85 protein-coding genes (1 of these 85 running past the window's edge) are annotated in these 115,343 nt (G+C 46.1%); 39 read left to right on the top strand and 46 right to left on the bottom strand.

Going from position 1 to position 115,343, the window contains the following annotated elements; all coding sequences use genetic code 11:
- The 3 genes in view from C943_RS14785 to C943_RS14775 are tightly spaced (each overlapping or abutting the next) and all read right to left on the bottom strand, a layout consistent with a single transcriptional unit that may run on beyond the window.
- Positions 1-1,177, bottom strand: the 5' portion of a protein-coding gene (locus C943_RS14785) for an ABC transporter permease (RefSeq protein WP_008629311.1). It extends 71 nt beyond the left edge of the window; only the first 1,177 of its 1,248 coding nucleotides appear in the window; its start codon is at positions 1,175-1,177; the stop codon falls past the left edge of the window.
- Entirely contained in the window at positions 1,174-2,283 is a 1,110-nt protein-coding gene (locus tag C943_RS14780) for an efflux RND transporter periplasmic adaptor subunit (RefSeq protein WP_040480825.1), read from the bottom strand. The genes C943_RS14785 and C943_RS14780 overlap by 4 nt, the downstream gene beginning before the upstream one ends.
- A complete protein-coding gene (locus tag C943_RS14775; protein ID WP_008629309.1) occupies positions 2,280-3,602 on the bottom strand; it encodes a TolC family protein in 1,323 nt (440 codons plus the stop codon). The genes C943_RS14780 and C943_RS14775 overlap by 4 nt, the downstream gene beginning before the upstream one ends.
- Before the next feature lie 243 nt (positions 3,603-3,845).
- On the opposite strand from C943_RS14775, the gene C943_RS14765 reads away from it, so the two are divergent.
- The 7 genes from C943_RS14765 (at position 3,846) to C943_RS14735 (ending at position 10,574) form a co-directional block, all read left to right on the top strand.
- Complete coding sequence (locus C943_RS14765; protein WP_040480822.1) at positions 3,846-4,451, top strand: DNA-3-methyladenine glycosylase family protein; 606 nt, start codon at positions 3,846-3,848, stop codon at positions 4,449-4,451.
- Position 4,452: 1 nt separating this feature from the next.
- Positions 4,453-5,070 (top strand): TetR/AcrR family transcriptional regulator, encoded by a 618-nt coding sequence (locus tag C943_RS14760; protein WP_008629306.1) that lies wholly within the window; start codon positions 4,453-4,455, stop codon positions 5,068-5,070.
- Positions 5,071-5,178: 108 nt separating this feature from the next.
- On the top strand, positions 5,179-5,691 hold the full coding sequence (locus C943_RS14755; RefSeq protein WP_008629305.1) for a carboxymuconolactone decarboxylase family protein: 513 nt from the start codon (positions 5,179-5,181) through the stop codon (positions 5,689-5,691).
- A gap of 79 nt (positions 5,692-5,770) precedes the next feature.
- Positions 5,771-6,433: a DUF2461 domain-containing protein gene (locus C943_RS14750; protein ID WP_008629304.1), complete on the top strand. Its 663-nt coding sequence runs from the start codon at positions 5,771-5,773 to the stop codon at positions 6,431-6,433.
- A gap of 12 nt (positions 6,434-6,445) precedes the next feature.
- Positions 6,446-7,660, top strand: a complete 1,215-nt coding sequence (locus C943_RS14745) for a DUF763 domain-containing protein (RefSeq protein ID WP_008629303.1) — start codon at positions 6,446-6,448, stop codon at positions 7,658-7,660.
- A 92-nt stretch (positions 7,661-7,752) separates the two neighbouring features.
- Complete coding sequence (locus C943_RS14740; RefSeq protein ID WP_008629302.1) at positions 7,753-8,688, top strand: proline dehydrogenase family protein; 936 nt, start codon at positions 7,753-7,755, stop codon at positions 8,686-8,688.
- Positions 8,689-8,921: 233 nt separating this feature from the next.
- A complete protein-coding gene (locus C943_RS14735) occupies positions 8,922-10,574 on the top strand; it encodes a Na/Pi cotransporter family protein (protein ID WP_008629297.1) in 1,653 nt (550 codons plus the stop codon).
- Between the two features lie 98 nt (positions 10,575-10,672).
- Here the strand turns inward: C943_RS14735 and C943_RS14730 are convergent, their stop codons facing one another.
- Positions 10,673-11,500: a universal stress protein gene (locus C943_RS14730; RefSeq protein WP_008629295.1), complete on the bottom strand. Its 828-nt coding sequence runs from the start codon at positions 11,498-11,500 to the stop codon at positions 10,673-10,675.
- Positions 11,501-11,644: 144 nt separating this feature from the next.
- Here C943_RS14730 and C943_RS14725 point away from each other — a divergent pair, with 144 nt between their 5' ends.
- Positions 11,645-12,409, top strand: a complete 765-nt coding sequence (locus tag C943_RS14725; RefSeq protein WP_008629293.1) for an SDR family NAD(P)-dependent oxidoreductase — start codon at positions 11,645-11,647, stop codon at positions 12,407-12,409.
- Positions 12,410-12,522: 113 nt separating this feature from the next.
- Positions 12,523-13,176, top strand: a complete 654-nt coding sequence (locus C943_RS14720) for a Crp/Fnr family transcriptional regulator (protein ID WP_008629291.1) — start codon at positions 12,523-12,525, stop codon at positions 13,174-13,176.
- 85 nt (positions 13,177-13,261) lie between these two features.
- Here the strand turns inward: C943_RS14720 and C943_RS14715 are convergent, their stop codons facing one another.
- The 6 genes from C943_RS14715 to C943_RS14690 all read right to left on the bottom strand — a co-directional run bounded on the left by C943_RS14715 (position 13,262) and on the right by C943_RS14690 (position 20,328).
- Positions 13,262-13,879 carry a carbonic anhydrase gene (locus tag C943_RS14715; RefSeq protein ID WP_008629289.1) on the bottom strand — a complete coding sequence of 206 codons (618 nt, stop codon included), beginning with the start codon at positions 13,877-13,879 and terminating at the stop codon, positions 13,262-13,264.
- On the bottom strand, positions 13,879-15,630 hold the full coding sequence (locus C943_RS14710) for a SulP family inorganic anion transporter (protein ID WP_008629288.1): 1,752 nt from the start codon (positions 15,628-15,630) through the stop codon (positions 13,879-13,881). Before C943_RS14710 ends, C943_RS14715 begins: the two co-directional genes overlap by 1 nt.
- Before the next feature lie 231 nt (positions 15,631-15,861).
- Positions 15,862-18,840: a TonB-dependent receptor gene (locus C943_RS14705; protein WP_008629286.1), complete on the bottom strand. Its 2,979-nt coding sequence runs from the start codon at positions 18,838-18,840 to the stop codon at positions 15,862-15,864.
- 288 nt (positions 18,841-19,128) lie between these two features.
- Positions 19,129-19,473, bottom strand: coding sequence for a gliding motility protein GldC (gene gldC, locus C943_RS14700; protein ID WP_008629285.1), 345 nt, complete (start codon positions 19,471-19,473; stop codon positions 19,129-19,131).
- A gap of 96 nt (positions 19,474-19,569) precedes the next feature.
- On the bottom strand, positions 19,570-19,776 hold the full coding sequence (locus C943_RS14695) for a helix-turn-helix domain-containing protein (RefSeq protein WP_008629283.1): 207 nt from the start codon (positions 19,774-19,776) through the stop codon (positions 19,570-19,572).
- 3 nt (positions 19,777-19,779) lie between these two features.
- A complete protein-coding gene (locus C943_RS14690) occupies positions 19,780-20,328 on the bottom strand; it encodes a DUF2975 domain-containing protein (protein WP_008629282.1) in 549 nt (182 codons plus the stop codon).
- A 208-nt stretch (positions 20,329-20,536) separates the two neighbouring features.
- Here C943_RS14690 and C943_RS14685 point away from each other — a divergent pair, with 208 nt between their 5' ends.
- Positions 20,537-21,592, top strand: a complete 1,056-nt coding sequence (locus tag C943_RS14685) for a PA0069 family radical SAM protein (protein WP_008629280.1) — start codon at positions 20,537-20,539, stop codon at positions 21,590-21,592.
- 197 nt (positions 21,593-21,789) lie between these two features.
- Here the strand turns inward: C943_RS14685 and C943_RS14680 are convergent, their stop codons facing one another.
- Genes C943_RS14680 through C943_RS14670 form a run of 3 tightly spaced genes read right to left on the bottom strand, consistent with a single transcriptional unit; the run spans position 21,790 to position 23,709 of the window.
- Positions 21,790-22,272, bottom strand: coding sequence for a hypothetical protein (locus tag C943_RS14680; protein WP_040480820.1), 483 nt, complete (start codon positions 22,270-22,272; stop codon positions 21,790-21,792).
- A gap of 43 nt (positions 22,273-22,315) precedes the next feature.
- On the bottom strand, positions 22,316-23,077 hold the full coding sequence (locus tag C943_RS14675) for a hypothetical protein (protein ID WP_157198562.1): 762 nt from the start codon (positions 23,075-23,077) through the stop codon (positions 22,316-22,318).
- Complete coding sequence (locus C943_RS14670; RefSeq protein ID WP_040480816.1) at positions 23,011-23,709, bottom strand: TVP38/TMEM64 family protein; 699 nt, start codon at positions 23,707-23,709, stop codon at positions 23,011-23,013. The genes C943_RS14675 and C943_RS14670 overlap by 67 nt, the downstream gene beginning before the upstream one ends.
- Positions 23,710-23,780: 71 nt before the next feature.
- On the opposite strand from C943_RS14670, the gene C943_RS14665 reads away from it, so the two are divergent.
- Both C943_RS14665 and C943_RS14660 read left to right on the top strand, forming a co-directional pair.
- A complete protein-coding gene (locus tag C943_RS14665) occupies positions 23,781-24,926 on the top strand; it encodes a cystathionine gamma-synthase (RefSeq protein WP_008629274.1) in 1,146 nt (381 codons plus the stop codon).
- 115 nt (positions 24,927-25,041) lie between these two features.
- On the top strand, positions 25,042-25,764 hold the full coding sequence (locus tag C943_RS14660) for an SDR family oxidoreductase (protein ID WP_008629273.1): 723 nt from the start codon (positions 25,042-25,044) through the stop codon (positions 25,762-25,764).
- A gap of 152 nt (positions 25,765-25,916) precedes the next feature.
- Here the strand turns inward: C943_RS14660 and C943_RS14655 are convergent, their stop codons facing one another.
- Complete coding sequence (locus C943_RS14655; RefSeq protein WP_008629272.1) at positions 25,917-26,687, bottom strand: SDR family NAD(P)-dependent oxidoreductase; 771 nt, start codon at positions 26,685-26,687, stop codon at positions 25,917-25,919.
- Positions 26,688-26,853: 166 nt separating this feature from the next.
- Here C943_RS14655 and C943_RS14650 point away from each other — a divergent pair, with 166 nt between their 5' ends.
- The 3 genes from C943_RS14650 (at position 26,854) to C943_RS14640 (ending at position 28,687) form a co-directional block, all read left to right on the top strand.
- Entirely contained in the window at positions 26,854-27,459 is a 606-nt protein-coding gene (locus C943_RS14650) for a uracil-DNA glycosylase family protein (protein WP_051069616.1), read from the top strand.
- Positions 27,456-27,980, top strand: coding sequence for a GNAT family N-acetyltransferase (locus C943_RS14645; RefSeq protein ID WP_008629269.1), 525 nt, complete (start codon positions 27,456-27,458; stop codon positions 27,978-27,980). Before C943_RS14650 ends, C943_RS14645 begins: the two co-directional genes overlap by 4 nt.
- A gap of 128 nt (positions 27,981-28,108) precedes the next feature.
- On the top strand, positions 28,109-28,687 hold the full coding sequence (locus C943_RS14640) for an imm11 family protein (RefSeq protein WP_040480814.1): 579 nt from the start codon (positions 28,109-28,111) through the stop codon (positions 28,685-28,687).
- Between the two features lie 373 nt (positions 28,688-29,060).
- Here C943_RS14640 and C943_RS14635 read toward each other — a convergent pair whose 3' ends face one another.
- The 14 genes from C943_RS14635 to C943_RS14570 all read right to left on the bottom strand — a co-directional run bounded on the left by C943_RS14635 (position 29,061) and on the right by C943_RS14570 (position 42,428).
- A complete protein-coding gene (locus C943_RS14635; RefSeq protein ID WP_008629267.1) occupies positions 29,061-30,215 on the bottom strand; it encodes a galactokinase in 1,155 nt (384 codons plus the stop codon).
- On the bottom strand, positions 30,212-31,279 hold the full coding sequence (locus C943_RS14630) for an aldose epimerase family protein (RefSeq protein WP_008629266.1): 1,068 nt from the start codon (positions 31,277-31,279) through the stop codon (positions 30,212-30,214). Before C943_RS14630 ends, C943_RS14635 begins: the two co-directional genes overlap by 4 nt.
- An 11-nt stretch (positions 31,280-31,290) precedes the next feature.
- Positions 31,291-32,316, bottom strand: a complete 1,026-nt coding sequence (locus tag C943_RS14625; RefSeq protein ID WP_008629265.1) for a LacI family DNA-binding transcriptional regulator — start codon at positions 32,314-32,316, stop codon at positions 31,291-31,293.
- Positions 32,317-32,341: 25 nt separating this feature from the next.
- Complete coding sequence (locus C943_RS14620; protein WP_040480812.1) at positions 32,342-33,328, bottom strand: M28 family peptidase; 987 nt, start codon at positions 33,326-33,328, stop codon at positions 32,342-32,344.
- The gene (gene cysS / locus C943_RS14615) at positions 33,318-34,811 is read right to left on the bottom strand and encodes a cysteine--tRNA ligase (RefSeq protein ID WP_008629263.1); all 1,494 of its coding nucleotides are present in this window, start codon (positions 34,809-34,811) and stop codon (positions 33,318-33,320) included. Before cysS ends, C943_RS14620 begins: the two co-directional genes overlap by 11 nt.
- Before the next feature lie 154 nt (positions 34,812-34,965).
- The gene (locus C943_RS14610; protein ID WP_008629262.1) at positions 34,966-35,307 is read right to left on the bottom strand and encodes a HepT-like ribonuclease domain-containing protein; all 342 of its coding nucleotides are present in this window, start codon (positions 35,305-35,307) and stop codon (positions 34,966-34,968) included.
- Positions 35,300-35,590, bottom strand: coding sequence for a nucleotidyltransferase family protein (locus C943_RS14605; protein WP_040480810.1), 291 nt, complete (start codon positions 35,588-35,590; stop codon positions 35,300-35,302). Before C943_RS14605 ends, C943_RS14610 begins: the two co-directional genes overlap by 8 nt.
- A 185-nt stretch (positions 35,591-35,775) precedes the next feature.
- Positions 35,776-36,300 (bottom strand): hypothetical protein, encoded by a 525-nt coding sequence (locus C943_RS14600; RefSeq protein ID WP_157198561.1) that lies wholly within the window; start codon positions 36,298-36,300, stop codon positions 35,776-35,778.
- 240 nt (positions 36,301-36,540) lie between these two features.
- The gene (locus tag C943_RS14595) at positions 36,541-36,762 is read right to left on the bottom strand and encodes a type II toxin-antitoxin system HicB family antitoxin (protein WP_008629255.1); all 222 of its coding nucleotides are present in this window, start codon (positions 36,760-36,762) and stop codon (positions 36,541-36,543) included.
- Between the two features lie 197 nt (positions 36,763-36,959).
- Complete coding sequence (gene purH, locus C943_RS14590) at positions 36,960-38,486, bottom strand: bifunctional phosphoribosylaminoimidazolecarboxamide formyltransferase/IMP cyclohydrolase (RefSeq protein WP_008629253.1); 1,527 nt, start codon at positions 38,484-38,486, stop codon at positions 36,960-36,962.
- A gap of 108 nt (positions 38,487-38,594) precedes the next feature.
- The gene (gene purN / locus C943_RS14585; RefSeq protein WP_040480907.1) at positions 38,595-39,152 is read right to left on the bottom strand and encodes a phosphoribosylglycinamide formyltransferase; all 558 of its coding nucleotides are present in this window, start codon (positions 39,150-39,152) and stop codon (positions 38,595-38,597) included.
- An 87-nt stretch (positions 39,153-39,239) separates the two neighbouring features.
- Entirely contained in the window at positions 39,240-40,436 is a 1,197-nt protein-coding gene (locus C943_RS14580; RefSeq protein WP_040480905.1) for an ATP-binding protein, read from the bottom strand.
- Positions 40,437-40,686: 250 nt separating this feature from the next.
- On the bottom strand, positions 40,687-41,559 hold the full coding sequence (locus C943_RS14575; RefSeq protein ID WP_008629244.1) for a geranylgeranylglycerol-phosphate geranylgeranyltransferase: 873 nt from the start codon (positions 41,557-41,559) through the stop codon (positions 40,687-40,689).
- A 74-nt stretch (positions 41,560-41,633) separates the two neighbouring features.
- Entirely contained in the window at positions 41,634-42,428 is a 795-nt protein-coding gene (locus tag C943_RS14570; protein ID WP_008629242.1) for a glycoside hydrolase family 16 protein, read from the bottom strand.
- 198 nt (positions 42,429-42,626) lie between these two features.
- Between C943_RS14570 and C943_RS14565 the strand changes: the two genes are divergently transcribed.
- Entirely contained in the window at positions 42,627-43,790 is a 1,164-nt protein-coding gene (locus tag C943_RS14565; protein WP_008629238.1) for a homogentisate 1,2-dioxygenase, read from the top strand.
- 81 nt (positions 43,791-43,871) lie between these two features.
- Here C943_RS14565 and pafA read toward each other — a convergent pair whose 3' ends face one another.
- Positions 43,872-45,515 carry an alkaline phosphatase PafA gene (gene pafA / locus C943_RS14560; RefSeq protein WP_040480808.1) on the bottom strand — a complete coding sequence of 548 codons (1,644 nt, stop codon included), beginning with the start codon at positions 45,513-45,515 and terminating at the stop codon, positions 43,872-43,874.
- Positions 45,516-45,673: 158 nt separating this feature from the next.
- Here pafA and C943_RS14555 point away from each other — a divergent pair, with 158 nt between their 5' ends.
- Together C943_RS14555 and C943_RS14550 are read left to right on the top strand one after the other, a co-directional pair.
- Positions 45,674-47,074, top strand: coding sequence for an aminopeptidase P N-terminal domain-containing protein (locus tag C943_RS14555; protein WP_008629227.1), 1,401 nt, complete (start codon positions 45,674-45,676; stop codon positions 47,072-47,074).
- Positions 47,075-47,124: 50 nt separating this feature from the next.
- Positions 47,125-47,565 (top strand): hypothetical protein, encoded by a 441-nt coding sequence (locus C943_RS14550; protein WP_008629225.1) that lies wholly within the window; start codon positions 47,125-47,127, stop codon positions 47,563-47,565.
- Positions 47,566-47,781: 216 nt separating this feature from the next.
- Here C943_RS14550 and C943_RS14545 read toward each other — a convergent pair whose 3' ends face one another.
- Positions 47,782-49,350, bottom strand: coding sequence for a calcineurin-like phosphoesterase C-terminal domain-containing protein (locus C943_RS14545; RefSeq protein ID WP_040480903.1), 1,569 nt, complete (start codon positions 49,348-49,350; stop codon positions 47,782-47,784).
- Between the two features lie 296 nt (positions 49,351-49,646).
- On the opposite strand from C943_RS14545, the gene C943_RS14540 reads away from it, so the two are divergent.
- Positions 49,647-50,840, top strand: coding sequence for an ATP-binding protein (locus tag C943_RS14540; protein WP_008629221.1), 1,194 nt, complete (start codon positions 49,647-49,649; stop codon positions 50,838-50,840).
- Positions 50,841-51,002: 162 nt separating this feature from the next.
- On the opposite strand, the gene C943_RS14535 is transcribed toward C943_RS14540, so the two are convergent.
- Together C943_RS14535 and C943_RS14530 are read right to left on the bottom strand one after the other, a co-directional pair.
- Positions 51,003-54,035: an SbcC/MukB-like Walker B domain-containing protein gene (locus tag C943_RS14535; RefSeq protein WP_008629220.1), complete on the bottom strand. Its 3,033-nt coding sequence runs from the start codon at positions 54,033-54,035 to the stop codon at positions 51,003-51,005.
- A gap of 74 nt (positions 54,036-54,109) precedes the next feature.
- Positions 54,110-55,330 (bottom strand): metallophosphoesterase family protein, encoded by a 1,221-nt coding sequence (locus C943_RS14530; protein ID WP_008629219.1) that lies wholly within the window; start codon positions 55,328-55,330, stop codon positions 54,110-54,112.
- A 131-nt stretch (positions 55,331-55,461) separates the two neighbouring features.
- Here C943_RS14530 and C943_RS14525 point away from each other — a divergent pair, with 131 nt between their 5' ends.
- Entirely contained in the window at positions 55,462-55,998 is a 537-nt protein-coding gene (locus C943_RS14525) for a septal ring lytic transglycosylase RlpA family protein (protein ID WP_008629214.1), read from the top strand.
- Between the two features lie 99 nt (positions 55,999-56,097).
- Here C943_RS14525 and C943_RS14520 read toward each other — a convergent pair whose 3' ends face one another.
- The 4 genes from C943_RS14520 to C943_RS14505 form a co-directional block, all read right to left on the bottom strand.
- Positions 56,098-56,712 carry a Uma2 family endonuclease gene (locus C943_RS14520; RefSeq protein WP_008629213.1) on the bottom strand — a complete coding sequence of 205 codons (615 nt, stop codon included), beginning with the start codon at positions 56,710-56,712 and terminating at the stop codon, positions 56,098-56,100.
- 81 nt (positions 56,713-56,793) lie between these two features.
- On the bottom strand, positions 56,794-57,483 hold the full coding sequence (locus C943_RS14515; protein WP_008629212.1) for a hypothetical protein: 690 nt from the start codon (positions 57,481-57,483) through the stop codon (positions 56,794-56,796).
- Between the two features lie 51 nt (positions 57,484-57,534).
- Positions 57,535-58,146, bottom strand: coding sequence for a Uma2 family endonuclease (locus C943_RS14510; RefSeq protein ID WP_008629211.1), 612 nt, complete (start codon positions 58,144-58,146; stop codon positions 57,535-57,537).
- 136 nt (positions 58,147-58,282) lie between these two features.
- Complete coding sequence (locus C943_RS14505) at positions 58,283-60,289, bottom strand: alpha-ketoacid dehydrogenase subunit alpha/beta (protein ID WP_008629210.1); 2,007 nt, start codon at positions 60,287-60,289, stop codon at positions 58,283-58,285.
- A gap of 106 nt (positions 60,290-60,395) precedes the next feature.
- On the opposite strand from C943_RS14505, the gene C943_RS14500 reads away from it, so the two are divergent.
- Positions 60,396-60,935, top strand: a complete 540-nt coding sequence (locus tag C943_RS14500; protein WP_008629209.1) for a helix-turn-helix domain-containing protein — start codon at positions 60,396-60,398, stop codon at positions 60,933-60,935.
- 261 nt (positions 60,936-61,196) lie between these two features.
- Here C943_RS14500 and C943_RS14495 read toward each other — a convergent pair whose 3' ends face one another.
- Complete coding sequence (locus tag C943_RS14495; RefSeq protein ID WP_008629207.1) at positions 61,197-61,481, bottom strand: hypothetical protein; 285 nt, start codon at positions 61,479-61,481, stop codon at positions 61,197-61,199.
- Positions 61,482-61,825: 344 nt separating this feature from the next.
- Between C943_RS14495 and rimO the strand changes: the two genes are divergently transcribed.
- The 7 genes from rimO to C943_RS14460 all read left to right on the top strand — a co-directional run bounded on the left by rimO (position 61,826) and on the right by C943_RS14460 (position 70,135).
- Positions 61,826-63,139 (top strand): 30S ribosomal protein S12 methylthiotransferase RimO, encoded by a 1,314-nt coding sequence (rimO, locus tag C943_RS14490; protein WP_008629205.1) that lies wholly within the window; start codon positions 61,826-61,828, stop codon positions 63,137-63,139.
- A 112-nt stretch (positions 63,140-63,251) separates the two neighbouring features.
- Positions 63,252-64,124 carry a glycerophosphodiester phosphodiesterase gene (locus C943_RS14485; RefSeq protein ID WP_008629203.1) on the top strand — a complete coding sequence of 291 codons (873 nt, stop codon included), beginning with the start codon at positions 63,252-63,254 and terminating at the stop codon, positions 64,122-64,124.
- A gap of 128 nt (positions 64,125-64,252) precedes the next feature.
- A complete protein-coding gene (locus tag C943_RS14480) occupies positions 64,253-65,008 on the top strand; it encodes a DUF547 domain-containing protein (protein WP_008629199.1) in 756 nt (251 codons plus the stop codon).
- Positions 65,001-66,353 (top strand): NAD(P)/FAD-dependent oxidoreductase, encoded by a 1,353-nt coding sequence (locus C943_RS14475; RefSeq protein ID WP_008629197.1) that lies wholly within the window; start codon positions 65,001-65,003, stop codon positions 66,351-66,353. The genes C943_RS14480 and C943_RS14475 overlap by 8 nt, the downstream gene beginning before the upstream one ends.
- Positions 66,350-67,894, top strand: a complete 1,545-nt coding sequence (locus C943_RS14470) for a 4Fe-4S binding protein (protein ID WP_008629195.1) — start codon at positions 66,350-66,352, stop codon at positions 67,892-67,894. Before C943_RS14475 ends, C943_RS14470 begins: the two co-directional genes overlap by 4 nt.
- On the top strand, positions 67,894-69,366 hold the full coding sequence (locus C943_RS14465) for a cellulose synthase family protein (RefSeq protein WP_008629193.1): 1,473 nt from the start codon (positions 67,894-67,896) through the stop codon (positions 69,364-69,366). Before C943_RS14470 ends, C943_RS14465 begins: the two co-directional genes overlap by 1 nt.
- Before the next feature lie 70 nt (positions 69,367-69,436).
- Positions 69,437-70,135, top strand: a complete 699-nt coding sequence (locus C943_RS14460; protein WP_040480899.1) for a glycosyltransferase family 2 protein — start codon at positions 69,437-69,439, stop codon at positions 70,133-70,135.
- A 200-nt stretch (positions 70,136-70,335) separates the two neighbouring features.
- Here C943_RS14460 and C943_RS14455 read toward each other — a convergent pair whose 3' ends face one another.
- Positions 70,336-71,535: a glycoside hydrolase family 2 TIM barrel-domain containing protein gene (locus C943_RS14455; protein ID WP_008629191.1), complete on the bottom strand. Its 1,200-nt coding sequence runs from the start codon at positions 71,533-71,535 to the stop codon at positions 70,336-70,338.
- A gap of 249 nt (positions 71,536-71,784) precedes the next feature.
- On the opposite strand from C943_RS14455, the gene C943_RS14450 reads away from it, so the two are divergent.
- The 11 genes from C943_RS14450 to C943_RS21520 all read left to right on the top strand — a co-directional run bounded on the left by C943_RS14450 (position 71,785) and on the right by C943_RS21520 (position 96,894).
- Entirely contained in the window at positions 71,785-75,678 is a 3,894-nt protein-coding gene (locus tag C943_RS14450; RefSeq protein ID WP_008629189.1) for a glycosyltransferase, read from the top strand.
- Between the two features lie 366 nt (positions 75,679-76,044).
- On the top strand, positions 76,045-81,276 hold the full coding sequence (locus tag C943_RS14440; RefSeq protein WP_169334627.1) for a polyketide synthase: 5,232 nt from the start codon (positions 76,045-76,047) through the stop codon (positions 81,274-81,276).
- 297 nt (positions 81,277-81,573) lie between these two features.
- A complete protein-coding gene (locus tag C943_RS22090) occupies positions 81,574-81,744 on the top strand; it encodes a hypothetical protein (RefSeq protein WP_008629187.1) in 171 nt (56 codons plus the stop codon).
- 134 nt (positions 81,745-81,878) lie between these two features.
- Positions 81,879-85,880, top strand: coding sequence for a non-ribosomal peptide synthetase (locus C943_RS14435; protein ID WP_008629186.1), 4,002 nt, complete (start codon positions 81,879-81,881; stop codon positions 85,878-85,880).
- Between the two features lie 362 nt (positions 85,881-86,242).
- The gene (locus C943_RS14430) at positions 86,243-87,073 is read left to right on the top strand and encodes a polysaccharide biosynthesis/export family protein (protein WP_245545551.1); all 831 of its coding nucleotides are present in this window, start codon (positions 86,243-86,245) and stop codon (positions 87,071-87,073) included.
- A 34-nt stretch (positions 87,074-87,107) separates the two neighbouring features.
- A complete protein-coding gene (locus C943_RS14425) occupies positions 87,108-89,483 on the top strand; it encodes a GumC family protein (protein ID WP_008629183.1) in 2,376 nt (791 codons plus the stop codon).
- 273 nt (positions 89,484-89,756) lie between these two features.
- On the top strand, positions 89,757-91,004 hold the full coding sequence (locus C943_RS14420) for an O-antigen ligase family protein (RefSeq protein WP_051069614.1): 1,248 nt from the start codon (positions 89,757-89,759) through the stop codon (positions 91,002-91,004).
- A gap of 248 nt (positions 91,005-91,252) precedes the next feature.
- Entirely contained in the window at positions 91,253-92,317 is a 1,065-nt protein-coding gene (locus C943_RS14415; protein ID WP_008629177.1) for a polysaccharide pyruvyl transferase family protein, read from the top strand.
- 276 nt (positions 92,318-92,593) lie between these two features.
- Positions 92,594-94,399, top strand: a complete 1,806-nt coding sequence (locus C943_RS14410) for an ABC transporter ATP-binding protein (RefSeq protein WP_008629176.1) — start codon at positions 92,594-92,596, stop codon at positions 94,397-94,399.
- 62 nt (positions 94,400-94,461) lie between these two features.
- Positions 94,462-95,580, top strand: coding sequence for a hypothetical protein (locus C943_RS14405; RefSeq protein ID WP_040480803.1), 1,119 nt, complete (start codon positions 94,462-94,464; stop codon positions 95,578-95,580).
- A gap of 222 nt (positions 95,581-95,802) precedes the next feature.
- On the top strand, positions 95,803-96,894 hold the full coding sequence (locus C943_RS21520) for a glycosyltransferase (protein WP_008629166.1): 1,092 nt from the start codon (positions 95,803-95,805) through the stop codon (positions 96,892-96,894).
- A 30-nt stretch (positions 96,895-96,924) separates the two neighbouring features.
- On the opposite strand, the gene C943_RS14395 is transcribed toward C943_RS21520, so the two are convergent.
- From C943_RS14395 to C943_RS14345, 8 genes are all read right to left on the bottom strand, one after another.
- Positions 96,925-98,046 carry a glycosyltransferase family 4 protein gene (locus C943_RS14395; RefSeq protein WP_040480801.1) on the bottom strand — a complete coding sequence of 374 codons (1,122 nt, stop codon included), beginning with the start codon at positions 98,044-98,046 and terminating at the stop codon, positions 96,925-96,927.
- A gap of 17 nt (positions 98,047-98,063) precedes the next feature.
- Positions 98,064-99,761, bottom strand: a complete 1,698-nt coding sequence (locus tag C943_RS14390; protein WP_008629161.1) for a hypothetical protein — start codon at positions 99,759-99,761, stop codon at positions 98,064-98,066.
- A gap of 883 nt (positions 99,762-100,644) precedes the next feature.
- Positions 100,645-105,231: a LamG-like jellyroll fold domain-containing protein gene (locus C943_RS21515; RefSeq protein WP_211208890.1), complete on the bottom strand. Its 4,587-nt coding sequence runs from the start codon at positions 105,229-105,231 to the stop codon at positions 100,645-100,647.
- A gap of 1,610 nt (positions 105,232-106,841) precedes the next feature.
- A complete protein-coding gene (locus C943_RS14370) occupies positions 106,842-107,051 on the bottom strand; it encodes a hypothetical protein (RefSeq protein ID WP_040480796.1) in 210 nt (69 codons plus the stop codon).
- Between the two features lie 22 nt (positions 107,052-107,073).
- Complete coding sequence (locus C943_RS21510) at positions 107,074-110,532, bottom strand: fibronectin type III domain-containing protein (protein WP_211208889.1); 3,459 nt, start codon at positions 110,530-110,532, stop codon at positions 107,074-107,076.
- 1,451 nt (positions 110,533-111,983) lie between these two features.
- Entirely contained in the window at positions 111,984-113,066 is a 1,083-nt protein-coding gene (locus C943_RS14355; RefSeq protein WP_008629144.1) for a hypothetical protein, read from the bottom strand.
- Positions 113,067-113,466: 400 nt separating this feature from the next.
- Positions 113,467-114,906, bottom strand: a complete 1,440-nt coding sequence (locus tag C943_RS14350) for a pectate lyase family protein (protein ID WP_008629143.1) — start codon at positions 114,904-114,906, stop codon at positions 113,467-113,469.
- A 66-nt stretch (positions 114,907-114,972) separates the two neighbouring features.
- Positions 114,973-115,343: T9SS type A sorting domain-containing protein (locus C943_RS14345; protein WP_040480792.1), on the bottom strand; the 371-nt coding region annotated here is incomplete at its 5' end.

The raw sequence follows: 115,343 nt of genomic DNA, 5'->3' as shown, positions 1-115,343 counted from the left end.
CGGTAGTCAGCACGCCGAATACGATGCCGATGAAGTAGTATTTCGAGTCAAAGTTGATCGGGAGGGAGTCCAAAGCGAGCAGTTCCCCGCCATCAAAAGGGACTTGGGCCAAGAGCAGCGAAAAGACATATCCCACCACCAAACCGAGGAGACTTCCCACCAATCCGATGATCAGCGACTGGGTCAGGAAAATCCCCGTGACGTCCTTGGCGGCAAATCCGGTGGCTTTGAGGATCGCGATGTCTTTCATCTTGCTGTAGATGGTCATGTTGAGGATGTTGTAAATCCCAAATCCAGCCACGATCAGCAGCGTGATCGATACCGAGTAGGTCATGATATCCCGGATGATGGCCCCGGCCAGTAGGGTAGAATTGGCTGTCTCCCAATCCTCGGCTTTATAGCCAAAGTTGGCCTGAATGTCCTCTGCTTTTAGGCGTGCTGCCCGGTAGTTGGTGATCTTCAGGTTGAGGTCGGTGATGTAGCTGGCATCCTTTCCCAGGAGTTTTTGGACGGTAGCGAGGTTGGCATAGCTGCGTACATTGTCGATTTCGCCGAGTCCCAACTGGAAGATGCCGACGACTTTCATGGTGTAGATCACCCCTTGGGGCGTAGTGACCATGAGCAAATCCCCCACGTTGGCGGAGAGCTTCTTGGCCAAGCCCGATCCGATGATCAATCCATTGGAAGTGGTTTTCAATGCGGCGAGCGATCCGGCCTTGATTTTGGAGTTGAGGTCAAAGAGTTTGTCTTCTTCGAGGATATCCACGCCTGCGACTGAGCCGTTGAGCTTTACCGGACCGAAGTTGTAAAACACCTGACTGGTCAACCGTGGTGCGACACCGATCACTTCCGGGTCTTTGCGGAGCAGTTCAGCGATTTGTCGTGCGTTGCGGATTTTATCGGACTCGTTTTTGGGCTTTACGCTGTGCACCTGGTTGAGTCCCTCAGGTCGGACGCGATCCAGGAGCGTGGCGCGAGGCTCGGTGATGTCCTTGTAGATGCGGATGTCTGCGGAGGCGATTTTGGTCAGGTCCTCGGTGAAGTTGTTGAGCCCGGTCATCAGGCTGATCATCATGATGTACATCCCGATGCCAAAGGTCACGCCAAGCATGGCGACGATGGTTTGCTTGGGCTTGGACAGCAGGTGGGTTTTGGCGATTTTGAAGATGACGTTCATCGTTTGATCAGGTTTGATTCGGCGCTGAGCCCTTCCAATACTTCTACTTCCGAAAGCGTGCGGATGCCGGTGAGTACCTTGATTTTCTGTTCTTTTCCTTCTTGGAAGACCAAGACGCTATCGCCTGGCAGCAGGAGATTTCCCGGGATGACGAGTGCCTCGGATTTTTCCCGGATGAGGATATTGGCTTCCAAAGCCAATCCCGTCAGGGAAGCGGGGAGACTGTCGCTCAGCTCGGCATCCACCCGCAGCATCTGGTCGACGGGATCGATTCGTGAATAGATTTTGGTGACTTTTGCCCGAAAGGTCTTGTCGGGAAAGGCATCCATTTCCAAGAGGACCTCCTGACCGAGTCTCACGCGGCTGATGTCTTTTTCGTCGATCTTCAGGCTGCCCAAATAGCCCCGGTCTGAGCCGATGACGGCGAGGATGTCTCCCTTTTTGATCAGTTCTCCGGGAGAAAACGGTGACTCATAGAATATCCCGTCCCGATCGCTTTTTACTTGGAAGAAGTCCAATTCATCCTGCACCATGCGCAGGTCTTTGCGGCTGGCTTCGAGGTCCCGGATCACTTGGTCCTGCTTGCCTTTGAGTTGGACGATGCTGCGCTCGAGGCTTTGGCGGGAGGATTCGTACGCCTTCTTGGCATTTTCATATTGGGAAATGGAAGCCGCTTTCTGTTCGTACAGTCTCGATTGTCTGAGCCAAGTCAGGGAGTCGGCGACAAATTGCTCCTTGGCGATGGCTACACCCTTACGGGCTTCTTCCAATACCGGCGAGGACTCGGAAGCATTTCGCTGGGCAATCTCATAGGCGGTCCGTGCGGATTGGAGGCGACTGTCGAGTGCGACACCGGAAAGTGTGAACAGCAGCTGGCCTTTGCGGACGCGCTCCCCTTCGTTGACGAAGGATTCCAGCAGTACCCCTTCGACTTGGGAGCGGATCACTGCCTGGTCGAGCGCCTCAAGGTAGCCTGAGGCATAGACGGCTTCGGTGACGGATTTGGTCTGCGGCGTCTGTGTATTGGGCTCGGCGCAGGAGAGCATGACCGCCGCGATAGCGGATGCAAGGATGGTCATGCGGATTGTTTGTGATAGGTATTTCATCGGTTTTCTGCGTAAGATTGGTTTCGGATGGCAAGCAATGCTTTGGAAGTAAAGTGGTCGGAAAGCGCGATCAGGTATTCTTGCTGTTGCTCGATCCATTCGCGTTCTACCTGCAGGAGCTCATCGACAGATATCTGACCTTCTGCCCACTGAATACCCGCCAACCGGAAGTTTTCGGCATAGAGGTTCAAGAGCGGTCCGAATCCTGTCACAAGTCCTTGGTTTTGGATCAGGTCCGTTTCGAGTCGGTCGCGTTCTTCGGTAAGTAGTTCACGGGTGCGCTGTTGCTGTTCTTTGGATATCTGCCAGTCCAGATAGGCAGTTTTGGTTTTGAGTCTTTTGAAGTTCCCTTGGAAAATGTCCCAATTCAGGCTCAGGCCAATGACGCCGACTTCAAAAGTGCCGGCCTCGCGCAGGCCAAATTCGTTGCCCAAGGCCTGTTGGAAGAACTGTCCGCTGGCCGCAAGCCTCGGCAGGTGCTTGGCCCGGGAATTTTTCCAGGATTGTTCATTCATATTGACCAGGAGATCGGCTTTTTTCCATTCGGGCAGTGCCGCCAGTTCATAGTCCGCAAATGCGGGCTTCAGCTCTGATGCCTTGATCTTTTCGTCAAAATGCAGTATCAGTTCTCCGGCGCCAATCAGGCTGCGCAGGGTTTGCCTGGCCTTCTCCTCCTGTTTTTTCTGTCTGGACACTGCGTTTTGGGCGGCAAGGGCCGTTGCTTGGATCCTTTGGAAGGGCAGCGGCTCCATTTCCCCGGTTTGGTAGGTAATTTCCGCGAGCCTGTAGATAGAGTCCGACAGGTGGTGCCGTGCTTCCGCAAGTTTTCGGCTTTCCTGATGGAGCAGGAGCTGGTAGTAGGCCCTGGCAATGTCCTCGGTCCAAGCCTGTTCCTGTTGGGAGATATCCTGCAGGTTGTAGCGGGACCGCAGGCGCTCCGTTTTGATCCTGCTCCAGAGCTCAGGATCAAAAAGCGGCAAGGAAGCTTCAATGCCGGTGCTTGTTTGGAATTGGGTGCCAAAGCGGATTTCCGTAAAGGTACCTGGCTCGCCACCCACCGCCTCTGATGGCAGGAGCTGCACGGGAAGCTGGAGGTAGTTGTCCCAAGTGGCGAACAGGCGTACTTTTGGAAGGAGCTCGGCGCTGCTCAATCGGGGGGCATAATCTTGCTGCTGTCCCTGCATTTTCCAGATCTTTTGCTCGGGGGCATTGGTCTTGGCGAAGAGCAGTACCTCTTCGAGGCTGTGGAGGTGGATTTCTTGGGCCTGGAGTGGGAGGCAACTGAGGTAGACCACTCCGACCGCAAGAATAATTCGCATAAATGGTGTGTTGGGCATCGGTTGAATGAATGTTTGATGACACCAAATTGGAGCCTTGTACCTTTAAGGGAAAAAAAAGGAAAGTGAAGCTGATGAAAAGGGATTCAAAGCGTGGTAATTTGCCCTTGAGGCGTTTGGGTGGTTTCGGGGATTTTACACTTGCAAGGGGTACCCGCGGAATTTTCGTTTGCCTTTTCGCTTGCGCATTGCTTTTGGGTGCACCTGCTAATATTTTACAGAAAGATGAACCTCGAAAAACTGGATTTATTGGCCAAATCGGATCCGATTCTTGAAAAAATCATTTCGGAGATTCCCGCGCCGGAGGTGGTATCCACCCACAATGTGTTTCACGATTTGATGAGCTGCGTGATCGAGCAGCAGATCCACTACAGAAGCACCAAAGGGATCTTTCGAAAGCTGTTGGACAAAGCCAGGCTCTCCGAACTGAATCTGGAAAACTTTGCCCATTTCGAAGAACACGCACTCCAAGACGTCAAGCTCTCGATGAACAAGCAGGAGACCATCAGCGATATCCTGGAATTTTGGAGCAGGAATCAAGTTGATTGGGAACGCCTGGATGAGATCGAAGTCAAAAAGGAACTATCTTCGATCAAAGGAATCGGGAAATGGACCATCGATATGATTTTGCTGTACACGCTCCGCGGCCCCGATATCTTTCCCGTGGACGATTATCACCTGAAGCAAATTATGGTTTCGCTTTACGGCCTCGATCCGCAAGTGGGATTGAAGTCGCGTATGATCGAAATTTCAACCACTTGGCAAAACCACAAGTCCCTGGCTGTGCTTTATTTGCCGGCTTGGAAAGCCCACCATCGAAACCGAGGATGAAATGAAAAGAGCAAGAAATGACCAGGCCAAGGGTGACCGCAAGCAGGACATCCTGAATTGCGCCGAAGAGCTTATCCAAGAAAGCGGATTGGAAAACCTGAGCATTGCGCAAGTCGCCAAAAAAGCAGGTTTGGCCGTGGGTACGATTTATCTCTATTTCCCCAAAAAAGAGGATATCATCGCGCATTTGACGATCAAGTCTAGGGAGATCCTTTTACGGAAATTTGTAGAGAGTGGCGCATCGACGGCGGACGCTTTGGAAAAAGTCAGTCTGATGCTCTGGGCTTACCTCAACTTCTACAAAGAGCATCCATTTTACCACCAACTGGTCTCCTTTTACGAAACCAATGCCGGATTGGAGGAGCCTGAGGAACTCCTCGTGGCGAGTAGGAAAATCACCGGATATGTGATAGAGGTCATCCAATCCGGAAAAGCCCAAGGAAACATCCATCCGGATATCGATGAATCGGAGTTTTCATTCCTGCTTTGGGCTTCTGCTGTGGGCGTGATCCAGCTCATTGATGTAAAGTCCAGCATCATCCAAACTCAGCTCCATAAAGGTACCGATGCATTTTTTTCGTCTTTTATTGATCTGATTATCAGGTCACTGAAAAAATAATTACAAAATTTCTTCTGAGTGTAAAACATAAATGAACCACGTTCAGTTATTGATTCACTGCGGCTAAACCGTCGTGTACAATCCAAATCAATAAACACACAAACATTTATGGAACTGAAAGAAGTTACTCTATTTGAGACCGCCGCGAAGTATGGAATTTTCTCCATTGGCAGGCGAAATCCAAAAGTATTCGATGCATTTCTCAACCTGGCCCATGAGGTCATGCATCCTGAGAGTGCCTTCACCCCACTCACCCGCGAGCTTCTAGGAGCGTATGTTTCCAAGCAATTTGGCTGCTCCTTCTGCCATTTGGGGCATTTGGAGACCGCTTATGCGATCGGAGGTGAAGAAGTGAAAAGTCTGGTGGACTATCCATCTGAGGAATTGAAACCGCTTTTTGCCTTGGCTGACAAGGTAGTGGCCAACTCCGTGACCGAGGAAGACATCCTTTCCTTTTTGAGCTTGGGCTACACCGAAAAGCACTACGAAGATGTGGTTTTTGTTTGTGCGCTCTTTGGCTTTGCCAACCGCATGGTTACTGGCTTTGGGATCGAATATGATGCCAAGCGGGATGAGGCATCCTCCCGATTTTTGGCCAAAGGCTACCGCATGAAAAATTGATGTTTCACCTAGGGTCTCCTTTCGCTGGATACTTACACCCAAAGGGAGGAGACCAAACTTTCTCTAAAAAATAATGACCATGTTCACCTCCAATTACATATCCTTCTTTAGCCAACTGAGCGAAAACAACAACACCGATTGGTTCAACGCCCACAAAAAAGATTTTGAAAAGGACGTCAAAAAGCCTTTCGAAGCCTTTATCTCCAAATTGATTTTTGAGATGAATGCCTTGACGCCCGAGATCACCATTTCTCCTTCAGAAGCGATCTTCCGAATCAACAAGGACATCCGATTCAGTGCGGACAAATCCCCTTACAAGACAGAAATGTCTGCGGTGATTTCCAAAAAAGGGAAGAAAAGCAATCCTTGTCCGGGCCTTTACCTCAGCATTGGGGCAGAGGAAGTGATCGTTGCTGCCGGGTTGAAAATGCTGGAGAAAGAGGAACTTCTTGAGGTACGTCACCACCTTGCCCAAAATTCCGAGCAGTTGGAGCAAATCATCCAAGACCCCAAATTCAATAATGCCTTTGGAGAAATTCAGGGGGACAAAATCAAAAGGATTCCGGAAGAGTTTAAAGAAGCGGCAGCCCATCAACCCTTGTTGTACCATACCTCGTTTTTGGCGATGACAAAACTTCCGGCCACTGAAATCACCAAGCCCGACTTTGTTGAACAAATCATGGGTTTGTACCAACTTACCCTGCCTTTTGCGAAATTTCTAAGCGAGCCTCTCGAAGGCTAAAATCCCATTCCAATGAAACGCTCCGGCACGGCTGACCTGAAACTTATGGGAGGAAGTATTCCCACTTGGTTATTTGATCGAATGACCCGGCTGAGTCTACCCATCGTGGAGACGATCTTGATGGAGTATGGGAAAAAGGAATTCCTCAGGCGGATTTCCGACCCTTTCTGGTTTCAGAGTTTCGGGGCCGTGATCGGCATGGATTGGAATTCCTCCGGTGTCACCACAGCCGTGATGAGTGCCTTGAAGAAATCCCTTAATCCCCATGCAAAGGAATTGGGAATTTATGTGTGTGGAGGGAAAGGCAAAGATTCCCTTCAAACCCCTGCTGAACTCGTCCGGGTAGGCGATCAAACCGGATTGGATGGACAGGAGCTTGCCCGGTATAGCCGACTCTCGGCAAAAGTGGACAGCACGGCGATTCAGGATGGATTTCAGGTCTACATGCACTATTTCCTCGTCAGCGATGAAGCGGATTGGTCGGTCATCCAACAAGGCATGAAGCCTGAAGACGGTAGGGCCCGCAGGTACCATTGGAACTCCAGCAGCTTGCAGTCTTTTGTGGAGGAACCGCACACGGCGATTTGCGGGGATCATCAGGGAGAGATTTTGAATTTGGTGGACAGGCAAGCCAAGCCTACCCAAACAGCCATGATCAGCATTTCCCAAGAACATCCTGCCAAAATCCTCGCAGAAATTCCCCACATGAAGTTGCCTAATTACTACGCCGTCAAGGATGCGGACGTGGATTTGAAGCGCTTGGGCTCTATCCTTTGGCTGGCGCAAGAGTCACAAACCCAAACGTTTGAAGAATTACTCCAACTCAAAGGGCTTGGGCCACGGACACTCCAATCCTTGGCTTTGGTCAGTGAAGTGATCCACGGCAGGCCTTCCCGGTTCAGCGATCCGGCAAGATTTTCATTTGCCCACGGAAGCAAGGGTGGAAAGCCTTTTCCCGTACCGACTAAGGTGTATGATGAGACGATTTCCACGCTTCGCAATGCCGTGGAAAAAGCGAAAATCTCCGCTACCGACCAGCAGCAGGCCATCAAGAAACTGAGCGAGCTGGCACAGGCGGCAGAACAGAATTTTACGCCCAATACCGGAGTCCAGGAACTGATCCAAAAAGAAAATGAAGATTCCTGGAAATATGGAGGAAGGACGATTTTTGGATTTTCTTCCAAGAATGACCAAAATGGTGCCATTGGGAATCCCGAGAAAAAATAGCGTTTTCGATATTTTCAAAGACCAATACCAAAGCATTGAAATCAAAATACAGGAATTAAATTCACGGGCTCCAAACGAAATCCACGCGAACCATGGATCACGAACTTCTAAAACTCGGCTCAGAAGCCCTCAAAAAAGCCGCCCTCAACGAAGAGGCGAAAGCCTTTATTCTCAGCAATCCGGCCCTATTTCAGCTTTTCAAAAAAGCAGCCAACCGGTACATCGGCGGAGAAACGCTCGAAGAGACCATCCACGCTATCCAGCGGATCAACCGATCCGGATATCGGGTGACCACGGACTTTATGGGAGAGAGCATCCGAAATGAAAAGGACGCAAGGGAAGCCACTACGGAATTCCTCGCCTTCGCAGCAGCCATCCAATCCCACCGACTCAATTCCTCCATTTCCTTGGACCTTTCCCATATCGGTATGCTTGTATCCCGGGAATTGGCGATGGAAAACCTGGACCTCCTCTGCCGTGCAGCTGCAAAATCAAATCAAGAAGTGATCATCAGCATGGAGGGAACCGACCGAACCGATGCGATTCTGGACATTTACAAGGAAACGCTCAAGACGCACCCCAACCTTGGAATCACGATTCAGGCCTATCTCCACCGCACCTCCGATGACTTCAAGGAAATCCTCCAACTACCCGGAAGTATCCGCTTGGTCAAAGGCGCCTACGACACACCCAGCGGTCTTTCCATTCCACGGGGAAAGGAATTGGATGAACGATACCTCAACTATGTCGACCAGCTTTTGGCCAATGACCATCCCTGTGCCATCGCTTCGCACGATGAAAAAATCCATCAGGAAACGGTAAAGTTGATTCACCAGCATCAGCCCCAAAACTATGTGCTGGAGCGACTGCTTGGGATCTGCAATGAGGCATTCGAAGCCTACAAAGAAGCCGGACATCCCTGCCGCATCTATGTGGTCTACGGCAAAGAGTGGTATCTGTACCTGTGCAACCGCTGGGCGGAGTACCCCTTGAACCTCTTTCGTGGATTGGCTGATATTTTGGGATGATTCCATGCTGTTTGTTGAATTCATGTAGACGTGCAGCTTGGCGTATGCTTTTGCAGCAAACTCACCTTCTTCGACTTTATTGTGTCCTGAGGAAGCATTGCGGAGAATGTTGGGTCAGCCCTTAACTCCTTCTTTTCCTTCCACCCAGTACCGCAAAAAGGCGATTGATTGTCTATCTAGATCGCCCATTTTTCGCCCCTTGTGGTTATATTTGGTAAGGCTGTACAATCGTCATGGATCAGGAAAGTTTTGATTTCTGGAAATTTCTGGCTGGTACCGGAATGTTTATGTGGGGCATGCATCAGCTGGAAAGTGCCATTCGGGAAATGGCCGGCAAGGCTTTCCGAAACGGCATGCAGCGCTTCACAAGCAATACACTCAGTGCCGTATTGTTCGGAGCGCTTGTGACGGCCGTTTTGCAAAGCAGTTCCTTGGTCACCTTGATGGTGTTGGCTTTTTTGGGTGCGGGTGTGCTCAGTTTGCGAAATGCCATTGGCGTGATGCTTGGCGCAAACCTCGGGACGACGATGACCTCATGGATCGTAGCGACTCTTGGGTTCAAGATGAGCGTGGAGTCCATATCGACGCCGTTTTTGGGGATCGGGATTCTCCTGTACCTGTTTTTCGAATCCCGTATCAAATTGCGGAACATAGGCTTGTTGCTGCTGGGATTTGGGTTGATGTTTCTTGGTTTGGACTTTATGAAGACTTCCATCGAACAGATCGCCTACCAGTTGGATTTACAGAAAATCGCGGCATTCGGGAATTTTGCTTTTTTGGTTGTGGGCATTGTGGTTACGGCCTTGATCCAATCGAGTTCGGCGATGGTGGTCATTATCCTGAGCGCCATGAGTGCGGGCATGATTGGTCTGCATCAAGGTGCCATCCTCATCATCGGCGCCAATATCGGGACGACTGTCACCGTCGGCATCGGTGCTTTGGGCGGAACCGCAGACAAGAAAAGACTGGCCCTTTCGCATTTTGTTTTCAATGTGGCAACCGGACTTTTGGTATTTTTCTTTGTGGATGAGTTGGTGGATTTCAGCATGCGGGCCTTCTCGGTCGAGGATCCGCTGATTGAATTGGTGATGTTCAATACCCTGTTCAATCTGTTGGGAATTGTGGTTTTCTTTCCATTTGTACCCCAATATGAGAATTGGCTCAAAAAGTGGTTTGCCGAATCGGAGCCAAAAGGCTTCACCCAGTTTATCAAGAATGTAAGCCCCAAGGTGCCCGATGTTGCGCTCAATGCATTGGAAAAGGAGATCCAGTTGGTGTTTGACAGGACGCTCAACTTCATCATCAACGTATGGGATGGGGGAGATGCATCACAGGATGGGATGTCGATTTGGAGAAAAATCCTTTACAAACCTGTTAACTTGATGGATGAATACCACCAAATCAAGTCATTGGAGGACGAAATCACCAAATACCAGATCGCCCTGCAGGAGGAGAGTCTCAGTGTAGAGGATTCCACAAAACTTACCGCATTGCAGTTGGCGCTGCGGACGCTGGTCTATTCTGCCAAGGATATCAAGGATGTGATGCACAATATCCGTGACATGGAGGATGAGGAGGATCGCGCAGTCATTGCGGTTCATGGCAAGCTTCGCAACTATACCATGGATTTTCTGGATGTTTTGGAAGACTACATGAAGCTGGAGAAGGTCCCGGAAAAGGCCCCCGATTGGATTGGGGAAAATGCCAAGCAATATAAGGTTTGGATGGCGGACCTGTACCAGGAACTGAAAGTCCAACCGATCGAATATCCGATTTCTACCCTCAACAATGTCATCAAGCAGGTCGTTTCGGGATTGGACAATCTTTGTAGTGCTGTCATCCACTGGAAGCACCTGAAAAAGGACGTGATTGATATCGGCAGATAAAATTTTCTTGCAGGCTTATTAAAATGGAGGAAAGAAGAAAGCCTCCAGGTATGGTTCTGGAGGCTGGGTAATTTGGGTTTATATTGATTGAAAAAAGCCTAGTCGATTTTCACGCTCAAGACCGGTAGGTCGGTTTTGAACAGTACCGTATCCGTCACGCCTACTTGGTAGTAAGCCGAGCCTTTGCGGTTGCCGGAAGCAATGGCTATGAAGCCCATTTTTCTGGATTTTGCAAATTCTACGATGCCGTTTTCGGTTTCGGGATAGTTGAATACATGGTGGTGTATCACGAGGTCTTCATTGCCTTTGGCGTAGGCATGCATGGTAGATTCCGCTGTGATGCTATCCACGAAATTGGACGGCGTATTGACCATCAGGAAATGCACCGATGATTTGAAGTTTTTAAGAATCTGCTTGATTTTGGCAAAAGCGGGTTTTGAGCTTTCGTTGAACAGGGAGGCGAATACGACTTTCCTCAGGTCGTTGCCACTCATGACCTGTTTGACTGCCAATACGGGACAGTTTGCGTTTCTGAGGATAAACTGCAGGTTTGAGCCCAAGACCTTGCCTTCTTGGTAGTCTTTTCCGTAGGCACCGATGACGATGAGGTCAGCTTTCATGCTGTCGGCGGCATCGAGTATCACTTGCCTGGGAACGCCAATTTCTACGTCAGCTTCCACCGTCACGGCATGCATTCTGTGCCCTGCAAGGAATTCTTTCATTTTTTCCTTCGCCTCTGTTTCCAAATCGAGTATGTCTTGGTGGTGGGCTTTTTGTTCCTTGGAAAGGAATTTCCAGTCCAGCAAGGTGCTGACGACGTTGATGCAGGTGACTTTGCTTTTGGTTTTTTCGGCAAGCTTAAGCGCCGTCAGAAAAGCATTTTCCGAAAACGAAGAGAAGTCAATGGGGACAATGATCCGTTTCATGGCTATCGGGGTTTTGATTTACAAAAGTGAATTTCTGTATTTCTTTTTCCTTTTAACATGATGAAAATCATCTACTTCTATGATTGTTTTCTTTCCAAAAATCTGGTTGTTGGGGTAAATTCGGTCATCAATAAATCTTGAGCCATGACACTGAAAGGGAAGTATGCGATCATCACCGGCGGGGCCGGGGGGATTGGTAAAGCAACCGCAAAAAGGTTTTTGGAGGAGCAGGCAGCGGGGATCCTGCTGGTGGATTTGAATTCCGAAGGGCTGCAGCAGGCGAAAAAGGATTTGGGCTCCGATAAAGTCCATGTTTATCCCGCTGATGTGAGCAAGACCGAGGAGGTGAAGGCTTATTGTGATAAGGCTAAGGAGCTTTTTGGCAGCATGGATATCGTCTTTCTGAATGCGGGATATGAAGGCGTGGTGAAGCCGTTGACCGAGTATCCCGAAGAGATTTACGACAAAGTATTGGCGATCAACACCAAGGGTGTATGGCTTGGTTTGAAGTATTCATTTCCTTATCTCCAGCAGTCGGGAGGCGGTTCGGTGATCATCACCTCTTCTGTCGCAGGACTTCAGGGCACCGCCCAGATGATGGCCTACACGACTAGCAAGCATGCAGTCATCGGAACGATGCGCGTGGCTGCCTTGGAAGGGGCACCGTTCAACATCCGGGTCAATACCATCCATCCTTCCCCTGTTGATAACCGCATGATGCGGTCTTTGGAAGAAGGTTTCGCACCGGGTGCCGGCGCCGAAGTCAAAAAGGGATTTGAAAAGATGATCCCCTTGGGCAGGTATGCCGTCAACGAGGATATCGCCAACTTGGCCACCTTTCTGGCCTCGGATCAAAGCAGTTTCATCACTGGATCGACATATGTGATCGACGGTGGTTTTGGTACATAGATTAATAGGGTTACTGATGTGGAAAAAGGCAGGCTCAGCGGGCTTGCCTTTTTTTTTGTGAGCAATGTCACTAAATTGAACTCCGGCTCAAGATATTTTTGGCAACTATGGCAATGGATATAGAAGAACTCAAACAGAAACTCCCCAACATCACAGACCCGGGACTTTTGCAGGCATTGTTGAACCACGGTAAAATCATGGATCTACAGCCCGGGAAGGTCATTACCGAACCTGGGCAATTTGTCAAAATGGTGCCGATCGTATTGGAAGGCTCCATCAAAATCCTTCGGATGGATGAGGACGGAAAAGAGCTTTTCCTGTATTTTCTCGAGCCTGGCGAGACTTGTGCCATGTCTTTGACCTGTTGTACGGCCTCCCGTCCTTCCGAAATAAAAGCGGTTACCGAGGAGCGCACCCAACTACTCGCCGTGCCGATAGAAAAGCACGAAGAGTGGTCCGACCAGTACAAGCAATGGAAGGATTTTGTAGCGATAACCTATCAGACTCGATTCCATGAAATGCTCGTGGCTTTGGATGCCGTAGCGTTCAAAAGAATGGACGAAAGGCTGATGCGCTTTATCGTTACAAAGATGAAGCAGCACAAGACCAACGAGCTCCATACCACCCATCAGGAGATTGCCAATGAACTCGGGACCTCTAGGGAAGTCATCTCAAGATTGCTCAAACAACTGGAGAAGAAGAAATGGATCGAATTGGGTAGAAACGTCATTTATGTGCGTGACGATTTTGAGGAGTTGATTTCCTGAGGTCTTTCGATTTCAAGCATATCGAAAAAAAATGCCCGGGCATTTGGTGTCCGGGCTGGGGAATATGATCACGGTATTGATTTCACTAAGCTATACTTGGGGTAATGTTGTATTTTTTCTTCAGGTCGTGGACGAGTCCGGTGGAGAAGTCAAATACCCAAGCGTGTAGCAGGATTTTGTTTCCATTGGCCAGGGCATTTTTGTACACAGAAGTTTGCTTGATGTTGGCGATCTGTTCCAAAACATTGAGTTCTACGAGTTTGTTGAGCCGCTCATCGGTATCCGCGATCGCGTCGAGTTCGGACTGATGGTGGCGGATGACATCCTTGATATTGGCCAGCCAATTGTCGATAAGGCCATTGTTGTTGTTTTCGTAAGCCGCGCGGATGCCGCCACAGCCGTAGTGGCCATAAACGATGATATCCTTGACGCCGAGACTCTCCACGGCATATTGCATCACTGATAGGAAATTGAGGTCCGTGTGGGAGACCACATTGGCAATATTGCGGTGAATGAAAAGCTCGCCCAAATTCGTCCCGAGGACCATAGAAGGGGAGACGCGGCTGTCCGAGCAGCCCAGCAATAGCGCACTGGGTTGTTGTCCCGATGTCAGTTGGTCAAAGTAGGTTTTGTCTTTGGCGAGGACATCAGCCACCCAATGGCGGTTGTTTTCCAAATATTCGTTGATATCTGTGCGGCACATTACTTTGGATTGGTTTGGGTGGCATAGGTTGAATATTTTCCCAAGGCATCTTCGTCGATGACATGGTCATAGGCTGATAGGGCCGAAATGTCGTCGATGAATATGTGGTCTGGTCCGACAAATTCCAGCAAAGACCAACGGCTGAGTACGTCTCGGACGGGACCCTTGATGCTGGTCATGCTGACGTCGATTCCCGTTTTTCGCCAGTAAGTGATCCATTCGTTGAGTTCATGGGCACCGGTACTGTCTATGTTGGTGACGCTCTCCATGTTGAAGACCAGCATTTTGGTCTTGCCGTTTTTCTCCTCCAACCAATGGTCGATGCGGTCTTTGATGAATTCCACGTTGGCAAAGTAAATTGGGCCGTCGATCCTGACCATGAGCAGGTCTTCGCGGATTTCCAGGTTTTTGAATCTGCTGACGTTCCGGAAGATATTGGTGCCCGGCACCCTGCCCAATTGGGCGATATGTGGCCTTGAGGCTTTGTAGATTACCACCAAAAGTGAGAGTACCATACCGGAAATGATTCCCGTTTCGATTCCCAGGGTGAGGGTAATCAAGAAGGTGGCTATCAACATTCCGAAATCGGCCTTGTCCTTGTGCCAGAGATGTACGGGTTCCTTGAAATCAATCAAGCCCGACACGGCCACGAGCACTACCGCTGCCAAGATCGCACTTGGTAGATTGTAGAACAACCCGGTGAAGAAAAGTAAGGTCAACACGATCAAAAGTGCACTGATGATCGAAGCCAAGGTGGTACGTGCCCCGGCGTTGTCGTTGACGGCAGTTCGGGAAAATCCTCCCGTAACAGGGTATCCTCCAAAGTGGGCAGCCCCAAAGTTGGCAACGCCCAAGCCGATGAGCTCCTGATTGGGATCAAGTCGATAGTTTTTATGTTTGGCTTGGATGGTTTTTGCGACAGCAAAGCTTTCGGCAAATCCAACCAGCGAAATGGTCAATGCTATTGGGATCAATGTCTTCCAACTTTCCAAATCGAATGAGGGGGAGGTCAACGATGGGAGGCCTCCGGGTACGTCACCGACGATTTTTACCCCTTGTTCCGTGAGGTTAAAACCCGTTACAAGGGCGATTCCTACGATCACAGCAGCGAGCGGCGCTGGGAAGCTTTTATGGATTTTCTTGCCGTATTTGATGATGATGATCCCGATCACACCAATACCAAACGTGATCCAATGGATGTCCCCGATGTTTTGAAAAATGGCCAGAATCATTTCCTGCACGTGTTCTGAGTTAGGCAGGTTGATGCGCAGTAGGTGCTTCACCTGGCTCAATCCGATGATGATCGCAGCCGCGGAGGTGAAGCCATTGATGACAGGGTGGGAGAGGAAGTTCACGACAAAGCCCAATCGGAACAGGCCCATCCCAAACTGGATCAATCCTACCAGAAAGGCCAATGTGAGTGCGTAGAGCAGGTATTGCTCGGGCGATGCAGGATTTAAGCTGGCGATTCCTGCTGCGGTCAGCAAGGATACCATTGCCACTGGCCCGACGGCCAATTGTCTGGAGGTTCCGAAAATGGCATACAGCAACAAGGGCACAGTCACTGCATACAGGCCGTGGATGGGTTCGAGACCTGCGAGCATGGCATAGGCCATGCCTTGGGGAATCAGCATGATGCCAACTGTCAGCCCGGCCGATATGTCACCTTGAAGATCTGACTTCTTGTAGTTGGGAAGCCATTCCGTGATGGGGAGATATGCTTTTAGCTTTTTTGTCAAAGCGGTATTCATTGGTTGAGATCAATTAAGTTACAAAAATCCCGGCACATACCTTTAAGTACCGGAATTGCTGACAAAATTCAGGAAAAATGCGCTCAGGCATTGTGACGAATGTTACCCAATAACCTTCCTACTTTTCAACCCAATAACCCAATAACTTTCCAACCTTTCAACCTTCCAACATACAAAACAAAAAAAGCCACCCCTAACGGAGCGGCTTTTTTGGCATAATTGGTGAAAAGGTTAATTCATGAATTGATCAAAAGTGATCGAAACAAAATACATGGTTCCGACGGTTGGGTTACCCCAAGCTTGACGGTAGCCACTGTTGAAAAGGTTGTTGCCACCCACTTTGATGATGGATTTGATGGAGCGGACTTTGTAGGATACCTGTGCATCGAAGATGCTGAAAGCTGGCATCACGGATAGTCCCGCGGTAGACACAGCTGGGCCTACGAAGGAAGACTGCCATACAAACTCATCCTGCCATCTCCAAGATACGCCGAAGCCAAAGTTTCTGGTCAACTGCCTATTGGCAAAGTTGAGGACGGTTCTGTATTCAGGCGTGTTGAAAGAAGGCTGGAATCCGTCGAGTTCGTCGATGTTGTCGAGTTTGTTGAATGAAACGTTACCGCCGATGGTGTAGCCTTTTGGCAACTGGTAGTCAAGACCCAATGCCCAACCATAGGACTTGATGGTTTCAGGTCTATTGACCGGCATGGAGAATACGTTTCTTGTGTTCGCACTCAGCAGGTTGAGGCCAAGTGAAGATGCAGGGTTTTGTGGGTTTGGATTTCTGTCCTGGATCAAAACCTGACCCCCGATGAAGTTCTCGAACCTGTTGTAGTAGTAGTAACCGTCGATCAAGAGCTTGTTGTTGGCCAACAAGGACTTGTAGCCAATTTCGTAGGATCGCACGATTTCAGGCTTGAATTCGGTTTGCTGGAATTCCACGCGTTTGTCTTGGTTATTCTGGGCAGCCCGTACAGGCAATACCTGTGAAAACAGAGCCATTACGGCCGGATCGTTGGGAGGGGTACCGGGAGGGAAAAGTGCGAGAACTTCAGCCATTACGGCAGCCTGATTTTGTGGGTTCGCGGCCCAGGTCTGCACTCCAGCACCGAAGTTTTGCACGGTTGCTAAAGAGTAAACTGGATTACTTCCGAAGTTGTACCTATCGCGGAAAAACGGAAGACCACCAATCAATCTTGCCTGAGGCGTAATTAAATCGATGAATTGGTCTTGGGTGGTTGGGATACGGAAGCCGGTCTGGTAGGAAGCGCGGAAGTTGTGCTGACCTGCGGTATACACGGCCGATACCCTTGGAGACCACTGTCCAGCAAAGTTCTCGTTTTTGTCATAGCGTACAGAAGCGGTCAGCTTCAGGTTGTCGTTGATCAACCTTTTGGAACCTTGCGCATAGCCACCGTATTCGCGGATATTGAATTCGTTGCCGTCATCGTCCACTGCAAACAGTGTTTTTTCTGAGTTGAGTTGGAAGATACGGTAGTTGGCACCTACCACGAAATCAGCCCATTTGATGTCCTTAAACGTATAGGAGCCTTCGAAGTGGTACAGATTGGTTTTGTCCACAAACTTAGAGCCTATTTGCCTTGGTGGAGTCAGGAATTGGCCTGGGATAGGTCTGCCCGTCGTTGCGGCCAAGGCTTGTTGGAATTCAGGTGTACCTGGAACCAATCGGCCTGTATCAGCGACACCGCGTGCGACACCATGCGCCTGTGCGTCTTGGGCGCCTTGGAGTTTAGCTTGAACAAAGGCTCCGACATATTCACCGTACCATTGCTCACTTGCTTTCCAAGTCTCGTTGATCCCGTTGGCAGCGATACCAACAGCGAATGCGTCACCGGAACGCTCTTGGGTAGTATAGGCTCTCAGGAACCAATTGGAACCTCTCAATTCTGCCTTGTATTGACCCATGCTGAAATTAGCAATGGAATACCTATCGGCACCCGTATAGACAGTAGTACCAAATCCTTGGCTTCCTTGGAGGATGGCCTCTGTCTTGTCTGTGATTCTCCAGTGAAGGGCAGCGTTTAACTTGAGTGATTTGGTGCCATAGTCGGCCAAATCACGCTCATTATAACCAGTCCGAGATACCAGTACGTTTTGTGGAATCAAACCTAATGCTGCTGCAGGAAGAAGGCCAGCATTTACCAATGATCGACCTACTGACTGCATGTCCGTAGCAGATTCGTCACCGTAGACGTTGACACCATTGTAGCCAGGGTTATTGGTGCGGGTTCCGCCTTCGATTGAAGAGCCGTTTAGGAGAGATTGGTCCCTAAAGTCGTTTGCTTGCCAGTCATCTGCGCGGAGGTAGTTGACGTTGACTTTCAAGGCTACACGGTCACTGAATGCGGTCGCATATCTGGCGGCGAAGTCATAGAAACCGGTGGTTGGATTGGGGATTCTCGATCCTTCGTCCATGATACCTGTTTTGATTTGGGCTGAGAAGCCTTGGTATTGGAATGGATTCTTGCTGTTCATCAGGAGGATACCGTTGATGGCATTTGGCCCGTAGAGCGCAGATGCAGCACCTGGCAGCAGCTCCAAGCTTTCGAGATCCAATTCGGAAATACCCACGATGTTTCCGACCGAGAAGTTCAAGCCTGGCGCTTGGTTGTCCATTCCGTCGATCATTTGCACGGTCCGGACGTTACCGTTGGCGTTAAAGCCCCTTGTATTGAATGATTTGAAAGTGAGCGATTGGGTGCTCATTTCCACACCTTTCAGGTTGATCAAGCCGTCATAGAAGCTGGCCTGTGGAGCCTCGCGGATGGAGATGATATCCATTTTTTCGACGGTAACGGGAGATTGGAGGACCGATTCCTCTACGCGGGAAGCAGATACGACAATTTCCTGTCCTAAGATTGAGGCCTCGTCAAGGGTAACGTTGAGTCCGCTGACATTTTCCTCGGTGATCTCCACTTCCTTGCTGGAAAATCCTACCATGGAGAAAATCAGGGTCATCGGCGGTGCCTGGTTGACGCGTAGGGTAAATTTACCGTTGAGATCGGTAATCGTGCCCACTACTTTTCCTTTTACCACGATGTTGACACCAACGAGCGTTTCTTTCGTCCCCCCTTCGGTTACGGTACCCGAAACGGTTGTCGTTTGGGCATAAACCGCGGTGGTACTGAGGGAAACTACGACGAGCATGATCGTGATCACGCGCCATACATTTTCAGTAAATTTTTGCATAAGGTATATTGGGTTAATTGTTAGAATTAAGCTTTTTGTACAATTCCAATCGTTGAATTGGGGGAAATTTAGATTAAAATACTAATTATCAATACCAATGGCAAAAAAATATTTTTCTTGGAAAATCAGCCTCAATCTGCCCATTATTGAAACAGGCTCATTCTCAAGGGAAAATCTGCGGTCAATGGTTGCTTGAAAAATTGAAAAATGCCAGGTCTTGGTAAAATCCTATGAAAAATGGGATTGAGTGGCAAAAAACAATAAACCCCGCCGAAGCGGGGTTGGGGCTTATTTCTGTGCGTTTTTGGTCTCTTCGTTGAGGTGTTTGACCATGCGGTCGCAAAGGTCCTTCATTTCCTCTGACATGTACTCGTCGCCGGTGCTGTTAAGGATGGTCTGCGCCATGCCGCCGATGATGTCGATATAGAATCGCTTCATCTCCACCACGGACATGTCGTCGGTCCAAAGGTCAATCCTCAGCGTGCTTTGGTTGAGATTGTCCCAAACATTGAGGCTGATGCTTTTGGAGTTTTCCATGCCGTCCTCTTCTTTGTCGGAAGCGTCCCATTGTATGTTTTTTGGAAGATTTTTATCATCCAATTCGATTACAAACTTGATTTCTGATTTTTTCATTTCGACTGATTTGGCTTCAAAGATATCTCAAAACCCATTGCAGGGCTTAAAGATTCCCATGATTTTGGAGATTTTTCCAAAGACCGACAAGCCCACTCAATCCTCCTTGTATTCCAAAATGTCTCCCGGTTGACAGTCCAAAGCCTTGCAGATCGATTCCAAGGTGCTGAATCGGATGGCTTTGGCTTTGCCTGTCTTCAGGATCGAGAGATTGGAAAGTGTGATGTCCACCTTCTCCGACAGCTCGTTCAGCGACATTTTTCGCTTGGCCATCATGACGTCCAGATTAACGATGATCGACATGGCTCAGATGGTTAGTTCGTTTTCGGATTGGATTTCCAAGCCTCTTTTGAAGACTTTGGAGATGGCATAGATGATGATGCCCATCAGGATGTATTCGAACGCACCCCCGGTGAAGCTTCCCAAATCAGGAAGTTCAAATCCACGTTTTGCAAGCCATGTGATGTAGGCACCGTTGAAGATGATCACGACCGCGATCTGGATGGAGATTTGACTGATCTGGGAGATCAGTTCGGAAACCTGCTCGCTGAACGGGTGCATCAGGTTGATTTTGAGAAATATCCTGATCATCAGGAAAAACATGTAAGCCTTCAGTGCATTTGTGTACACGATGATCGACAGTACGCCTGAGTAATGCCATTTGTCCTGCGCCATCAGTGCAGAGAGGTCAAGGCCTTGGTAGAGGTTATGCGCAGCGATTGGCCTAAAGAGACTGTAGACAAAATTGAACAAGATGGCTCCTGTCTCTATACAGAGACCGATAAATACTGACCAAATCACGACCGTGATCAACATGAGTCCGGGTTGTGTTTCCCATTTTTTCTTCCATTCCATAGTGATATGTTTTTTGATTGCTCAAATATCAACAAGTATTTATTGAAAAACAATAAATAATTATTAAAAAATATTAAACCTGAAAAAAAGTGGGTTCGATACTGGATAGAGGTCGCGAAGGCAATTGTCTGATTAATAGGTTTTTGGGTTTTGGAATTTGACACGGATGCTGTAGTATAGAAAAACTGGTTTTGACACGATTTCAGACATGGAAGAGGGATATTTTAAGGGAAGAGGTTCGCAGATACAGACGGGCAACCGGTTTTTGGAAAACCGCGTCGTGACGGAACATGTGGAGGGTCTGGATGAACCGCTGATCGTGTCGCCCAAAACCGAGGTACGCATCGAGCATCCCAAGACCGTCGTCAATCCCGTAAAAAGCCCCGATATCGGGCTGAGTTTTTCACTCAATCCCTACCAAGGCTGCGAGCATGGCTGCATCTACTGCTACGCGCGGAATAGCCACGAATACTATGGCTACACGGCTGGGCTGGATTTTGAGACCAAGCTGATGGCCAAGCCCACGGCACCGCAATTGTTGGAAAAGCAGTTGCTGAGCCCAAGTTGGCGGCCCGCACCGATTTCCCTCTCGGGGAACACCGACTGCTATCAGCCTTTGGAAAAGGAGATGGGCATCACCCGGGGACTGCTCAAGGTCTTTTGGAAGTACCGTCATGCTGTGGGAATGATCACCAAAAACAGCCTGATTCTTCGGGATTTGGATATTTTGCAGGATTTGGCCAGGGAGAACTTGGTCCATGTCTACATCTCGGTCACGACTTTGGATGAAAACCTCCGCAGGAAAATGGAACCCCGCACTGCAAGCGCGGACAAACGCCTCAAAACCATAGAAGCCCTTTCGCAAGCAGGGATACCTGTCGCCGTGATGAATGCGCCCATTATTCCCGGGCTAAACCACCACGAAATCCCCGCTGTGCTAAAGGCTGCCGCCGACCATGGTGCCCTGACTGCCGGCATGACCGTGGTAAGGCTTAACGGCAGCATCCGTGAGATTTTTGAGGATTGGCTGCGCAAAAACTTTCCGGACCGTTTCCAAAAGGTGATGAACCAGATATCCGAGCTGCATGGTGGGGATGTCAAGGATTCCCAATTTGGCAGGAGGATGAAAGGGGAGGGCGTTCTGGCGGATATGATCCAGCAACTTTTCCGGCATGCGAGAAAGACCCATTTCGCCGACCGTGGGATGCCCCCATTTGACCTGACGAAGTTTCGGAAAGGGGGGAATTATGGTTTGGGGATTTGATGATGCTCCATTTGCGGGGAGTTTCCCTGGTAGCGTAAAGCGTGAATAATCACGAGAGTTTCAAATATGATTGAAACTTTGTTCGATTTATCGGAGAGTTTCAGTTATGATTAAATGCGCTATCTGAAAACAAGACTTCATTCATTGGCGATTAAATCCTGGTCCTTTAAAAGGTAAGCAACCAGCCATCCAAAATGTCAAATTCCATTTGCGAACAAATGGCATTCCTTGGTTTCCTTGTTGATCCAAAACCTCCAATAGCAATCACCACCATCGTCTACTTCATGAATAAGATTTTTCCAATCAAATGGTACCGATTCAAATTCACCAGAACACGACTCTCTAAAGTCTTCATGAAAACGACAAGAGCCGATAATCCAACACTGTTTATTCCCGGTTGTATCCACGTAAGCGACATATTGACGATAGTAGTTTGGGAGATTTTTTGGGGTAAGTATAATGGTGTAGTCATTTTGTTTTTTACTCACGGCCTTTTTCAGTGATTTTTCAAGTCTTTTTAAATCACGAAACCTTAACTCCAAGTGCTTTTCAAAATCTGGATACAGTTGTTTCCTCTCATCAACAGAAGGCTGAATCTGGGTTACCCGCGAAAAAATAATATCAGGAGCGCAAGAAAACGCAATGACTATAAAAATACACAAATAGAACGTCTTTTTCATATGTATCTCGTATAAAATCATTCAATACAGGTGGTTTATCGAATCAGTACATCCACAAGTTGAAAGCGTCTTCCACCACATATCCATTTTCGATCTTTTTTAAAATCGCGACATAGCCGATTCCGCCAATCGGTTTATGGCGGTGGGTTACATACACTAGGGACCAATTTTTAGAATAAACAACATTCGAAAACTCCATGAAACCTAAACCTTCAGGATAAATCTTGTAGAAGGTATTCCAAGCAGCATCGTTTTTGTTGGCATCATTTGAATTGAATAAAATTTCGATTTTATCCCTCTTGACGACAGACAAGCCGGGTAATGTATTGTACCCCTCCACGTCAAGTGATTCACCTCCATGAATGGATTTACATAGTTTAATAATTAAGAATAGCATCTCTTCCGTCTTCAGGAGTGATGGTTTTTTCATATTCTTACCTATTTGGTCTAAACGGTTGAGCGAAAGACATAGCCCATTTACCGCAAGTTCCCGGCTCTTGTTGGTCAATCCGTTTAACATCACGATAGAGTTTGGCAACTTCTCAGTTTCGGAGAATTTTTCAAGTCGGTTTTGTATCACTGTTTGGATGATATCGGAATTCGGTCTTGACTGAGAAAATCCAAACAATGGGAGTAGAAGTAATAGCAAAAGTGCCTTTTTCATTGGCGGTAAATCAGGTTGAATAATTATAAAAATAGGAGATTTTGCTGAACCAAGGAAAAAATGCCCCGCCAAATTTATTTCTTCACGACCACCCTCCAAATCCCCCATACACTCACCAGCAAAAGCCCCAAAAAAATCCATCCCTTTCCAGAAATGCCTTCTTGTTCGATGGCGGCATAGAGGTCTTTGGCCAAGGTGCCGGACCAAAACACCAGCAAAGTCCGGGGAAGCATGCCCAAGCTTCCAAAAACAAGCAGCTTTCTCCAGCCAGTATCCAAGAGTGCAAAAAACAAGTTGGAAACGGCAAAAGGCAAAATGGGACTCAGCCTGCCGAAAAACACCAATTCGCTCATTTTTTCCTGCTTTTCCAGAAGCTGGTGGGCCTTTGGATACTTTGACAACAGGACATCCAAGCTGTTGCCGCCGAGTTTTCCGCCCCAAGCATAGCCAAGCAATGCCGCCAAGTTGTAGGCTGCAAAGAGCCATCCAAACGCTTCCCAACCAAACAAAAACCCCGAAACCGCTGCAAAGAAAGTCGTCGGCAACAGCGCCAAACCCATCGCTAAAATTCCCACAAGCAGGTAGGCCAATTGAAAGCCAAAGGAATGAAATTCAAGTTGCTGAAGTGCCGTGGGGTTTTTGGCTAATACGGACAAGCTCAGCAGGGTACCGACTGAGGGCATCACCGCTACCCAAGCCAAGGCAACTGCCAGCATGGGATGCATTCGGAAGCTCGCTTGGAGTTCCTTGAAAAAGCCTGCCTTTTTTTCCATCTTTGGGCACCTGAAGCGCAAAGGAAACCAAAACTTCGGAATTAAACCCAAAGATATTGACTGACAGATTTATGAAATTCGGAACCAAAGCCATCCACGCCGGCGTCGAGCCGGACCCAAGTACGGGGGCCATCATGACGCCCATTTTCCAGACTTCCACCTACGTGCAAGCCTCTCCGGGCGTCCACAAGGGCTATGAATACGCAAGAACCCAAAACCCAACAAGGGATGCGCTGCAGAAGAACCTCGCCGCCCTCGAAAACGGTAAGTATGGACTTTGCTTTTCGTCCGGACTCGGTGCCATCGACGCTGTCATCAAGTTGTTGAAGCCCGGCGATGAAGTCATCAGCACCAACGACCTCTACGGCGGCACTTACCGGATTTTCACCAAGGTTTTTGAAAAATACGGGATCAAGTTCCATTTCATTCCCATGGAAAATCCGGCCTCTATGGCCGATTACATCAATGCCAACACGAAGCTGATTTGGGCAGAGACTCCGACAAACCCGATGATGAACATCGTGGACATCGCCGAGATTGCCAAGATTGCGAAGCAGCACGGGGTGCTTTTTGCGGTGGACAATACCTTTGCCACGCCATTTCTCCAAAATCCACTAGACCTGGGCGCAGATATCGTCATGCACTCCGTGACCAAATACCTCGGCGGACATTCAGATACGGTAATGGGCGCGTTGATTGTCAACGATGAAGCGCTAGCACAGCAACTGGCATTTATCCAAAATGCCTGTGGTGCAGTGCCCGGACCTCAGGACTGCTTTTTGGTGCTGCGGGGTATCAAGACCTTGCACTTGAGAATGGAGCGTCATTGCCAAAACGGAGCCTCGATTGCCCATTTTCTCCGCAATCATCCCAAGGTGGAGAAGGTCTATTGGCCGGGATTTGAAGACCACCCCAACCATGCCGTCGCCAAGAAGCAGATGCGTGGATTTGGCGGGATGATTTCCTTTGTTATCAAAGGCTACAAACTCGAAGACGCGCTCAAAGTGATGGAAAACCTGCACTACTTCTCGTTGGCCGAGTCCCTTGGTGGCGTTGAGTCGCTTTGTGGCCATCCGGCAACCATGACCCATGCGAGCATTCCCAAGGCTGAAAGGGAAAAAGTGGGCTTGGTGGATTCCCTGATCCGTCTCAGTGTCGGTATTGAGGATGTGGATGATTTGAAGGAAGATTTGAAAAAGGCTTTGGCACTTGTTTAAGGGTCAAGAAAGCAATTGAAACCGCCATGGGGTCTCTTCCATGGCGGTATTTTTTTGTCCCGGGTGAACCTAGCCTTGGATGGAGAGGTTAAGTATTTGGAACCAAAAAACACCCATGAATATGAGACAAAACTTGGAAAACAAAACTGCCCTGATCACCGGCGGCAGCAAGGGTATCGGCTACGGTATCGCTGCGGCATTGGTCGCCGAAGGCATGCATGTGGCCATCACGGGTCGATCTAAAAAAAGCGTACAGGAAGCCGCCGAACAGCTGAATAAAATCGGGAAGGGTAAGGCCATCGGCATCGAGGCGGATGTGCGTTCGTTCGACTCCCAGGTGGCGGCTGTGGCGGCAGTGATGGAAAAATGGGGAAAGTTGGATCTTTTGGTAGCCAATGCAGGGGTAGGATTCTTTGCCCCGATAGACCAGTTGACTTTGGCACAGTGGCAGGAAACCATCGATACCAACCTGACAGGTGTGTTTTTCAGTCTTAAGGCGGGACTCGACGCACTAAAAGAATCCAAGGGCTTTTTCATCACAATTTCTTCCTTGGCGGGTACCAACTTCTTTGCCAACGGCTCGGCATACAATGCGAGCAAGTTTGGTGTGACGGGATTTACCCAAGCCGCGATGCTCGACCTGCGGCAGCATGGCATCCGGGCGACGACCATCATGCCAGGTTCGGTTGCGACCTATTTCAACAACCATCAACCCACCGAGAAAGATGCCTGGAAGATCCAAATCGAAGATATCGGCCAAATCGTGGTTGACCTGATGCAGATGCATCCCCGTACGCTACCCAGCAAAATTGAAGTCAGACCGAGCAATCCCGCTTGATCTTTTTTCAATCCAGTCTTTCAAGGGTTTGAAACCTTTGAAAGGCTGGATTGGATATTCCTTGAAGCTAATTCCGCAAAGTAAGTTCTAAGAAAGGCTTGATTCCCAAAAAGCCGCCTGCATTGGTTACATATACTTTTGCAGTGTGAATTTTAGTTGAGTTCCTTTTTGGCGATTTTTGTCATCAGTGGCGTCTCAATCCAAACCGGCAGTACCTTGATCAAAAACCAAGTCACCGGATTGAGAATGATTTCGGCTTTTCTTCTGAGGAGTTTGTCCACACATTTTTTCGCCACAAATTCGGGTGTCTGCATCAGGAACCCTCCAAAAAACCCCTTTTTTGTCCTTTTTTTTACATCACCATTCGTACTGATGGGGCCGGGAGTTACTACACTCACAAATACATTGGTCCCTTTCAGTTCTTCGTTGAGTCCACGTGAAAATGAATAAATGAACGATTTGGATGCTGGATAGACTGTCTTGAATCCGATCGGAAGGTAGGCGGCCAGGCTTGCAATGTTCAAAATAAAGCCTTTTGGTTGTTTCAAGAGGTTCGGCAAAAGCTGATGGGTAAGGACCGAGGTGGTTACGATATTCAGCTTAAGGATTTTATTGATGTAATCTACCGGGGCGTCGAGGATCTTTTTTGTCCCTCCCTTTCCGACGTTGTTGATCAATATGTACACGTTGTAATGCAGGTTCACCCATTCTGCGAGATCGACGACATTTTCATATACTGACAAATCCGTCTCATAGGCAATACTGTCGACCTTGTATTTTTTCTTCAGTTTCTCACAAAGTGCCCCCAATTCCTTGTTTGGGCTGCCGACCAGGATGGTATTGATTTTTCTTTTTGAAAGCTCGATCGCAAAGGCTTTTCCCAAGCCTTTTCTCGCTCCCGTGACCAGCGCATATTGGGTCATAGTCGTTTGTTTGGGTGAAGCATCGATGACAGTAGTAAATTACAATCTTTTTGTTGTTAAAAGACGCATCTAAAATATTTGACAGTGAATTTTCGGGACAATAGAGGCAATACCTCATTTGGAAGCGTAGAATTGTGGCTAAATTCGAAGTATACTCTGCGTTGCAATGACAGTGACTTCTTTTCAACATCCCTTGATAAATGAGGTAAAAGCCTGTCGGATTTGTGCCGGATTTTTGCCACTCGGTCCAAAGCCTGTGTTCGTGGTGCATCCTGAAGCAAAAATCCTGGTGGTAGGCCAGGCACCGGGCACCAAGGTCCATGCGACGGGAATTCCTTGGAATGACCCAAGCGGCGACCAACTGCGGAGATGGCTTGGCGTGGATCGGGATACGTTTTACGATCCAAGTATTTTCGGAATTGTGCCGATGGGTTTCTGCTATCCCGGCAAGGGAAAGGGAGGCGACCTGCCGCCGCGACCGGAATGTGCGCCGACTTGGCACGCGAAGCTATTGGAGCTGATGCCCAATCTACAATTGACACTCCTGATTGGTCAGTATGCCCAAAAGTACTATTTGGGAAATGTGCGCAAAGGAAGCCTCACGGAGACGGTGAGGGCATTTGAGAGCTATTTGCCAAGGTTTATTCCCTTGGTCCATCCGTCGCCGAGGAACAAGCGTTGGCAGAAAAACAATCCTTGGTTTGAGGAAAAAGTGGTCCCGATCCTACAATTTGAGGTCGGGAAAATCCTTCAATCTGTTCATGAACCATGATGAATCCAAATTTCCCCATAACAACCCCACGGCTGCAAATCCGACCAGTAATCGAATCAGATGCGGAATTTGTCCTTGCGCTCCATTTAAGTCCAGGTTGGCTGGCGTACATTGGAGATAGGGGCGTCCGTGATTTGGAGACCGCGAAAAGGTACATCCAGGATGGACCTTTGCGCAGCTATGCACAACATGGTTTTGGGCTTTGGGTGGTTGTGTTGGAAAAAACGGGAAATCCCATCGGGCTTTGTGGACTTTTGAAGCGGGATTACTTGGATGCCCCGGATTTGGGATTTGCCTTTTTGCCTGAGTTTCAAAAAATGGGCTATGGATTTGAGGCTGCTTCGGCGGTTTTGGGTTATGCCGAGCGGGAATTGGGTCTGGAGAGGATTTTGGCTACGACCTTGCCCCACAATATTGCCTCGATTCAACTGCTCGAGAAGCTGGGATTCCGGTTTCGAAGCAATCTGAAGTTGGAAAAGGAAGCGAGCGAATTGAAGCTTTATGAAAAATCGGAGGGCTAAGGATTGAGCAATCCGGTGTCATTTTCGGCTTTCACGGCATAGAGTTTTGGGCTAGTGCCGAATTTCGCCGCAAGAAGTATTTAACTTTTCGCAAAAAACCCTTCAACAATTAAAAATATATTGAACAGATGATTGACTTTGCCAAAATATTCCTTTTGTCCGACGGTGACAGGAGGGGTGCATTTAGAGCTCAAAATTCGAATGAACTACTGACGAAGGAATTCCTTTTTGGTACTGAGGACGATGGTGTTAAAGTTGATTTTTGTTGGTTGCAGGGAAGTAAGTTTTACGATTTTATAGCCACAGGTTATTCAGGAGTTTACCTTGTTTCCGAAAGAGTATGTTCAATCCTTCAAGTTTCAAGGTATAGAGGGTTTTCGCTCAGGCCAATAATCCTTGAAGACAAAAAGAAACAGGTGGTCGACGGCTATCGACTCCTGTCGGTGGTATGTGAAGTTGGTCCCATCATAAACGAAAAGAGCATCAAAAAGATTATGCCACCGAGAGTGCCTTGGGCAGATCGGTATGAAGCATACGTAGGTTTATATTTCGATCCAAGTACATGGGACGGAAGTCATTTCTTCCATCCCGCCGGAACATCTCTTATTTATGTAGTCGAAGAAGTTAAGCAATTGTTTGAAGAAAATCAGGTCTCAAATTGCCGTTTTGACAAAATCGTCGACCTAGAAAATTATGCAATCATATGATCAGTAACAACGATCTGCTCCACCACCGACGGTTTTTTACTACGTCTAGAGGAGATAAATCGATTCCATTATAGTGAAGGTATTGCTTTACAAGTAGCCTTGTAAAGTCAAGTAATAACTTTACTAAATTCATCATGTACATGTGATTTGGCGAAGGCGCTAGGGGTATTTTGAAACTGCCCTTTTCTATAAATTTCGATCCAGTACCGCTGTCGGGATGTAATTCGCATGATAATCAATATTCCGATGGGGAACTTGGTAGGAAATTCCAATTTCATCCCGACATATGTCGCGGATGGACTTATAAATGGGTGGAATCAGAAATTCCATCCAGCCATCAACGAAAGTTTACACTACACCGAGGAGGGGAGGGCTAAGGTTTGAGCAATCCAGTGCCATTTTCGGCTTTCACGGCATAGAATTTTGGGCTAGTGCCGAATTTCCGCAAGTAGCTTTCTGCAATCCGTGTTTGAAGGGTTTCTGTTTGGCTTGTCTTGACCAGATTGATTGTACAGCCACCAAATCCGCCTCCCATCATCCTGCTGCCGAGTACGTAGTCCAAGGGTTTGGTGAAATCCACCAAGAAATCGAGCTCGGCACAGCTGACATCATACTTCTTGCTCAATCCATCATGGGAGGCATACATCAATTTCCCGAATTTCTTCAAGTCATTTGCCTGCAGGGCTTCGCTTGCTTCCAAGACCCGGTTGTTTTCCTCGATGACATACTCGCCCCGCCTGTAAACTTCCTCGTCTAAGAAAGGCTTAACAGCTTTCAAATCTTTCAAGCGCAGATCCCTGAGTGATTTCACCGCAGGCATATTTTGCTGGGCAATCAACACCACTTCGGCACATTCATTCCTGCGTCGGTTATAGGCCGAATCAGCCAAGGAGTGCTTTACTTGGGTGTCGATGAGGAGGATTTGGTATTCACCCAAGTCCAGTGGAAAGTAATCGTAGGACAGGTTTCGGCAATCCAGTCGGATAACGTGGTTCTTTTTCCCCATCACGGATGCAAATTGGTCCATGATGCCGCACTGAACGCCCGCAAAGACATGCTCGGCTTTTTGGGCATAATGAACAAGCGAAATGGGTGGAATATTGAATCCAAAAAGCGCCGAGATCGCAAAACCAGCAGCGCATTCCAAAGCCGCGGAAGAAGAAAGTCCGGCGCCGACCGGGATATCTCCGCCAAAAACCATGTCGAAGCCCCGGACAGGATAGCCCGCCTGCTTGATTTGGGCGGTGATGCCCATGATATAGGTTGCCCAGTGGCCTTTTTTCGGGCCAAAGCTTTTCACGTCAAATGCAAATTCTTCTTTGAAATCCGATGAGTAGATACGGGCTTGATCGCTATCGTTGGAGGCGATTGCCACCATCATTTTCTTGTCAATGGCAGCTGGCATGACGAAACCGTTGTTGTAGTCGGTGTGTTCGCCTATCAAGTTGATCCGGCCGGGGGAATAGACAAGAAGGGGTTCTTTTTCAAAGATTTCCCTGAAAAGTTGCTGGATATGTACGGCGATCATTCTGCCCTGAATCTGAATTGTGTCCTTGAGTCAAAAATCTCTCCTGGCATCAAAACAACACTTGGGAAATCGGGCTTGTTGATGGAGTCTGGGAAATGCTGCGTTTCCAGGCAGATCGCCGCCCTTTTCCCGGGACGAATGCCGTGCTTTCCTGTGAAGGAGGCATTCATATAATTGGAAGTGTAGACCTGCAGTCCGGGTTCGGTGGTAGAAAGGATCAGTTCCCGACCGCTTCCCTCATGGTACAGGATCGCACAATCTTCCGACTGGTTGAGGACAAAGCAATGGTCGATACCGCCTGCGACCTCCAATTGCGGATCGTGCAATCCGAGATTTTTCGACAATCGGGTAGGGGTACGAAAATCAAATGCGCTTCCGTCAACAGGTAAAAGCGCTCCAGTTGGGATGCTGTTTTCGTCCATGGGCAAAAACGAATCCGCATTTACCCAAAAAACATGGTCTTCAATCGACTGGTCAAACTTGCCGCTGAGGTTGAAGTAAGCGTGGTTGGTGGGGTTGATGATTGTTTTTTGGTCTGAGATGGCCTTGTACTTGATCTCGACCAAGCCCGTTGCATCCAAGGTGTAGGTGACCCAAATATCGATTGTTCCCGGATAGTTTTCTTCACCGTCCGGGCTTTTGTAGTAGAAGGTAATGCCCACCGAATCATCGGTCTCAAAAGGTTCGACGGACCACATCTTCCTGTCCCAACCCCGTATGCCTCCGTGCAGGTGAGAAGTGCCCGCATTGAGTGGGAGGCGGTATATTTTCCCATCCAACTCAAATTTATTGCCGCCGATCCTTCCGGCGATTCTCCCGACGGTCGAACCCAGATAACAGTAGTTGTCCAGGTATTCTGGATCGGTATAGCCTTTCATGGAATCAAATCCCAACAATACGTCCTCCATTTTTCCATTTCTATCTGGAATAAAAAGATGGGTCCAAGTGGCTCCGTAATCCATGACGGACAGGGATACTTTTTTGTTAAGGCTGAGGGTAAACAGCGTTACTTCATCGCCTGAAGGGGTTTTTCCAAATTTTTTAGAAGAAAGGGAAAGCGACATGGTCTGGATTATCAGTGTTTTTTCTTGGAGGATTCTCTTGCCACCAAAGTCGTTTGGAGGACAAATGATTGGGGTTCGTCGGAGACGATCTCGTCGAGTTGGTCGAGCAGATGGTTGGCTGCGATTTTCCCCATTTCGTAACCCGGTTGGGAAATGGTCGTCAGGGAAGGATCGACCACGGCTGAGGTAGGATTGTTGGTAAATCCGGCAAGCGCTATTTCATCCGGGATTTTGACGCCTTTTTCCTTCAAGACCGTCATCAGGTCTATCGCCAAGGGATCGATCATGGCAAAAACCGCATCCGGGCGATCTTTCTCCGCTATCATTTGCAGACTGATCTTCCGGTTCCCCTCTGGGGTAAGGTCAGTTACGTAAATTCTAGCTTCAGATTCCGGGATTCCAAATTCTTTGAGCGCCTCCAGGTATCCTTCTTTCCGTTTTTTGGAAATGTACAAATCTTCAGGTCCCGAGAAGTAGGCGATTTTCCTGCAGCCCTGTTCCAACAAATGGTGTACCGCCAAATAGGCGCCATGGGCGTCATCGACAGTCACTTTGGAGACAGGTATTTCCTCCGTCACCCTGTCAAACATGATGAAAGGGATTTCCCGGTCATACAGTTCTTGGAGGTGTTCATAGGACTTGGTCTCCCGACTGAGAGAAATCAACAGGCCATCGACCTGCGAGGAAACCAATGTTTTAACGTTGGCTTTTTCCTGTTCGTAGGATTCGTTGGACTGGCAAATCATCACGTTGTATCCGCGCCTGTAGGCGGTATCCGAAATGCCGCTGATATTGCTGGAGAAAAAATGTGAGGTCAATTCCGGCACGATGACTCCCAGTACCTTGCTGCGGCTGATGCGCAGGCTCTGGGCCAGGAGGTTGTACTGGTAATTCATGGCCTTGGCGGCTTCCACGATTTTCTTTTTGGTATCGGGATGCAGTTCTGGGGAATCCTTGAGAGCTCGGGAAACGGTGGAAACTGAGACCCCCAATTTCCTCGCGATCTCTTTCATCGTTACCTGGTGGCCTTTTTTCATGGTAGTTGTGGTTAGTAAATGATGGTTACTCTTCCTGATAGACGGTGAAAAGCACTGTTTGTCCCACTGCTTTCAATGTCCTCCGGTCGATGATTTCCATGTTGTCCATATGGGTATGGTGGTAGCGCCCAAAACCAAAATCGGGCGAAAACTCGATGATGTCGATCATGGGGATTTTCGCATCCCGATTTACGAAAACATGGTCATCAATGATCTCTGGAGCCTCTCTCATCACAAAGAAGTCTGAATATCCCAATTCCGCGGCGTAATTCCACACCTTGTTGACAATGTTTTTTGCATTTTTCATCGAATAGCCCTCTTTGTAGAACCTGGCACCCTTGGCACCGACCAAGTCCACCAAGATTCCATAGTAAGCTTGATATCCTGGTTTGTGGGGGTTTTTGGACCAATGCTGTGACCCGAGGCACCACCATACTTGGCTTGAATTGCGTGTAGGGGCATTTTCCGGCTCTCCGTCATCTTCACCGTCGAAGAAAATGAAGTCGATGCCGACGTTTGGCTGGAGGGTGTCGCTGGCGAGTATCCGTGCGATTTCCAACAATACGCCAACGCCTGACCCGCCGTCGTTGGCACCATCTATGGGTTCATCGATGCGCTCCGTATCCTTGTCTGCGATGCGGCGTGTATCCCAATGTGCCGCCAATAAGATGCGCTTGCTGGCTTCGGGTTTGTAGGAAGCAATGATGTTGGTGAGGTTCCAAGTCAGGTTGTCGTAGGTTTTGGCCTGAAATTCCTGCTTCTGAACGGTCATTCCATAGCCTTCCAGTTTTCCGATCATCCATTCCTTCGTTTTCTGATGGCTGGGGGTATTGGGTACACGCGGCCCAAAATCCACTTGCTGTTGGATAAATGCATAAGCCGAATCCGCATTGAATTGGGGTGCGGGCCGGTGCGAAATGGGTTCCTGTACTGTCTCGGTAATCTTGTCGCTGCTGCAGCCCCAAGCAAATACCAAAACGAGTAACCAAAGCGCCAACAATCTATTCTTCATACGCCCAGTCGATTTTTTCTTTCATATCCTTGACCACGATGCCTATGTTTTTCAGCCCGGCACGGATTTCATCCACTTTTGCATAGTTCCTTGCGGTTTTGGCGTCCGTATACATTTTGAGGAGTAAATCCAACAATGCGTCTTGGTTGTCGGATTTTTCCTCTTTCAATCCCAGGATTTTTTCTACGAACACGACATAGGTTTGGATCATTTTGTCAAACATTTCTTTGCCAAACTGTGCGGCATGCAGTTGTCCGGTATAAAGCGAATTGATCTTTTTCAAAATGTTGAACAGGTGTCCGATGGCCTGCGCCGTATTGAAATCATCATCCATGGCCCTGTAGGCATAGGTGATGCTGTTTTCCAGTTGCTTGATTTGCTCTGCATCAGGCTGCACAGATTCGTCCGGATTGTATGCCAGGCTTTTGGCGATCCGAAGCCCGTTGATGATTTTCTTGTAGCCTTTTTGTGCGGCTTTGAGCGCGTCGTTGGAGAAGTCCAAGGTCGAGCGGTAATGCGCCGTCAGGATAAAATAGCGGATCGTCATCGGACTGTAGGCTTGCTCGAGCAGCTTATGGTTTCCGGTAAACAGCTCCTGCAGCGTGATGAAGTTGCCCAATGATTTCCCCATCTTTTGGCCATTGATGGTGATCATGTTATTGTGCATCCAATATTTGGCGGGATCCTGATGGTTGCAGGCGTTGCCTTGGGCGATTTCGCACTCATGGTGCGGGAACATCAAGTCCATACCCCCGCCGTGGATGTCAAACTGTTTGCCCAGGTATTTGGATGACATGGCCGTACATTCCAAGTGCCAGCCTGGGAATCCTATGCCCCAAGGCGATTCCCATTTCATCAGGTGCTCTGGGGCGGCATTTTTCCAGAGTGCAAAGTCCACCGGATTCCGCTTTTCCCCCTGGCCATCCAAGTCACGTGTACCGGATACCAATTCGTCCAAAATCCGACCGGAAAGCTTTCCATATTGCTCGCGCTCGTTGTACTTGAGCACGTCGAAGTAAACGGAACCATTGACCTCGTAGGCCAAGCCCTCGTCGAGAATGGCTTGGACCAAGGCGATTTGCTCGGGAATATGGCCGGTCGCTCTGGGCTCGATGTTTGGCTTGAGGGTATTGAGGAGCTCCATATCCCGGTGGTAGGTGTCGGTATACTGCTGGGCGACCTCCATGGGCTCGAGCTGTTCGAGTTTCGCTTTTTTGGCAATCTTGTCCTCGCCCTCATCCGCGTCACCTTGGAGGTGGCCCACATCGGTGATATTGCGGACATAGCGCACCCGATAACCGAGGTGGCTGAGGTACCTGTTGACCGTGTCGAATGTGACCGCGGGGCGGGCATGGCCCAAGTGGGCATCGCCATACACTGTCGGGCCACAGACGTACATACCTACAAATGGCGGGTTGATAGGTTCAAAAGTCTCCTTTTCGCGGGAAAGGGTATTGTGGATTTTTAACTGGTGTTGCTTCATGGTTGAATTTGTACGAGGTACAAAATAGGAAGAATGGACTAAGGCGTGAATTCCGCTGCAAAATAGGGGATTGGCGTGAGGAAATGAAGGGGAGGCGTATCCCAATTCGAGAATTGAAAGATCCGAATCTATCTCTATGAATTATTTGGGTCGTTTAGAGCGATTTTCTCAAATAGGTAAGTTGCCTGATCAATTGGGGCAGGTAATCGCAAATGATATTCCATACGATCATGTAGTCTATTCCAGCGTAATCATGTACGATTCTGTTTCGAAAGCCCTTTATTCTTCGCCACTCGATTCCGGAATGGCGTTCCTTTATGTCGTTCGGAATTCTGTTTGCAGCCTCGCCAATGATTTCAAAATTTCGAATCACAGCATCTAGCACGAGGTCACTTTTTTCAAATTCTTCAAAATTTAGACCGGAACAATACCTCAATATTTTTTCTGCACTTTCGATGATGTCGGAAAGCAAAAGTTCAGTTGATCTTTCAGACATATTCGATTTTGCCTTGAATAGTGTTGAAGAATGCGGGCCTTATGCCTTTGAATGACAGTAGATCGACCTTTCGTTGAAGTTTTTCCTCCAAGAAATCCGCGAGATCCACAAATTCAATTCCTATAGGTTTACTGAAATCCACCACAAGGTCGACGTCGCTGTCTGAAGTAAAATCAGATCTTGTCACGGAACCGAACAAACCTATTTTTGAAACAAAAAACCGCTCCGACAGCTCTGGTTTGAGATGTAGAATGATTTGCTTTATGTCATTTTGGTTTTGCATGTATGGACCAAGTGGGTGTTTTTTTGTCTAATTGTGTCGGAATAAATTACATTGTTTCCAATGTGAAATCGGACTGATTCAAATTTAATGCAAATAGCCAAATAAATAGGGATAATACATTTCTAATTTGAGCTTAACCGGCCTTGCTTCTGGTATCTGAAGGGTCTGCGACCTATGAAACTATGTCAGGCAATGTATTGTAAAACCAAATCGAAAATTTTCCACTTTCCTTCTTTGTATTCCATTAGCACCAAATATCCTGCGCCGCAATCCACAGGACAGCTTGTCGTAGTGATGTAAAAAATCCCAAGATTATTGTCAGAATAGAACCTGCTTAGCCCGATTTCCCCACCGCAAAGGAAATCAAGCCGGTTTTCATAAAGCTGCTTCCGATCCTGAAAACCGTCAAATGATTTCAATTTGTATTTTCCTTTCACTTTGATTTTGCTGATTTCCAATTTAATCGGCTCAAGGTCTCCCGCCACGAGGCGATCCAAAACAGTTTGATATCTATTGTAGTCTTTTTTTGAAAAAAGTGAATCAGGCTTTAAACTGCATTCACTACAGCTTTGAAAAAGCGAATCATCAGCAATCAAAAATGTATACGTACTATCAATACTTCGATTCCTGATTTCCTCCTGCTGCGAATCAAATTGGTTTTTCCACTTCTTGAACCTTTCAAAATCAATTCCTTCGTTTGAGTCGCTCATTTGGGCACCTGAATCCTCGGATAGATTTGGAGGAGGGGGGTATCGCAAATAAATATCTTGTGGAAAAATGGAGTGTTTTTCAAGCTCGAACAACAGATCGCTAATCGCCTCGTAATCCTCGATGATTTTCCTCTGACAAGTTGTTTGTATAGTGATGCAAAAAAGAAAAATGAATATTCGAATCCTATCCATAGGGGTAATTTATGGAATTTCTTCTAAACTAAAGGCATAACTGTTTTTTCATGCAAACATCAATCTCCCTTTTGGTTCAGGGATTTCTCGTCCAAGTGCTTGGGCAGTTTCTATCCATTCACTGATAATAACTTCAATATTCGCCAAGGCTTCTGCGTACGTCGATCCATCTGCAGCACACCCAGCCAATTCAGGCACCTCTGCAATGAATGCGTCGTCTTCTTTACTCCAATAAATAATGATTTCGTATCTGGGGTTGTTCGTTTTCATGTTACTCGAAATCAAGTTTGTGCATCAATATAATATTTCTAATCTGCTTTATATGATAGGGTTTGGCTTATTTTTGTGCCTGGTTGAACCTTTACTTTGGGGTGAATTTTTAGAAAAATAAACAAAAAAACCTCCGGGGTTCTATCCCGAAGGTCTTGTCTCTCGCTTCTAGTCTTTTATTTATCGCCTCTCGCTGCTTAATGTTTAAAATGCCTGACGCCTGTCATCACCATGGACATGCCGTGGGCATCGCAGAAGTCGATGCTGTCTTGGTCCTTGATCGAGCCGCCCGGCTGCACCACGGCTGAAATACCCGCCTGATGGGCAATCTCCACACAATCGGGGAATGGGAAAAACGCATCGGAGGCCATCACGGCACCCTTGAGGTCGAAGCCAAATGCCCTTGCCTTCTCGATCGCTTGCCTCAATGCATCCACCCGGGAAGTTTGGCCGACGCCGGAAGCAAAGAGTTGGTTGCTGTTGCTGAGTACGATGGTGTTGGACTTGGTATGTTTGCAGACCTTGGCGGCAAAAACGAGCGCGTCTTGTTCCGCGGCAGTTGGGGCGATTTTCGTCACCACTTTGAAATCTGCTTTCGTCTCGGTCTTCAGGTCCTTGTCCTGCTCGATGATGCCGTTGAGTAGGGTTTTGATTTGTTTGGTGCCGGGGGCTTGGATTTTTTGCAAAAGCAGGATTCTGTTTTTCTTGCCTTTCAACATTGCCAGAGCATCCGCATCAAAGGAAGGCGCGATCAAGACTTCAAAAAACAGGCTGTTCATTTCCTCGGCCGCAGCCAAATCCACGTTTTGGTTGGTGACCAAAACACCTCCAAAAGCCGAAGTGGTGTCGGCGGCAAAGGCTTTTTGGTAGGCTTCTTTGACGGACGGTGCCACTGCGCAGCCACAGGCATTGGTATGTTTGAGAATTGCGAAAGCAGTTTCTCCATCAAATTCTGAAATCAAGGCAACGGCTGCGTCAATGTCCACGAGGTTGTTGTAGGAAAGTTCTTTGCCGTTCAACTGCTCAAACATTTCCTCCAAATTGCCAAAAAACCTTGCCGCTTGGTGCGGGTTTTCGCCGTAGCGCAGGGTCTTTGATCTTGATTCGGAAACCTTCAGCGCCGGTATTTGCTCCGATTGGTTGAAGTAATTGAAGATATGGGTGTCGTAATTTGATGAAATCTGAAATGCCTGCGCGGCGAAATATCTCCTGTCATCCAGCGTAGTGGCGCCACCCTGCGCTTTCAATCTTTCCTCCAATTCGCCGTACTGGGCTTTGGAAGCGATGATGACCACGTCCTTGAAGTTTTTTGCCGCAGCACGGATGAGGGAAATTCCACCGATGTCGATTTTTTCGATGATATCTGCCTCTGCCGCACCAGAAGCCACTGTTTCCTCAAACGGATACAAGTCCACGATCACCAAATCAATGGCGGGGATGCCAAATTCAGACGCTTGGGAAACGTCGCCGGCATTTTCTCTTCTATGCAGGATACCCCCGAAGATTTTTGGATGAAGTGTCTTGACCCTGCCACCAAAAATCGAAGGATAGCCAGTCAGTTCCTCGACAGGAATTACTTCCGCACCTTGTTGTTCGATGAATTGTTGGGTGCCTCCGGTGGAGTAGATTTTGACGCCGTGCTGCTTCAACAGCGCGATGATAGGTTCGAGGTTGTCCTTGTAATAGACAGAAATAAGGGCGGACTGTATTTTTTTGCTTGCCATGATTTTTGGGACGCCATGAAGGCGCAGAGACACGAAGGAATGGGACTTTTCCCGGCGCCTATTTTTGTGGATAATTTTTGAAGCCGCAAAGGTAGGAAAACCAATGGATTATAGCAGGCTTTCGATCACTTTTGGGAAGTATTTGTATTCGAGTTGGTGGACTTTTTGGGCAATGTCTTCGGGAGAATCCTCTGCAGAAATGGGCACCGCAGCTTGGAAGATGATTTTTCCTTCGTCATAATGTTGATTGACCAAGTGGATCGTGATACCGGTCTCGCCATCTCCTGAATTTCGCACAGCCTCGTGTACACGCATGCCGTACATGCCTTTTCCGCCATAGTTGGGCAGCAGCGCAGGGTGGATATTCACGATGCGGTCAGGGAATGCCGTGATGAGGTTGTCGGGCACCTTGAGTAGGAATCCCGCCAATACAACCCAATCCGCACCGGCATCTAAAAGCTTTTTTGTCACTTCGCCCCCGTCCAATTGGCCTTTTGAAAAGACAAATGCAGGGATTTGGAATTTCTTGGCGCGCTCGAGGACGTAGGCATCCGGCTTGTTGGATCCGATCAAAATGACTTCAGCTTTGGGAGAGCCGTGGAAATGCTTGATGATTTCTTCGGCGTTGCTGCCGCTGCCCGAGGCGAGGATGGCGATTTTTTTCAAAACGATGCGGAATTGATTTTCCTCCAAAGGTAGAAAGATGGGCCAATCCCACCAAAGAGACTTGGTCTTTGGTGGAACGACCCTCGATCAATACAAAAAGCCAAAAAGCCAAAGCGGGATCTTGTTCCCAAATCCGATCTCTATTTCATCCGCAGCAATGAAGCTTTCTGGCAGGTCTTTGATTTGGTCAAAACTTTTTTTGGCTCCACCGATTTCGAAGATAAATTGGTTTTCGACAAGAAAGTCCCCCTTTTCACTTAGATGCACCGCTTTGGTTGCATTGGCAATCTGATTGGCAAAGAAGGTCTCCCGCACTGCGCCTATGTTGGCATCCGGTTGCAATGCATAGGCGAAGTTTGGATTTTCGAAATAGATTTTGTCAGGCTTTTGTAGGCTACCTAGGTTTTTGTCGGGCCTGTTGACGATCCTGATGATCTTTGCATCTTCCAAATGCCGCAGGTACATGTATACTGTGTTTCGGCTGAGTCCTAGTTTTTCCGCAATCGTGGAAATATTTGGCGTAAAGGGCACCGAGGCCGCTATTACGCCGAGGAGCCTTTTGACCTTGGCCACATTTCCAGCACTGTAATCTTGCGCAAATGCCAGGTCCGTTTCCAATACTGTGTTCAGCGTTTGGATGATCCTGGCAGGCACGGCAGTCGTTTTCAGATTCTTGGCAAAAGGGAAATATCCCGAGCTCAAGTAGGATTTGAACGAAGGCAGTGGATGGAAGTCCTTGGTGATTTCCTGTGCGAGAGAAACGTGGTCTTTCAGGATTTCAGCCAATGTCAAAGGCTTGAAATCATGTCCTTCGAAGAAGTTCAAATACTCCCGAAAGGAAAGCCCTTCGAGGTTTTGGACAGCGAGCCTGCGGCTGATGTCGGATTCTCCACGGTAAAGGTCCAAAGCCGAGGAACTGGTGAAGAAAACTTGCAGTGCTGGAAATCCGTCATTGATCAGCTTCAGTTCCCTTGACCAATTGGGGTATTTATGGACCTCATCGATCATCAGGAGTTTGCCGTCGTTTTTGTTCCAAAGGCTAGCCAAATCAAACAGCGTGTTCGAATAGAAATAGGGATGGTCTGCCGTCACGTACAAGACTTTTGTTTTTTCAGCATACCTGAATTTGGCAAATTGGATCAGTAGGGTGGTTTTGCCGACGCCCCTGAGCCCCTTCAGTCCCAATAGCCTTTCTTCTGATTCTAGATTGTCCAAGAGATACCTGTACCAAGTCTCAGTGGTTTGCCTGAATATATTTGCTTGAAAATCAAGTAGCTCTTCCATTTTTTCAGTTTGATATTTCGTTACAAAGGTATTTAAAATGTTTTCTATTGAAAACAAATGAATTTAAAAATGTTCTGTATTGAAAACAAAAATAGATAAAAATGTTTTGTGGTGAAAACATTATAAATCCCTAAGTGTTAACGTTTGGAAGCAAAAGGAGTGAATTTTTCGGAGCTAAGCAGATATTTTTGGCAAGAAGGTTTTTCTGCCAGTTACAACCTGATCCAGAGAAAAAAAGCAAATTCAATGGTTACAAAAACCCCATACTCATAATCCCCGTCAGCATCAGCAGCTTGGACAGTACGCTGAGTTGGGTGAAATGCGCCTTGCGGTCGGCGATGTAGATTTTGTACATAAAGAGAAAAAATAGCAGGCTCAATCCGCCGAAATAGTAAAAGAGCAATTGGTTGTTGATCTTGAAGGTCACGATCAGGATCGCACAGACGAATCCAATCGCAATCACAAAAATCACTTTTTTGGTGTTCCGAAAACCGATGACGATTGGCAGCGTTCTGCAACCATGCTTGCGGTCGCCTTGTCTGTCTTCAATGTCCTTGATGATTTCCCGGATCAAATTGAGGAAGAAAGCAAAGATGGCGTAGGTCAGCACGAGCAATTCTGATTTTTGATAGTAAAATCCAACGATCCAAATCGTCACCCCGGTCAGCAATGCCACTACAAGGTTGCCGATAAAAGGCTGCCGCTTGAGTGAGTTGCTGTAAAGCCAGAGTAGAAACGCGGCGATAAAGTTGATCAGCGCAATCTTTGGACTGACCAAATATCCCAAGGCTATACCTGTAAAGTTGAGTGCGGAATGCAGGAACAACACCATCCTTCGCTTCATCCCTTTGCCGATGATCACATCCTCGGGCTTGTTGACATAGTCGATTTTTACATCGTAGTAGTCATTGATCATGTAGCCGGCAGCGGCGAGGATTACGGTCGAGAGGATGATGGCATACAGGTTGGGGTCCAGGAGGACTGATTTGCCCGAACCGGTGGTTTCGACCAAAAAGTAGGCCGTCATGATTTGGGCAAAGGCCACAATTACGAGGTTGACGGGTCTGCTCATTTTGAGAAAGCCCGTGAATGAAAAAGTCTTTGTTGGTTTTTTGGGAGCCATGTATCACTAAAACGAAATTTCGCCAAAAAGTTCGCGCCGTTTGTCCTTGGACTATACAATTCTCAACCCGACGATCAATGCGGTTTTTTTGAAAAGACACGCACATAGTCCACCTCCATCCGTTGTGGCCAAATATCGCCTGCTACTCCTTTGCTGCCGCCCCAGTTTCCGCCCACGGCAATATTGAGAATCAGGTGGAAAGGATGGTCAAACGGCCACTCCTCCGACTTTCCCGACTCGGTTTTGGCGAAAGTGAAGTAATACTCGCCATCGATGTAGTAGTCGATTTTGTCTTTTTGCCAATCGATCGCATACACGTGAAATGCTTCCGAGCAATCTTCCACCTTTTTTTGCATCCCTTTTTGGGTACCCTTGGTATGGTTGAAGGCGTCCGTATGTACCGTTCCGTGGATTACACCTTGGTCGTATCCGACATGCTCCATGATGTCGATTTCGCCACTTTTGGGCCATCCGCCATACTTGCTACTCTCCGGCATCATCCAGATGGCCGGCCAGGTGCCCAAGCCCTGTGGCAATTTGGCTTTGATTTCGAAATAACCATACTGCCAAAAAGCCTTGCCCCGCGTCAGGAGTCTTGCGGAGCTGTATGCTTTGGAAAAACTACTGTCCTGATGGGCTTCGATAATCAGGATGCCATTTTCCACCCTGGCGTTTCTCAAATCACCTCGGGTGTAATACTGGAGCTCGTTGTTGCCCCAGCCGTGGTCACCGACGTCGTAGGTCCACTTGGTTGAATCGGGCAAACCTGAGTAGTCGAATTCGTCCGCCCAAATTGGTTGGTTGGCGGAAGGAAATGAGAATGAATAGACGAAAAGCGCGAATGGGAACAAGACAAACAAATTCAGCATGGTTTTATAGGTTTGAAGAATTGAGGATTCTTTGGTGAAGAAAAAGCAAAAATCGCTTTTTACCTATTTTGGCAAAAAACATTTGAAGAAAAACCATGAAGTGATCCAGAAGGTGCTCGGCGCATTGCCTAGAAAGAAATCTCTCCCAACTCTGACCATTTTATGTAAATTTGACACAACAACATAAACCCAAATACCATGGCATATTACTTTCGGCTTGGCCAGATTCCTCCAAAAAGACATACCCAATTCCGTCAACCGGACGGCAGTTTGTACAAGGAAGAGCTTGTAAGTTCAAAGGGATTTTCCGGGATTTATTCAAACCTGTACCATATCCACAATCCCAACAACGTCAAGTCCATTGGCCACCCCAGTCCCTATCATTGGGAACCGGCCAAGGAATACGGATTGAAACAAACCCACCTCAAGACAACCGGCGTGGGTACGACCGGACAACATTACCTGAGTGCCAGGAAAATGCTCATGATGAACGGCGACGTGATGATGGGCATCTGCGCCCCCGAACAGCGGAAGATGGATTACTTTTTCAAAAATGCGGATGGAGATGAGCTGATATACATCCACGATGGTGAGGGAGTGATGCATTCCCAATTTGGCAAACTGGAAGTGAGGAAGGGCGACTACATTGTAATACCCCGGACGACCATTTATCGCTTCGAATTCAATGAAGAAGGCCCCTTGAGACTTTTGATTATCGAATCCCATGGCCCGATCGAGACGGTGAAGCGCTATCGCAATGAGCTCGGGCAGTTGCTGGAGCATTCCCCTTACTGCGAGCGGGATATCCGTCCACCCGGCGAATTGGTGACGGAAAGCGCCAAGGGAGAGTATTTGGTCCAAATCAAGAAAGGCGGCATGCTGCATCCCTACAACTACGCACACAGTCCATTGGACATTGTGGGTTGGGACGGGTTTTTGTATCCGTATGCACTTTCTATTCATGATTTTGAGCCCATCACCGGAAGAATCCATCAGCCGCCACCGATCCATCAGACTTTTCAGGCTTGGGGCTTTGTGATTTGTTCCTTTGTACCAAGGTTGTTTGATTACCATCCATTGGCCATTCCTGCGCCATACAACCACAGCAATATCGATTCAGACGAAGTATTGTATTATGCCGAAGGCGAGTTTATGAGCAGAAGGGGGATCGACCGCGGATCATTTACGGTTCACGTCGGTGGGCTGCCACATGGCCCACATCCGGGTACGGTTGAGAAATCCATCGGAGCGAAGGAAACCCATGAATACGCCGTGATGTTGGATACTTTCCGGCCTTTGCAGCTGACCACCCAGGCCTTGGAATTCGTAGATCCCAATTATCCCATGTCTTGGACTGAGTAGAAAAGCCCATTGATAAGGAAAAAGCCCCAGTCAGTGAGCCAAGACTCATGGACTGGGGCCTTACTTTTTATAGAGATTGATCTAATGTCCCAAAATCTCTCCGATTGGCTGTCCGGTTGCACCGTTGGGAAGCCTGATTTGCAGCAACATCGAAAGGGTAGGGGCGATGTCGGTGATGGTAGCATACCGGGAACTCTGTCCCGTTGGGATTTTCCAACCCATCAACACGATCGGAACATGGGTATCGTAACTGTATCCCGTACCATGGGTAGTTCCTCGAGGAAATCCCGTAAGCCATGCTGGTTCAAGAATAAGAAGCAAATCCCCAGACGCCTTGTGGCTGAATCCCATTTGCAGCAATTCTGCTTTCCCCCTCGAATATTCTTGCCGCTTCATGTCCGTTGCGGTGTAGACTTCTTTGATGCCATCAAACCTTAACAGAAAATCCGCAAGGTCTCTTTGGATGGTTTCCACCGGGACTTTTCTCTCCTCTGCCAACTTATGGTTGATGAATACCTGCTCATTGGAAAAGTTCAGTATCCAATTTCCCTCGCCATATTGCATGCTGCAGTATCCGTTCATCTGGGTCAGAATAAATCGGGTGTTGAAAATACCCGCAGGAATGTTTTCACTCCTCATGAATTCGACTATATCCGCCACGGCGTGATCGGCGGTGAGAAAGACAAGGTATTCCCCTTTCCCGTATTCCTTGTCCAAATAATTGAAAAACTGCTCAAGATCCCTGTCAAGCCGAAGGTAATTGTCTTCCAATTCGACCGAGGTAGGACCAAAACGATGTCCGATATAGTCCGGCGAAGAAAAACTGATCGCCAATAAATCCGTCACTCCCCTTTGCCCCAGTTTTTCCCCTTTGATCGCGGCATAGGCCATATCCAAGGTCAGCGTATTGCCGAATGGCGTGGTTCCGATCAAGCCGAATCCGCCATTGTTTTCCATCAACTTTGGCAAGTCATAGGGAAAAACCGTTTTTTCCATCCCAATAAATGGTCCTTCGAATGCATTGTCATCCGCAATGCTCTTGGTGTAGGTTTCGATGGGAAAAAGCGTAGTCCATGGCTTCGAAAGGTATTGTGCAGCCAATTTTCGATCATTAAATTTTTGCACCCAATCAGGTAATTCCGAGTAGTAGTATGTCGAAGTCATGAAATTACCCGTCTGGTTATCAAACCAATAGGCATCTCCGGTGTGGCCTGCAGGAAGGGAGGCTCCCCGGTCCTTGATGGCGATACCGACCACCTTGGATTGTTTGTTGGTGGCTAGTCTCAGTTCATCGGAGATCGTTGTCGAGAGCATGTTCCTCGGGGAAATTTTTCCACTTTCCGCACTTCCGCCGACCGCTGCTACGGTCGAGTCCTCTGCGCAGTAGATCGTTCTGCCAAGCTTCCTGACATACCAATCGTTGGCGATAATGCCATGGGTCGCCGGGGTCGTTCCCGTGTAAACAGAAGCGTGCCCTGGGCCAGTGTAAGTCGGGATGTAATTGTAATGGCCATTTGTCATCATAAAACCTTCCCGCATCAGCCTTTTGAATCCGCCCTCTGTATAGCGTTCCTGGAACTTGTAGAAATATTCTTGACGCATTTGGTCCACGACAATACCTACCACCAACTTAGGCTTGGTTGATGGCGCCGGGCTTTTCCTTTGCTGCGCAAATGAAACCTGAAACAAGATCAGAAGTAGAAGCAGGGCCGAGATTTTTTTCATTTTCTGGGGTAAGATTTTGACGCAAATATAGGTAATCCTTTTGGTGGTACTTTTCCGCTGGTCAATTGCTTAAATGGCTAACCCTAAAATCACACCAAAAACCGACGCCAAATGAAAAAGCTTCGTATATTTCAAAACTAAACCTTGTATGTAGGAACATGAAAAAACGATTCTTTTCCCTCTTGTTTTTGAGTTTGCTGGCAGCCAACCTGTCTTCTTTTGCCCAGTCTTTTTTTGAGGATGGCTTGAGTCCCGCTTTTCACAAAGGTCGCAGGGAAGCCTTGCGCGCCCTGATGCCGGACAACTCAGCAGTTGTCATTTTCACCAATCCGGTCAAAATGCGCTCCAACGATACAGAATTTAACTACCGACCAAATTCCGACTTTTATTACCTCACAGGCTTTCGCGAGCCAAATGCTGCTTTGGTCCTTTTCAAAAATCCACAGACCGTGAATGGTAAGGCGATTAATGAAATCCTGTATGTCCAGCCCAGAGATCCAGCCAAGGAGCAATGGAATGGCGTCAGATTGGGCGTCGATGGGGCAAAGCAGAAATTGGGTTTCGAAAATGTATTTGTCTACGCGGATTTCTTGAAAAATCCAGCCGTCGATTTTGGCTCGGTTTCGCAGATTTTGACTTTCAACATCGGTGATATCGAAACCAATAGCTACAATGTGCCGCTCAAGTCGATGGTCGCCAGACTCAAGGAAATCAACAAAACCCCGGCCCGTCCCGCAGATATCGCGCTCAACGGCATGATGGACCAACTCCGTGCCATCAAGACCAGTGAAGAAATCGTCCTGCTGCGAAAAGCCATCGAAATCTCAGGGTTGGCACATATGGAATCCTTTCGCTCGATCCAGCCCGGGGTGTCCGAACGGGCGATTCAAGGCGTGCATGAATTCGTCCACAAAGCGATGGACGCAGAGTATATCGGTTACGGGACGATTGTCGGCTCGGGCAATAATTCCACGATCCTACACTACGTGGACAATTCCGTCACCAACGTCCAAAAAGGCGTGATGCTGATGGACGTCGGTGCCGAGTACCGAGGGTACTCGGGGGATATCACGCGGACGGTCCCTGTAAAAGGAGTCTTTTCGCCAGAGGAAAGGGCAATCTATGAAATAGTCCTGCAGGCTTTGGAAGCGGGTATCGCAGCCTGCAAACCCGGTGCCGAATACCGGGCAGTCGGTGCTGCCGCCCAAAAGGTAATCGACGAGGGACTTGCGAAGCTAGGATTGATCAAAGCGGGTGAGCGGCATCCGTACTTCCCTCATGGTATCGGCCACCACCTTGGCTTGGATGTACACGACAGGGGAGGATATGGGACTTTGAAGCCGGGTATGGTTTTGACAGTTGAGCCTGGCATCTATATTCCCGAAGGCAGTCCCGTCGATCCCAAGTGGTGGGGAATCGGCATCCGCATCGAGGACAACATTCTCATTACCGAAAAAGGGTATGAAAACCTCAGCGCCTTCGTACCCAAAACGATCGAGGAATTGGAAAAAATCATGAAGGAAGAGGGAATACTGCAGAAGTTGAAGGTGGGGAGGTAGAAAAGGTGTTCTCAGCCCCTATATAGGTGAAGTTAAGATTGTTTTTTGACATGGGACTAAAGGAAGAAGATTACGTCGAAATTTATAGGTCTTGTATTGGGGGCGAAATTCATTGGATTTACGGTGGTGTAATTAGCAAGCTGGAAACGAGTAATCCAACGTTAGTCATAGAAGAATTTCTGGCTGCCTTCAAATACCTCTATGCGAATCGAAGGATTAGGCTTTTTGAGGTAATGCGGTTTGGGGGTGAAAAGGTGTTTAAGAAGGACAAGTACTATGCGGTGGCTTATTGGGAGGATGATCCCGACCTGATCGTGTCCATCATCAGAAAATGGATGCTGTCGCAGAATGTTGATTGGAACGAGGCTTACACTTATAAGTTCTTTGATCTCCCCGGCATTGAGTGGTTCAAGGAAGACGGTGAGGTTTTCTATATGTTCGACGACGGCATTTGGGACAGATTAGACGAACTCAACGGAAAAACAGACTGAACTTTTTGGTTCAGATCAAAAGGATCAGGCGCTGAATGAGGGAATACTGATCGAAAAAAATCGTATAATCTATCGATCACAATCGACAAAATTCACGAAAAATTTCGATTTGGGTTAGAATCAGGATTGGAATCATCATTCTAAATCAATTCTAGTTTTACGTAAAAAACCCCAACCCTGCAAAGGATCGGGATTCTTTTTTTTTATTCACTTAGATCATTGCGCCACCCGGAACTTCTTGCTTGCGCGATGTACCTGTCCAAACATATCGGTTGCCTCGACCTCAATCGTGTGTTCCCCGACAGGGAAGTCGGAAGAAATCGGCGCCCGCCAAAGGTGGTCGGTCATCGCGGGATTGGAAGGCCTGCGCCCGGGCATGACGGTCTCCGTCGTATCCCATTCAAAAACCTTAAGCATGAATGTTGGGTCATAGCTCTCCATGTGGGTCATGGCTTTCCATTCGCCATTGTTGATGCGGTAGCGGACCTTGTCGCTCGGCGCGCCCGTGAAGAAATTCACGATGATGCTCGCATTGGTCCGCACGCCTTTGGCCAGGACTTTGGGAGCAAAGATTTCCATCTGATAGGATGCGGGCTTTCCGGCCGCTTGGTACCGGGCTTGGTATTCGGTGCCTTTGATGTCCAGGTAGACATAGCCTTTGGGCGAACCATCGCGCATGGTGGATTCCGGTGTCCCGTCGGCTTGGATTTTGCCGCTGTACCAGTCCCCAGAGGGTGTGCCAATATTGAAGTGGTGGTGGGGTTTTGCACCTTCGAAGCCATCTTTTTTGCCAAAAAAGGTTTGCTTCATGTAATGGGTATGGGCTGACATCGACAGCGTGTTGGCGAAGGGAGAGAGCAGGGACAAGATTTTCTCCCTATCGGCATCCCTAAAACTATCCCCGTTTTCTTCAAACAGCGGAATGTGCATCAGCAATACCACCAATTTGTCTTTTGGAACGAGTTTGAGGTCATTTTCCAAAAACTGCAACTGGTCAGACCGCAAGCCACCCCAATACCCTTGCCCGTCCCGAGGATCCGGATAAAGGATGTCTTCCAAAACGACGAAATGGACATCTCCATAATTGAAGGCATATGTCGCAGGGCCAAAATTGGCGGTAAATGATTCGTCGCTGAAGGCATCCTCTTTTGCGTCAAAGTTCATGTCGTGGTTGCCCATAAGCTGGTACCATACTGGTCCGACCTGCCCGATTGCCTGTGCATACAGTGGGAAGAAATCCGGTCTGTCGCCCACCAAATCCCCCAAGGATGCGCCGAAGGTGATGCCTTGGGATTGCTTGGCATGGGCAACGATACCTTTTTTGAAATATTCCATTTCATCCAAGGTGTAGGTTTGCGGGTCTCCGAATATCAAACCCGTGAATTCTTTCTCGTTTTTCCCCGGCAACAGCCCAAAATCCAAAGCCTTTGGCAATGGTCCCGTCGGCCTGACGCCAGGATAAGTCATGTTGGCAGGGGAGCCATTGGGCTTGTAGATGTAGTAGAACTTGGGAATGTTATTGGCATCCTTTGGCAGGTCATGGCTCGATGGTTTGATGACGAAAACCGTCTGATCTTCTGCAATGGGGAGTTCATAGCGCCCATCCTTGTCTGTCAACACGACGTCTATACCATTGGAAATGGCAACCGCCGGTATTCCCTTTTCGCGCCGTTCCTTTTTGCCGTTGGCATTGCTGTCTTCATAGATGGTTCCGCTGATCTTTTGCTGCGCCCAAGCCAAGGAGGCAGAAAGCAACAGCATGGAAAGAAAAATGCTTTTTCTCATGTCTGTGATCTTTTCAATAAAGTCCAAGATACACCAAGCCAAGGCTGCTCGGGCAAATTGCTTGATTATGCTTTTATTAACATCCATGAAAGGCGCCAATACAGGATGGAGTTTTCACATGGGGATTATCTGCTCAATTCAGGTTCTAATGTTTTCTCGCCTTGTATTCTTTCAAACAATCTGTTTAAAATATTGAAAAACAGGTATTTAATCGGTTATTAGAAAAATTACTCAATATATTGAGTAAAATTACTCAATAAATCGTGTAAATTTGTAATGCATTAAAAATCAATACAATGTCCTATTATCGCGCTGATAAAAGCATACTTCTGGGGAGGTTGAAGGATGAACCGAGGCGGTTTATCCAAGTGCTGTATGGACCAAGGCAAATCGGCAAAACTACTTTGGTCAGGCAAGTCATGGCCGGATTGGATTACCCTTCACAGCTTGTGGCTGCCGATGCGGTACCGGCAGGTGACCAAGCTTGGATTGCCCAACAATGGGATGTAGCCAGAATCCGACAATCCCAGGATTCCGATAAGCCTTATTTGTTGGTGATCGACGAAGTACAGAAGATCGACAACTGGAGCGAGCAGGTCAAAGCCCAGTGGGATAAGGATACTGCAGATGGGCGGGATATTCGTCTCGTCCTGCTGGGATCTTCACGACTGATGCTGCAGCAAGGGCTGACAGAATCCCTTGCCGGGAGGTTTGAGGCGACTTACTTGGGGCATTGGTCGCTTAGGGAAATGAGGGAGGCATTTGGCCTCAGCCCGGAGGAATTCGTATGGTTTGGAGGCTATCCGGGTGCGATTACTTTGAAATCGGACGAAGAGCGGTGGAAAAGCTATATCCGGGATTCTTTGTTGGAAACGAGCATTTCCAAGGATATACTGATGCTCACAAGGGTGGACAAGCCCGCCCTGATGAAGCGGCTTTTTGAACTTGGCGCTTCCTATTCGGGACAGATTTTGAGTTTTACCAAAATCATGGGGCAGCTTTCGGACGCCGGTAACACCACTACGCTGGCCAACTATTTGAATCTACTCAACGATGCCGGCCTGCTGGGGGGATTGGAGAAATACAGTCCCAATATGGTCAGGAAGCGTTCTTCCAGCCCAAAGTTCCAGGTCCACAATACAGCGATCATGTCCGGAGTTTCGGGAGAAAGTTTAGAGACGCTTTCACAGCAACCTAGCGTTTGGGGACGGTGGGTGGAATCAGCCGTTGGGGCCCACCTGCTCAATCAGACTTTCAGGGACAAGAGGTTGTCCCTATCCTATTGGAAGGAAGTGAATGATGAGGTGGATTTTGTTTTGGAATACAAAGGCAAAGCCATAGGGATTGAAGTGAAATCCGGACATGGAGGGAATACCTCGGGACTATCGGTTTTCAAGGAAAAATTCCAGCCACACAAGGTTCTCCTCGTCGGAGCAAACGGCATCCCTTGGCAGGAGTTTTTAGAAATAGATGCGATCGATTTATTCTAGAAAAGACAGTCATTTCGGCTGTCTTTTTTTATTTGATCTCCCAAATACCTTGTTGTAAATAATTGATTTACAACGATTTGTTTCAAATTAAAAAATTTACTCAACGCATTGAGTAAATTTACTCAATACTTTGATTTCTGTTTTTCCTCCTTATCTCACCTCTCAAAACGAATACCCCACCTGACTGCCCAATTCGGGATCCAGGTGGACTTTGGCATACACCCCGACTTCCTGCTGCAGTTCTTCGACATGGGATATAATCCCAACAATACGGTTTTCGTGGCGGAGTGATTTGAGTGTCTCAAACACCACCCTCAGTGAATCCTTGTCCAGTGAACCAAATCCCTCATCCAAAAAGAAGAAAGACTGGTCAGCTTGGTTGAGCGATTTCACTTTTTCGGCCAAAGCCAACGCGAGGCAAAGGGAAGCTTGAAAAGTCTGTCCGCCGGAGAGGGTTTTGAGGAGGCGAAGTTTCCCTCCATTCAGATAATCCCGTACAAAAAATGTATTGGAATCGTCGATTTCCAGACTGAGACGGTTTTTGGTCAGGCTCATGAAGCGCTTGTTGGCAGTATGGCAGAGTTCTTTGAGATAGATACTGCTCACATATTTGACAAAACCGCTTCCCTTGAAGAGCTTATCCAGTTCTTTCAGATGGTTTTCCCGTTGGTCGAGCAACCCGTACTCTGCTTCGATTTTCTCTTTTTCCAGCATCTTGGACCGCATGGACTGGATTTCCTGTTCGAGCAGTGTCATGTCTTTCCGGATGGCATCCAGTCGGTCTTTGTGGTCTTCAAGCTGCGAACGTAGGTTCAGGAATTGGGCCTCATCGTACTCGGAGACACCTTTTTCGGACTTCAGTTCTTGAATCTTGCTGGCAATCAACATGCTTTTGTCCTCGAACTTGCGGATTTCCAAGTCTACCTTTTCCGCATCGAGGGAATGCTGGAAAAGAGTCACTAAAGCCTTTTCGTCTTCGAATCCGTGTTCTTTTTTCAGTGCTTCGAACTGGACTTGCAGGTCTCGGATTTTTTTGTCCGTGGCTTCTACGAGGGAATTGAAGGTGTCAAGGTTTGCTAAGTTTGTTGCTTGCTTTGCACGTGTTTCCTGAAGGACTTTTCGCTTTCCCTCCAAGTGTTGGTTGGTGAGGTCGATATCTTTTTGAACATTGAGGATCATGTTTTCGATCTCGGCTGTTCCTTTTGTCATGAATGATTTGGCAAAAGCAGGATCCTTGATTTCCTCCTTTTTCGCGGAAATTGTACTGAGGAGTCGCAGTTGTGCTTGTTCCGCGGCGCGGAGTTGCAGCTCTTCTTTTTCCAAAAGTGCTTTTCCCTCCTCAAGTGCTTTTCTGAACCTTCTTACTTCTTGCGTGAGATTTTCTTTCTGCGTGTAGGAGAAGTCAGTGTCTTTGATCAGTGATGTCAAAGATTCCTTGGAGTGAATATGTTTCCCGCGAAGTTTCTCGATTAGGGTTTGGAGTTGAAGCTTGATATCCGCAAGGTCTTTTTCCTTCGCAGCGAGGTTTTGCAGGTGGTTTTCCTGTCTGATCTTTTGTCCGGATAGTTGTTGCGAAAAATTGGACGCAGCATCCAAGGTGGATTTTGCAGCTTCGATTTTCGCTGCGATTTCTTCAAGTTTGGTTTTTTCCTCGCCAAAAGTAAGCGGGTTGGGATGTTCCGTCGCTCCGCAAAGTGGACAGGCTTCCCCGTCCACGAGGAGATGGACGTGCGCCGCAAGGCCTGTTTTGCTCAGAAGAATTTCCCGGCTTGCCTCCAGGGATTGGATCTCCAGTTTTTGTTGTTCTATCCAGTCGGAAAGACTCGCAAATGAAGCCGGCACCTGGTTTTGGATGGAGGATATCGACGCCTCCAGTTGCTGGGAAGTCAGATTCAGCTGAAGCAGTTCCTCTGCCAACTTTGATTCCTGCGCCTCAAGGTTGGTCCAGTCCTTTGCATCAGCTTTCAATTCTGTGATTTCATCTGTGCTTGGAAGCCGAATGCTTTCGATCTCGGTTTCCTTTTCCTTGACGGATTTCTCTGTTTCCTTTTGGGAGGTTCTGAGGGATTCGATATGGGGATTGAGGGTTTCTACCTGTTTTTCCGCATTCTTTAAGTCTGCGGACAACTGTTGGATTTCGATGACCTTTTTGAGGTCCCGGATTTTGGCTTCCCGTTGGGGTCTTTCGTCTGCCTTTTTCTTCAATTCCTTTTCCTCAGATTCAAGTTTTTCTACCTCCGTAGCATAGGATTCCTTGAAATCCGCACAGTTCTTGGCACTTACCCGGTATTTTTCCAGGTCGATCTTGGCTTCTTCCCGCTGTTCCCAAATCGGCTTTAGGTGGGTCTTTGCCCGAAGAAAGTCCTTCCAAAGCCGTTTTTTCTCCTCGATTTCGGGTCTCTTTTGGTCAAGCAGGTCCCATTCCCTCGTCAAATCTGTTAATTGAAGGTGCTTAGTGCGAAGGATTTCTTGGAGCTTAAATGCGGTTTCTGTTGCTTTAAAGGCAGCATGAAGGTCCTTTTCTTGTTCGCCGATTTCCTGCAGGAGGGTTTGCTTTACCAACAGGTTTTCCCGGCTGATACCCTCCAGGCCCGCCAACCTGGTTTCCAGCCGGATTTTTTCCTCCCGCGCCTGTTTGAGCAAATGGCTGGTGGGTGCGGATAGGTCAAACCGCTCGAGCCCAAAGAGTTCCTTCATCGTCTCCGCCCTGCGTCCGGGTGTGAGGTCGATAAACTCCCTGAATTTTCCTTGAGGAATGATTACGGTCTGTTTGAAGTGTTCCTTTTTCATGCCCACGATGTCCTCAGCAGCGAGATCGAGCGGCAATAATTCTGATTCCGATTTCAAATAGAAAGAATGTTCGGCGGGCCGTATTTCTTCCGGGTTTTTGGGATTGCGCTTGGCGGCATAGCGTGCCAGGTAGTGTTTCCCGTTGTTTTTTCCGGAGAGAAACTCAAACTGGATCAGCAAGTTGTCCCGCTGCAGGTTGAGCATGCTGCTTTTTTCGTTGCGTTCCGAAAGCCGCTCTGTGCTGCCGTAGAGCGCCAGGAGGATGGCTTCGAGGATGGACGACTTTCCGCTCCCAACGGCGCCAAAAATCCCGAACAACCCCGCCGCCGTCAGCTGCCCAAAGTCCACAGTCTGCTTTTCCTTGTAGGAATAAAGGCCTTCTATCTCGAGTTTTACTGGGATCATGATTTATCTAAAGTTTTTGACATAAAACCTGACGGGTTTAAAACATCCAAGGGTTCAAAACCCTTGGATGTTTCTCATTCTTGGCTGATGACTTCTTTGAAAATCCCGATCAATTCGGGGCTGGGTTCATGCCCTCTTTCGCTTTGGTAATACATCCCAAACAGGGTAACCATGTCCCTTTGCAAATCTTCTACCTTCAGACTCAATTCCGCCCCGCCTTGTGGGTTTTTGATTTGGGGAATCAAGTTGACAATGCCGTCATGGGCTTTCATGATGGCTTTGCGGACGGTTGCGTCTATGGCGAATTCGGTGACATAGGTCAACTCGACAAAGCAATAGGGATTCTCTTCCAGCCATTGGATCGTTGATTCGAGATTGTCGAAGGTTTTGCGGTACAGCGGCCGTCCGCTGTTAAGGCCGATCGGTTTGAAGACGGCGGGCTCATTGGGTGAGAGTTCCACGATGACCACCCGCTTTTGCTGGTCTGCTTCGCTGAAGGAATAGGAGAGGGGCGAGGAGGCGTACACGAGTGGACAAGGTTCTTGGACCACGGCATGGTATCGGTGGAGGTGGCCAAGGGCCGCGTACTGTATTTGTTGGGGGATATCCTGTGTGAACAGTGCCTGTGTCCCGCCGACGTGGAGAATAGGCCGCTCGGATTCTGGTTCCATTTCGATGGGCTGACCTTTTTGGACAAAAAAGAAATGGCCAACAAACAGGTTTACTCCATTCCCATCACAATACTTGTCTGCCAGGTGTTGCCATTTGTGGGCCAAAAGCCCGCGGAACTCTTGCTCGCGGTCAGCCTCGCCCAAATACGTCTTGAGCAGGACTTCGTTTGCATAGGGTGCCAAAACGACCCGGATTGGAAATTGAAACTTGGGGAGTGCAATCTCCACAAAGCCCGGCTCCGAACGGCTGATCTGAATACCCGAGTCCAACTGGCCGGTCGGAATCTCCGAATCGTACCTACTATAGAACAGAATTCCCAATTCACGCGCGAGTGGATCAGGTGCTTCGATGAACTGGGTGCTGTCATGGTTTCCCGAAATCGCGATGACCGGCCGTGTACCATTTCGGGAAAGTTTTTTGAGGGTTTTGAACAGCAACTCGACGGCTTCATGGCTCGGATTGAAGCTGTCGAAGATGTCTCCGGCAAGGAGCACGAGGTCCACTTCTTCGGTGTCGGCTATGGCGACAATTTCCGCAAGAACGGCTTTTTGTTCCTCGATTCTTGGGAATTCTTGGAGCCGCTTGCCCAGGTGCCAGTCGGCTGTATGGAGTATTTTGATCATTTTTTTATACTGTGGACAGTCAGGGAAATCCTTCCCAAAATATCACCTAAGATATTCAAGGAAAGGCAGGGCTGCAAACCCTCGCGGGGGCTTTGTCGTAAATTGGCACATAAATTGCCAAAAGCAGCCACATGAAAGTTGGAAAGTATATGGTGGTCACCTTGTTGTGCTTGATGCCGGCCCTCTTCGGAGCCCAAGTCAAGCCCAAGGAACTGGAAGAGTTCCTGACCATCCAAGAGGGGACGGCGAGTTATTATGGGAAGAAATTCCACCTGCGAAAGACTTCCAGCGGTGAAATATTCCGCATGGAAGAGATGACTGCCGCCCACAAAAGCCTGCCATTCGGGACGATGGTCCAAGTCACATTGCAACAAAACGGGAAGTCCGTGTGGGTGAAGGTCAATGACCGTCTGCCTCAAAATTCAAAACGGATCATTGATCTATCGCGTGGTGCCGCGGAGGAATTGGGGATTATCACCCAAGGTCTAGCCAAAGTCAGTCTATCGGTAAAGGACAACGAGACCATCAAACAGCTTAGGTCGCATTATGGTGAAAAAATTCCAACAGGAATGCGCCTGCGCTGGGAGGAGACGGAAGTTGCATTTGCAAGGATACCTTTGCCAGCACCGGTAACGGGAATTTGCCTTAAGCCTTTTGTTTTGAACTAAGGTGCTCCCTACCAAAACAGGGTTGGGAGTTTCTTTTTGCCAAATTCAATGCCATGTGGAGGAGTGGTTTTCGGTTTAATCGATTAGAAAATGCCTACCCTAGTCCTCTAGATCCCCAAAAACCTCATCCAAGTCCATTTCGAAGCCGTTGATGGCTTTGGATTTTACTTTGTCTCCTAAGGTAAAAAGCCTAGAAGGCACGTATTTTTTGTCTATCAAAGTGTAGATCAACAGCGTTTTTTCCGAAGGATGGATGATCCAGTATTCATTTACGCCGCTTTCCTCATAGACCTCGTATTTGTTTTTGAGCTCTTTGCTGTTGCTGCCGGGAGACAGTATTTCCATAATCAAATCGGGTGCCCCGACACAGCCCATTTCATCCAACTTGGAAGGGTCGCAGACCACACAGATATCCGGCTGTACCACGGTGAAGATGTCCTCGTTTTTTTTTGATTTAACAGGGAGACGTACATCGAATGGTGCTATATAGGCTTTGCATTTTTTGCCCCTCAGGAAATCTGTAAGGTTTACGGCAATCTTGAGCGCAATCTCCTGATGGATTCGACTCGGAGCGGCTGCCGCTTGCTTGAATACTTTCCCTTTGATTAGCTCGACCATGTAGTCGATGTCCCAAGTCAGGTAATCCGCATAGGAATAGGTTCCGTAGGCCGAAAATGGCTCATTCACTACGTTTTTTTCATCCTTTGTTTCCATAGTTTAAAAATACGGAATCCGTCCGATAACGTAAGCTGTTGTTGGTGGTTTTTCTATCTAGACGTTGAGTCTGCCCTTTTCCTACCAACCGTAAAAAACCACCCCGATGCCTGCATGTAGCAGGTTGATGGTGCTTCTGACCGGGGTGTAGATGAATTGTCCATCGCCAAGGTCGGGGCGGTATTGCGTGTCCTGTTTGCGGAGAAATTCGACCGAGCCAGTGTCATGATAAAGCAGTTTGAGTTCCCAATGCCCGCTTTCAGGGTTTTTGAAGGGCATTTTGATACCGCCTCCAAAGCGATAGGACATCACCCAATCCGAGTAGTCGCGCCCTTCTTCGATGGGTTCTCCAAATTGGAATTCACGGATGATGTAGCGTGTGTAAAAGTGATTGGCACCAATTTGAGCTTCGAAAAATGGATGCACTTTCTGGCCCTTTTCCAGATAATAACGCAAGTATGACATCAAGCTGACGAGATTGTTGTTGCGTCGGATGCGCATTTCGTCGGTGTAGCCGGGATATAGATCGTTTCGTTTTTCAAGCTTAGTACCGTGTAGGCCGTAGCCGATGTTGATGCCCACTTCCAAGGGAGAAAGGAAGCGATAGCCCATCGAGAAGCCAAATTCCGGAAAAACCAAGCTGCCTGCATTTTCCTTGAGTTCACCGACCGACCAAGCTGCGTTGCCATGAAATCCAAAATTCCAATACTGTCCAAAACCGATGACGGGAATCGTTAGAAAAAGAAAAAAGGTGATGACAAAAGATTTCATGCTCCAATATACGTTCAGACCTATTTTCGGGTTAAGGCAAGTCTATCGAGACTAATCCAAATCCCTGAATACCTCCCCTAATTCTAACTCAAATCCGGGAACAGCTATAGATTTGACCACATCCCCGTGGGTCATCAGTCGCGATGGCTGATAGAATCCATCCACCAAGGTGTACACCAATAAGGTGTGTTCGTCAGGATGGATAATCCAGTATTCCCGAACGCCGCTTTCTTGATACACATCGTATTTGCGGGTCAATTCGAGCTGATTGTTACCCGGAGAGAGAATTTCGATGATCAAATCTGGTGCACCAATACAACCGAAATCATCCAATTTTGAAGGGTCGCAGATCACGCAGATATCAGGTTGAACAACAGTATGAATGTCCTTATTCTTCTTGGACTTGACTGGCAAGCGCACGTCGAATGGAGCTTCGTAAACCTTGCACTTCTTGCCCTTCAAAAAACTGTGAAAACTTGAGAATACATTTCCAGAAATACCCTGATGCCTCCGTCTCGGCGCTGCAGCGGCTTTCTTGAAAATCTTTCCCTTGATCAGCTCGACCATCACGTCCAGATTCCAGGAAAGGTAATCTTCATAGGTGTAGACTCCATATTCCGCTGAAGGCTCTTCGACTTTGGAAATTTTTTCTTCGATATCCATAGTTGAAATTTACAAAAGAATCCTCTAAACCAACAACAAATCCCCCAATCCTTTATCCGTGGCTATATCCCAACAACCCAACTCTATATCCCAATTACTCAATAACCCAATAACCTTATAACCTTATAACCTCTCTCTAGTACTCCATCAACCTCCTCAGCTTCTCTTTGAATCTGTTGACGGGCAGGAAGTTCTTTTCCAAGCTCGGCGCAAAGGGAACAGGCGTATCCAGACTACCTTCCCGCATCAGCGGCGCGTCGAGGTATTCGAAGCAGTTTTCGGAGATCCAAGCGATGATTTCCCCACCAATTCCCCCGGTGAGGCAATCCTCTTGGAGAAAAATGACTTTTCCCGTCTTCCGTACCGTCTTTTCGACCGATTCTTTGTCCCATGGCAAAAGCGTGCGCAGATCCAAGATATCCGCATCCGCATCCAATTCTGCCACCGCTGCCTTCGCCCAATGCACGCCCATGCCATACGTGATGATGCTGACAGAATTCCCTTCAGCGACAAGTTTGGCTTTACCTACTTCGACCGTATAGTAATCGTCAGGAATGGATTCGGAAATCGAGCGGTAAAGCGCCTTGTGCTCAAAGTACAGGTAGGGATTGGGGTCCTCAATGGCTGCGTTCAGCAGGCCTTTGGCATCGTAGGGATTGGAAGGATAGACTATTTTTAGGCCCGGTGTGTGGAAAAACCAAGCCTCGTTGGATTGGGAATGGAATGGTCCCGCAGCTACGCCCGCACCCGTGGGCATCCGGACGACGACATCCGCGTTTTGTCCCCATCGGTAGTGTATTTTTGCGAGGTTATTGACGATTTGGTTGAAGCCGACGGAGACAAAATCGGCAAACTGCATTTCGACCATCGACTTGTAGCCCTTGACGGAGAGGCCCAAAGCAGCACCGATGATGGCACTTTCGCAAAGCGGAGTATTTCGTACCCTTTCCCTGCCAAATTTTTGAACAAATCCGTCCGTAATCTTAAACGCCCCGCCGTACTCTGCAATGTCTTGCCCCATCAGGATGAGGTTGGGGAAGCGTTCCATGGATTGGCGAAGCCCCTCCGAAATGGCGTCGATGAAGCGCTTTTCGGATTTGTTGGAGCCGGCAGGTAGGATGGGTACTTGCGCATACGGCGCATACATATCCCGCAATTCCTCCTCGGTATCGGGCACGATATCCGCTTCCCCAAAGGCGATTTCTATGCCCTTGTTGATGGCATCCTTGATGCGTTTGTTGATTTTTTCCTTGGTTTCGGCTTGGAGAACGCCTATTTCCTCCAAGTACCTTTCGTAGTTTTCGACGGGATCTTTGAGTGCCCAGGTTTCCATGAGGGATTTCGGGACGTACTTGGTGCCGGATGCTTCCTCATGTCCACGCATCCTGAATGTGATGGCTTCGACGAGGACTGGTCTTGGGTTTTGCCTGATATCTTCAGCAACGGTTTTGATGGCATCGTACATGGCGAGGACATTGTTGCCATCCACCCGAACGGTATCCATGCCGTAGCCCGGACCTTTGGCAGTGAAATATTCAAAGGCAAATTGCTCCTCGCTGGGCGTAGAGAGCCCATAGCCATTGTGTTCCACCACGAATATCACAGGCAGTTTCCAGACCGCAGCGACATTGAGTCCTTCATGAAAATCCCCCTCGGAACTCGCTCCATCACCGGTGAACACAAGCGTGGCTTTCTTTTCTCCTGTTAGTTTGTAGGCCAATCCAATCCCATCCGCAATGGCCATCTGTGGACCTAAATGGGAAATCATGCCGACGATATGATGTTGGTTTGTTCCGAAATGGAAAGAGCGGTCACGGCCTTTGGTGAAGCCCGATTTTTTCCCTTGGAATTGGGCGAAGAGTTTATCCAAGGGAAGCATGCGCCCCGTGAAAATGCCCAAATTGCGGTGCATCGGAAGTATGTACTCGTCCGCCTGCAGTGCGTTGACCGCACCGATCGAGATCGCTTCCTGTCCCCAACCGCTAAACCACTTTGAAATCTTACCTTGCCGTAGCAGAATCAACATTTTCTCCTCTATCCTCCTTGGCATCAGCAGCGATTCGTAGAGCGCGAGGAGTGTTTGGTCGTCATAATGTTTTCTGTCAAAAGTAATCGGGGTATCCTTGGTGATGATGGGGTGCATTGGGCCTATATTTTTCCACCAAATTATGTGAAATTCGATTCAAGCCAATCATTGGCGAGAACTTTCGAACACCGCACATTGGTTTAGAAATTATAAGACCCAAACAATGCAGGAAATCCGCATCAAGCATATGGTCTGCCCACGCTGTATCATGGCGGTGGAGGCAGCACTTTCCCAGCTTTCGATTCCGTTTGAAAAGGTCGAACTGGGAAAAGTGGTACTGGCTGAGTTGATCACTGAACCTTCAATGAGGGCATTCGAATCGCGCCTGCTTGCCCTTGGATTCGAAGTACTCAAAGACCGGGATAGCCAACGGATCGAAAGAATCAAGAACCTGCTTTCAGCACTGCTCGGAAGGGAAGAGATCCCGTCGGGTTTTTTGCTCTCGGAATTTATCAAGACTGAGATGGGAGAGGATTACAGCGCATTGAGCCAATTGTTCAGCAGCATGGAGGGAATTACGCTTGAGCGGTATTTTATCGAGCAAAAGATCATGAAGGTAAAGGAATGGCTTTCCTACGAAGAGCTCACGCTTAGCGAAATTGCTTGGAAACTGGATTACAGCTCTGTGCAGCACCTTTCTTCGCAGTTTAAGAGGTTGACCGGCATGACGCCCTCGGAACATAAAAAGCGTAGAAAACAGTAGCATATTACCTCAATACACTCTTTCCCAGAAACAGCAAAGGCGACGATTCACATCGTCGCCTAAAAATTCATTGCAAGGATATTAAAAAATGTTCGTTTGCTGTACGGGATCAAAAGTAGAAAGATTGAATCCCGGACTTGGAAATTAATCGTTAAGGATATTTTAAGTTAAAGCGAACATTTTCCGCCTCGCTTAATGATTCCGTAACGTTCCGGAATTTGTTGCAAACAAACACTTGATGAGCGCATTTTTTGCATCCTATCAGGACCCTGCGAATGGTGATCCAAAGATGCCTACAGCCAACTCCGCCCAAATGAGGAAAAAGGCTAACAGCACCACGAATCCCAGCAGCAATCTTTTTTGAAAGGTTTTTACTTTTCGCAGCACCAAATCCAATAAGGTTCCGGTCGATAGAAGCAGTATGCCCATCACAGCAAAATCGAACAGGGACCAGTTTACCTCATCCGTAAACTGCATGGCCAAAAACGGTATCAGCAACAGGAAGACTACGATCGAAATGATGATGTTTAATCTTTGGTTTTTCATGGTGTGGTAGGTTAAATGCTAACCAAAAGTACTTTGAAATACAAAGTAAATCACCAGGTCTCATTTTTCCAAATCCAAAAAGGAATTCTTTTCTAGCTGCGGGGTAAATGGTTAAATTGAGATACGAGACTTGAGATTTTAGACCTTGAGAACGGTCACCGGGTTCTTTGGACACCAATGGCTAGGCGCATTCAAATTACCATTTCCCAACAAACAATAACGAACACCCAATCTCGCAATCTTTCAATTTTTCAATCTTCAAGTCCTAAAAACCTTCCAACTTTGAAACCCTTACAACCTTTCCAACCTTTTCCCTTACCTTTGCAGCCTAATTCCCGAATAGCGTGAAAGCGAGAACATTAAAGAAAGACAAAGTCAATATCATCACGATGGGTTGCTCCAAGAACTTGGTCGACTCCGAGGTGCTGTTGACCCAATTGAAAGGCAACGGCATCGATGCCTTCCACGAATCCAAGTCCAAGGACAATAACATCGTCATCATCAATACCTGCGGATTTATCGACAATGCCAAGCAGGAGTCAATTGATACGATCCTGCAGTACGTTGACGCCAAAGAGCGGGGATTGGTGGACAAGGTGTACGTTACGGGATGTCTTTCGCAGCGCTACAAGGACGATTTGGAGAAAGAAATCCCCCAAGTCGATGCCTACTTCGGCACCCGTGATTTGCCGGCTTTGCTCAAGAAGTTCAAGGCAGACTACAAACACGAGTTGGTAGGGGAGCGCTTGTTGACCCATTCGGCGCACTATGCTTACATGAAAATTTCCGAAGGCTGTGATCGGCCTTGTTCTTTCTGCGCGATTCCGCTGATGCGGGGAGGCCACGTGTCACGCCCCATCGAGGAACTTGTCCGTGAAGCCCAACACAAAGCCGCCAATGGCACCAAGGAATTGCTGCTGATTGCCCAAGATTCCACTTACTACGGCTTGGACCTGTACAAAAAAAGAAACCTTGCCGAGCTCCTCGCACGGTTATCGGATGTGGAGGGGATCGATTGGATTCGCTTGCACTATGCCTTCCCGACAGGCTTCCCGATGGACGTCATCCAAGTAATGAAAGAGCGCCCGAACATCTGCAACTACCTGGACATTCCCCTTCAACACGGTTCCACGGACGTGCTTAAGGCCATGAGACGCGGTACTACGAGGGAAAAACAGGAAGAGTTGATCCATTCCATCAGGGAAATGATTCCTGAGATCGCGATTCGTACCACCCTGATTGCCGGGCATCCGGGCGAGGGTGAGAAGGAATTTGAGGAGATGGTGGACTTTGTCGAGCGCATGAAGTTTGAGCGTTTGGGCGTGTTTACTTATTCACATGAGGAGAATACCCATGCCTTTTCCATGGAAGACAGTACGCCAGATGAAGTGAAGCAGCAGCGTGCCAACCAACTCATGGAGATCCAGGAGCAAATCTCCTACGACCTCAACCAGGAGAAAATCGGCAAAACATTCAAAGTGCTGATCGATAAGAAGGAGGGAGGCTACTTTGTCGGTAGGACAGAATACGATTCCGTGGAGGTGGACAATGAGGTACTCATTGACGCGTCCAAGCATTATTGCCGTGTCGGCGATTTTGTCCAAGCCCAGGTTTTTGAAGCCACGGAGTTTGATTTGTATGCGGATGTGGTGAAGTGATTCCAGTCGCTATGCTGCGTCTTCGAACGCAGCATCACTCGATTTTTCACAAAACAATAACCTGCAGAAACCCCAGTCTTCTGGTTTTTGGATTAAATTGGAGGAAAAAACGATGAAGTTTCACTTATCATTACTGTTTTTACTTCTTTTTCCATTGGCTGTTTTCGCACAATTTTCCTACGACCTGCAGGGCCACCGGGGCAGCCGTGGCCTGATGCCTGAAAATACGATTCCGGCCATGATCAAAGCCATGGACTTGGGTGTCACAACCTTGGAAATGGATTTGGCAGTGACCAAGGACAAGGTGCTGATTCTCTCCCACGAGCCATTTATGAATCCGGTCATTTGCCTCGATTCGGAGGGTAAGGAAATCCCCAACGCCGACAGATCGCACAATATCTTCCAAATGGATTATGCGGAAGTCCTGGCATATGATTGTGGAACCAAACCTCACCGTGGATTTCCGGAGCAGGTCAAGTTCCATGCGACAAAGCCGAAGTTGGCCGATGTCATTGCCGTGGCGGAAAAATATGCCAAAGACAGGAACCTTCCCGCACCCCGTTACAATATCGAGATTAAAAGTTCGCCCGAGGGAGATGGCATTTACCATCCAACTGTAGCTGAATTTTCCGACCTTGTCGTACAGCAGATATCCCAATCCGTCGGTTGGGAGCGGGTCAATATCCAGTCCTTTGATTTTCGAGTTTTGCAATACATCCACGAGAAATACCCGGATGTTCCCCTGGCAATGTTGATCGAAACGGCAGGTACGCCACAGCAGCAGCTCGATAAGTTGGGCTTTATGCCGCAGATTTATTCGCCTGCCTTTGGTATGTTGACGAAAGAGACGGTGGATTTTTTGCATCAAAAAGGCATGAAGGTGATCCCCTGGACTGTCAATACAACCGAACAGATGGAAAAACTCCTCGATATGGGCGTCGACGGCATCATCACTGATTATCCTGATCGTGCGCCAAAAAAGTAACTCGCTACTTGTGGTGTGAGGTTTCCGCCTACAGAAAATAGGCGCAAAAATGTCCGCCTGAAGACAAAAGCCTGGGAGTTTTTCCTATATCTTCAATATTGAAATGCAAATCCCAAGCTTTGCCTCCGATGAAAGTCATTCTCACTTTTGCCCTATTCCTTTTCAACCTCTCCTGCGGCACGTCTGACTTGGGACAGCAAGGTTCGGTACCGCCAAGCCATGCGATTTGGCAGGAGTTGCTCCAAAAGCATGTAACGCCCGCAGGAAAGGTATCCTACAAGGGTTTTATCCAAGACAAGCAGAAACTCCAGACTTATCTGGACCTGCTTTCCAACAACGCACCAGACCGCGGCAAATGGTCCAAGCAGGAGCAATTAGCCTATTGGATCAATGCCTACAATGCCTTTACCGTCAAGCTCATTATCGACCATTACCCTGTCAAAAGCATCCGTGACATCAAGCCCAAGGTCAATATTCCCGTCGTCAATACGGTTTGGCACATCGAGTTCTTCAAAATCGGCGGAAAGCCTGCTTCCTTGGATGAGATTGAGCATAAGATTCTCAGGAAGGAATTTGACGAACCGAGGATACATTTCGCGATCAACTGCGCATCCTTTTCCTGCCCCATTTTGCTGAATGAGGCTTTTGTGCCGGAGAAACTGGAAAGCCAACTCGACCGCGTTGCCCGCCAATTTATCAACGATCCGCAGCGCAACCGTATCGCGGCAGACAAGGCGGAAATCTCCCAGATTTTCTCCTGGTTTCAGGAGGATTTCACCAAAAAAGGCTCCCTGATCGATTTTCTCAACCAATATTCAAAGGTGAAAATCAAACCGAACGCTAAAATTTCCCATCTTGAGTACAATTGGGCGCTCAATGAATAACCGCAAAATCATCATAATCGGCAACGGCATCGCCGGCATCACCGCCGCCCGGCACATCCGCAAAAAAGACGTGGGAGCGGAGATTTTGGTGGTATCGGGCGAGTCCGACCATTTTTTTTCCCGAACTGCCCTGATGTACATCTACATGGGACATATGAAATATGCCCATACCAAGCCATATGAAGATGGATTTTGGGAAAAAAACCGCATCAATCTCAAGCGGGCTTGGGTCGATACGGTTGATTTTCAGGGGAAAAAAGTGGAATACCGTGATGGCGGCACCGACGCTTACGACGTCTTGATCCTCGCGACGGGTTCCAAACCCAATAAGTTTGGCTGGCCGGGACAGGATTTGCAAGGGGTACAGGGACTTTATTCCCTGCAGGATTTGGAGCGGATGGAGCAAAATACCAAGGATATCAAAAAGGCGGTCATTGTCGGCGGGGGACTTATCGGCATCGAGATGGCCGAAATGCTGGCGAGCCGCAAAATCGAGGTCACCTTCCTCGTGCGCGAAGAAAACTTCTGGGACAACGTCCTGCCGAAGGAAGAAGCCCAACTCATTGGAAGGCATATCCGCGAGCACCATATCGACTTGCGTCTCGGTACGGAATTGGGAGAGATCATTGGCGACAGTTCAGGTCGGGTAAAGGCTGTCAGCACAAAATCTGGAGAAAAGATCGACTGTCAATTCGTAGGCTTGACGGTAGGTGTCAGTCCAAATATTGAATTCCTAAGAAATTCCGAACTGGGAACCAACCGCGGGATATTGGTCAATGAATTTTTCCAAACCAACATCCCCGATGTATATGCCATCGGTGATTGTGCCGAATTCAAGCAAGCCCCGGCGCCTGATCGCAGAAACATCGAGCAGGTTTGGTACACGGGACGTATGCACGGGGAGACCTTGGCCCACAACCTGACCCATAGCAAAGCTGTCCCCTACAAACCAGGGATTTGGTTCAATTCCGCCAAGTTTTTTGATATTGAGTACCAGACCTACGGGACCGTGCCTACGGCTTTGCCTGCAGATTGGGATTGGTTCTACTGGGAAGACCCAAAGGGAAAAAGGTGTTTTCGGATCGTCTTTGGGAAATCGGACAAGAAAATCAAGGGTGTAAATGCCCTTGGTTGGCGGCTTCGGCATGCTTATTTCGACAAGGCCATCGCCGAAGGATGGATGATGGAAAAGGTCCTTTTGCACCTGCAAAAGGCGAATTTTGATCCGGAGTTTTTTGATTCCCCGCATAAGGATGTCCTTGCTGCCTACAACGAGCAATACGGGAAATCCCTGCAACCCGCACTAAAATCATTGTTCCAAAACTTATTCGGTACCAAGGTATGAAGCAGTTCCAACAAGCCGGAATCGTCATTTTTGTAATCAGCTTGCTGCTGTTTTCGGTGCTGCCTTTCATTGGTAGCTACAAGCTGGAAAAGGAAACCTTAGCGGCGAGCGTGAAAACCGAGCATCTCGGCGTGATGGAGGAAGTCCTGGCGCCTATGGTCGGGCAGGAGTTCAGCTCCAACTTTGCCTTTATGGGGGAATTCAACCGCCTATTCGGAGGCTACAATGACGCAATGAAAGCCAATCAGCAATGGGACAAGGTCATTTGGGATAATTATGCATTCGCCTTGACCAAGGCCTCCGCACTTGGCCCTGTAAGCCAAAATCCTCATTTCTATTTATTCATCACGGTGGTTTTTGGAGTTGTCGGGGCGCTGATGTACATCCTGCCCATGTACCGTGGCAAGCCCGAAGGGATCAAGCATGACGGGATTTTCTTTTCTTCGATGAAATCCAAAGGGCTTTTGGGAATATTGACCGGGACTTGGCTCATTCTTTTTTACATCGTGCTGTACTGGTTTCCGGAATACCTGACAAACCTTGTCCTGATGGTTGACCCGATCAGCATGGCACTTTCCGGCAATCCCGCCAGCCAATGGTTCTTGTACGGCTTTGTGTACACTTTGGCTATTATCGTCATGGGTATCCGGATGTTTCGCAAGTACAGAGGCAATGCCTACCAAACCATCCGCACCGTCTCGGTCATGTTTTTCCAATTGGCCTTTGCCTTTCTTTTACCCGAAATCATGGTCTTGATGAACATGCCTTGGCATGATTTCAAAAATATCTGGCCTTTGGATTACTCCTTTTTCTACGATTACCGAATCGACGGCATGGTCAATGCCGGGGCTTTGGGTATGTTCATGCTGATTTGGGGGATAATACTCATCGTGTTGGGGGTGCCTATTTTTACTTATTTCTTTGGGAAAAGATGGTACTGTTCTTGGGTCTGCGGCTGTGGCGGACTGGCCGAGACCTTGGGCGACCCTTATCGGCAGCTTTCCGACAAATCCGTCAAGGCTTGGAAAATAGAGCGGTACCTGATTCACGGCGTTTTGGTTTTTGCCATATTGATGACTGGGCTGACGATTGCCAATTACTTCACGGAATTTGCCCTCTTGGGCCAAGCGACCAACCAATTGCACAGCATTTATGGCTTTGCCATCGGTTCCGCGTTTGCAGGTGTAGTGGGTACGGGATTTTACCCCTTGATGGGTAACCGCGTTTGGTGTAGATTTGGCTGTCCTTTGGCGGCATACCTGGGGATTGTACAGCGCTTTAAGTCCCGCTTCCGGATTACCACCAATGGCGGACAGTGTATTTCCTGTGGCAATTGCTCGACTTATTGCGAAATGGGCATCGATGTCCGCTGGTATGCGCAGCGGGGACAAAATATCGTCAGGTCCTCCTGTGTAGGCTGTGGTGTTTGTAGTGCAGTCTGCCCAAGGGGCGTACTCAAGCTCGAAAATGCCGACGAAGAGGGCAGAATCAATGAAAAGCCCATTTTGATCGGGAACAATTCCATCACCCTCAACGCCTGATGCTGTTTATTTACGTTTCATTGGGAATTTACTTCCTTGCCATGCTGTTTGTGTTTGCCTATGCGCTGGCACAAGCGGACCTGCTGTGGCATTTTTTTAAATTCAATAAGGAAAAACCCGCACCTCTCAGCGAGGAAAGCCTTCCCTTACCTTTTGTTACGATTCAATTACCCGTCTTCAACGAAATGTACGTGGTCGAAAGACTGTTGGCATCCGTGGCAAAAATCCACTATCCACTGGACAAATTGGAAGTCCAAATATTAGACGACAGCACCGACAGGACTCAAAAAATCATCCAATCAAAGCTCAAAGAGTTTCCGGGATTTCCATTTGTCTACATCCACCGGACAGACCGAAAGGGCTTTAAGGCGGGCGCTTTGCGGGAAGGCTTGGCGAGGGCAAGAGGGGAGTTTATCGCGATCTTTGACGCGGATTTTGTACCTGACCCGGAGTTTTTGTGCAAAACATTGGGGCATTTTGCCGACCCCCAAGTCGGCTTGGTACAGACCCGCTGGACGCACCTCAATGAAGGTTATTCCGTGCTTACCCGCTTACAGGCCTTTGCCCTCGATGCCCATTTCACGGTAGAACAGATGGGCCGTAACGCCCAAAACGCTTTCATCAACTTCAATGGCACGGGAGGAATTTGGCGGAAAAGCTGCATTCTAGACGCAGGTAATTGGCATGACGATACACTCACGGAGGATTTGGACCTGAGCTATAGGGCCCAGGAAAAGGGATGGCGATTTGTCTACCGTCCGGATATCGAGTCGCCTGCCGAACTTCCGCCCGTGATGCCTGCGATCAAATCCCAGCAGTTCCGCTGGACCAAAGGCGGAGCCGAGTGTGCGGTCAAGCATTTGGGGGAGGTACTGCGAAAACCCTACAGTTTGAGAAAGAAGCTTCATGCCATGGCCCATCTGCTCAATTCGGCGATTTTCGTGGCCATTCTGACGGCAGCAATCAGCAGCATTCCGATTTGGTATGGGTTCTACAAGGGCTTACTGGATGTGCAATATTTTCGTGCCGCAGCGGTGTTTCTGCTCGGGTTTGTCGTCATAGCCATGGTTTATTTTTTTGCCAACAGCAGTCTTTCTGGGCATTCTCCGAAGCGTTGGCTCCGCTTTGCTTGGGAACTGCCACTGTTTCTGTCGGCTTCGATGGGCTTGGCTTTGCACAACTCTCAGGCGGTTTGGGAAGCCTGGACCGGAAAAAAGTCCCCCTTTGTCAGGACACCGAAGTACAATTTGGTCGGAGGGGATCATGCTTTGCAAAAAAGTGCCTATCATCGCTTTCAAGTTCCGGTAAGTACCTATTTGGAATTATCATTTGGGATTCTCTTTCTATCCATAGCCATTTTGTCCGCAGTTTCTCATACCTATCCCTTTTTGGTATTTCACCTGCTGCTTGGATTAGGATTTCTGATGGTGGGGATCCAATCCTTGGTAGGCATTAGATCAATGCCTAGATAGGCTTTGTTCAGGAAAGCCGTTGGAAACACATAGAATGAATGAGAAAAATTTGTCAACAGTCAATTCGCAAATGCAAGGAAATCAGTTCCCGGTAGTAGATGTGTTGATTCCCGCCTACAACGAGGAGCAGTCCATCGGCAAAGTGATCGCTGAAATTCCTGATTTTGTCAGGCATATCGTCGTGGTCAACAATGCTTCTACGGACAATACCCGGGCAGCAGCAGAAAATGCCGGCGCAATCGTCTTGGACGAACCCCAAATGGGTTATGGCAAAGCTTGCCTTACAGGCATGGCTTGGATATCGAAGCAGGAAGTACGACCTGACATTCTTGTTTTTTTGGATGGGGACTTCAGCGATTTTCCCGCGCAAATGGCTAACCTAATCCAACCCATCCAAGATGGAAAGGCCGATTTGGTGATAGGTTCCCGGGCTTTGGGAAAAAGAGAACGGGGCAGCATGACCATTCCCCAGCGCTTTGGTAATTGGCTGGCTACGCGCCTGATGGATTACCTTTATGGCGTGAAATTTACCGATTTAGGGCCATTTCGTGCTGCCCGCTGGGCCAAGCTGAGCATTCTTGGGATGGAGGACCAAAACTACGGTTGGACGATCGAGATGCAGATCAAGGCCGCCAAGGCGGGCTGGAAGCTAGCCGAAATCCCTGTGGACTACCGCCGCCGTATCGGAGTCTCCAAAGTCTCCGGCACCGTCAAAGGCGTGATTGGGGCAGGGTACAAGATACTTTGGACGATATGGAGGTATAGGTGAGAAGCTAGATGTGAGACAGGAGACACAAGACACAAGATGCAAGACACAAGATGCAAGACACAAGATGGGTGCCTATTGGGGCGGGATGAGGGTTATTCAAGAAACGTAGGAAGGAATGCAAGCTTGGGTAGAGGAATAAAATCTTTATTTATCATGTAGTGCCAAGCAAAGGGGAAATTTGAATCAATAACACCCTTAATTCACCTTTTCAGGACATAAAATGGGATATTGTAGGAGGAGAAATTCCCCCGGCCATCAAGTGCATGGACAAAAATCCTGAACGGACCCTCATCTTTTGGGGTCTTGAATTGGACTCTTGGTCCTTTTGTATCCACAATCAGGGAGTCGATTGGGTTGGAATAGTTTTTATCAAGAAAGTAATTTTCTTCGTCCCTGATTTCCCAAATGAATTCCAATGAGTCTGCTTCGGGATCTTCTGCCAGTGCACTAGCCGTATAGATTTTGTCGCTTTCCAGGTATAAATTGTCCCTGACAAAACTTTTTGGGTCGTCAATCGAAATGTCGCTGACATAAGGAGCGGCATTTTCCACCGTTTTTCCAGACCATGCTTCTTTTAAAAACTGAAGGGAAGGCGTTTCAAGACCTTCCTTGGAGAAGAAACTGAACCAGGTTTGGGTACCCTCATGCTTGTGTCCCCAATAGAAAGCATACCCCCCAAAAAGAAGGGAGGAATCCTGCTGCATGATATTCCAATTCTGCTCAATGGCATGTCTTTTTTCAGCGTCCTTCAATTCCTTGGGCGCACCCCATTCGGTTTCTGGTGCCTGCCAATGACCCCAAGTTCCCCACTCGGAAAAAATATAGGCTTTTTTCCATCCGTCTTCCCCGTATATCTTTCCAGACATGCGGTCTAAGTCTCTAAAGGCATTAAAACCCAAGACGTCGATATGTGATAAAACTAGGCTGGTAAGGAAGTCAATTTTGGATGAATGATTCAAAGCAGTCATTGTTGGGTGATTTGGATCAACTTCCTTGACCATCTTCGCGACTTGATTGGTAATATAGTAAACTTCTAACCTAGTTCCACCTCCATACCCTTTCACTTCATTCCCAACCCCCCACATCAACAGGGCAGGATGATCTTTATACTTCTCTACAAAGGGCCTTATTTCTTCTATTTTCTTATCCACTTCCCAAGTTTTCCAGTAGGCGAAATCATTTCCCCAAAGTGGGCGACCGATTTCGATTCCTAGCGTCACCGTCAAACCAAGTTCGTGGGCTTTATCCAAAATGCTGTCGGCATCCTGCAGGTTCCAAGTCCTGATCGAATTCCCGCCGAATGCCGCTACCTTATCCATATGCTCAGTTCCAGCGGCACCTTTGATGTAATAGGGGGCACCATTCCTGTACAGGAAAGCCCTTCCATTTTCGTAACGCACCGCTACGGTAGGTGTCTGATTTTCAATATTTTTTTTGTGACAGGATGAAAAAATCCCAAGTAGAATTAGGAAGCAAAATATTATTCCCAAGCCATCGCTTTTCATTTTGTATTTCTTTTTTCTTTTTTGTGTTCAAAAATAATCCAAATATTTACCAAATAAACATAAATTTTATTTTACACCGACAAAATTGTTTTTTAGAAATAAAATAATGTTTTTTGCTTTAAAATATTTCACCTAATCTATTTTATGAACGGGAAACTTTTTCAGGGGAAACTGATCCTCTTGCTTGCGATTTCATCCTTGGTCATTTTCTTATATGGATTTTTTGAGGAGGTTAGGATTGGCTATCGATTTACCTACTACCTTTTGATGATTTCCTTGATCTTCAAACTGTTGAAGGTTGGGTTTGAATGGTACCACTTTGCTGGTCTGCCAAAACCGCGTCCCGTTTCAGCTAATCCCAAGCAGCCAGCTAGGAAATATACCGTCGACATGCTGACCACTTTCGTTCCCGGAGAGCCGTACGACATGCTGGAGCGAACGCTGAAGGCGATGGTAGCGGTGAGATATCCCCATACGAGCTACCTCTGCGATGAAGGCGACGATCCTATTGCCAAGCGCCTTTGTCGGGAACTTGGCGTTGTGCATGTGACCCGCCAAACACATGAAAACGCAAAGGCCGGAAATGTCAACAATGCACTCAAGCAGGCCACGGGTGAATTATGCGTGATTTTAGATCCGGATCATGCTCCGTTTCCTGAGTTTTTGGATCATGTCTTGCACCATTTTGATGATCCTGAAATCGGCTATGTGCAAGTCGTACAGGCATATGGCAATCAAAAGGAGTCCCTTATTGCGCAAGGCGCTGCCGAACAGACTTATTTGTTTTATGGGCCCTATATGCAGGCGATGGGGGAATATGGTACCGCCCAAGCGATTGGTGCCAATTGCACCTTCCGGAGGGCAGCATTGGACTCCATTGGAGGCCATGCCCCCGGTTTGACCGAAGACATGCATACCTCCATGCTGCTCCACGCCAAAGGATGGAAGTCTGCCTATGAGCCTGTGATTTTATCACGCGGGCAGGTTCCCAGCAGTATTTCAGCCTATTACAAACAACAATTGAAATGGAGCCGCGGCACCTTTGATCTCTGGTTCAATCTTTTCCCGAAGCTGTTTTTCAAATTCACTTGGCGCCAAAAGATACATTATGGCTTGTTGCCGATTTACTACCTGTTCGGATTTATCACCCTGATTGATGTTTTTGTACCGGCCTTGGCCTTAATTACGAGCGAGTATCCTTGGCTGATGGATCCCAAGGTGTTTTTTGTCTATTTCACCCCATTTTTCCTATTCAGTCTACTCTATCGGTTTTATGCACAAGCATGGCTCAATCATTCCGAAGAAAGAGGGATACATTTGGTTGGTGGTATGCTTCGAGTCGGGACCTGGTGGATTTTCATTATTGGATTCGTATATACACTTCTGAATATCAAGGTACCGTATATTCCTACGCCAAAGGAGCATTCCACCAAAGGGGAGTTTCTCTTGGGATTACCAAATCTGGTCTTGGCTTTGGTCTCCGTTTTTGCTGTCATTTATGGCTTGTATGTGGATTGGCAACCCTACAGCATGTTGATGGCGGTCTTTGCTGGCATCAATGCAGTGATCTTTTTTGGAGCATTTGCAATCGGCCAAACAACATGGGTGAACAATGCCAAGGCCAAATTCAAGTGGTTGAGGAACGCGGTCAACCTCGAACAACGCCATATCTCCTATTTGAAGTTCAGTAGGATCGCTTTTTACACGGCATTGGTAGTTTTGTTCCTTTCAACAGGGTTTTTTCTATTGAGTTCATTGCATCTCGGTAAGGATCGTTATTTGAACCCCACACCCAAAACACTAATCGAAAAGGAATTGGGTGGATTTTATACCGGGATTTATGATCCACATTTCGATTTTGAAACCGATATATCGCTTATCCAAAGGCACGAAGCCGATGCCGGGTTCCAATTCCCCATCGTTTCTACCTACTTGGCCTGGGGAGACGCGCCGCTACCACAGGAAAAATGGAAGCAAATCATCCAACACGGGGCCATTCCCATGGTGACTTGGGAACCCTGGACCAGCGATTTTGCCGCCTATGCGCAGATCGCAGATATCAAAAACAACCGCAAGGTATTTCGGTATATTTTGGATGGCTATTTTGATTGGTATATCGACCAAATGGCAGTTGCCTTGCGGGATTTGAACTCACCGGTTTTCTTGAGATTTGCTCACGAGATGGAAAACCCTATGTACCCCTGGTCTAGGTCAGGGAGTAATACACCGGAGGAGTTTGTGGCTGCTTGGAAATACGTCCATCTGCGATTTGAAAAGGTCGGTGCCCACAACGTGTCGTGGGTTTGGAGTCCGTGGTCCACCGAAGGGTTTGATGCCTATTTTCCCGAAGGAGAATACATTCAATATGTCGACTGGATAGGTTTGACCGCTCTCAACTATGGATCGGCCAGCAAAGATATGTCCTCCAAGACCTTTGAAGAGATATACAGACCATTCAAATCCAAGATCGAGGAGAAGGGATTTGATATTCCCGTCATGCTGGCGGAGTTCGGTTCCACATCTTATCGGGGTGAGAACGGGAAAGCATGGGTAAATGAATCGTTGGTTGTAATCAAAGATAAGTTTCCTGAAATAAGGTCTTTGGTAATCTTCTTCAGTGACTGGGATAGAAATTGGATTACCGACTGGCGTCCTTCCAATGACGAGTCATATATAGACTGGACCTTTGATCTAATTGGAATTGTGGATCAATTGACGGATTTGGACCTGTATCTGTGGAGAAATAATCGGAGGGCACAAGACTCCACAAAATCGAATTACGAAGCGCCAAGCTCCTTGGTCCGAGATACCTCCGGATTCAAGCTAATGGTGGATGGGGAACCTTTTTACATCAAAGGTGTCTGTTACAATGCGGGTCACGACTGGGAGGAGGGCTTTATGCCGCTTTCAAAGAGGCAATTGAAAGCTGATTTTTCCAAGATCAAGGAAATGGGAGCCAATACCATCAGGAGGTATGAGCCCGGCATTTATGATCGAAATATCCTTTCCGAGGCAAACAAGCAGGGACTGAAGGTGATGTTTGGATTCTGGTTTGATCCAAAAACGGATTTTTTCACGGATGAGAAAAAGCGAAAGGCATACGAAAGGCGGGTGCTGTCAACGGTGCGGCAACGCAAGGATGACAAAACCATCATCGCTTGGAATATCGGCAATGAAACATGGGGCTTGCTGAAAAAGCATTATGCCCAGCCGTACTTGACAGTTGTCAGGAGAAGTTACTTGGAATTTCTGAACGATTTGGCAGTCAAAATCAAGGAAATTGATCCCTCAAGGCCAGTTTTTTCCTCGGAAGAGCATGATAACGAGCGCTTGATTGCCGCGATCGTGCAGTACAAAGCGTTCGCCCCCCATCTTGATGGACTCGGTATCAATTCATACTACGAGCAAAATATCAGTCAGCTCCAAGATATCATGGATACTTTTTATCCCGACAAGCCTTATGTGGTCACCGAGTTTGGTCCCAAAGGGTACTGGAACACGGAATTGGGGGATTACCAGACGGGCGGACTTGCGATTGAACAATCCTCTCTCGCCAAGGCCGAGTGGTACCAAAAGCAATGGGAGGAATATATTTTGAAAAATCAAGGAAAAAACCTTGGTGGAATGGCCTTCAGCTGGGTCGATAGGACTGAAGGCTCGGCGACCTGGTTTGGCATTACGGATTATTTGGGCCGAAAAAAACCAGCCTATTATTACCTCCAAGATGCCTGGCGACCTGATATTTCCAAAACCAAGAATTTCCCCGACATCACCATAGTGGGTCATTGGGATCCGGTATCTCCCGGAGAAGGGCTTTGGCTTTCCGCCGCGGTGACAAATGAGTACCTAGGTACCTTGAACTATTCTTGGGTCGTGTACGACGAGGATTGGAAAAAAAGGACCTCTATTTTACAGACAATCAACAATGGGCAATTTGTAGAAATCAAAATTCCCGACAAACCGGCAAGGGCCTATGTGTATGCGGTTGACTCGGCTGGCAATGTGGTTACCGCGTCAAGACCTTTGGTCCTGAAATGAAAATAGCGGGAGGTTTTGGATTTTTGTGTGGCGAATTGCATATTCACATCGGCACAAAAGTGTAATTCCAAAGTAAATGGAGATACAGTTAACTTTGCTGGAGTATATCGAAAGCTATTTTTTTGATTGCGTGGATTTTAATAAGTTTATATCGAATTGGGATTTAAAACCAGTATTTTATTTTAAATACACTAAAAAATATTTCACACCCGAATATTTGCATTTCAATTTACAACATTTATTTTTGTCAACGAAAGGTAGTCTGATAACACTGAAGGACCTTTCAATCAAGATCACCCACGACTAATTTCTTTACTAAATAGTATCCTATCTCGCTGAAAATTCTTTTCCTGTAACATGAACGCCATGGAACCGACAACATTACATTCCTTCGTTGAACTTGCTTCAAACCGCTTTCCGGATCACAAAGCCGTGGTATTCGGTGACAAATCCATCACCTATGCCGAATTGGATAGGCAATCCGCCGCCTTGGCAGGAGCCATTGAATCACTCGCTCCCGATGAAAAAATCATAGGCCTCAGTACCACTCGATCAATAGAAATGATCGTAGGGATGTTGGCCATCCTGAAATCGGGAAAAGCCTACATGCCACTCGATCCAGAGTATCCTATCGACCGCTTGAAGTATATGGTGTCGATTTCTGAGATCAGCTTTGTGTTGGCAAGGCGTGAAGAGGATCCCATTTATGGCAGTCTCGGCCTGCAAAGAATTGAATTCGATGCCATTGCCCAAGGAATACCACAAACTGTGTCCTACAGGGGAGATTGGGCCGCGATTTTGTTTACCTCCGGGTCAACAGGAAACCCCAAAGGCGTTATTCTCGGCCACCTCGGTCTCTGTGAATATGTGAATTACCAATATAAGTATCCCTGGATTAGTCCGGGTGTCAGGACGCTGCAATTTGCCCATATTGGCTTTGATGTGTCCATCCTGGAGATTTTCGGGACACTTTTTTCGGGTGGGGAACTGCATTTGATCGAAGGTGTCCAAAGGTTGAACCCCGCTAAAATCCTGGACTATATTTCGGAGAATGCTATCAACAGGGTTTATCTTCCCTACGTGGCCCTTCAATATTTAACGGAAGAGGCGGTGGTTTCCAAACAGTTCCCAGCTTCTTTGACCGAAATTTCCACTTCGGGCGAATTGTTGAAAATCACGGATAATATCAGGGTGTTTTTCAGCAAAATCCCGCATTTGTTCCTTAAAAATGCCTACGGACCTACGGAAGCCTCGGTCAACGTGACGGAATTTGTCCTTGGTGGTGACCCCTATGCTTGGGATGACATTCCTTCCATCGGTAAAGAGGTAGCCAATTGCAAGATTTATGTTTTGGACAAATCCATGAACGTCCTTCCGGTCGGAGAGATGGGAGAATTGCATATTGCAGGCGATTGTTTGGCATTTGGCTATTTGAACAGAAAGGACCTGACCGATGAGAAATTTGTCCGCTGGACATCCCCCGAAGGCGAGACCATTACGCTCTACAAAACTGGGGATCAGGTGGTGCAAAATCCCGATGGATTCTACCATTACAAGGGTCGTGAAGATGATCAGGTCAAAATCCGTGGCAACAGGGTGGAAATTGGAGAAGTGGAATTGGCCATCAATCAGGTGGAAGGTGTGAGGAAGGCAGTTGTCAAGTTGGACATGGATGCTGCGGGACAAAAATACCTCTGCGGCTACGTGCAGTTTCTCGACAGCAAAAAATCGAGTATCAGCCAAGTGAAGCAAGTGCTCAAAAAGTCACTTCCCGATTACATGATCCCTGATATCCTGGTGGAGATTGAGGAATTTCCGAAGACCAGTTCGGGAAAGGTGGACAAAAAAGCATTGCCCAAACCCCAAAACCAAAGACCGGATTGGGTGGAGGCCTATGTGGCCCCGAAAAACCCCACGGAAAAACTTGTCGCCGAGGTCTTTACCAAGATCCTGAATTATGACAAAGTATCCGTCCATGACAATTTCTTCGAATTGGGTGGGAATTCCCTGAAAGCCCAAAAGGTATTGGCCGAACTCCGCCAATTGGGCAACCTGGATCTCCCCATCATCAAGATGTACCAGCTTCCAACGATTGCGCAGATCGCTGCCTATTTCGTCAAGGAAAAAGGTTCGAAACAACAGGTAGCGCAGGAAACAGATTCCCCGAAATCGTCCAAGGATGTAGCCATCGTGGGTATGGCCCTCCGTTTGCCTGGCGCAAATACTCCTGAGGAATTTTTGGAGATTTTACAGGAAGGTCGAGATACCATCTCCTTTTTCAAGAAAGAGGAACTGGACCCCTACCTTCCGGAATCATTGCGCAATAACCCCCAATTTGTGGGTGCACGGGGAGTTATCGAGGGGTATGACGCATTCGATGCTACGTTCTTTGGACTCAATCCCAAGGTGGCTGCCATTGCAGATCCGCAACAGCGGAAGTTTCTGGAGGTATCTTATGAACTTTTGGAAAAAACGGGTTACCGTAAATCAGATGAAGCGATGCCGATCGGGGTGTTTGCCGGATGCAGCAACAATACCTATGTCTGGCACAATCTGGCTTCCCACCGCGAATTGTTGAATTCTTATGGAGACTTTTTGGTCAACTCATTGAATGAGAAAGACTATATCGCTTCGCGTACGGCCTACCATCTGAACCTTACAGGGCCTGCTGTCAGCGTACATTCTGCTTGTTCAACGGCTTTATTGGCTGTGGTTCAAGCAGCAGAGTCCATCCGTCAGGGCAAATGTGAAATGGCCATTGCCGGCGCCTCCAGCATCAAGTCGCCCGCAAAAAGCGGACACCTGTTCGATGACGGCGGGGTTAATAGCAAGGATGGACATGTACATTCTTTTGATGCCGCAGCGACGGGCACCGTATTCAGTGATGGGGTAGGGGCGGTCCTCCTCAAGGACTACCAAGCAGCCATCCGCGATGGAGATACGATCTATGCCGTGATCAAAGGCGTCGGCGTCAACAATGACGGCGGTGAGAAAGGCAGTTTCTCTGCCCCCAGTGCAGAAGGGCAGGCGGGTGCAATCGCAGCCGCTATCGCCGATGCGGGTATAAGCTCCTCCGAAATTGGCTATGTTGAAGCCCATGCCACCGCCACGCCCATCGGTGATCCGATCGAAATCGAGGGCTTGAAGATTGCATTTGGTTCTCCCGGAAAATCCACCTATTGCGCCTTGGGTAGCGTCAAAAGCAATTTGGGACACCTGAACGCCGCTGCCGGCATAGCAGGACTGTTCCGCGCGATATTCACTTTGCGGGAAAGGAAATTCTTTCCACAAGTGCATTTCAAACAATTGAACGCAAGCATCGACTTGACGGATAGCCCCTTCTTCATGCCAAAACCGCATCAATCTTGGCCTTCAGCCGGAAGAAGATTTGCGGGAGTGAGTGCATTTGGCGTGGGTGGCACCAACGTCCATGTGGTTTTGGAGGAGTCTCCCGTAACATCGACGCAGGAACATAACAGCTACCAAGCGCCCGCATACCTGATTCCTTTCTCCGCAAAATCCAAGGAGAGCCTAGAGCAATACGCCGGCGATCTCTTGGAATTCTCCAAATCAAAATCCGCAGCTTGGTTGCCAAAGATCGCAGCGACGCTGATGCACCACCGGACGGATTATGCGTTTCGGAATTTTGTGGTCGCAAGGGATCTGGAGCAATTGAACGAGAACCTATCCAAGGCCAAACAGCCTGAAAAGGTCAGCTTGCAAAACCATGAGCTTGCATTTCTCTTCCCCGGTCAGGGTTCCCAATACCTGCAGATGGGACGTCAATTGTACGAGACCCTGCCCGTATTCAAGCAGGCATTGGATACCTGCAACTTGATTTTGGAAACATCCATGAACTTTTCGATTCTTGAAATCCTGTTTCCGGAAGTTTCGGATGAGGAAGCTGAATCACACCTGAGAAATACCCAATTTACCCAGCCTGCCATCTTTTCCATAGAATACGCTTTAGCCAAAACTTGGATGTCCTGGGGTATCCAACCGGTCGTTCTCTGTGGACATAGCATCGGGGAATTCGTTGCTGCCCATTTGGCAGGCGTGATGGGCTTGGAAGATGCCATTCGCTTGGTGGCCATGCGTGGTCGCATGATTGCAGGTCTTCCCCATGGAAAGATGCTTTCGATACGTGCCTCGGAGGAAGAAGTACGTTTCCTGCTTCCTGAGAACTTGTCCATCGCAGGCATAAATTCCACCAACCAGGTGGTAGTGTCAGGAGAAGAAAACGATATCCTGGCATTTGCAGAATTGCTAGAGACCAAGGATATCGCAGCAAAGGTGCTCCGAACCAGTCATGCTTTCCACTCCCATATGATGGATCCGATATTGGAAGAGTTTGAGGGAATTGTGGCCGCCCTTGACCTGAACAAGCCAAGAATCCCCATCATTTCGACGGTGACCGGGGCATTTATGTCCGATGAACAGGCGATAAGCCCAGCCTATTGGTCCCGTCAGCTGCGCGAAGCGGTCAGGTTCCAACAGGCGACCGAAACCCTCTTGGATTTGGACATGCCATTGGCCTTCTTGGAAGTGGGTCCTGGCAATGTATTAAGTACCTTGATCAAACAATCTCCCAAGTCGAAAGGAAGGGAATTCTTCCTGAGCATCAATGCCCAACAAAAGGAAATAGAGTTTTTCCTGACGCAAATGGGTACTATGTGGCAAAAGGGTGTCCAGGGTGATTGGACAGCCATCCATCCCGACACCGGGCTTTCCCAAGAAGTGCCTACCTACAGTTTCAAAAGGGAAAGGATATGGCTTGAACCAAAAGCCGAGTACCGGGTCGAGACGCCAATCATCGAGGCAATTCCGGTCCAGCAAGCTGCCCAATCTCAACCCATCCAAACGAACAGCAACCCAATCGGAATGGGTAGGAAATCCGAATTAAGGGCAAAAGTAGTCGACTTGATCAGGCAGATCACCGGTTTGGATGTCCCTGCCGGCAATCCATCCTTTTTCGAGATCGGTTTTGATTCCCTGTCATTGATTCAGCTGGGAGCCGGGTTCAAGCGGGAATTTGACCTGACAGTTACCTTTAGGCAACTGAATGAATCGCTCTTGGATATGGATGCGGTGGTGTCCTATTTGGATGAAAACCTTCCTGAAGTGAAGGCTACCGGCATTCCGGTCTTACCAACCTACCATGGGGAAACTGCTGCGGTTATGGAACAAAAGGCTGGGGTGGCAGCCATCCCTTCCAAGGGCGATGAAGCTTCAAATTCCTTGGAACATACAAAGCTCCATATCGAACTGCTTTCCAAACAGCTACAGTTGCTTTCCAAGCAAGTAGAAATGCTGCAGCAGGTAGTTTTGGCGAATAACAATGTGTCACCCACAAACACTTATGTTGCCGCAAAAGACAAAGAGACCTCGGCTGCAAGTAGTACAAAAACAGGTATTGGCCAAGGAAAGCAATCGGATGGCGGTGAAACTGAACCAGCAAGAAGAACTTCGGGATCGCCCTTTGCGGCCCCTCCGGTAGCCGGCGCAAAATTGGGCAAAGACGAGTTTGGCAATCCAGCCTGGTACGTGAAAGACCCACAGGAACCCAACAAATTCCTGAAGGTAGAGATGCCGGTGTAGTGCCCTTCATTCAAAGGCACCTCACCCCGTCCCTCTCCTCTAGGAGAGGGAGATCCCTACACCGCAGGGATCCCGCTTCTGGAGAAGTAGGATAACGTGGACGTCATTCAGAGGCCCAAGGGGCCGAAGAATCTCCATTAGTTATGCTGCTTTGCCTAGAGGAGCACAAAGGCACCTCACCCCATCTCTCTCCTCCAGGAGAGGGTGATTCCTCCAACGAGGGATCCTGCTTCTGGAGAAGTAGGATAACGTGGACGTCATTCAGAGGCCCAAGGGGCCGAAGAATCTCCATTAGTTATGCTGTTTTGCCTAGAGGAGCACAAATGCACCTCACCCCATCCCTCTCCTTCAGGAGAGGGAGATCCCTACAACGAGGGATCCTGCTTCTGGAGAAGCAGCATAGCGGTGATCTCATTCAGAGGCGCCGTGGCCGAAGAATCTCCATGGATTGTGGGAAAAGCATTGTAGTTTCCTTTTGAACCAATAACTTTATAGCATAAATGACTCGATAAATTTTTAACCCAATAATCTTATAGCTTTATGCCCTTTTAACTTTACAACCTCAAAAACTTTCTAAACTTCCAACCCATCACCCTTCACCCATGCAATTGAATTCTGCGGCCCACAACCCCTTCGAGGGACCTGCCATCGAAAAAGTAGGCGGACTGGTCGATGCCCAAAAGGAAGTTTGGCTTTCCTGCATCCTCGGGGGAAAAGAGGCCAATCTTTCTTACAACCAATCAATTTCCTTGGATCTCCAAGGCCGCTTGGACCTTGACTGTCTTGAAAAGGCCTGTTATGGTCTGGTAGAAAGGCACGAGGCCCTGCGTATGGCGTTTGCGCCAAATGGAAAACAATTCATCCTTTATGAGGAAATGCCCATTCCCTTTCAAAAAGAGGATTATTCCTCCCTGGATGCCGATTCCCAACGTAATGCCCTCAGCACATTTTTGGAAGGGGAAGTTTTGAGGGTATTTGACCTCCAACAGGGACCCCTGATTCATTTTTCGCTCTTGAAATTCTCTGAATCACACTATCATTTTACCATTACCGCCCATCACCTGATCGCAGATGGATGGTCATTGGGATTGTTGATGGAAGAGATTTCCCAGCAATACAATGCTTTTGTCGCCGGCCAAGAACCAACATTGCCTCAGCCGATGCCATTTTCCCAGTATGCGGCAGAAATGGAGACTTATTCCCAATCGGAGGCCTACCAAGAAACAGAAAGATATTGGGTCGAGAAATTCACGCCCGTTCCGAGCCAGTTGGAACTGCCGACAGACCGACCCAGGCCAAAGGAAAGAACTTACAACGCGCAAAGGGATGATTTTCATTTGCCCCAAGACTTGGTCGATGGATTGAAAACGCTCAGCAAGAAAAGCAATACGAGCCTTGTAAACACCATCATGGCCGCTTTTGAGATTTTCCTGCACAAAATCACCGGACAGGAAGATATCGTCTACGGCTTGCCTGCGGCAGGGCAAGCTGCGACGGGGAACCTGACTTTGGTGGGGCATTGCGTCAACCTCCTGCCATTGCGAACAAAGATCCAAGCGGAACTCAATTTTCAGCAATACCTCGCCAAGCGGAAGTCCGAATTGTTGGATGATTATGATCATCAGCAATTCACCTTTGGCAACCTGATCAAAATCCTTGGTATTCCAAGGGACCCTTCCCGCATCCCCTTGGTGCCCATAATGTTCAACGTGGATTTGGGCATGGATGACCCGATCCGCTTCGAAGGGCTGCAGCACAAGTTGATTTCCAACCCCAGGAAGTTTGAGACCTTTGAAATATTCCTCAACCTGAGTTCCGCTGCTGGCACGCTTGTGTTGGAATGGTCTTACAATACAGACCTCTTTTCTCCTGCTACTGTCTCCTATTGGATGGAGGGATTTACCGATATAATCCGACAGGCTGTCGATAGCCCTGAAATACCCATCTCAATATGGACATTCAATGCCGATCGGATGGCCGAGAAGCTGCGGGAATGGAACAATACCGAAATCGAGTTGCCGGTACGGCATTCCTTTTTGGAAATATTCTGGGAGAACGCAAAAGCCAACCCGCATGCAGCAGCCCTGATTGCTGACGGAAAATCCATGGACTACGCTACCTTGAGGAGGTTTTCCCATGGCTTGGCAGAACATTTGGCCAAACAAGGGATACGTTCCGGGGACGTGGTAGCGGTCATGTTGGACAGGAACGAAAAGTTGCTTCCCGCCTTGTTGGGAGTTCTGGAATTGGGGGCAGCCTATGTGCCTTTGGATCCCGGTTTTCCAGCCGAGCGATTGGGCTATATGATGCAGGACTCGGGTGCGAAATTGTTGCTGACCGAACCCCAGTACAGCCAAAATTTCTCGGACGTTTTGCCCGTATTGGCCTTGGAGGATGTCTACCCCTTTGCCAAAAACAATAAAACCAATTTTGAAGTACCCCCCCATGATAGCCTGGCCTATATCCTGTACACCTCCGGGTCTACGGGTAAGCCCAAGGGCGTCCGGATTTCCCATGGTAACCTGCTCAATTTCTTGGTCAGCATGCAGCAAGAACCCGGATTGAGCGCCGGGGAGAAGCTGTTGGCCATCACGACGGTATCATTTGACATCGCAGGTCTTGAATTGTTTCTACCCTTGATTGCCGGTGCGACGGTGCTGCTTGCTTCATCCGAACAGGCGAAAGATGGGCGCGCTTTGCTCCAATTGATGGAGCAGCACCAAATCGGGATGATGCAGGCAACCCCTGCTACCTGGAGGATGCTGATCTTGGCAGGTTGGTCAAAATCACCCGCTTTCAAGTTGTTATGCGGGGGTGAAGCCTTGTCGGAGGATTTGGCTGAGAAACTCATAGAGCGCGTAGGCCCGTTTTGGAACGTATATGGTCCTACCGAAACGACCATTTGGTCCAGCATCAAGCGCATTACCAAGTCCACAGACATCAGCATCGGAAGACCGATTGCCAATACCCAAATCTATATTTTGGATGCGCAGGGTCAGCACTGCCCGATTGGTCGGGTGGGGGAGATTTGCATCGGTGGCCTTGGCGTTGCCGAAGGCTACCACAACCGTCCCGAATTGACTGCGGAGAAATTCATACCCGACCCAGGACCCGATTCGCGCGACACCAAGTGTTACCGCACCGGCGACTTGGGCAAATTCCTCGCCAATGGCGAAATTGTATGTCTAGGAAGGATTGATTTTCAGGTAAAAATCAGGGGCTACAGGATTGAGTTGGGGGAGATAGAATCGAAATTGAATCAAATACCTGGGGTAAATCAGGCTGCTGTCAATGCTGTCCCTGACAAATACGGCAACAATTACCTGGTTGGTTACCTTGTTTTGGAAAATGGAGAGACCAAATCCCAAGAATCCAGGTTCTACACTGAAATCAAGGCCCATTTGAAGGAATCCCTGCCGGATTACATGGTGCCGACGGAATGGGTATTGATGGATGCCTTGCCTTTGACCCAAAACAACAAGGTTGACCGCAAAAACCTCCCCCTGCCACAACCCGCGAAGTACGATCAAGCAGGGCCATTGGAAGAACCTGCGGATCAATTTGAAGAACTTGTGGCAAAGATCTGGAAACAAGTATTGAGACGGGAAAAGATCCATCGGAAATCTGATTTCTTTGAGTTGGGAGGACATTCCCTGATGGCAGTCGAATTGATGGTTCTTCTGGAACGGGAAACAGGGCTGAAACTTCCCGTAAACAGTATTTTCCGGTTTCCGATATTGCAGGATTTTGCGCGGCTTTTCCATCCCCAGAATGAGGTGGAGATTTCTTGGAAATCGGTGGTTCCAATTAAGCCAAAAGGTTCCAAAATCCCCCTGTTTTTGATCCATGGTGCAGGCGCCAACATCACCCCGTTTTATGGATTGGCAGAGCATTTGGATGCTGAACAACCGGTTTATGGAATCCAGTCCAAGGGATTGGATGGGGTGGAAGCGCCCTTGGAGACCATCGAAGAAATGGCTACCTACTACCTGGAAGAGATAAGAAAAGTGTACCCCAAAGGTCCATTCCATGTAGGCGGGCAATCGTTTGGTGCCTATGTGGCCTTTGAGATGGCCAAGCAGATGAAATCAAAGGGCGATCCCATTGGAAGAGTTTTCTTGTTTGACGTATCTGCCTATCAATCCGATACCAAAATGGATGCTTGGGATAAATTCAAGCTGAAGGTATCACAGCAATTGGAAAAGCGGGTAGTAGATGTGAAACTAGCCATCCTTCATCCTGATTCTTTCAAGCGGATGAAGATGAATTCTTTCGCCAGGAAGAAAGGATTTGCGCAAAGGTGGTTTGGCAAGGAGAAGGATATGGAATCTTCCAACCATTTTCACACGATTGAAAAAATCAGGAAAATCAACCACCAAGCGATGGACAATTATGTTCTGTCGCCCTATGCTGGAGAAATTGTTTTGTTCAAGGCCCGAATCAAGACCTTTTTGGTGGGTGATAGGAAGTTTTATGGTTGGGATAACTATGCAAAAGCTGTCCTTCCGGTGGATGTAGAAGGTGATCACAACTCCATGGTAGATGACCCTGTATTGTCCAAGGATTTTGCCGGAAAGTTGCAGGACTTGATGGTTAATTTCTAAAGAAGGCGAACAAGATTTGATTGTACCCAATGAAATTGGGAAATTCGCTTGTTGGTAATGCATCAACGCATAAAAAGTCGGTGTAGGTTTTGTTGCAAATTGTTTTGAAAATACCCAAAGAAGGAGCAGCGTTGATTCAGCTAGGCAAAGTTTGCCGTGCTTAGAATTTGCGTAATTCCCTTGTGCTTTTGAATATATTTCGCTTATTTTTGACTTGATCTTTGATGATTTACCTGTTTTATTTTATAATGCAAAAAAAAATATTCAAAATACGTTTTTAATATTATATAATTCATTTAATTTAGCGATGTCAAAATCACCCTTGACTTTGGTATCTATCCGCACCACAATTTATCATTGATATGAATTTAGGAAAAAGGCTTCTCTTTTGTTGCGCCATCGCTTGTGTGGCCTTCGGTTGTATTTCCAATAAGCGTGTCATTTATATGCAGGATCTCCCCCAAGACCAAAACGCTTTTGCAATGGGGGAAATGGTCAATTCTCAATTTGAGGAATATCTACTGCAGTATAATGATGTAGTGGAAATCAACATCAAGACCCAGGATCCACTGCTCAACCAGATGTTGGATATCAATTCTTCTGGAGCTTCTTCTATGGGCGGGAGAATGATGATGGGAGGAATGATGAATGGGGGGGATATTTTTTATCTCAGCGGATATACCCTCAATGACGAGGGCATTGTGGAATTACCTGTTTTGGGACCGATGAAATTGGTCGGTTTGACGGCTGACCAAGCCAAGGAATTAATTGAAAAGGAACTGGAAAAAATTGTAAGGGGAGAAGACAACTTTGTTCGGGTCCGCCTCGGCGGGATTAGATATTCTGCTTTGGGAGAATTTGCCCGACCAGGCAAGTATACCATCCTCCAAAACAGGGTCACTATCTTTGAAGCCATCGCCAATGCAGGAGACCTCACAGTCACAGCAAAGCGGGACAACATCATGCTCATTCGTCAATATCCGGAGGGGTCTAAAGTCCACCGGGTAAACCTCAACCACAAGGATATCATGAGTTCCGAATTTTACTTCCTTCGGCCCAACGACATGATTTATGCTGAACCCATGAAGGTACGTGAGATCGGTACAGGCGTGACGCTGCTCCAAACAACCCAGTTGCTGATCAGTTTGGTTACTGTAATTCTGTTGGTGTATACCACAACCAATACCAATTGATTTTTAAGTTTTTAATTTTGATATCTACTCGCATATGAACATTACCGAACAAAAAGAGCAAATATTCGATCCATTTAAGTTTCTCGCCAAATACATCAAATATTGGCCATATATCGCTGTATCGGTATTCCTTGCATTGATTGCCGCATACTTGGTCAACAAAAGCACACCCCCGATCTACCAAGCCAATGCGAAATTTTTTATCAAGGAAGAAAATAACAACAACATTCTGAACTTGACTGGTCTCAACAGACAGTTCAATCAGAATATGGAGCAGTGGATCATCAATCAGGGGATATTTTTGAAATCAAAACCTGTGGCTGAAAGAGCGCTGGCTCGTTTGGATTTTAATGTGGATTATTATGCCCCCGGATTTTTCAGGGATTCTGAGCTGTACAAATCATCACCCATCCATGTCGAAGTCGATTGGGAACATGCTCAAATTATGGGGGATAAAATAAAGATCGCCTGGACAGGAAATGATACGTATTCAATATCCTTTCCAGGAAAGGAATACTACCACTACATTCCTGATGGGTCTGGAACTGACGTCGATCTCTCGGAACAGCCAGAGATAGCCGCAAAATTCCAAGAGTTTACCGAGCATGAATTGTTAAAAATCAAGGTTACTTTGACAAAGAATGTTGCAGAAGGGGAAGTGCTGATCAATCTTAGAAGTAAGGGTTCATTGCTTTCCGAATATTCGGGAGACAATTTGCTGGTGTTTGCGGTGGAACAGATGTCTTCGGTGCTGGGTTTAACGCTCAATACCTCCCACCCACAAAAAGGTGCAGACTACCTCAACAGCTTGATGCAAGTCTTTTTGGATATGGAATTGGAGGAAAAGAACCGCATTTCAAGAAACACAGTGGAGTTTATCGATTCTCAAATTGAAGGCGTGGCTGATTCGCTGAGCTACTTTGAGAACAACCTACAGTCCTTCAGAGCCAGCAATAGGACCTACAACATTGCATCGGAAAGTAATACCGTTTTTCAACAACTAACACAACTGGAATCGGAGATTTCTCGGGAGCGTTTTAACAGGGATTATTTTGAAGAAGTGAAATCCTACCTGCAAAAGGGTACATTTGAACAGATTATCGCACCCTCCGGGCTAGGGATATCGGACCCAACATTAAATTCATTGATTGGAAATTTGATTACCCTTCAATCCGAACGATCTAACCTATTATTTTCCCAAACGGAAGCATCACCGCGGGTGCGGGAACTCAATCGGAAGATTCAGGATACTTCATCTTCTATTTTGGAATTGATTCGAAATCTTTCAAATTCTTCTCAGATGAAGATCAACGACTTGGAAAGCCGCATCAACTCCATCAACAGACAGTTTAGTCGATTACCTTCCACCGAACAAAATTTGGTAAGGATACAACGGGGCCGAAATCTCAACGAGTCAATTTATAACTACTTGATGCAGCGAAGAGCGGAGGCAGCAATTTCCTTGGCATCTAGTGTTACTTCCAACAAAATCGTGGAATATGCCCAACCAAGTAATAATCCAATTAAGGCCAAGCAACAATTGGTATATGTGGTGTATATGGGTATTGGATTCGTTTTGCCGGTTCTGCTCATCGCATTCTTCGTGATAATTGATAAGCGCATCAAAGATCCAAAGGAATTGGAACAACGGCTCCTGATGCCGCTGCTCGCCAAAATACCCCAAAATAAATCAGACAATACCTTGGTGGTTTTAAAGGAACCGAGGTCTGCTTTGGCAGAAGCATTTAGGGCCTTGAAAACCAATATTTCTTTTGTGGTGCCCTTGGATCGTCAACTAACAATAGCCGTTTCTTCTACTTTGGCAGGCGAAGGTAAAACCTTTACGGCCATAAATTTGGCCTCTATTTATGCGCTGAATCAAAGAAAGACGATATTGGTGAGTTGCGATATGTTCAAACCCAATGCGATGCGTGATTTTGAATTGAAAAGCAAAATTGGGCTCTCCAATTACCTCAGCCAACAGGTAGATTCAGAGTTGGCCATCATTCAAAATACGGAGAATCCCTATTTGGATGTAATTTATGCGGGCGCGATTCCTCCAAATCCTTCAGACCTATTGGGTTCAGAAAGGTTCGCTTCGCTTATTAAGCAATTGAAAAACAGTTACGATGTAATTGTTTTGGATACACCTCCTGTAGGCCTAATCTCCCAATCCTTAGAAGTCACGAAACACGTAGACCTAATAGCATTTGTGCTGAGACATAATTTTAGTGAAAATTCCTTTGTGGAGGACCTCAATGACCTCAAGAGAAAACGAGGTATACAGCATCTTTATGCCATCCTCAATGCTGTCCCGGCAAAGGATATGACTTACAGGGGCTACAATTATGGCTATTATGATGATGGCAAGTCAAAAAAGAAGAAGACAAGTTCGGTCGCAAAGGCATAAAAATACTTGGTAAGCCAATTTGATTTATATAGTTGATTTGCTTGAGGAGCCCTTTAGCGAACTTTTACCAAACAAGAGACTAGCTTGTATTTATTCGTTCTCCAAATTTTCCAGCATGTATTCGACAATCCAAACGGGATTTACAAACTGTGGCTTGCTAAATTGTCTCAACGATTTTCTAAAACAAGCCAAACACCTGTTTTTCAAAATCAATCAAATGGTTTTGCTTCTAAACTGGTGTAACAAGCTTAATTACAGATCAAAATATATTCAATGAAATTATTTTTCCTTTTGGTTGAAGCCTTTATCCTGATTTGGATGCCTATCAGCATCCTCAGGAAAAAGGATTTATCCATCGTATACATGCCGCTTTTCTCATTTTCATATGGAGTAATCGATTCAGCCTTACCAACCGGATTTTTTTTGTTGCTTTTAGGCTGTTTAGTGGCCTATTACGTTTTTTATAACCTGCCGTTTGTTTTCAAGAATCCTTTTTCGATTATGTTGGTAATTTATTTTTGTATTCTTGCTTTGGATATCCAAGATTTCAGGTCTGAGCGAAAGAGTTTCATTACGGTGATCTCGCTTTTCCTGCTAATTGGAGTCGTGGCTGAGGTCTATAAAAAATATCCAAGGGATGTGATTTTCAAGGAATTGGCGCTAAGTAGCTTTTTAATCCTGTCAATTTTTGTTTTTAACGCACTGTTTTCAACCGCATTCAGGTTCAATCCGGGTGCTATGTATGGGATTTCCACCGGCGTTCTTTTCGGGAATATCGTCTTCGCAGCATTTAATTTTTTGCCGCTTGTATGTTATGTGGCACTCCAAAAGGCAGTAAATGAAAGGAATAAATGGTATTTCTTGATTTACGCGATTTCTGTATTCCTTACCTTATTGACGCTGAGGCGAAGTGTGATGTTACTTACCTTGATAGGGACACTTTTTGTCATGATACCGCTGATGGATTTGAAAAATATAAAAAGGTTTTTTGGAATTTTTCTTGGATTAAGTCTCGCAACTTTGATTGTTGTGTCAACAACTGGGTTTTTGGAAATGATACAGGAACGCTATGAATTGCGGCAATTGGAGGATAGGAATTTGGAGGAAGAAGGGAGAGTGCAAGAAATCGGGATGGTATACAGAGACTTATTTGTTTATTTCGATTATAGCCCCTGGTTTGGATATGGTCTATTTGACGCCTCAGGAAATTACGGCAAGGGATTCTACGGGAATCGGAATTTGCACACAGATTTGACAGTGTTAATACATGGCAGTGGCTTTTTGGGGCTATTCTTGTATTTGGGGATGGTAGGCACAGTTTTCTGGCTTGTTTGGAAAAAAACCAAGACTAAAAACGATGCCATTCAGTTTGTGTTTATTTGTCTGGTCTTTACGACCTATTTCATCACCGGCCGTTACAACAGCATAACCACAACGCTGCTAGTTTACCTTATACTATGCCTACCTATAGCCAATAAGATAAGTGAAATACCAAATAACCCTACTTTGGTAACCGAATAATTGATGATAGGGATGAATTGTCGGAGACATAGAAATGATCAGAAGAAAATGGGATAAAATAGTTTATTAAATGAAAATCTATCAATCATAGGATATGTCTAGACAATCATATTTACTCAAATAGAAACACGGTGCATTTTTAGAGTAGTCAAATTTCATGAAGATGGAAGCAAGTTGAAATCAAATAGCCCATGATATTTTCCAGAGCAAAAAATGATATAGTTAATCAGGATTAAAATTTAACAGAAATGACAGCAAGAAAGATTGGATTACACGGTTCATATAATTCCAGAAATTTTGGAGATACGTTGATCCTAAAAATCACACATGATTGGATCAAAGAACATTCTAAGGACAATGTTGTAGTTTTTCCACAACTCAGAAATAAATTGGAATTGCAGGAAATTACTGGCTCGGATAAAAATCCTTTCGATTTTGACGATTTGAAAGGGTTGGTTTTCGGCCCCGGGGGGTATTTGGGCGAGCCGCCCCACTCTTTCCTGAAAAGAATGGAATGGTCATATAGGAATTACAAAAGGCACATAAAATGGTCAAAGCAACTACGTTCCAGAAAGATACCATACATGATGCTCGGAGTAGGTGTGGGCCCAATTTCTAACCTAATTTTGCGTTGGGAGGTGATTAAGCTTTTCAAGAATGCATCATATATCGCCGTTCGTGATGAGATTTCCAGGAATTTCTTAGTGAAATGGGGAATAGATCCTGCTAAGATTAATGTTTTTTGTGATGTGGCGCTGTCCTTGCCCTTTTACGGGCCATCTCAAAACATGAAAAAGAAAATAGGTCTCCACCTGCCAGGAAATGATCTTGAAGATTTTGGCAAACTGGAGGAATTTAATGGTTTTATCAAAGACAACAGCAATGAATACTCTTTTTCGTTTATTGAGGATCAAGCTGGACAATTTTCCCGTCTCGATAAGCCCAACTCAACGAGGGATACATTGTTGGAAACTGGTCATCCATTAGATATCATTTCCTATGGCTCTCCTAATCAGTTGATGGATGCCCTTAAGGAATTTGATGTGATTATCACCTCGAAGCTGCATGTCGGTATTGTATCCTATGCGCTCGGTAAACCTGTTATATCGATTCCAAAACACACCAAAACCGTTCGATTTTATAACCAAATTGGGAGAGCACAGTTTTGCGTACCCTTTAAAGACATCACTAAAAACAAACTTCAAGTTTTGCTTGACAATTCATTAGCCAACAGCGATAACAAAAATATCATGTTTGACCAATCCCTAAAAAACCGAGAATTATTGTTTGAGTTCTTGGATTCACTAAAGTAGAGCTAAAAAGTTTGCCCCGATAATAGATACTATTCCAAATTTTAGAGAAAATATGGAATCATCAATTGATATCATTGATTCAATATTATCGTTAGCTTACCCAATTTTAAGTCAAGATGTTACCAGTCTGGATTGATTTTGAAGGTAGGTTGCTTCTATTTTAAAAAAATTGCCAGAACAGTCGTCTCTTGCAGCATATATTATATTTTATTCACTGTTCTTTTTCGCTGAATAAGAATAGGTGTTTTATAATTTCGACTCAGATCCGAAACGAAAATGAAAAAAATGATCAAAAGGGCAGGTAAAGGAAGGTTTACTGATTTCTTTTTTTACCACAGTTACCTTGGGAATAGAATATTTATCGGTTTAGTTTTGAGTTTTTCCGTTGGACTGATGGATGGACTCGGTCTAGCCATGTTCATACCATTGCTTCAAATGGTAGGAGGCGAAAGTACAGGTGCCGACCAGGAAAGTTTGGGGAATTTTGAGTATTTCTTGGATTCACTAAGGTTTTTTGGACTTGAATTAAACCTGGTGACTGTTCTGTTGATTATTTTGGTTTTCTTTTCACTAAAAGGCATTGCGCGATTTTTTGAATCCTACTTTGCCATGATTTTGGCGACGACCTTGAGCAAAAAAGTAAGGACAAAAGCAGTCAAATTGATTGGAAGCATCAATTACCAATATTTCGTAAAGGTAGATTCCGGTAAAATCCAGAGTACCCTGGGTGGAGAAATTGAGCGCCTTACAACTTCCTATCGACATTATTTCGCTGCGTTACAATCTATGATGACCATTATTGTATATGTAGGCTTGGCGTTTTTGACAAACCCACAATTTGCCTTGTTAGTGGCAATTGGCGGTACATTGTCCAACCTGGTTTATACCCAACTGTATAAAAAGACGAAATTAAATTCAAAAAAGATAACGAAGAGCAACCACTTATTTCATGGATTGGTCATGCAACAGGTTCATAATTTTAAATATCTGAGGGCGACTGGTTTGATTGGGGTATTTACGAATAGACTCACGGCCACTATTGCGGATTTGGAAAAGAGGGCGCGAAAAATTGGTTTTTACAACGCCGTATTGGTATCAACTAAGGAACCTATTTCGATTTTGATCGTGGTGATAGTGATTCTTGTACAGGTGACCTATTTTGATGCGAGTCTGGCACCAATTATTCTGAGTCTTTTGTTTTTCTACAGGTCATTGACCCAGATTATCACATACCAAAATAGCTGGAATAGCTTTTTGAATTATTCGGGGTCTTTGGAGAATTTTAAAGATTTTGTTCAAGAACTTGAGGCCAATGCGCAGAAAAACCGAGGAGAAAAACAGATTTCGGAGATTCAAACTATCGCCATTGAATCGGGTTCTTTTTCTTATGGTGAGCATTCTTTCTTGAAGAACATAAACCTAAATATTTATTCAAAACAAACAATTGCATTCGCTGGCCCAAGTGGTAGTGGGAAAACGACGATGACTAATATTCTCACGGGATTGTTATTTTTGAATTCAGGAAAAATGAAAGTGAATGGTATGGAAATCTCCGACATAGACCTTGATTCCTACCAATCCAGGATTGGGTATATCACCCAGGAACCGGTTATTTTCAATGATACGCTATATAACAATGTGACATTTTGGGCACCTAAAACGGAGGAAAATTTGATCAAGTTTCATCAATCATTGCAGATTGCCTCTTTGACGGACTTTTTTAACAACCTACCTGAAAAAGAAAACACCCAATTGGGAAACAATGGGGTGATGATTTCCGGAGGGCAGCGTCAAAGAATTGCCATTGCCCGGGAGATTTATAAGGATGTTGATTTGATGGTTTTGGATGAAGCGACTTCTGCATTGGACACCGCTACAGAGAGGGAAATTCAGGAATCTTTTGAGAAAATAAAAGGAAAATTTACCATGGTAATTATCGCGCATCGTCTTTCAACGATTAAGTCCGCCGACATAATTTATTACTTGAATGAAGGTAAAATTGAGGCGAGTGGTAATTTTTTCGGACTGCAAGCAAATTCTGGAGAATTCAAGAGAATGGTGGAAATGCAGGGCGTAAATTAGAAATCGGCGTAACCCTAACCAAATACTCTGTTCTAGGATAGTTAAAAAAACAGATCAAACTAATGAAGAAAGAGCGAATGGATAATGTGAAAATTGTAGCGGTTCTCTTAAATTTTAAACGACCCTTTAATCTTCCTACTATCATAGAGTCGATAAGATTGCAAACTGTTCCAGTCAAGATAATGCTTTGGCATAATGGAGTTGAGGATCAAATTGACGGCGTAGATTGGGTGCTTAGATCAAATAGAAATATAGGATGTTTGGTAAGGTGGTATATCACAACACTTGTTGATGCGGACTATTTTTTTACGTTGGATGATGATTTGGCTTTTTCTAATCCTAAGTTGATTGAGAATTGTATTAAAGTTTCCAGGGATAACAATGACGCCAGTATTATTGGAAAATCTGGTAGACGAATTGGAAGCGGTTTGAAAAAGTATTCAAAGGGTATAAGCCCCGTTGTAACGGATACAAATCAAAATGTGTATGTTGATATAGTAAAAGGCAGATTCATGTTTGTTCCGTCAAGGCTATTGGAGTTACCGCCTTTGTTTTTTAAAGAATACAAAGGAAGGGGTGATGACATATGGATTAGTCTTTTGACTGGCGTCAAAAAAAACAATCATATTTTAAAAAAGGAAATCAGTGACGGGTTTAGGGAGTTGCCGGCTTTAAATGTTGGATTGGCGAACAAAGGTAAAGAGCATTATATCAAAAGAGACATTATTGTTAGTGAAGTAATCGCGAAGGGGCAAGTTAAATGGTTCAAAAGATCGCTGATTGATATATCTTATCGCATTTTTTGGAATCTTTATTCGCTTGTTTTCGGAGTTTCAGATCACAGGGAGTCAATTTCAGACGAAGTAGTTGTTATAATCAATAATGGAATTTTTGATAGAAAAAGCTGGGATCTGATGGGGAAATATCTTAGTGATAAAAGAAATGAAGGGATTAAAACCGTTGAGTTCCGATTCCCAAATGCAACCGGTGCGAAGCTCGGAGACTGGGTAATTGAGTCAGATAGTTTTTTCGAGATTACCGAGAAAAGACTTAGAGAGATTCTATTTTCGTTAACTGGTGCTAAGAAGATGCATTTTGTTTCAAAATATGAGGGTGAAAAGAATCTTTGGTCATCTATAAAAAGAAGTAACTTATTGAAAAATCGTTTAGGAACTAGATGATTACAAAATCTTGCATTACTAATTTTTTTTAATTAAGTTTCTATTGTCTGGTTTCTTAATTCTGAGAATAATGCAGTTCGTAAAGACAATACGAACACGATAGGTGCTATTGAGGTAAAAAGTCATTAACTTGCAAAAAAAACATAGGGTATTGAATATGAAACTGGATTTGCAATACTCTCTGATTTATGTTTTTTACTTTATGAGCAATTTTGATTTCAAATGAAACAAAAGATTTCTCTTCTTTTTTGTTCGACAAACAACATATCTTCAAGATTTACACTGTATCCAATTTGGATATCTACATTTAGAAAAAGGTTTGATTTCTTCGATGACGGCAGATATTTGTTGTCAAATGACAAAAATCAAACTTTAGTGGTCTTTTCTAAATATTTCAGGACCGTTGATCCTGAAAATAGGAGTGAGTTCTTAGATGTTTTACGGACTAGATACAAAAAATTGATTTTTTTTGAAGACAATGCAGGTAGTGAGTCCGAATATCTAGGATACCTCCCATATTTTGATCTCTATTTTAAAAAGCAGGGCTTCAAGGACAAATCCTTGTATGGAAAGGTATTACACGGGAACAAGATTTTCACTGATTTTTATCACTCCCATTTTGGAGTTCAAATGTTCCCTAACCCCAGTCCATTTCCAAGACCTGATTTGAATGAATTAGAGGCAAAGTTTAGAATTGGGTGGAACCTTGCAATCGGACAATACCATAATAATCATAGATGGAATAGACCAGACTATTTTCCTCACTTATACAAATATTTTGGCCCTTGGCTGATAAATAAGGTGTTGGGTAGGTTCCCATTCAACAAGAAGTGCCCAATTCCTGATAGAAAGGCATGTCAGGCCCGTTTCATCTATCAACCCAATAGATCGGCAATTGATTTTCAGAGAAAATTGTTTTTAGAATTGATTAATGGAAATCCCTTATTTGTTTCGGGAAGAATTTCCAAGTCCGAGTACAATCTTGAAATCAAATCATTAAAGGCTGTGTTGAGTCCTTTTGGGTTCGGAGAAGTTTGTTTTCGGGATTTTGAAGCAATACTTAATGGTAGTGTTTTGGTTAAGCCAGATATGTCGCATATTGAAACTTGGCCGGAAATTTATGTTCCAAATCAAACATATCTTCCTGTATCATGGGATGGGTCTGATCTTGTTAAAAAGGTAGAAGGACTATTGGAAAATGAAAGTCAAATTGGGTATCTAAGGCAGAATGCCTGGGATAGGTTGGAAGATGCTTACTTAAATCTTGAGGATAGAGTCTCTTATTTTTTGTCAGAAATTGACAGTATAAACTAACCAATTTATTTTTTGCCGATTTGAGATTTCTTATTGATTCAGTGGCATCATTTTTTCAAAAGTTTGGTTTAGTTTATTCCCCAAAGCCAGATGATCATGAAATTCCTTTACATATGCTAGACAATTTTTTGAATATTCCAAATACTCATAAAGGGATAATCTATCCAATGAATCTCTTAATGAAATTTCATCCTCATAAACTATCCCTAACTGATATTTATTTATGATGCCGTCTGGGTTTACCATTGTAGTGCTCAATATTGGCGTTCCAGTTGCCATCGCCTCCAAAAAAGTGTTGCTAAATCCTTCAAAATCAGATGTGTTCAACAAGAACTTAGATTCAGCATAGAAATCGAGAATCTTGCTTCGACTGATGTTTCCAAAAAATGTAACGTTCGGAAGTGATTTTAGTAGACTGATACTTTCAGCCGTTTCATCGTCCATATTAGGCAATTCCACTCCTGCGATTTTAAAATCTTCGTAAGGCATTAAACGGCAAATTTCGAGCAAACGCCCCATATTTTTTACTCTTCGGAAGTTCGCAACCCATACGATACTTCCAGAAAGCGATTTTTTTTGATGATAGTATTTCTTCGTTATAATAAAAGGGTTGGGTATTTTTATAAGATTACTATTTTTTACTCTACCCTTTAGTGATGTAAATTGGTAATTGTTTTGTGCGATAACTAGATCTGCCAATCGATATGCAAGAGATATGTGGACATGTCTAGGAAAGGGATGATGTTTTTTCAACCTTCCATCAACATTTACATCACTCGCTATCCTGATTACGTGTTTAACGCCCAACACTTTACAAATGAGGCCAATGTAGAATGTTTGCCAAGTTGGCATCGACGTGTATACGATATCTATTCTATTTCTAGAAATTATTCGGAATATGCTTGGAAACCTATAGGTAAACCAGATAAACGGCTGTTTTTTTAGCGAGTCATATAGGGGTAGAAAATTTATCCATCTGTAATTTTCATCGATAGTTTTGTTATCATTTGATAACCTACCTAGAAACACTTTATTTCCAAGTTGGTTTAGTGCTGACATCCAAACCAATGATTGCACGGAAGCCCCGCCTGTCGGTTCAGGGATTTCCCAAATAAGTTTCATGATGTACTTTTCAATAAAAAAGATTCTCATCTGTTTAATTAGGTTTACTATTGGTCTTTTAACAAACGATAAATAAAAATAGTTAATGAAATACGCATCGCAAGAAGATTCCAATCTAATTCTCTTTCAACTGAGATGTTGTCTTTAATTAGGCTGTATATTTTCGAGGGAATTAAGATTTTGACTATTTTCCTAAAAGTCATTTTTTCTGAATGACCCAATTTTTTCCCGGTGAATTTTATGTGTTGAAGTACTTCAATCATAAATTGTTCTTCAAAAATTTCGTTTTTGAGATTTTCCGAAAGGAATCCTTTCAGGAAGGTAACCACCTTCTCTGAATGGTAGATTTTTTCCACACTTGCGATTGCTTGCGAGGTTGCAAAACTAAATTTAGGATTAAAGCTTTCCACAATGCTTTTCCAAAGAATCTTATCAGTTCGATTTTTATCAGATAATTGATAAGTTGTTTGTAATACCTTTCTGGTCAATAACGGTACTATTTGTTCAACATAGGAATATTTCAAATCACCTAAACTCGAGATTAGATTTTGAAGCCGGTATTGATGATATAAGCGGTCCCGCCATTGATGAAGTGTTTCATTCTCTTTTTTAGATAACGATTCTGGAAGTTCCTGAATATAATCCTGCATATTTAGGTGTTTTTTTAAGAATGGGTATTCATAAAAAAAGCTGATTCCGAGTGATGTGAGCACGTCTTTAGGTGAATTTACTGATAGCCAACCAAAATTTTCGTCTCCTCGAATAATTAGGTCGATTCCATTTTTATTTAAATCACTCCAAATTTTGAATCCATCTAAATATCCACTGATATGGTCAATTCGTCCTTCTCCGTTTTTTATGAACCTCTCAAAAATAACCGCAAAAGGCTCGTCAGAGAAGTCAGTATCTAGGAATAGATTTGGGACGTTTAGTGAACTAGACAATTTTTCCGCAATGTATGCATCGGATTTTTTGTCATCTCGTGAACCTGGCAATCCCCAAGTAATCGTACTTATATCTGCTTGATTTGTCGATATGAGATAAAAAAGAATTCCCCTGCTATCATACCCTCCGGAAAGTGGCAATACCCATTTTGTCGAACTTAAATTCAGTAATCTAAATGATTCCTTTAAAGTCTCATCCATTTTTTCAAAGCCGACTTCAGAATTTTTTGCTTCTCCAAATGGAATTTCGTCAGTTCTTAGTTCAATATTCCAAGTGAGATGATCTAATTTTAAAACAGTATTCGGGGGCATCTTTTTTATTCGTTTGTCCCAAGAATTGTCAGGGCCTAACGTGCCTGTGGTTAACATCCAAGGTATTACATTCCTATTGAATTCAAATCCTGAAACGTACTTGATAATTGCGAATTGTGAAGTGCTTGCAATTAGTAAATCATTATCAAAGAAATACCATATCGTCCTACTACCGGAAGAATCAGAAATTATTTCAGTCGTGGTTGCACTTGACCTAAATATCGCGAAATTCCCGTCAGGGACTTCGCTTCCAGGATTTTGCCATTCTCTGAATCCACCGTTAAGGACACCCATTAAAACTGAGTTATCCTTGCATACAATATTTGCCTTGGGATTTAGAATCCCATACCCACAATTTTCAGTTAAATGAATTTTATGAGGATTTGGAATTAGGTTATCGGGGGTCAAAAACGAACATATGTTGTCTAATTTGGCAGCAGCATCATTTTTTAGTTTTTTTCTTGAGTAAACCCAGATTATCTTTGACATTCCTAAAAGAAATTAAAATTTTGATAAATACAGTTCAAAGCTACATTAAATTTTTTCCAGCAAAAATGTTAATCTATTCACCTGCTTTCTACGTCAACAAAATATAGCTTTAATTTTATTGGTGTTTGAAGAAAAAACAAGAAAAAGGATTTCGCCTGTGGTTTGTCAGCCCTGTTTCGAAAGAATGTTCTTTCAGAATTTCCAATCCGATTTGTTTCAAGGATCGACTTTTCCTTAAAAATCAGTTTTTTTCCTTGAATCGGCACTTTGTGATTCAATCAAAATTGCATCTAAATTTGTTAAAGGGGTCATGAATGTTTTCTAACGCTTTTCGGCAATCTTTTCAAAGATTATGATAAGATGTTCAAATGTCCGGTTGAACCTCAATTCTAAATCGTGCTTTGTAAGTTTGCCTAAGTTTATTAAAGATGTTAATTAAAGGTGCTTCTCCCGGACAATTATCGAATTCTTTGGATGGTTACGAGGAAGATCAGATGTATACAGAATGCCTAAAATACATTTTGGAACCCTCGGGACTCTTAGGTATTCTTGGCGGATTGCGCTAACAACCAAATAAGCGGCTACCGCAGTTCTTACTGAAGCCTTAATGGTGATTGACGAGCCGATAATGTGTATTGTGAGCGAATTTTCTGCGATGATCTGGAAAGGATTTTTTTGTCGCATTGTCATTTAACTGATGTTAGATTCCTATTGCTGATTGGATTAAAAAAAGTTTGTGCCTGTTCAAAATAAATTCTCCTAAGTATGAACAACTGGTGCCTTAAATCTACTTCTTATAATGCCCGTTAATTCATAGGAGTGCTAAAGTCTCCAAATAAAATTATGGAGAACAAAGGTCACTCCTATGTGTTAGACATGCGAACTATTTTTTGATAAATCTCAAAATCTCACGATGGAAATTATCTTGAAGTATCAAAATATAAGTACCCGTCGATAAGCCTAATTGGTCAATATCCATTTCAATTTGGTTATTCTGAACAATGCTTTCCAAGCTTTTAACGTTTCTACTATTTGTGTCGAAAATCAATACTTTGATAATGCCTTCCTCCACCCAAAGATTTTTAACATAAATTGTTTTTTCTGCGGGATTCGGATACAACAAAATAGAAGTATCAAATTGGCCAGAAATATTGAATTCAGGGGTATTTTCATTTGGCTTTGATTCTGTATTTCGATTGATGTAGGTGCCTTTGTTTGAAATTTCACCATTTAGACGCATCATTTGTTGGTTTGGGTTTGCGAGGTTGAAAACTTCATTGGGGGAGAGCGCGTCGCTGTAAATCCTAAGATCATCCAAACTCCCATTCATTCTCTGAATTGTTCCTAAGGCACCGATCACTAGATCACCAGAGTTTGTGCCAATTTCAAAAGGTGCTGAAAAAGTTTTACTGGTGCTTTCCGTCCCGTTGATAAAGATTTTACTTGTTTGCCCATCAAATGTGGCAGTCACATGAATCCATTTTCCGATATCCCCTGAGTAATTATAATTACTCCTCAATCGGTATGTGGAGCCATTGTTTGTCCGATTGAGGCGGAATTCAATAAATCCATCAATATCCAGCCAAAGTTCAAAACCGTTACCTGCTGACTTGCTAGCGATAGTACCCCTATGCAAGGCGTTAGGTTTGACCCAGGCAGCGATTGTCAGTGCGTTTGAAAGTTCCAAACTAGAATTGTGAGGTACTCTTCCATATCGTTCCGAGAAACCATTTAGATTTACGCCAAGACCTATTTTCGCTTCGGACCAAGATACTCCAGAATTGTTGATAATATTCGCGTTATTCGCATTTCCTGAGTCATCCCGAAACATATTGCCGCTCCCCTCATCCATTTTCCAATGTCCAGCTAATTGTGAAGGTATTGTCTGAATAGAGAGGCCTCCCTGCATTGCCTGCCTAATCTCTTCTATGCTAAGGGCACGATTGTGCAGCATGACCTCATCAAGCTCGCCATTCATTCTTTGAATGGTCCCCAATGCCCCTAATACAAGATTTCCTGAAGTAGTTCCAATTCCAAATGGATTGAAACTTGCGGATTTGTCCTCATTGCCATTGACGAATATTTTCATTGTACTTCCGTCAAAAGTAGCTGCAAGGTGTATCCAAGCCTGCAGGTTATTGCCGTAATTAAAGTTTGATCGCAATACGTAAGAGGAACCATTGGAGCTACGGTTTAGGCGGAATTCCAATTGTCCATTATTGTCCAACCAAAATTCAAAGCCGTTTCCCGAAGATTTGGAAAGAATAGTGCCTCGGTGCAAGGTGTTTGGTTTCACCCAGGCAGATATTGTGACCGCATTGGGGATTTCCAATGACTGGTTGTGCGGAATTACGGCGAAGCGATTAGACCAGCCATTCAGTAGAAGAGCTAAACCTGACTTCCCTTCCACCCAAGCGACGTTGGCGGTGGTTTGAAGCGTTCCATGGTTGGATGTTCCTGAAACATCCAACACACGGTTCCCACTTCCGTCTTCCATAGACCAATGTCCTACCAAGCCAGAAGTGAGGGTCGAATTTTCAGTGCTCCCGTTTGTACCAAAATTCCAGATTTCAGACCAACTTGAGACAACCGTACCGGATTTCGCCCTAACCCTCCAAAAATAGGTTTTGTTTTCCAGCAGAGATCCGAATGTTGTGTTTGTAGCTGTAATCCCACTCTGGGAGAATGCAATCGTTGAAAAAGTATTGGATTCAGACACCTGCACATCATAGGATGTCGCATTGGTTACTGGGTTCCAACTAACGCTTAAACTGGTAGGTTGATTCATGCTTGCGTTACCAGGAGAAACAAGATTCGGCTGTGAAAGGCTAACAGTGCCGCTGTTGGTCGAAAACTTCCAAACACTGGAATAGGAACCGGTTCCGGCAGGGTTGGAGGTCCTTACCCGCCAATAATATGTTTTATTTACAGTCAATGAGGGAACAATCCAAGAAGTCCCCGGGATAGAGTTTTTTCGATATACGGTGGTACTAAAGGACGTGGATTCTGATATTTCTATCCGATAATATTGCGTGTTGGGCTGGTTTTGCCACGTAAATTGAATATTGCTTGCTCCCACCACCGCATTGATGGCAGGACTGACCAAAGTTGTTGCCGATGGCGTTCCTGAATAGGTAGCGGATCTAACCTTCCGGATTTCAGAAATGGGACTATTTCCCGCTTCGTTGCTGGCCCATACCCGCCAAAAGTATTGGGTGTTTGCCTGTAAATTGGACACGGTGCGTGAAGAACTTGTCAGTCCGCTGACGTTTTGAACAAAGGTGCTGAAATCTTCCCGGGTAGACAATTGAAAGGTATAGCCTTTGGCAATCGGGCTCGCTGTCCAGGAAAACGTAATACTGGTGGAAAAGATATTAGCATCATGCGCAGGGCTGTTCAAGGATATTTGGGCTGGAGCCTCGGTAAACGGCCCCGTCTTGAACGTCTGGGGGGTAATAGGGTATTCTCCCATACCGGCACGATTCACCGCAATCACCCGCCAATAGTAAAGTGTGTTGGAGTTCAGGTTGGGGATATCCAAAAATGAATTCACAACCCCATCTTTGAATACAGCACTGTTTGAAAAACTACTATTGGTTGAAACCTGCACCCGATAGGATTCAGCACCCGATACTGGTTGCCACTCCAAGCGAATGTTAACTGGATTGATTACCACACCGTTAGTGGGACGAATAGGCACCACTTCCTCGGCCATAACTGCCAAAGAAACCGTCTTGAAGCTACTGACGACAGAGTAGCTACCCGTTCCATTCGCGTTCCTTGCCCGTATACGCCAATAGTACGTTTGGTTTTCCAATAATTTCGGGCTCTGAAAACTATTTTCAGTCAAGCCACTTTGATTGACGACCAAAGACGAGAAATCAGCTAGGGTGGATACCTGGATTTGGTAGCTTTGGGTATTGGGTACCTTGGCCCAAGTAAAGACAGGGTCAAGGCCAATATCCACCGAGTTTGATGCAGGTTGCAGCAGTAGGGTTCTGCCGGGCACTGCAGACAAAGAATTGGTCTGAAAACTTCGGGTACCCGAATAAGGACCAATTACCCCATTTCGTACAGCCCTTACCCTCCAATAATAAGTGCTATTGGCATCCAACTGGGGGTATACTAAACTGAGCTCCTTAACATTACTGAGGGTAATATTACCACTGCCAAAAGTCGAGGATTTCGAAATTTGTACCTGATAGGTATCCGCATTGGGCACCATCTCCCAGGCGAAGCTGATATCTACGGGGGCAATATTGCTGGCATTCGCGGCAGGGAGGATCGGATTAACGGTCAATGGAGTAGAGGGGTATTGGCTTTTTACCAAATTGTCGACCAATGAATTGATATAAACCTCTATATCCGTATAATAAGGGTTGAGGTTGTATTCCCTGTCGTTCGAGCGGTTGGGATTCAAGTTATTGGCTGTCTCCCAAGTATCCGGCATGCCATCTTGGTCAGTATCAGCAGGCGCAGCCAGGCTGCGAAGTGTAGGCCATCCACCCACATCATTTTGACTGTCAATAATGCCCAAAAGCCCTGTTTTTGAACCCCGAAAGGTTGTGGTTCCATTCCTAGTCTCGTTAATTATGCGTTGATCAACTGCGTCTCTGAATAAATTTGCGCCAACATAAGCTAAAACATTCGAATATGCTTCATCTGCAGTCCTAGTGATACTGTAGAGATTATTCGGAACAGGGAAAGGGACCAAGTTGCCGTTATTATCTCTATTCTTTAAACGATTTAAATAGGTTTCGGTTAGAGATCCATTTTCAAGCCTAACTCCATTCCATTGGTCTGTTGAAATTCTAGAATTTCCAGGGATTTTGTTACCCTCCAAAAAAAATTTTGCATAGGTGGTTGGATCTGCATCTATAGCAGTTGGCCAAAGAAAAAACTGGTTAACCATTTCCGAAGAAGGGTTCGCATTCGTGGCGGGGCCTGGTTTGTAATAATTGTAAAATAGGTTATTGGAGGATAGGGCGCCATTATTTGTAGATCTGAATCCCCAATTATATATTACATTATTTCTCAAATCATTAGGACCGGAGCCTTGTGTTAAACTTGGAGTTCTGATATGAAAATGAGCCATTAGATTTCCGAAAAATGACAGATTTTTACCTCCCAATAAGGAGCCAAATGAATGAGACGATTTATTGTGAACAATAGGTTCATTTAGGCCTTCAGCAATAATACAGTATTGAACGGTGGCATCCTCTACCTCATCAAGTGAACATGTTTCATCTGTTCCCCATGAAAATGAACAATGGTCAATAATTAGATTTTTCGATCGTTTGATTTCAAATGCATCTCCTTCAACGCCTGTTTGATCTCCAAGTCTAGATCTTATATATCGAATAATTACGTTATTCTGATCAAACACTCTAAGCGGGTAACCCTGAATCGTAATTCCATCGCCTGGAGCAGTCTGGCCTGCAATCGTGATATTGCCGTCCCTGATGGTCAAATCTGACTTTAGTTTGATATTTCCCGAAACTTCGAATACGACTATCCTTGGACCTTTGGTGTCTATGGCAGCACGAAGACTACCTGGTCCTGAATCATTCAGGTTAGTAACCTTCAGGACCTGACCGCCACGACCCCCTGTGGCGAATTTGCCAAACCCCTCCGCCCCCGGAAACGCAACCACGCGCTGCAGGTTGGGATCAAAATCTGATACAGGATAGGTTTGTGATTGGATGTTGAAATGAAAAATGAACGCAAGGATTGCCGTTGAGATATAGGCAATAATGGAAGGTAGCTTTAAGTTTACCATGGATGAGTTTGTCGTTTACTAAGGCTTAGCTGTAAACGGAAAGCCGATAGGCAATTCCGTTTCCGTCCGATACACAAAAACTTTGCCGAAGTGGATTTTCGTTAAATTAATTCACAAAAAATTAGCGGGATTCTTTCCCTTTATGTCGTCCAACCTTTGATTAGACCCCTTTTGGATATTTAAAGTAAGAAATTCAATACAGTGGGAAAATAGCATGGAAGATTTTCGCCAGAAAGAATTCAAAAGGAAGTGCACCCAATTATCCTGCGTTTCCGAACCCAGGAATCTCCAGACCATCACAACTTCCTTACTCTAAATTTTCGAACAAAATCGTCTCCCCAAGTAAACAAAATCGATCTTCACAGAGGCTCGGATTACAATGGTTTTCACGCAGCGGACGCCGCGATTTCGCTGCGAGCACCGCGGAAAACCTTGTTTGTCAATGGTAGGCATGTGATCCAAGGGGAATCGTAGTTTCCAAAATAAAACTGCCTTAAGGGCCAGCGGTTTCTGAAATTTGAATAAAATTCTTGCCAATCAAATCTTCTGCCTCTCCTACAGGAGAGGCCAGGGAGAGGTCATCACCAAATCTTACTAAGGTCCGCAAGTTCCCATTCAAGTCCATTTACTTGGTACATGGTACTTCGTACTTGGTACGTACCCCACTTACCCCCTTGGCGCTGTTCCTACCTAAATCTGGAACAAGCACCTTCGACATTGGTATACTCCCTCTCCTGAAGGAGAGGGCAGGGAGAGGTCATCACCAAATCTTCCGGCGGTCCGCTTGTTCCCCGTCACGTACCCTATGTTCTTGGTACATGGTACTTCGTACTTGGTACCCCACCTTCCCTCCTTGGCGCTGTTCCTACCTAAATCTGGAACAAGCACCTTCGCCATTAGTGGACTCCCTCTCCTGATGGAGAGCGCCGGTGAGAGGTCATCACCAAATCCTCCTGAACTCCGCTATTTCCCCTTCACGCCCCCATCTAATTGGTAAATGGTACTCTTCGTACATGGTACCCCACTTCCCCAATTTAGCGCTGTTCCTACCTAAATCTGGAACAAGTACCTTCGCCATTGGTGTTCTCCCTCTCCTGAAGGAGAGGGCCGGGGAGAGGTCATCACCAAATCTTCCTGCGGTCCATTATTTCCCCATCATGTACCCCATCTGCTTGGTACATGGTACTTCGTACTTGGTACCCCACTTCCCCCATTTAGCGCTGTTCCTACCTAAATCTGGAACAAGCACCTTCGCCATTAGTGGACTCCCTCTCCTGAAGGAGAGGGCCGGGGAGAGGTCATTACCAAATCTTCCTGCGGTCCATTATTTCCCCATCGTGTACCCCATCTGCTTGGTACATGGTTCTTCGTACTTGGTACACTACCTCCTCGCTTCCCAACCTCCCAACCTCCAACATCAAAACCATCAACCTTCTTTTCCACCAACTAGCAGTCCTGTCGGCACCTGTCTTTTGTCTTGCGTCTTGTATCTTGCGTCTTGTATCCTGCATTTCGCGTCTAACGCCTAATTTCTCACTTAATCCATACCTGTTTTGTTTCCACAAACCACTCCCCTTGGATGCGGAGGAAGTATTTGCCCGAAGGTATGTTTTGCCCAGAGAAATCCCAGCGCAACTCGTTGCCAACGTTTTCAAATTCGCGAGCCAAGACCAAGGTTCCCCTAGAGTCCAGGAATTGGATCAATACTTTTCCTGAAACAAACTCCGAGAAACTCAGATTGATAAAGTCCGTAGCAGGGTTGGGGTACAGGTTGATGTCGACTCTACGGTATTGGAAGACTTCCGTTTCTTTTTCCTTTTCGATGGCGAATTTCCAAGTTTCGGAGAAGGAAGACTTTTTGGCACCAAGCGCCTCGATTTTCCAGAAATAGTTTTTGTCCCTTTGCAGGTCAGATACCAGGAGGCTTGTATCGGAAATACTCCTCAAGATGGATTGGCCGGATTTGAAAAGGGAGTCTTGTGACAGATATAGCGTGTAGCTTGTTGCTTCAGGTACAGGGGACCACTTGAACTCCACTTGGTCAGATTCAATCAGCCCATTCTTGGCGGGCGAACGCAATATCGCGGCTGCCAACTGTGGTTCCGCCTCCGTTTTGAAACTGCGAATGCTGGAATAAGGCCCAAATCCGGCGGCATTTCTTGCCCTTACCCGCCAGAAATACACGGTATTGTAGGCCAAATCTTGGAACTGGAAGGAAGTCCCGCTGATCCCCTGCACATTGACCAGGATTTGCTGGCTGAAATTGGAACTCAGGGAGATTTGAATTTGGTAGTCATCCGCAGTGGCCACACTTTGCCACTGCATTTGAACGGGTTCTTTTTTCAAAACACTGGAATTGCTTGGACTGCTGAGTATCGGCGTGGCAGGAACTGTTAGCGCCTTCTTTGTGGAAAACTCCCATGTCGTGGAGTAATTGCTATTTCCAACAGGGTTGCTCGCCCTGACTCGCCAATAGTAGGTGACGCCTTCCGCCAAGTTGTCGACCTGTAGCTGTGTTGCCGACACATTGGAAACATCGCGCAGTACCTGGGAGAAATCCCTCACTGTTGCTACTTGCACCCTGTAGGAACTGGCATTCGAAGCTGCTGACCAGCTTAGCAAAACGCTAATGGCTTGGTCAAGCGATTGGTTGTTGGGTGATGCAAGCTGAGGGGTACTAGGCGGGTTGAGCGTTTCAAAAGATCTCGCAGCCGAAAACGGACTGCTCCCTGCCTGATTGGAAGCACTGACCCGCCAGAAATAAGTCCCGGCAGCCAATAGCTCAAGTTCGATGGAAGTGTTTGTATGGTTGCCAGAATCGTGTATTGGGGAACTGAATTGAGCGTCCTTGGCTACCTGCAAGCGACAACTGTTGGCGTTGGATACCCCTTGCCAAGAAAACAGGACCTTTCCTGTCGCCACTACGGCATTTGAGCTTGGGGTAAGCAAGACAGGCGCAGCGGGTGGTGTTAGCGGCCTCTTGGTCGAAAATTCCCAAACCGTCGAATAGCTGCTGGTTCCTGCCATATTACCTGCCCTGACCCGCCAATAGTAAGTCACCCCTTCAGAAAGGTTATCTAGCTGCAGTTGGGTGGAAGAAATATTGGAAACATCTCTTTGAACTTGAGAAAAGTCTTGGACAGTCGCTACTTGGACCCTGTACGAAGTAGCATTGGAAACTGCCGCCCAAGTCAACAAAACGCTTGTGGATAAGTCAAGAGATTGGTTGTTGGGTGCCACCAAAGTGGGTGGGGTAGGGGGCGCAATGGTTTGGAAAGTCGAGGCTGTGGAAAATGCACCGCTACCCCCTTGATTGGAGGCACTGACCCGCCAATAGTAAGTACCTGGGTCCTTGACATCGAGTTCGACCGAAGTGCCCGGTAAGTTGTACACATCATAAGTCGGAGAATTGAATTGGGCTTCCTTGGAAACTTGAAGCCGGTATTTCTCTGCGCCGGAGACAGTATTCCAAGAAAAGGTTGTTTTTCCAACCGGGATCGAACTGTCCTTGGCTGGGGCGGACAAAACGGGTATACCTGGAACCTGAACCGATGTTTTGGTGGTAAAACTCCAAATGGAAGACCAGCCGCTGTTTCCTGTTCCATTGCGGGCCATCACCCTCCAATAATACTTTGTTCCTGAATTGGGTAGGGTGTAAGAAAATTGATTGTCCATAAGGGAACCTTGGTCAACCACCAAAGTGCTAAAGCTGGATGATTCAGATACCTGTACCCGGTAATTGCTGGCAGTGGCCACATCCTCCCATTGAAGCATACCTGTCAATTCTTGGCCAAGCGCCTGGTTCGCAGGGCTGACAAGGGCTGGAGCGGAAGGGGGAAGATCTTTGATTTCAAATTCGATGCGGTAAGTGGCTCCAACTGATCCACTCCGGTTGGAACCCGAATAGGGAATTGCTTCAATCACATACTTTCCCGCAGGTAATTCTCTACCCTGATATACGCCATCACTGTCGCCAAATAAAGCATATGGGGCTGAATTTTCGGTCCTAGTAGCCACTAGAGGTCCTGTCAAGCTAAAATACACGCTTCCGATGCTGCTTGGATTTGAATTCGCCCGGACATTCCATGTTTTTCCGAAAATCTTTGAGTTGTCTAGGACCATGTTATTGCTGAGTACGCTAAAATCATTGTTGTCTCCTGCGTCCACCAACACCAGATTTACAATACTTGGAAGCGTAGTTTGATTGACCGTGATGGTCGAGGTAGCAGTGAATCCCCCATCGGAAGTTTTGGCAGTAATCACCACGCTTCCAGGCGCAATCCCTGTCACCAACCCGCTGCCATTTACCGTAGCAATGGCAGTATTGGAACTGGACCAAGTAACTTGCTTATTGGAGGCATTACTTGGTTGGATAGTTGCGGTGACTTGAACGGTTTTTCCGGCATCGATGGTAGCCGTTTTCGGATCAACCGATACCCCGCTCACAGCCACAATTTCCTCGTTACCAGGCTCCATGATATGGGAAACCAAACTATTGAGGTACACCTCCAAATTGGTGTAGTTCTGATCCAAATTGTAACCATTGGGATTATAGGAATTTGGATTCAATCCGTGTTCCGTTTCCCAAGCATCCGGCATCCCATCCCTGTCTGTGTCCTTGGGAGCAGGAAGCGATTGCAGCACCGGCCAACCGCCAACATCATTTTGGCTGTCGATGATGCCCAAAAGACCGTTCTTTGATCCTTTGAAGGTAACTGTCCCAGTTTTTACCTCTTGTACAATCCTTTTGTCAACCGCATCCCTCACCAAACTTGCACCGGCAGCTGCTAGGACGGATTCATAGGCTTCGTCCGCAGTCATAGTTTTGGAGTAAATATGCGAAGGGACAGGAAACGGGACCAAGCTCCCGTTTTGGTCCTTGTTCTTCAATTGCTCCAAGTATTGTTCTGTTAGGTCACCTGATTCAAGCCTGACACCGAGCCACTGATCTTGCTCAAGGATTGTCTTTCCTTCTAGTTTATTTCCCTCCAAATAAAACTTGCCATATTCGGGTCCAGTCGGCCAAAGAAAAAAGTTTGCAATTTGGGTATTTGTTGGTTGAAATTTCGTTGCAGGACCTGGCTTATAGTAATTCGAGATAAAATTCGCGTTTGCATTTTCGCCGTTATTTGTAGATCTGAAATTCCAGTTGTAAATAACATTATTTCTTAGGTCTGCGATATTGGTGTTTGATGCAATACTAGGTGATCGAATTACAAAATGTGAAATTAGGTTCTTGAAAAATGAAACATTTTCCCCGCCCCAAATACCGCCGTAGGCATGATTAAACTCTTTTCCAAAATAAGATGCGTCATTTATTCCTTCAGCAATAATGCAGTTCTGTACCGTGGTATTTTTCACTCGATATACCGAACATGTCTCATCCGTACCCCAAGAAAATGAACAATGGTCGATAATCAAGTCTAATGAACCATCGCGAGCTTCAAAGGCATCCGCTTCAATTTTTGCTAGGTCGCCAAGCCTAAACCTAATAAATCTGATAATAAGATTTTGACTTCCAAAAACCCTCATAGGATAATTCTTTAGTGTTACCCCATCTCCGGGAGCAGTTTGGCCCGCAATTGTTAAATTACCGTTTCGTATAGTTATAGAGCTTTTTAATTCAATATTTCCAGAAACCTCAAATACGACCGTTCTCGGTTCAGTCGATTCCAATGCTTCTCTCAAGCTCCCAGGTCCGCTATCGTTGAGGTTGGTAACTATATACACTTTACCTCCGCGGCCTCCGCTGGTATATTTGCCGAATCCTTCTGCGCCAGGAAAAGCCAGCCTAGGTTGTTGGGCGAATGAGATGGCGGAAAAAACTATTCCAAAGATTGTTAGTAGAAATGCTTTCATAATATTGCTAGGGCATACCTTTCCATTAATGAAAAGGGAAATGAGTCGTAATAGACTTCTTTAGATGTAACTTTGTTTATTCGTCAAAAAAGCTTATGGGGTGATTAAGCATGTCAAGACGGTAACAAACCTTGTAGCAATTTTAACAATCGAAGAATAATTTCCAAGTCATTGATTTACATACCAAAAAAGTATTCTGAATCTTCAAAAAAATGAGTATTTCCGTAAAGGGTCTGCTACACAAAAAATTTTGGTTTTAATCCTGAAACCTTCTTTTGGAATCGATGTACTCAATAACGGTCATTTTAAATTGCCTTTCGCCAAAGGCTCAACAAAACGAAATAGTGTTTTTCTTATTCAGGTTTGTCCGCAAACCAAATCTTCAGTTTTTTTATGTTTGGGATGAAAAAGCCAAAAATTTTTTCAATAAGCTTTTCGTCAACTAGAATTTATTCAATCCCAATCCACTTAGATTCTATAAATGAAAGTAAAAGCAACATAATTCAAGTAATTTTTAAAAAAAGCTACAAGTATGTGTTTTGAATTCTGCTGGGTTCGTAAATACGTACATATATATTAACGAATCACTCTAAAATCAATGTTTTGAACTCCTTTACTTTTTCGTCAATTTGCCCAAAAGAAAGACTGAGCTCTTGATAAGCGTTTCTGCTAAGGTCTTTTGCCAATTTTTCATTTGTTAATAAATCCTGAACCTGACTAATTAAGTTACTTCCGTCCCAAGCGATTGGCAAAAATGTTTCCATCGGTTTAAATACGTTAGGCCAAGTATTTAAATGAGACATATCTGGTTTTACAAGCACAGCAGAATTTAATATAGCTTCAAAATCACGGAAACACACTTCACCATAGCCAAAGGGACTCAAAACAGCACTTATTTTTCTAATCTCTTTTTGATAAAGTTTGGGATCCAATTTCCCAGAAAGAAACATATCGTTTCCATCAACTTTTTCTAGTAAGATCTTTCGTTGGATGTCGATATGCTTTCTTCGCTCGTTTACTCCGAATCTTGCCTGACATTTTTTTATACGTTGCACATCGTTACCTGGGGCACTTGGAAAATTTCCCATTAATTTGCCAATGATATTTGGCCCCACTATGGGAAAAAGAATACGAATAAGTTTTGACCTATTTGAAAAATAGTCACCAATGCCAATGTTCCAACAAAGGCGAATTTTTCCTAAATTTTTAGAATCACCCAAATACTGGCCATCATATTTCGAGTTCGATTTGATTTCAAATTCGAACCGTGACCTGTAAAAGTCAATAAATAATTTGTTTCCATTAAACCTTCTTGTGTACGATGACAAATCAGAATATATCTGTTTCTTGAAATACAAGTCGAAATCATCAAAATATTTGAAAAACTGAATTTCACTACCATCAAGATCGTCAAAAAAACAAACTTTTTGGTACTTATTTTTTGCCTTTTCAATTAGGCTAGATTGTTCATCTGGAGAAAGATTTCCAAAGTACTTTGCAAAAACTACAAGATGTTCATTGGTGTCTTTTCTAATATCATATTTTCTCGAATCGATGAATGAGAATTCATCGGCTAACTTAGATTTAAATATTGGGTATAGAGAGTAGTTGACAGTTATGCTCTTACTCGGGTCAAACAGTAGTGAGATTTTTCGAGGCTTTTTCATTTCGATAATTTTTTTTTTCAAATGTCAGGGGTGTTAACAAAAAGGTATCAGTGAATTTTAAGAATAGAGCATGAAAAACAAATTTAGAAAAAGAATTGATTTATGATATTCTTGGGTTATCAGGCAAATAAGTCGGACAACTCTATGTTAAAGCAGACTGTACAAATCCCATCAACCTAGTAAATCAAGCATTTCATTTTTGACCTTTTATGGCAAAGTTTACATTTACTGAACTCTACGCATTGTTTAGTTTTTTTTTACAAATCTGTCCAACTAGAGAATTTGTGATTCTAAATTTTTATGAGTTGCGACATCCCTGCAAATATTTTTTTTAGTTATCGTTTGACTCCAATATTATCAAAACTGTCAAGTCTACTATTTGCGCTACAAATTTTCCTTGTTAGGGCCTCATTAGATGCGACACAAGGCCATTCAAATAAACCTCGAGGTTTGTATAGTTTGGGTCCAAATTATAAAATCGGTCATCTCTGCGTTCTGGGTTCAGTCCCTTTTCAATTTCCCAATAATCCGGCATTCCGTCCCGATCGGTATCTATTGGTGGTGGTTGGGAGTTAAGTTGTGGCCAGCCGCCCACATCAGCCTGGCTATCAATAATACCCAAAAGACCCGATAACGATCCCTTAAATTTTGCCGTACCGGTTTTTACTTCGTGAATCAGCCTTAGATCCACCTCGTCACGATGAAGATTCGCACCCGCATTTTCAAGTACAAATGAAAACGCGTCTCTCGCTGTAAGCTTATGTAAATAGATTCCCTCAGAGACTTCAAATGGAATCAAATTTCCATTTGCGTCCTTGTTTTTGCAAAGGTCCAAATACCTTCGAGTCCTTTCCGAGTTCTCCAACCTAACTCCCAACCATTGATTTTGAAGAATTTCCGTCCTACCCTCCAACATATTGCCTTCCAAATAGAATTTTCCATAGGTGATCGGATCCTTTTCAATAGAACTTGCCCACAGAAAAGTTTGATCGACTAATTGTTGGCTTGGCAATGCTTTCGTAGCTGGCCCCGGTTTATAGTAATTTGAAATTAGATTTGTTTTGGCCTTTGACCCATTATTTGTTGGTCGAAATCCCCAGTTGTAAAAAACATTGTTTCTTATGTCCAGAATCGAAGATTCTTTTGCGATTGAAGGCATTCTAATCATAAAATGACACATAAGATTCCCGTAGAAGCTAACATTCATTCCTCCAATAATTCCGCCATAAGCATGTTTGAAATTTTTGTCAAATCTCGAAACATCATTTATTCCCTCAGAAACAATACAATTTTGAATGGTTGCATTGGATACTCCATAAATAGAACAGGTCTCGTCAAGACCCCAGGAAAAAGAACAGTGATCAATCATTAGATTTTCACAACCAGATCTGGCTTCAAAAGCATCACCAATTTCGTCACCCAAATCTCCATGACGAAATCTAATAAAACGAATAATGATATTGGTTTTCCCGATAATTCGAAAAGGATAATTTTGAATGGTAATTCCATCCCCGGGTGCTGATTGCCCTGCAATAGTCAAATTTCCATCCCCAACATTCAATCGGCTCTTTAGTTCAATATTGCCAGATACCTCAAACACCACGGTTCGTGGTCCCTTGGCCTCTACCGCCCAGCGGAGACTTCCAGGGCCACTGTCATTGAGATTGGTTACAATGTATACCAATCCACCTCTTCCGCCACTGGCATATTTTCCGAATCCTTCAGCTCCGGGAAAAGCAATTTGGTCTAAATCGCTAATCCGATAAGAAAACTGGATTGAATTGCCCAAAAATGCCGAAAACCAAATGAGAAGTACTTGAAGTTGAATCAAATTATACATAAAAGGTGATCATACCATAATTTTTATCTATACTATTGCGGAACAATTGTGGTTATCTTAGACGTTTTATTCTTTTACAATTTTGAATTGCATCAATATTTTACGATCGCCTAGGGTAATGATATAGGTACCCGGAGACAATCCTAGAATGCCCAAGTCCACAACCAGCTCCCTGCCATGGACTGTTACGGTCTTTTCAATGATTAAGCGACCCTTAGAGTCAACCAAATGCATTGTTAGTGGACCTGTCTCAATCCAAAGCGGCTGAATGGATACTTTGTCAGTTGTTGGATTTGGGAAAACCATCACTTTCTTGCTAACTTCTATAGAGGGGTTCAGCTGTTTGATCCCGAATTCAGGATTACTCGCGACGTATTCTCGGCCCGAACCATTCATTCTGAATGAAACTCCATTGGCCAACAACAGGATTTCTGCCG

The organism is Mariniradius saccharolyticus AK6, assembly GCF_000330725.2.
GTDB classification, from domain to species: Bacteria; Bacteroidota; Bacteroidia; order Cytophagales; family Cyclobacteriaceae; genus Mariniradius; species Mariniradius saccharolyticus.
Note: the sequence above shows the minus strand (reverse complement) of the source record. Positions and strands in the feature narration are given on the sequence as shown.

Coding starts and splice junctions, on each gene's coding strand:
- C943_RS14765 (WP_040480822.1), top strand. CDS start 3,846: ATGAACCTCGAAAAACTGGATTTATTGGCCAAATCGGATCCGATTCTT.
- C943_RS14650 (WP_051069616.1), top strand. CDS start 26,854: ATGACAGTGACTTCTTTTCAACATCCCTTGATAAATGAGGTAAAAGCC.
- C943_RS14435 (WP_008629186.1), top strand. CDS start 81,879: ATGCAATTGAATTCTGCGGCCCACAACCCCTTCGAGGGACCTGCCATC.
- C943_RS14605 (WP_040480810.1), bottom strand. CDS start 35,590: ATGCAAAACCAAAATGACATAAAGCAAATCATTCTACATCTCAAACCA.
- C943_RS14370 (WP_040480796.1), bottom strand. CDS start 107,051: ATGCAGGATACAAGACGCAAGATACAAGACGCAAGACAAAAGACAGGT.
- C943_RS14420 (WP_051069614.1), top strand. CDS start 89,757: ATGAAATTATTTTTCCTTTTGGTTGAAGCCTTTATCCTGATTTGGATG.
- C943_RS14465 (WP_008629193.1), top strand. CDS start 67,894: ATGCTGTTTATTTACGTTTCATTGGGAATTTACTTCCTTGCCATGCTG.
- C943_RS14405 (WP_040480803.1), top strand. CDS start 94,462: ATGAAGAAAGAGCGAATGGATAATGTGAAAATTGTAGCGGTTCTCTTA.
- gldC (WP_008629285.1), bottom strand. CDS start 19,473: ATGAAAAAATCAGAAATCAAGTTTGTAATCGAATTGGATGATAAAAAT.
- C943_RS14515 (WP_008629212.1), bottom strand. CDS start 57,483: ATGAAATCTTTTGTCATCACCTTTTTTCTTTTTCTAACGATTCCCGTC.
- C943_RS14640 (WP_040480814.1), top strand. CDS start 28,109: ATGATTGACTTTGCCAAAATATTCCTTTTGTCCGACGGTGACAGGAGG.
- C943_RS14620 (WP_040480812.1), bottom strand. CDS start 33,328: ATGAAGAATAGATTGTTGGCGCTTTGGTTACTCGTTTTGGTATTTGCT.
- C943_RS22090 (WP_008629187.1), top strand. CDS start 81,574: ATGCTGTTTTGCCTAGAGGAGCACAAATGCACCTCACCCCATCCCTCT.
- C943_RS14710 (WP_008629288.1), bottom strand. CDS start 15,630: ATGAATACCGCTTTGACAAAAAAGCTAAAAGCATATCTCCCCATCACG.
- C943_RS14390 (WP_008629161.1), bottom strand. CDS start 99,761: ATGTCAAAGATAATCTGGGTTTACTCAAGAAAAAAACTAAAAAATGAT.
- C943_RS14350 (WP_008629143.1), bottom strand. CDS start 114,906: ATGTATAATTTGATTCAACTTCAAGTACTTCTCATTTGGTTTTCGGCA.
- C943_RS14705 (WP_008629286.1), bottom strand. CDS start 18,840: ATGCAAAAATTTACTGAAAATGTATGGCGCGTGATCACGATCATGCTC.
- C943_RS14355 (WP_008629144.1), bottom strand. CDS start 113,066: ATGAAAAAGCCTCGAAAAATCTCACTACTGTTTGACCCGAGTAAGAGC.
- C943_RS14410 (WP_008629176.1), top strand. CDS start 92,594: ATGAAAAAAATGATCAAAAGGGCAGGTAAAGGAAGGTTTACTGATTTC.
- C943_RS14610 (WP_008629262.1), bottom strand. CDS start 35,307: ATGTCTGAAAGATCAACTGAACTTTTGCTTTCCGACATCATCGAAAGT.
- purH (WP_008629253.1), bottom strand. CDS start 38,486: ATGGCAAGCAAAAAAATACAGTCCGCCCTTATTTCTGTCTATTACAAG.
- C943_RS14440 (WP_169334627.1), top strand. CDS start 76,045: ATGGAACCGACAACATTACATTCCTTCGTTGAACTTGCTTCAAACCGC.
- C943_RS14570 (WP_008629242.1), bottom strand. CDS start 42,428: ATGCTGAATTTGTTTGTCTTGTTCCCATTCGCGCTTTTCGTCTATTCA.
- C943_RS14595 (WP_008629255.1), bottom strand. CDS start 36,762: ATGAAAACGAACAACCCCAGATACGAAATCATTATTTATTGGAGTAAA.
- C943_RS14495 (WP_008629207.1), bottom strand. CDS start 61,481: ATGAAAAACCAAAGATTAAACATCATCATTTCGATCGTAGTCTTCCTG.
- C943_RS14430 (WP_245545551.1), top strand. CDS start 86,243: ATGAATTTAGGAAAAAGGCTTCTCTTTTGTTGCGCCATCGCTTGTGTG.
- C943_RS14665 (WP_008629274.1), top strand. CDS start 23,781: ATGAAATTCGGAACCAAAGCCATCCACGCCGGCGTCGAGCCGGACCCA.
- C943_RS14485 (WP_008629203.1), top strand. CDS start 63,252: ATGAAGTTTCACTTATCATTACTGTTTTTACTTCTTTTTCCATTGGCT.
- C943_RS14425 (WP_008629183.1), top strand. CDS start 87,108: ATGAACATTACCGAACAAAAAGAGCAAATATTCGATCCATTTAAGTTT.
- C943_RS14475 (WP_008629197.1), top strand. CDS start 65,001: ATGAATAACCGCAAAATCATCATAATCGGCAACGGCATCGCCGGCATC.
- C943_RS14630 (WP_008629266.1), bottom strand. CDS start 31,279: ATGTCGCTTTCCCTTTCTTCTAAAAAATTTGGAAAAACCCCTTCAGGC.
- C943_RS14415 (WP_008629177.1), top strand. CDS start 91,253: ATGACAGCAAGAAAGATTGGATTACACGGTTCATATAATTCCAGAAAT.
- C943_RS14575 (WP_008629244.1), bottom strand. CDS start 41,559: ATGGCTCCCAAAAAACCAACAAAGACTTTTTCATTCACGGGCTTTCTC.
- C943_RS14540 (WP_008629221.1), top strand. CDS start 49,647: ATGTCCTATTATCGCGCTGATAAAAGCATACTTCTGGGGAGGTTGAAG.
- C943_RS14750 (WP_008629304.1), top strand. CDS start 5,771: ATGTTCACCTCCAATTACATATCCTTCTTTAGCCAACTGAGCGAAAAC.
- C943_RS14600 (WP_157198561.1), bottom strand. CDS start 36,300: ATGAGCGACTCAAACGAAGGAATTGATTTTGAAAGGTTCAAGAAGTGG.
- C943_RS14735 (WP_008629297.1), top strand. CDS start 8,922: ATGGATCAGGAAAGTTTTGATTTCTGGAAATTTCTGGCTGGTACCGGA.
- C943_RS14505 (WP_008629210.1), bottom strand. CDS start 60,289: ATGCACCCCATCATCACCAAGGATACCCCGATTACTTTTGACAGAAAA.
- C943_RS14695 (WP_008629283.1), bottom strand. CDS start 19,776: ATGTCGATCATCGTTAATCTGGACGTCATGATGGCCAAGCGAAAAATG.
- C943_RS14745 (WP_008629303.1), top strand. CDS start 6,446: ATGAAACGCTCCGGCACGGCTGACCTGAAACTTATGGGAGGAAGTATT.
- C943_RS14720 (WP_008629291.1), top strand. CDS start 12,523: ATGGATATAGAAGAACTCAAACAGAAACTCCCCAACATCACAGACCCG.
- C943_RS14460 (WP_040480899.1), top strand. CDS start 69,437: ATGCAAGGAAATCAGTTCCCGGTAGTAGATGTGTTGATTCCCGCCTAC.
- C943_RS14555 (WP_008629227.1), top strand. CDS start 45,674: ATGAAAAAACGATTCTTTTCCCTCTTGTTTTTGAGTTTGCTGGCAGCC.
- cysS (WP_008629263.1), bottom strand. CDS start 34,811: ATGAAGCAACACCAGTTAAAAATCCACAATACCCTTTCCCGCGAAAAG.
- C943_RS14760 (WP_008629306.1), top strand. CDS start 4,453: ATGAAAAGAGCAAGAAATGACCAGGCCAAGGGTGACCGCAAGCAGGAC.
- C943_RS14525 (WP_008629214.1), top strand. CDS start 55,462: ATGAAAGTTGGAAAGTATATGGTGGTCACCTTGTTGTGCTTGATGCCG.
- C943_RS14625 (WP_008629265.1), bottom strand. CDS start 32,316: ATGAAAAAAGGCCACCAGGTAACGATGAAAGAGATCGCGAGGAAATTG.
- C943_RS14685 (WP_008629280.1), top strand. CDS start 20,537: ATGGAAGAGGGATATTTTAAGGGAAGAGGTTCGCAGATACAGACGGGC.
- C943_RS14530 (WP_008629219.1), bottom strand. CDS start 55,330: ATGATCAAAATACTCCATACAGCCGACTGGCACCTGGGCAAGCGGCTC.
- C943_RS14645 (WP_008629269.1), top strand. CDS start 27,456: ATGATGAATCCAAATTTCCCCATAACAACCCCACGGCTGCAAATCCGA.
- C943_RS14520 (WP_008629213.1), bottom strand. CDS start 56,712: ATGGAAACAAAGGATGAAAAAAACGTAGTGAATGAGCCATTTTCGGCC.
- C943_RS14635 (WP_008629267.1), bottom strand. CDS start 30,215: ATGATCGCCGTACATATCCAGCAACTTTTCAGGGAAATCTTTGAAAAA.
- C943_RS14655 (WP_008629272.1), bottom strand. CDS start 26,687: ATGACCCAATATGCGCTGGTCACGGGAGCGAGAAAAGGCTTGGGAAAA.
- C943_RS14780 (WP_040480825.1), bottom strand. CDS start 2,283: ATGAAATACCTATCACAAACAATCCGCATGACCATCCTTGCATCCGCT.
- C943_RS14550 (WP_008629225.1), top strand. CDS start 47,125: ATGGGACTAAAGGAAGAAGATTACGTCGAAATTTATAGGTCTTGTATT.
- C943_RS14715 (WP_008629289.1), bottom strand. CDS start 13,879: ATGTGCCGCACAGATATCAACGAATATTTGGAAAACAACCGCCATTGG.
- C943_RS21520 (WP_008629166.1), top strand. CDS start 95,803: ATGAAACAAAAGATTTCTCTTCTTTTTTGTTCGACAAACAACATATCT.
- C943_RS14740 (WP_008629302.1), top strand. CDS start 7,753: ATGGATCACGAACTTCTAAAACTCGGCTCAGAAGCCCTCAAAAAAGCC.
- C943_RS14545 (WP_040480903.1), bottom strand. CDS start 49,350: ATGAGAAAAAGCATTTTTCTTTCCATGCTGTTGCTTTCTGCCTCCTTG.
- C943_RS14680 (WP_040480820.1), bottom strand. CDS start 22,272: ATGAAAAAGACGTTCTATTTGTGTATTTTTATAGTCATTGCGTTTTCT.
- C943_RS14730 (WP_008629295.1), bottom strand. CDS start 11,500: ATGAAACGGATCATTGTCCCCATTGACTTCTCTTCGTTTTCGGAAAAT.
- C943_RS14450 (WP_008629189.1), top strand. CDS start 71,785: ATGAACGGGAAACTTTTTCAGGGGAAACTGATCCTCTTGCTTGCGATT.
- C943_RS14510 (WP_008629211.1), bottom strand. CDS start 58,146: ATGGATATCGAAGAAAAAATTTCCAAAGTCGAAGAGCCTTCAGCGGAA.
- C943_RS14480 (WP_008629199.1), top strand. CDS start 64,253: ATGAAAGTCATTCTCACTTTTGCCCTATTCCTTTTCAACCTCTCCTGC.
- C943_RS14660 (WP_008629273.1), top strand. CDS start 25,042: ATGAATATGAGACAAAACTTGGAAAACAAAACTGCCCTGATCACCGGC.
- C943_RS14675 (WP_157198562.1), bottom strand. CDS start 23,077: ATGGATTTTTTTGGGGCTTTTGCTGGTGAGTGTATGGGGGATTTGGAG.
- pafA (WP_040480808.1), bottom strand. CDS start 45,515: ATGAAAAAAATCTCGGCCCTGCTTCTACTTCTGATCTTGTTTCAGGTT.
- C943_RS14395 (WP_040480801.1), bottom strand. CDS start 98,046: ATGAGAATCTTTTTTATTGAAAAGTACATCATGAAACTTATTTGGGAA.
- C943_RS14755 (WP_008629305.1), top strand. CDS start 5,179: ATGGAACTGAAAGAAGTTACTCTATTTGAGACCGCCGCGAAGTATGGA.
- C943_RS14725 (WP_008629293.1), top strand. CDS start 11,645: ATGACACTGAAAGGGAAGTATGCGATCATCACCGGCGGGGCCGGGGGG.
- C943_RS14565 (WP_008629238.1), top strand. CDS start 42,627: ATGGCATATTACTTTCGGCTTGGCCAGATTCCTCCAAAAAGACATACC.
- C943_RS14775 (WP_008629309.1), bottom strand. CDS start 3,602: ATGCGAATTATTCTTGCGGTCGGAGTGGTCTACCTCAGTTGCCTCCCA.
- C943_RS14470 (WP_008629195.1), top strand. CDS start 66,350: ATGAAGCAGTTCCAACAAGCCGGAATCGTCATTTTTGTAATCAGCTTG.
- C943_RS14670 (WP_040480816.1), bottom strand. CDS start 23,709: ATGGAAAAAAAGGCAGGCTTTTTCAAGGAACTCCAAGCGAGCTTCCGA.
- C943_RS14535 (WP_008629220.1), bottom strand. CDS start 54,035: ATGATCCCAGTAAAACTCGAGATAGAAGGCCTTTATTCCTACAAGGAA.
- C943_RS14500 (WP_008629209.1), top strand. CDS start 60,396: ATGCAGGAAATCCGCATCAAGCATATGGTCTGCCCACGCTGTATCATG.
- C943_RS14580 (WP_040480905.1), bottom strand. CDS start 40,436: ATGGAAGAGCTACTTGATTTTCAAGCAAATATATTCAGGCAAACCACT.
- C943_RS14690 (WP_008629282.1), bottom strand. CDS start 20,328: ATGGAATGGAAGAAAAAATGGGAAACACAACCCGGACTCATGTTGATC.